Source organism: Chryseobacterium sp. FR054, assembly GCF_056844565.1.
This window is the reverse complement of the sequence record NZ_JBXDSA010000001.1, coordinates 619,751-735,093: the sequence shown is the minus strand read 5'-3', so window position 1 is coordinate 735,093 and position 115,343 is coordinate 619,751. Positions and strand designations below refer to the sequence as shown.

At 38.8% G+C, this 115,343-nt stretch carries 105 protein-coding genes, 1 tRNA gene and 1 pseudogene (2 of these 107 running past the window's edge); 78 read left to right on the top strand and 29 right to left on the bottom strand.

Going from position 1 to position 115,343, the window contains the following annotated elements; genetic code table 11:
* The 5 genes from AC106S_RS03675 to AC106S_RS03655 all read left to right on the top strand — a co-directional run.
* Positions 1–392, top strand: the 3' portion of a protein-coding gene (locus tag AC106S_RS03675) for a glutaminyl-peptide cyclotransferase (RefSeq protein ID WP_482437779.1). Its footprint begins 631 nt before the window's first position; 392 of the gene's 1,023 nt are visible here — the last part of the coding sequence; the start codon falls outside the window, past its left edge; its stop codon occupies positions 390–392.
* Positions 393–667: 275 nt separating this feature from the next.
* The gene (locus tag AC106S_RS03670) at positions 668–1,762 is read left to right on the top strand and encodes a serine hydrolase domain-containing protein (protein WP_482437778.1); all 1,095 of its coding nucleotides are present in this window, start codon (positions 668–670) and stop codon (positions 1,760–1,762) included.
* A complete protein-coding gene (locus tag AC106S_RS03665) occupies positions 1,759–2,727 on the top strand; it encodes a hypothetical protein (RefSeq protein WP_482437777.1) in 969 nt (322 codons plus the stop codon). Before AC106S_RS03670 ends, AC106S_RS03665 begins: the two co-directional genes overlap by 4 nt.
* A gap of 30 nt (positions 2,728–2,757) precedes the next feature.
* Positions 2,758–3,372, top strand: a complete 615-nt coding sequence (locus tag AC106S_RS03660) for a deoxynucleoside kinase (RefSeq protein WP_482437776.1) — start codon at positions 2,758–2,760, stop codon at positions 3,370–3,372.
* Positions 3,373–3,459: 87 nt separating this feature from the next.
* Positions 3,460–3,810, top strand: a complete 351-nt coding sequence (locus AC106S_RS03655; protein ID WP_482437775.1) for an ArsC/Spx/MgsR family protein — start codon at positions 3,460–3,462, stop codon at positions 3,808–3,810.
* Between the two features lie 159 nt (positions 3,811–3,969).
* Here AC106S_RS03655 and AC106S_RS03650 read toward each other — a convergent pair whose 3' ends face one another.
* A complete protein-coding gene (locus AC106S_RS03650; protein ID WP_482437774.1) occupies positions 3,970–4,275 on the bottom strand; it encodes a DUF493 family protein in 306 nt (101 codons plus the stop codon).
* A gap of 41 nt (positions 4,276–4,316) precedes the next feature.
* Positions 4,317–4,988 (bottom strand): DUF4197 family protein, encoded by a 672-nt coding sequence (locus AC106S_RS03645; RefSeq protein ID WP_482437773.1) that lies wholly within the window; start codon positions 4,986–4,988, stop codon positions 4,317–4,319.
* 348 nt (positions 4,989–5,336) lie between these two features.
* Between AC106S_RS03645 and AC106S_RS03640 the strand changes: the two genes are divergently transcribed.
* From AC106S_RS03640 to AC106S_RS03565, 16 genes are all read left to right on the top strand, one after another.
* Positions 5,337–8,159, top strand: a complete 2,823-nt coding sequence (locus AC106S_RS03640) for a SusC/RagA family TonB-linked outer membrane protein (RefSeq protein WP_482437772.1) — start codon at positions 5,337–5,339, stop codon at positions 8,157–8,159.
* A gap of 11 nt (positions 8,160–8,170) precedes the next feature.
* Positions 8,171–9,589, top strand: coding sequence for a RagB/SusD family nutrient uptake outer membrane protein (locus tag AC106S_RS03635; protein WP_482437771.1), 1,419 nt, complete (start codon positions 8,171–8,173; stop codon positions 9,587–9,589).
* A gap of 71 nt (positions 9,590–9,660) precedes the next feature.
* Positions 9,661–11,043 carry a glucoamylase family protein gene (locus AC106S_RS03630; protein ID WP_482437770.1) on the top strand — a complete coding sequence of 461 codons (1,383 nt, stop codon included), beginning with the start codon at positions 9,661–9,663 and terminating at the stop codon, positions 11,041–11,043.
* A 196-nt stretch (positions 11,044–11,239) separates the two neighbouring features.
* Entirely contained in the window at positions 11,240–11,950 is a 711-nt protein-coding gene (locus tag AC106S_RS03625; protein WP_482437769.1) for a carboxylesterase family protein, read from the top strand.
* A 146-nt stretch (positions 11,951–12,096) separates the two neighbouring features.
* Positions 12,097–13,239, top strand: coding sequence for a hypothetical protein (locus AC106S_RS03620; protein ID WP_482437768.1), 1,143 nt, complete (start codon positions 12,097–12,099; stop codon positions 13,237–13,239).
* A gap of 271 nt (positions 13,240–13,510) precedes the next feature.
* Positions 13,511–15,838: a beta-glucosidase BglX gene (bglX, locus tag AC106S_RS03615; protein ID WP_482437767.1), complete on the top strand. Its 2,328-nt coding sequence runs from the start codon at positions 13,511–13,513 to the stop codon at positions 15,836–15,838.
* Positions 15,839–16,365: 527 nt separating this feature from the next.
* The gene (locus tag AC106S_RS03610; RefSeq protein WP_482437766.1) at positions 16,366–16,761 is read left to right on the top strand and encodes a hypothetical protein; all 396 of its coding nucleotides are present in this window, start codon (positions 16,366–16,368) and stop codon (positions 16,759–16,761) included.
* A gap of 521 nt (positions 16,762–17,282) precedes the next feature.
* A complete protein-coding gene (locus AC106S_RS03605) occupies positions 17,283–17,423 on the top strand; it encodes a bacteriocin-like protein (protein ID WP_482437765.1) in 141 nt (46 codons plus the stop codon).
* A 233-nt stretch (positions 17,424–17,656) separates the two neighbouring features.
* Complete coding sequence (gene purB, locus AC106S_RS03600) at positions 17,657–19,084, top strand: adenylosuccinate lyase (protein ID WP_482437764.1); 1,428 nt, start codon at positions 17,657–17,659, stop codon at positions 19,082–19,084.
* A gap of 54 nt (positions 19,085–19,138) precedes the next feature.
* Positions 19,139–20,101, top strand: coding sequence for a WG repeat-containing protein (locus AC106S_RS03595; protein ID WP_482437763.1), 963 nt, complete (start codon positions 19,139–19,141; stop codon positions 20,099–20,101).
* A 15-nt stretch (positions 20,102–20,116) separates the two neighbouring features.
* On the top strand, positions 20,117–21,538 hold the full coding sequence (locus AC106S_RS03590; protein WP_482437762.1) for a serine hydrolase: 1,422 nt from the start codon (positions 20,117–20,119) through the stop codon (positions 21,536–21,538).
* Between the two features lie 20 nt (positions 21,539–21,558).
* Positions 21,559–22,986 (top strand): serine hydrolase, encoded by a 1,428-nt coding sequence (locus AC106S_RS03585; RefSeq protein ID WP_482437761.1) that lies wholly within the window; start codon positions 21,559–21,561, stop codon positions 22,984–22,986.
* Between the two features lie 43 nt (positions 22,987–23,029).
* Positions 23,030–26,725, top strand: a complete 3,696-nt coding sequence (locus tag AC106S_RS03580; RefSeq protein WP_482437760.1) for a phosphoribosylformylglycinamidine synthase — start codon at positions 23,030–23,032, stop codon at positions 26,723–26,725.
* A 107-nt stretch (positions 26,726–26,832) separates the two neighbouring features.
* Entirely contained in the window at positions 26,833–27,534 is a 702-nt protein-coding gene (locus AC106S_RS03575; RefSeq protein ID WP_482437759.1) for a DUF3667 domain-containing protein, read from the top strand.
* A gap of 13 nt (positions 27,535–27,547) precedes the next feature.
* Positions 27,548–27,961 carry a barstar family protein gene (locus AC106S_RS03570; RefSeq protein ID WP_482437758.1) on the top strand — a complete coding sequence of 138 codons (414 nt, stop codon included), beginning with the start codon at positions 27,548–27,550 and terminating at the stop codon, positions 27,959–27,961.
* Positions 27,962–28,571: 610 nt separating this feature from the next.
* Positions 28,572–29,201 (top strand): SGNH/GDSL hydrolase family protein, encoded by a 630-nt coding sequence (locus AC106S_RS03565; RefSeq protein ID WP_482437757.1) that lies wholly within the window; start codon positions 28,572–28,574, stop codon positions 29,199–29,201.
* A gap of 46 nt (positions 29,202–29,247) precedes the next feature.
* Here the strand turns inward: AC106S_RS03565 and AC106S_RS03560 are convergent, their stop codons facing one another.
* The gene (locus tag AC106S_RS03560) at positions 29,248–29,604 is read right to left on the bottom strand and encodes a diacylglycerol kinase family protein (protein ID WP_482437756.1); all 357 of its coding nucleotides are present in this window, start codon (positions 29,602–29,604) and stop codon (positions 29,248–29,250) included.
* 197 nt (positions 29,605–29,801) lie between these two features.
* Between AC106S_RS03560 and dnaN the strand changes: the two genes are divergently transcribed.
* From dnaN to AC106S_RS03540, 4 genes are all read left to right on the top strand, one after another.
* Entirely contained in the window at positions 29,802–30,932 is a 1,131-nt protein-coding gene (dnaN, locus tag AC106S_RS03555) for a DNA polymerase III subunit beta (RefSeq protein WP_482437755.1), read from the top strand.
* Positions 30,933–30,998: 66 nt separating this feature from the next.
* A complete protein-coding gene (locus AC106S_RS03550) occupies positions 30,999–31,832 on the top strand; it encodes a M23 family metallopeptidase (RefSeq protein WP_482437754.1) in 834 nt (277 codons plus the stop codon).
* 447 nt (positions 31,833–32,279) lie between these two features.
* Positions 32,280–34,682, top strand: coding sequence for a phenylalanine--tRNA ligase subunit beta (pheT, locus tag AC106S_RS03545; protein WP_482437753.1), 2,403 nt, complete (start codon positions 32,280–32,282; stop codon positions 34,680–34,682).
* Between the two features lie 450 nt (positions 34,683–35,132).
* Positions 35,133–35,543, top strand: coding sequence for an META domain-containing protein (locus AC106S_RS03540; RefSeq protein WP_482437752.1), 411 nt, complete (start codon positions 35,133–35,135; stop codon positions 35,541–35,543).
* 47 nt (positions 35,544–35,590) lie between these two features.
* Here the strand turns inward: AC106S_RS03540 and AC106S_RS03535 are convergent, their stop codons facing one another.
* The 5 genes from AC106S_RS03535 to AC106S_RS03515 all read right to left on the bottom strand — a co-directional run bounded on the left by AC106S_RS03535 (position 35,591) and on the right by AC106S_RS03515 (position 39,579).
* Positions 35,591–35,830: a hypothetical protein gene (locus AC106S_RS03535; RefSeq protein WP_002977986.1), complete on the bottom strand. Its 240-nt coding sequence runs from the start codon at positions 35,828–35,830 to the stop codon at positions 35,591–35,593.
* 37 nt (positions 35,831–35,867) lie between these two features.
* Positions 35,868–37,184, bottom strand: a complete 1,317-nt coding sequence (locus AC106S_RS03530; RefSeq protein WP_482437751.1) for a hypothetical protein — start codon at positions 37,182–37,184, stop codon at positions 35,868–35,870.
* A gap of 25 nt (positions 37,185–37,209) precedes the next feature.
* The gene (locus AC106S_RS03525; RefSeq protein ID WP_482438415.1) at positions 37,210–38,100 is read right to left on the bottom strand and encodes a 3-hydroxybutyryl-CoA dehydrogenase; all 891 of its coding nucleotides are present in this window, start codon (positions 38,098–38,100) and stop codon (positions 37,210–37,212) included.
* An 11-nt stretch (positions 38,101–38,111) separates the two neighbouring features.
* On the bottom strand, positions 38,112–38,522 hold the full coding sequence (locus AC106S_RS03520) for a hypothetical protein (protein ID WP_482437750.1): 411 nt from the start codon (positions 38,520–38,522) through the stop codon (positions 38,112–38,114).
* Between the two features lie 94 nt (positions 38,523–38,616).
* On the bottom strand, positions 38,617–39,579 hold the full coding sequence (locus tag AC106S_RS03515) for a Gfo/Idh/MocA family protein (RefSeq protein ID WP_482437749.1): 963 nt from the start codon (positions 39,577–39,579) through the stop codon (positions 38,617–38,619).
* A gap of 136 nt (positions 39,580–39,715) precedes the next feature.
* Between AC106S_RS03515 and AC106S_RS03510 the strand changes: the two genes are divergently transcribed.
* From AC106S_RS03510 to AC106S_RS03475, 8 genes are all read left to right on the top strand, one after another.
* A complete protein-coding gene (locus tag AC106S_RS03510; RefSeq protein WP_482438414.1) occupies positions 39,716–40,366 on the top strand; it encodes a protein-L-isoaspartate(D-aspartate) O-methyltransferase in 651 nt (216 codons plus the stop codon).
* Between the two features lie 346 nt (positions 40,367–40,712).
* Positions 40,713–41,687: a 2-hydroxyacid dehydrogenase gene (locus AC106S_RS03505; RefSeq protein WP_482437748.1), complete on the top strand. Its 975-nt coding sequence runs from the start codon at positions 40,713–40,715 to the stop codon at positions 41,685–41,687.
* 60 nt (positions 41,688–41,747) lie between these two features.
* Positions 41,748–42,038 carry a hypothetical protein gene (locus AC106S_RS03500; protein ID WP_482437747.1) on the top strand — a complete coding sequence of 97 codons (291 nt, stop codon included), beginning with the start codon at positions 41,748–41,750 and terminating at the stop codon, positions 42,036–42,038.
* Between the two features lie 333 nt (positions 42,039–42,371).
* Complete coding sequence (locus AC106S_RS03495) at positions 42,372–44,357, top strand: urocanate hydratase (protein ID WP_482437746.1); 1,986 nt, start codon at positions 42,372–42,374, stop codon at positions 44,355–44,357.
* 17 nt (positions 44,358–44,374) lie between these two features.
* Positions 44,375–44,917 (top strand): Crp/Fnr family transcriptional regulator, encoded by a 543-nt coding sequence (locus AC106S_RS03490; RefSeq protein WP_482437745.1) that lies wholly within the window; start codon positions 44,375–44,377, stop codon positions 44,915–44,917.
* Positions 44,918–45,092: 175 nt separating this feature from the next.
* On the top strand, positions 45,093–45,854 hold the full coding sequence (locus AC106S_RS03485; protein WP_482437744.1) for an MBL fold metallo-hydrolase: 762 nt from the start codon (positions 45,093–45,095) through the stop codon (positions 45,852–45,854).
* 92 nt (positions 45,855–45,946) lie between these two features.
* The gene (locus AC106S_RS03480) at positions 45,947–46,882 is read left to right on the top strand and encodes a tetratricopeptide repeat protein (RefSeq protein WP_482437743.1); all 936 of its coding nucleotides are present in this window, start codon (positions 45,947–45,949) and stop codon (positions 46,880–46,882) included.
* Between the two features lie 62 nt (positions 46,883–46,944).
* On the top strand, positions 46,945–47,544 hold the full coding sequence (locus AC106S_RS03475; RefSeq protein WP_482437742.1) for a hypothetical protein: 600 nt from the start codon (positions 46,945–46,947) through the stop codon (positions 47,542–47,544).
* A 113-nt stretch (positions 47,545–47,657) separates the two neighbouring features.
* Here AC106S_RS03475 and tpx (AC106S_RS03470) read toward each other — a convergent pair whose 3' ends face one another.
* Complete coding sequence (tpx, locus tag AC106S_RS03470) at positions 47,658–48,230, bottom strand: thiol peroxidase (protein ID WP_482437741.1); 573 nt, start codon at positions 48,228–48,230, stop codon at positions 47,658–47,660.
* A 159-nt stretch (positions 48,231–48,389) separates the two neighbouring features.
* Here tpx (AC106S_RS03470) and AC106S_RS03465 point away from each other — a divergent pair, with 159 nt between their 5' ends.
* From AC106S_RS03465 to AC106S_RS03450, 4 genes are all read left to right on the top strand, one after another.
* Positions 48,390–50,018 (top strand): NADP-dependent glyceraldehyde-3-phosphate dehydrogenase, encoded by a 1,629-nt coding sequence (locus AC106S_RS03465; protein WP_482437740.1) that lies wholly within the window; start codon positions 48,390–48,392, stop codon positions 50,016–50,018.
* Between the two features lie 160 nt (positions 50,019–50,178).
* Positions 50,179–50,685: an RNA polymerase sigma factor gene (locus AC106S_RS03460; RefSeq protein ID WP_482437739.1), complete on the top strand. Its 507-nt coding sequence runs from the start codon at positions 50,179–50,181 to the stop codon at positions 50,683–50,685.
* Between the two features lie 10 nt (positions 50,686–50,695).
* The gene (locus AC106S_RS03455) at positions 50,696–51,514 is read left to right on the top strand and encodes a hypothetical protein (protein WP_482437738.1); all 819 of its coding nucleotides are present in this window, start codon (positions 50,696–50,698) and stop codon (positions 51,512–51,514) included.
* A gap of 425 nt (positions 51,515–51,939) precedes the next feature.
* Positions 51,940–53,928, top strand: coding sequence for a M4 family metallopeptidase (locus AC106S_RS03450; RefSeq protein WP_482437737.1), 1,989 nt, complete (start codon positions 51,940–51,942; stop codon positions 53,926–53,928).
* A 105-nt stretch (positions 53,929–54,033) separates the two neighbouring features.
* Here AC106S_RS03450 and AC106S_RS03445 read toward each other — a convergent pair whose 3' ends face one another.
* Entirely contained in the window at positions 54,034–55,569 is a 1,536-nt protein-coding gene (locus AC106S_RS03445) for a S41 family peptidase (RefSeq protein ID WP_482437736.1), read from the bottom strand.
* 112 nt (positions 55,570–55,681) lie between these two features.
* Here AC106S_RS03445 and AC106S_RS03440 point away from each other — a divergent pair, with 112 nt between their 5' ends.
* On the top strand, positions 55,682–56,818 hold the full coding sequence (locus AC106S_RS03440) for an MBL fold metallo-hydrolase (protein ID WP_482437735.1): 1,137 nt from the start codon (positions 55,682–55,684) through the stop codon (positions 56,816–56,818).
* 1 nt (position 56,819) lies between these two features.
* Here AC106S_RS03440 and AC106S_RS03435 read toward each other — a convergent pair whose 3' ends face one another.
* Positions 56,820–57,107: a GNAT family N-acetyltransferase gene (locus AC106S_RS03435; RefSeq protein WP_482437734.1), complete on the bottom strand. Its 288-nt coding sequence runs from the start codon at positions 57,105–57,107 to the stop codon at positions 56,820–56,822.
* Positions 57,108–57,566: 459 nt separating this feature from the next.
* Here AC106S_RS03435 and AC106S_RS03430 point away from each other — a divergent pair, with 459 nt between their 5' ends.
* From AC106S_RS03430 to AC106S_RS03420, 3 genes are all read left to right on the top strand, one after another.
* Entirely contained in the window at positions 57,567–57,992 is a 426-nt protein-coding gene (locus AC106S_RS03430) for a hypothetical protein (RefSeq protein ID WP_482437733.1), read from the top strand.
* A 95-nt stretch (positions 57,993–58,087) separates the two neighbouring features.
* Entirely contained in the window at positions 58,088–58,993 is a 906-nt protein-coding gene (locus tag AC106S_RS03425) for a helix-turn-helix domain-containing protein (RefSeq protein ID WP_482437732.1), read from the top strand.
* 87 nt (positions 58,994–59,080) lie between these two features.
* Positions 59,081–60,082, top strand: a complete 1,002-nt coding sequence (locus AC106S_RS03420) for an aldo/keto reductase (RefSeq protein ID WP_482437731.1) — start codon at positions 59,081–59,083, stop codon at positions 60,080–60,082.
* 355 nt (positions 60,083–60,437) lie between these two features.
* Here the strand turns inward: AC106S_RS03420 and AC106S_RS03415 are convergent, their stop codons facing one another.
* From AC106S_RS03415 to AC106S_RS03405, 3 genes are all read right to left on the bottom strand, one after another.
* The gene (locus AC106S_RS03415) at positions 60,438–62,657 is read right to left on the bottom strand and encodes an NADP-dependent isocitrate dehydrogenase (protein ID WP_482437730.1); all 2,220 of its coding nucleotides are present in this window, start codon (positions 62,655–62,657) and stop codon (positions 60,438–60,440) included.
* 106 nt (positions 62,658–62,763) lie between these two features.
* On the bottom strand, positions 62,764–63,879 hold the full coding sequence (locus tag AC106S_RS03410; protein ID WP_482437729.1) for a cadherin repeat domain-containing protein: 1,116 nt from the start codon (positions 63,877–63,879) through the stop codon (positions 62,764–62,766).
* Between the two features lie 13 nt (positions 63,880–63,892).
* A complete protein-coding gene (locus AC106S_RS03405; RefSeq protein ID WP_482437728.1) occupies positions 63,893–64,345 on the bottom strand; it encodes a T9SS type A sorting domain-containing protein in 453 nt (150 codons plus the stop codon).
* Between the two features lie 155 nt (positions 64,346–64,500).
* Between AC106S_RS03405 and tpx (AC106S_RS03400) the strand changes: the two genes are divergently transcribed.
* The 26 genes from tpx (AC106S_RS03400) (at position 64,501) to gcvP (ending at position 87,227) form a co-directional block, all read left to right on the top strand.
* Complete coding sequence (tpx, locus tag AC106S_RS03400) at positions 64,501–65,004, top strand: thiol peroxidase (protein WP_482437727.1); 504 nt, start codon at positions 64,501–64,503, stop codon at positions 65,002–65,004.
* A gap of 86 nt (positions 65,005–65,090) precedes the next feature.
* A complete protein-coding gene (locus tag AC106S_RS03395) occupies positions 65,091–65,438 on the top strand; it encodes a VOC family protein (RefSeq protein WP_482437726.1) in 348 nt (115 codons plus the stop codon).
* A 154-nt stretch (positions 65,439–65,592) separates the two neighbouring features.
* The gene (locus tag AC106S_RS03390) at positions 65,593–65,997 is read left to right on the top strand and encodes a glyoxalase superfamily protein (RefSeq protein ID WP_482437725.1); all 405 of its coding nucleotides are present in this window, start codon (positions 65,593–65,595) and stop codon (positions 65,995–65,997) included.
* 1,341 nt (positions 65,998–67,338) lie between these two features.
* On the top strand, positions 67,339–68,550 hold the full coding sequence (locus tag AC106S_RS03385) for a DUF763 domain-containing protein (protein WP_482437724.1): 1,212 nt from the start codon (positions 67,339–67,341) through the stop codon (positions 68,548–68,550).
* Positions 68,551–68,882: 332 nt separating this feature from the next.
* On the top strand, positions 68,883–69,473 hold the full coding sequence (locus tag AC106S_RS03380) for a Crp/Fnr family transcriptional regulator (RefSeq protein WP_482437723.1): 591 nt from the start codon (positions 68,883–68,885) through the stop codon (positions 69,471–69,473).
* A 78-nt stretch (positions 69,474–69,551) separates the two neighbouring features.
* Positions 69,552–69,959 carry a VOC family protein gene (locus AC106S_RS03375; RefSeq protein ID WP_482437722.1) on the top strand — a complete coding sequence of 136 codons (408 nt, stop codon included), beginning with the start codon at positions 69,552–69,554 and terminating at the stop codon, positions 69,957–69,959.
* Positions 69,960–70,004: 45 nt separating this feature from the next.
* Positions 70,005–70,406, top strand: coding sequence for a VOC family protein (locus AC106S_RS03370; protein WP_482437721.1), 402 nt, complete (start codon positions 70,005–70,007; stop codon positions 70,404–70,406).
* A gap of 357 nt (positions 70,407–70,763) precedes the next feature.
* Complete coding sequence (locus AC106S_RS03365) at positions 70,764–71,225, top strand: hypothetical protein (RefSeq protein WP_482437720.1); 462 nt, start codon at positions 70,764–70,766, stop codon at positions 71,223–71,225.
* A gap of 442 nt (positions 71,226–71,667) precedes the next feature.
* The gene (locus tag AC106S_RS03360) at positions 71,668–72,192 is read left to right on the top strand and encodes a DinB family protein (protein ID WP_482437718.1); all 525 of its coding nucleotides are present in this window, start codon (positions 71,668–71,670) and stop codon (positions 72,190–72,192) included.
* A gap of 3 nt (positions 72,193–72,195) precedes the next feature.
* Entirely contained in the window at positions 72,196–72,972 is a 777-nt protein-coding gene (locus AC106S_RS03355; protein WP_482437717.1) for an alpha/beta fold hydrolase, read from the top strand.
* Between the two features lie 83 nt (positions 72,973–73,055).
* Positions 73,056–73,487, top strand: a complete 432-nt coding sequence (locus AC106S_RS03350; RefSeq protein WP_482437716.1) for a VOC family protein — start codon at positions 73,056–73,058, stop codon at positions 73,485–73,487.
* A 76-nt stretch (positions 73,488–73,563) separates the two neighbouring features.
* Positions 73,564–73,977, top strand: a complete 414-nt coding sequence (locus AC106S_RS03345) for an SRPBCC family protein (protein ID WP_482437715.1) — start codon at positions 73,564–73,566, stop codon at positions 73,975–73,977.
* A 17-nt stretch (positions 73,978–73,994) separates the two neighbouring features.
* Complete coding sequence (locus AC106S_RS03340; protein WP_482437714.1) at positions 73,995–74,261, top strand: helix-hairpin-helix domain-containing protein; 267 nt, start codon at positions 73,995–73,997, stop codon at positions 74,259–74,261.
* A 102-nt stretch (positions 74,262–74,363) separates the two neighbouring features.
* The gene (locus AC106S_RS03335; RefSeq protein ID WP_482437713.1) at positions 74,364–75,230 is read left to right on the top strand and encodes a VOC family protein; all 867 of its coding nucleotides are present in this window, start codon (positions 74,364–74,366) and stop codon (positions 75,228–75,230) included.
* Between the two features lie 56 nt (positions 75,231–75,286).
* Positions 75,287–76,120: an SDR family oxidoreductase gene (locus AC106S_RS03330; protein ID WP_482437712.1), complete on the top strand. Its 834-nt coding sequence runs from the start codon at positions 75,287–75,289 to the stop codon at positions 76,118–76,120.
* Between the two features lie 44 nt (positions 76,121–76,164).
* On the top strand, positions 76,165–76,593 hold the full coding sequence (locus AC106S_RS03325; RefSeq protein WP_482437711.1) for an SRPBCC family protein: 429 nt from the start codon (positions 76,165–76,167) through the stop codon (positions 76,591–76,593).
* Between the two features lie 33 nt (positions 76,594–76,626).
* The gene (locus AC106S_RS03320; protein ID WP_482437710.1) at positions 76,627–77,067 is read left to right on the top strand and encodes an SRPBCC family protein; all 441 of its coding nucleotides are present in this window, start codon (positions 76,627–76,629) and stop codon (positions 77,065–77,067) included.
* Between the two features lie 112 nt (positions 77,068–77,179).
* Positions 77,180–77,638: a DoxX family protein gene (locus AC106S_RS03315; protein ID WP_482437709.1), complete on the top strand. Its 459-nt coding sequence runs from the start codon at positions 77,180–77,182 to the stop codon at positions 77,636–77,638.
* Positions 77,639–77,714: 76 nt separating this feature from the next.
* Entirely contained in the window at positions 77,715–78,899 is a 1,185-nt protein-coding gene (locus AC106S_RS03310; protein WP_482437708.1) for a gliding motility protein GldB-related protein, read from the top strand.
* A complete protein-coding gene (locus AC106S_RS03305; protein WP_482437707.1) occupies positions 78,865–79,032 on the top strand; it encodes a hypothetical protein in 168 nt (55 codons plus the stop codon). Before AC106S_RS03310 ends, AC106S_RS03305 begins: the two co-directional genes overlap by 35 nt.
* Before the next feature lie 260 nt (positions 79,033–79,292).
* Positions 79,293–81,299 carry a S9 family peptidase gene (locus AC106S_RS03300; RefSeq protein WP_482437706.1) on the top strand — a complete coding sequence of 669 codons (2,007 nt, stop codon included), beginning with the start codon at positions 79,293–79,295 and terminating at the stop codon, positions 81,297–81,299.
* A 168-nt stretch (positions 81,300–81,467) separates the two neighbouring features.
* Positions 81,468–82,046 carry an RNA polymerase sigma factor gene (locus AC106S_RS03295; protein ID WP_309427819.1) on the top strand — a complete coding sequence of 193 codons (579 nt, stop codon included), beginning with the start codon at positions 81,468–81,470 and terminating at the stop codon, positions 82,044–82,046.
* Between the two features lie 13 nt (positions 82,047–82,059).
* A complete protein-coding gene (locus tag AC106S_RS03290; RefSeq protein WP_482437705.1) occupies positions 82,060–82,392 on the top strand; it encodes a hypothetical protein in 333 nt (110 codons plus the stop codon).
* Between the two features lie 91 nt (positions 82,393–82,483).
* A complete protein-coding gene (locus AC106S_RS03285) occupies positions 82,484–82,741 on the top strand; it encodes a hypothetical protein (protein WP_482437704.1) in 258 nt (85 codons plus the stop codon).
* Positions 82,742–82,992: 251 nt separating this feature from the next.
* A complete protein-coding gene (locus AC106S_RS03280) occupies positions 82,993–83,640 on the top strand; it encodes a J domain-containing protein (RefSeq protein ID WP_482437703.1) in 648 nt (215 codons plus the stop codon).
* Positions 83,641–84,368: 728 nt separating this feature from the next.
* Positions 84,369–87,227 (top strand): aminomethyl-transferring glycine dehydrogenase, encoded by a 2,859-nt coding sequence (gene gcvP, locus AC106S_RS03275; protein WP_482437702.1) that lies wholly within the window; start codon positions 84,369–84,371, stop codon positions 87,225–87,227.
* Between the two features lie 371 nt (positions 87,228–87,598).
* Here gcvP and AC106S_RS03270 read toward each other — a convergent pair whose 3' ends face one another.
* The 8 genes and pseudogenes from AC106S_RS03270 to AC106S_RS03235 all read right to left on the bottom strand — a co-directional run bounded on the left by AC106S_RS03270 (position 87,599) and on the right by AC106S_RS03235 (position 94,862).
* Positions 87,599–88,012, bottom strand: coding sequence for a helix-turn-helix domain-containing protein (locus tag AC106S_RS03270; protein ID WP_482437701.1), 414 nt, complete (start codon positions 88,010–88,012; stop codon positions 87,599–87,601).
* Between the two features lie 259 nt (positions 88,013–88,271).
* Positions 88,272–88,844 carry a tetratricopeptide repeat protein gene (locus AC106S_RS03265; protein WP_482437700.1) on the bottom strand — a complete coding sequence of 191 codons (573 nt, stop codon included), beginning with the start codon at positions 88,842–88,844 and terminating at the stop codon, positions 88,272–88,274.
* 130 nt (positions 88,845–88,974) lie between these two features.
* The gene (locus AC106S_RS03260) at positions 88,975–90,030 is read right to left on the bottom strand and encodes a hypothetical protein (protein ID WP_482437699.1); all 1,056 of its coding nucleotides are present in this window, start codon (positions 90,028–90,030) and stop codon (positions 88,975–88,977) included.
* A gap of 62 nt (positions 90,031–90,092) precedes the next feature.
* The gene (locus AC106S_RS03255; protein WP_482437698.1) at positions 90,093–90,323 is read right to left on the bottom strand and encodes a hypothetical protein; all 231 of its coding nucleotides are present in this window, start codon (positions 90,321–90,323) and stop codon (positions 90,093–90,095) included.
* 205 nt (positions 90,324–90,528) lie between these two features.
* The gene (locus AC106S_RS03250) at positions 90,529–91,995 is read right to left on the bottom strand and encodes a S41 family peptidase (RefSeq protein WP_482437697.1); all 1,467 of its coding nucleotides are present in this window, start codon (positions 91,993–91,995) and stop codon (positions 90,529–90,531) included.
* Positions 91,996–92,343: 348 nt separating this feature from the next.
* Positions 92,344–92,523: a hypothetical protein gene (locus tag AC106S_RS03245; RefSeq protein ID WP_482437696.1), complete on the bottom strand. Its 180-nt coding sequence runs from the start codon at positions 92,521–92,523 to the stop codon at positions 92,344–92,346.
* 894 nt (positions 92,524–93,417) lie between these two features.
* Positions 93,418–94,146, bottom strand: a pseudogene (locus AC106S_RS03240) (YggS family pyridoxal phosphate-dependent enzyme); the annotation flags it as partial.
* Positions 94,143–94,862, bottom strand: coding sequence for an AAA family ATPase (locus AC106S_RS03235; RefSeq protein ID WP_482437695.1), 720 nt, complete (start codon positions 94,860–94,862; stop codon positions 94,143–94,145). The pseudogene AC106S_RS03240 and the gene AC106S_RS03235, both read right to left, overlap by 4 nt.
* A gap of 1,171 nt (positions 94,863–96,033) precedes the next feature.
* Here AC106S_RS03235 and AC106S_RS03230 point away from each other — a divergent pair.
* Entirely contained in the window at positions 96,034–96,369 is a 336-nt protein-coding gene (locus AC106S_RS03230; RefSeq protein WP_482437694.1) for a DMT family transporter, read from the top strand.
* A 185-nt stretch (positions 96,370–96,554) separates the two neighbouring features.
* On the opposite strand, the gene AC106S_RS03225 is transcribed toward AC106S_RS03230, so the two are convergent.
* Positions 96,555–97,529 carry a DUF6268 family outer membrane beta-barrel protein gene (locus AC106S_RS03225; protein WP_482437693.1) on the bottom strand — a complete coding sequence of 325 codons (975 nt, stop codon included), beginning with the start codon at positions 97,527–97,529 and terminating at the stop codon, positions 96,555–96,557.
* Positions 97,530–97,533: 4 nt separating this feature from the next.
* Complete coding sequence (locus tag AC106S_RS03220; RefSeq protein ID WP_482437692.1) at positions 97,534–97,962, bottom strand: hypothetical protein; 429 nt, start codon at positions 97,960–97,962, stop codon at positions 97,534–97,536.
* 193 nt (positions 97,963–98,155) lie between these two features.
* Here AC106S_RS03220 and AC106S_RS03215 point away from each other — a divergent pair, with 193 nt between their 5' ends.
* Complete coding sequence (locus AC106S_RS03215) at positions 98,156–99,232, top strand: sensor histidine kinase (protein ID WP_482437691.1); 1,077 nt, start codon at positions 98,156–98,158, stop codon at positions 99,230–99,232.
* On the top strand, positions 99,229–99,951 hold the full coding sequence (locus tag AC106S_RS03210) for a LytR/AlgR family response regulator transcription factor (RefSeq protein ID WP_482437690.1): 723 nt from the start codon (positions 99,229–99,231) through the stop codon (positions 99,949–99,951). Before AC106S_RS03215 ends, AC106S_RS03210 begins: the two co-directional genes overlap by 4 nt.
* Positions 99,952–99,986: 35 nt before the next feature.
* Here AC106S_RS03210 and AC106S_RS03205 read toward each other — a convergent pair whose 3' ends face one another.
* Positions 99,987–100,724 (bottom strand): DNA-formamidopyrimidine glycosylase family protein, encoded by a 738-nt coding sequence (locus AC106S_RS03205; protein WP_482437689.1) that lies wholly within the window; start codon positions 100,722–100,724, stop codon positions 99,987–99,989.
* A 70-nt stretch (positions 100,725–100,794) separates the two neighbouring features.
* On the opposite strand from AC106S_RS03205, the gene AC106S_RS03200 reads away from it, so the two are divergent.
* Positions 100,795–102,150: a deoxyguanosinetriphosphate triphosphohydrolase gene (locus AC106S_RS03200; protein WP_482438413.1), complete on the top strand. Its 1,356-nt coding sequence runs from the start codon at positions 100,795–100,797 to the stop codon at positions 102,148–102,150.
* On the opposite strand, the gene AC106S_RS03195 is transcribed toward AC106S_RS03200, so the two are convergent.
* A complete protein-coding gene (locus AC106S_RS03195; RefSeq protein ID WP_482437688.1) occupies positions 102,151–102,912 on the bottom strand; it encodes a hypothetical protein in 762 nt (253 codons plus the stop codon).
* A gap of 91 nt (positions 102,913–103,003) precedes the next feature.
* On the opposite strand from AC106S_RS03195, the gene AC106S_RS03190 reads away from it, so the two are divergent.
* Complete coding sequence (locus AC106S_RS03190) at positions 103,004–103,936, top strand: SPFH domain-containing protein (protein ID WP_482437687.1); 933 nt, start codon at positions 103,004–103,006, stop codon at positions 103,934–103,936.
* 43 nt (positions 103,937–103,979) lie between these two features.
* Here AC106S_RS03190 and AC106S_RS03185 read toward each other — a convergent pair whose 3' ends face one another.
* On the bottom strand, positions 103,980–104,594 hold the full coding sequence (locus tag AC106S_RS03185; RefSeq protein ID WP_482437686.1) for a DUF4377 domain-containing protein: 615 nt from the start codon (positions 104,592–104,594) through the stop codon (positions 103,980–103,982).
* 278 nt (positions 104,595–104,872) lie between these two features.
* Between AC106S_RS03185 and AC106S_RS03180 the strand changes: the two genes are divergently transcribed.
* Together AC106S_RS03180 and AC106S_RS03175 are read left to right on the top strand one after the other, a co-directional pair.
* A complete protein-coding gene (locus AC106S_RS03180; protein ID WP_482437685.1) occupies positions 104,873–105,331 on the top strand; it encodes a lipocalin-like domain-containing protein in 459 nt (152 codons plus the stop codon).
* A gap of 24 nt (positions 105,332–105,355) precedes the next feature.
* A complete protein-coding gene (locus AC106S_RS03175) occupies positions 105,356–105,850 on the top strand; it encodes a hypothetical protein (protein ID WP_482437684.1) in 495 nt (164 codons plus the stop codon).
* Between the two features lie 1,341 nt (positions 105,851–107,191).
* Here the strand turns inward: AC106S_RS03175 and AC106S_RS03170 are convergent.
* Positions 107,192–107,536, bottom strand: a complete 345-nt coding sequence (locus AC106S_RS03170) for an Mpo1-like protein (RefSeq protein ID WP_482437683.1) — start codon at positions 107,534–107,536, stop codon at positions 107,192–107,194.
* 124 nt (positions 107,537–107,660) lie between these two features.
* Positions 107,661–109,337: an APC family permease gene (locus AC106S_RS03165; RefSeq protein ID WP_482437682.1), complete on the bottom strand. Its 1,677-nt coding sequence runs from the start codon at positions 109,335–109,337 to the stop codon at positions 107,661–107,663.
* Positions 109,338–109,833: 496 nt separating this feature from the next.
* On the opposite strand from AC106S_RS03165, the gene AC106S_RS03160 reads away from it, so the two are divergent.
* The 4 genes from AC106S_RS03160 to AC106S_RS03145 form a co-directional block, all read left to right on the top strand.
* A complete protein-coding gene (locus AC106S_RS03160; RefSeq protein WP_482437681.1) occupies positions 109,834–112,797 on the top strand; it encodes a tetratricopeptide repeat protein in 2,964 nt (987 codons plus the stop codon).
* A 70-nt stretch (positions 112,798–112,867) separates the two neighbouring features.
* Positions 112,868–114,637, top strand: coding sequence for a TonB-dependent receptor (locus AC106S_RS03155; RefSeq protein ID WP_482437680.1), 1,770 nt, complete (start codon positions 112,868–112,870; stop codon positions 114,635–114,637).
* Positions 114,638–114,966: 329 nt separating this feature from the next.
* Positions 114,967–115,038: transfer RNA gene (locus AC106S_RS03150), tRNA-Arg, on the top strand.
* A gap of 95 nt (positions 115,039–115,133) precedes the next feature.
* Positions 115,134–115,343: the beginning of a tyrosine-type recombinase/integrase gene (locus tag AC106S_RS03145; protein ID WP_482437679.1), read on the top strand. Its footprint extends 930 nt past the window's final position; only the first 210 of its 1,140 coding nucleotides appear in the window; it begins with the start codon at positions 115,134–115,136; its stop codon lies off the right edge, out of view.

Here is a 115,343-nt window from a genome sequence, read left to right as displayed (position 1 = left end):
CAAACGTATTGGGCGAGGGTTGGGGACTTACCTATGACGGGAAGAACCTGATTGCATCAGACGGTAGTAAACTTTTATACTTCCTGGATGCCAATGATCCTTCCAAACTTATCAAACATATTGCTGTTGCAGGAAGCGCGCAGGCTTATGATCAGCTGAACGAACTGGAGTACCATAAAGGCTTTATCTATGCCAATGTATGGCAGAAACCGATTATTTTAAAGATCAATCCTGCTAACGGAGAAGTGGTAGGAACTTTTGACTTTACAGAAATTGCCAGACAAAACACCAAAGGAAGCGATGATGTTCTGAACGGAATTGCCTTTAAAGGCGATAATATGCTGGTAACCGGCAAAAACTGGCCGAAAATCTATGAAGTACAGATCAAATAAATGACTGAAACTTTAATCATACAGCAGCGTTCCAAAGGGGCGCTGTTTTTTGTTGGAAAAAAGGTTAAACAGTTTTAAGTTAAAATTGAATATTTATAAATTTAAATGCATTTGGAAAATACTTGAATCCATAAGAAATTTGTTTTGGTTTTAAGTTGCTGATAAAACGACCGGAAAATTACTATTTTTGAAAAATGATTTATGAACAACTCATAAAAAAAATAAATACCGGACTGACCGAAAATCTATGAAGTTTCCATTAAATATACAATAGGGTGAAAAAGTATTTAAAGGTCATGCCGATAATCGCTTTTCTGTTTTTCTGCAGGGCAGCGGGGCAAAATAAAATCGATTTTTCTGTTCTTGATAAAAAGAACGACAGGCTGCTTGAAAAATTCAGAAAGAAATATAATATTCCGGGTCTGTCAATCTCAGTCTCGTATAGAAACCAGCTGGTTTATTCCAAAGGATCAGGGTATGCGGATGTAGAAAATAAGGCTGAAGTCATTCCTTCTAAAACCAAATTCAGGATTGGAAGTATTTCCAAAACCATGACTTCCTTAGCCTTGGCAAGCCTTCAGGATCAGAAGAAAGTAAACCTTAAAGAAAGTGTTTATAAATACCTGGACAGTCTTCCTGAAAAAGAATATGATATAACGATCGAGCAATTGCTGAGCCATCGGGCAGGGCTTGTCAGGGATCAGCAGAAAGGGTTCCTGTGCGGGAAAAACAATCTTCACAGAAGTAATTTCTATCAGTCTTTTCAGGATACCCAATTAATCTCAAAACCGGGAACCGCTTACAGTTACAGCAATTACGGATATATCCTTTTAGGAGTTCTGATCGAGAAGCTTACCGGCCGGTCTCTCATAAAAGCGAAAAAAGAATTGGTTCTGGATAAGGCAGGTTTGGAGAATACCCTTCCTGACGATGGAAATTTTGATGCAGATACTTCCCGTTTTTATTATTGGCTAAATGATGAACTGAAGATTGTACCCTGTACAGACTGCAGCTTCAATTATGGCCCGGGCTGCTATCTTTCTACCTCTGAAGATCTGATTAAGCTGGGCAATTCCTACCTGTATGCAGACAGGATTGTTTCCAGGGAGACATTTAAAGAACTGCTGATTCCCAAAAATGAAGACAAAACCTACGCTATGGGATTCATTACAGGACGGGATTTCTACATGAATTATTATTTCGGCCATGCAGGAGCCTATCCGGGAGGAATGTCCGACCTGAGAATATATCCTAAAGAGCGCCTTGTGGTCTCAGTTTTGATTAATATTAAAGATGATGACATCAGATTAAATGATCTTTTGGATGAAATAATTTTTCAGTATCTTGAACTCATTAAAAAAGAAGGGTGAAATTTTTAAACATACTATTTTTTTTCCTTTTCTGTACAGCTTTCGGACAGAAAACGCTTCCTTTGGATACCTTAAAACTCAAGGAGGCAAAAGATATGCTGGCAGATGACTACGGAAATCTGTATATCTATAAGAACAAAGATTTTAGTTTTACCAAATACGATTCTTTAGGAAAGCAGCTTGGAAAAATGATGCTTACCGTTCCGTATAAAGTCCAGACCGTTCAGAATCCTCTCAGTGTGCCTTTGTTTTCGGAAAATGCACAGGAAATGAAATTTGTGGATCAGAATATGAATGAGATCCAGAGGATTGATTTCAGGCAGAAGTTCGGATTTATCAGGATGGCCTATGCAGAAGACCTTCAGCAGCTATGGTTGCTGGATGATAGCACAAAACGCCTGATACAGTATAATTTCAGAAACGAAACGATGATCAATTCCTATCCTTTTGATGTGAGTTTTGATGATCTTACAGACCTTCTTGTATATGAAAATAAGGTATACATCCTCACCAGGAAACATATCAGGATCTATACCCTGAAATTTGAAAAACTTTTTGAAGCCCCTCTGGAAAACGGGAAGCGTTTCAGGAGAGAAAACGATACCATTATGGTGATTGCTGGAAATTCTATTCTGAAGTATGTTCCCGAAAAAGGACTGATAAAAGTTTTTGAAGATCCGGATGCACAAATTGTTGATAAAAACATCCTTTCATATTTTGCAATCAAAGCGAACAAACTCTATCTTTACAGCCTTGAAAAAATAAAGGAAATCAGGCAGAAGACTGAACCGGAAACCGTACCGAAAACTTCTTCCGCAGATGCTGAAAAATCCTCTGAAAATGTACCGGAAACTACCGGGCAGAAAACAGAGGACAAGCCGGAAGCATCCGGAGAAAAAGTGCCGGATAACACTTTGCAGAAACTGCTTGAGAATGTTTCCACGGTTCAGGAAGCTGGAATTTAATCAAATAATAAATACTAAGAGAAAAAGAATATGCATATTGCAGTTACAGGAAATATTGGAGCAGGAAAAACTACTTTAACCACGATGCTTTCCAAACATTACGGATGGGATGCCCAGTTTGAAGACGTAGATCACAATCCTTACCTTGAGGATTTTTATGCAGATATGAGCAAGTGGAGTTTTGCACTTCAGATCTATTTTCTGGGAAGCAGGTTCCGCCAGGTAAAAGAAATCAGAGAGAGCGGCAAAAATATTATCCAGGACCGTACCATCTATGAGGATGCCCACATTTTTGCAGAAAACCTGAATGATATGAATCTTCTTTCAGACAGGGATTTTAATAATTATGAATCGGTTTTCAATCTGATGAAATCTTTTATCTCTGCACCGGACCTTCTGATCTATTTAAAATCTGATGTCCCGAACCTGGTAAAAAAGATCTACAAAAGAGGACGGGAATATGAAGCGTCAATCAGTATAGAATATCTTTCAAAACTGAACCAGAAATATGAAAAATGGATCTCCAATTATACTGAAGGTAAACTTCTGATCATCGAGGTGGATGATCTGGACTTTGTGGAAAAACCCGAAGATTTCGGCTTTATTCTGGAAAAGATAGAAGCAGAGCTGAACGGTTTGTTTTAACAGTTTTTTATCAGATTTTAAGATGCCAGCTACCGGTATTCTTACTAAATTTGAGTAGAAAAGTTTAATTTTTTAAATGTCCGTATCATGCTGGTAAAAGTTTTACATAACGGAGACTGCTCAAAGTCGAATGCAGTACTGGAATATCTGGATGAAAACGGAGTACCCTTCGAGATCATCGACATCGTTGAGGATCCGCTGAGTATTCTGGAGATTAAAACCGTACTGAAAAAACTGAATCAGACGGTATTTCACCTGATCCGTAAGACCGATAAGCTTTATCTGGAGAATTTTGCAGATAAGGAGTATTCCGAGGAAGAATGGCTGAAGATTCTCTCTGAAAATCCTTCGCTCATTCAGCGTCCGATCCTGATCAAAGGCTCAGTAGCCATGTTGGGAAGACCTGTTGAAAATGTCAAATTCTTTATTGAAAAATAAAAAAAATAATATAAAAAAAAACGGCTGTTTCAAAATAAGAAACAGTCGTTTTTTATGCTTATAAATGATTATAAAATCAGTAATGATTTTTAAAGCTTAACCCGTGGAATTTCTATCACAACATAAAACAGGCCGTCTATTGAGGCGGCCTGCTTATTTTTACAATAGAATGACACCTTCTATTTTGGCTACTTCTTTATAAATATTCACCACCTGATTGGCATCCAGAACGAATGCATTAATATTACAGGCTGTATATTTTCCGTTTTTGCTTTCGCGGTTGCCCAGTGTAAATTTGATGCCGTCGAAAACTTTATAGATCTCGGTAAGTTTTGCCTGGTCTGTTGGAATAATAAATTTAAATAAATAATCTTCCGGAAAATCATGATGATCTTCCAGTTTTTCCCTTAAAGAGTTGTAAAAATCTTCAGGGCTTGCATGTTGATTTCCTTGTAATATGTCCATCTGCCGTTGTTAAATTATATATAAATATAACGAATTTTTTTCTATTTTCCAAGCGGTCCCAACAGGGACTTGGAGTTTTGATGCTCGTAATCTTCAATAATATTGAAGAGCCCGTTAACCAGTTGTTCAGAAGCAAGCTGGCTTATTCCTCCAGCGTTCACATTGTTATTTCCCCCGCCGAGAAGGCTTCCCAAAAGACTGTTCCCGGAAAGGGCGGTATTAAGGGTTTTTACAATGCCGTATTCGTTCAGCTTTTCATCCACCTTAGGAGCAATGGCTGCCACAAGCTGTTGCGAAGTTTTTTCTTTAAGGATCTGGGTGGCCGTAGTACCCTGGATAATTCTGGTAACGTCCTGAGCGTTCAGACTGTTTACCGCACCCTGAAGGATGGGCTTGGATATATTTACAGTATAGGACGCAGCCTGTGCGATATAGTCCCTTTCTTTTGCAACCAGAGAAGGAGCTATCTTTTCTAGAGTGGCATTAATATCTCTGAGCTGCTTCGGAAGAGCCTTATCTACCATATTGTTCTGAAGGAAAGCTTCTTTATTGCTGTAAATCCCCATTCCTTTATCTATGCCGTTCAGCAGCATCCGTTTAATGATCGATAAACCCAGGTCGGATGTGGCTATGGAAGTGCATGACTGTGTTGTGGTAATAATGGCTGTTCCGGTTCCTATTAAAACCGCTGCCGCGATGAGGTATTTTTTCATTGGTCTTTTTCTTGGTTTTTCAAATACTGCGCCAAAGGTAAACACTATTCTTTAGTTTAACAAAATATTAATTTTATGATACCAATTCAGTGAATTTTTTACTGAAATTTCCGATTTTCAATTTGTTTATTTTGTCATTGTTTTTGATTTTTATTATCATTTATTATTTTTTATTTTACATGTTTTGGGTTTTTGATTGAAAATTAACTGATTTTGTTAAAATTTTAATAAATGTTAACATTGTTGGTTTTTTTTTCTATTTTTGACTAATGTCTTTTTTTGAGAATTTAGAATAACTCTACTATTAAAAGACAGTGAGATTGATTGTACGAAATAAAATTGAACTATATGAAACAACGTGATTTAAAGTATTCATGCCTCATTGCGGTTCTGTACTTCGGTATGAACGTCAATGCGCAGACTGCTCCAAAAGATACAACTGTGAAAGAACAGAAGATCGAGGAAGTGGTTTTGATCGGGTATGGATCTCAGAAAAAAGAAAATGTAACCGGAAGTATCGGTGTCGTTTCTGCAAAGGATTTAGCAAACAGACCTAATGCAAATCCAATCAGTTCTATCCAGGGAAGATTATCAGGGGTACAGGTATTGAATTCAGGTGCGCCGGGAGGGTCGCCCAGGGTTGACATCCGGGGAATCAGTTCCCTGACAGGTAAAACCGTTTTCATTGTAGACGGAATGATTACTGATGATATTTCCTTCCTGAATCCTCAGGATATTGAATCCATGAGTGTCCTGAAAGATCCTTCCAGTTTGGCAATTTATGGTGCCCGGGCTTCAAACGGTGCCGTGATTATCAAAACCAAAACAGGAAAAGGAAAGAAGCCTGTCTTTAATTTCAACTCTTATTTAGGAATCAAAACAGTGACCAATATTCCTAAAATGGTTAATTCAGATCAGTATTTGGAATTATATAATGAGAAACTGATCAATGATAAAGTAAATAATCCGGTATTTTTAAACAGATCATCTTATCCTTTAGATACAGACTGGTTCAAAGAAATTTTCAGAACAAGTATCATTAATTCTAATGATATTTCAGCTTCAGGAAATCTTGGAAAACTGAATTATTACCTAAGTGCGGGAAATCTTCAGGATGAAGGGAATTTGGCAGCGGGAAGGGGGATTAATTCCGGTAGTGGCTTTAACAGATTTACAACTAAGGTCAATCTGAGTTATAAAATTACCAATAATATCACGATCGGAAATAATTTCACCTTTTCAAAAATGCGTACAGACCATGCGCAGAATACTTTGCTGGATGCTTATTCTTCGCCCCCTATTTATGGACCGACTGATCCGGCAACAGGAGGATACCAATATTTTACACTGGCTAAGATACCGAATCCCAGGGCTAAATTAGATTTATTCAGATCTCAGACCAGAGAAGAAAGACTACTGAATAATGTATGGGGAGAATATAAGTTTTTAAAAGATTTTACTTTAAGGATTAGTTATAGCTCTGATAATATCAATTCAAGCAAATATGAATATACGCCGACATTTGGCTATGTTCCCACTGCCGACCAGAAACCTTCTAAACTCATAACAAGAGATGCCAAAACCAGGAACTATATCTGGGATAATACATTAGGCTGGAAAAAAGATTTTGGAAAACATAATATCGAATTACTGGCAGGGTTTTCCAGAACAAGGAATTCTTACTCCCAGAACTACGCAGAAGCACTGAACGTTGCCTATGATGGAACCAACTCTTCACTTGGTATTTCCAACGGAACAGATATTTACCTGACGAGTTTTGATAAAGGAGAAAGAAATGTAATTCCATATCAGGACAGAATCGAATCTTTTTTCGGAAGATTAAATTACGGCTACGACGGAAAATACCTTTTGAATGCATCTATACGTAGAGACGGAACTTCTAAGTACTCCTCTGATGACAGATACCGTATATTTCCGGCTGTAAGTGCAGGATGGGTAGTTTCCAGGGAAAACTTTATGAGCGAACAGAATGTCTTTAATCTCTTAAAACTGAGAGCAAGCTGGGGGAAATTAGGTAATCCGGATGTTCAGAGAGCCTATACACTGAACACAAGTGTTATTGAAGCGGGAACCTATTACGGAAATGCAGGATATCCGGCACAGACCATAGACCAGATCATAGATCCGAATATTGGCTGGGAAACCACAACAGGTAAAGACTTTGGAGTAGAAATGGCATTACTCAATAATAAACTGAAAATAGATGCCACTTATTTTGATAAAGACACCAAAGATGTTGTTTATGGTATTGTTCAGGGAACTGTTTCCGGTGCCGGCAACTGGAACAATTTCATTACGAATGCATACTCTTTCAACAATAAAGGCTTTGAGTTTTCTGTTAATTACGATACGAAAATCAATGACAATATAAAAATTGGGGTATATGGAAATATGACCACTCTGAAAAACAGAATCACTTCCGTCTTCAACGGATCTTATTTACAGACAGGAGCCAGTTTATATGGTAATTCAATCATAAGACTGCAGGCCGGGCAGGCAGTAGGTTCATATTATGGCTATCAGGTAACGGGTATTTTCCAGAACCAGGCAGAAGTAGATGCATGGGCCACTCAGAATGGAGCTAAAATCGGAGGCTTTAAATTTGCAGATCTTGATGGAAACGGTGTCATAGATACCCGAGATAAAACATTTCTGGGAAGTCCCATCCCTAAAGGAACTTATGGATTTGGTGTTAATCTGAATGTCTATGATTTCGATTTTGCTATTGATTTCCAGGGTGTTTTCGGAAATAAAATTTACAATTTCAACAGAGAACAACGCTATGGAAATGAAAGCTGGGATCTGGACTTCTACAATAACAGATGGCATGGGGCAGGTACATCCAATACCTATTCGATGGCAACAAATGATCAGTCTATAATTTTACCCAACAGTTTTTATGTAGAAGACGGAAGCTATATAAGAATAAGAAATATTCAGGTTGGCTATAACTTACCTAAAGCATTTGCAGATGCTATGTCTATCACCAAATTAAGATTATATGTAAGTGCCCAGAACCCCTGGACAAGCTTTAAATATAACGGATTCTCACCGGAAATCTTAAATACTGACCGTGTACAAATGGGTGTTGATAATAATATTTATCCAATCTCAGCTATTTATACGATTGGTTTAAACTTAACATTTTAATAAGAAAGATCATGAAAAAGATATTTTTATCAATCGCATTATTTTCACTTGTAGTAAGCTGCAAGGATGATTACTTGGATATTAAACAGGAAGGGTATACAGAAGCTTCTTCGTTTTTCAAAACCCAGGAAGATGCTCTTCAGGCAACCAGTGCTATTTATAGCTTTTTAAGAAGCTGGGAAAATTCGGCTTTCCCTTATCAGTTCGTATTTGGAGTACCGGCAGATGATGTCGTAAAAGGATCTAATCCTGGTGACGCCTCTTTTATTAATGTATATGATAACTTTACTTATACAGTAAGTGATGAAGGTGTAAGGGGATATTGGATCGGGCAGTGGCAGGCCGTAAACAGAGCAAACCAGGTAATAACCAATGTTCCGGGAATAGATATGGATGCCAATCTGAGAACCAGGTTGGTTGCTGAAGCCAGAATGTTAAGAGCCTACTTCTATTTTAATCTGGTAAGGATCTATGGTGGAGTTCCGATTTATGATAAAGTAGAAACCGTATATGATAAACCTAGAAATTCTGTGGAAGAAGTATATAATTTTATTATTTCAGATCTTACCGCAGCAGCTGATATTCTTCCCCAGACTTACCCTGCATCAGACCTGGGAAGGGTAACAAAAGGAGCGGCATTGGGTTTACTGTCAAAAGTATATCTTTATAAGAAAGACTGGCAGAAAGCTTATGATACTTCCAGCCAGGTAGTGGCTATGGGATATGATCTGGATCCTGATTTCAATCACTTATTCAGACCTGCAGGAGAGTTTGGAAAAGAATCGGTTTTTGAAGTTAACTGCGATTGCATTCCTCCGTATAAAGGAAGCCAGTATGCAGAGGTTCAGGGAGTGAGAGATCAGTTTGGCTGGGGCTTTTTTACACCTTCAAATGCTCTTGAAAATGCATTTGAAACGGGAGATATAAGAAAAGAGCTTACCATACTCAGAAACGGAGAAACAACACCGGAAGGAGATCTGATTGCGATGGGAGATGCTCAGTCTGTGACCACTTATAACCAGAAAGTATATGTTCCAAAAGCCTTAAATAACAGTGCCTGTGGTTACGGATCTATACAAAACATCAGAATCTTAAGATTTGCAGAAATCCTTCTGATCAATGCAGAAGCAGCCAATGAACTGGGAAATACAACAACAGCTGCCGCCAATCTGAATAAGGTAAGAACCAGAGCCCACTTAGGTGGTACAACAGCCTCTACTCAGGCTGCACTCAGAACTGCCATCTGGCACGAGCGTAGAGTAGAACTTGCTTTGGAAGGAGATCGTTTCGTAGATCTGGTAAGAACCGGACAGGCTGCAACGGTACTTGCTCCTTATGGATTTAAAGCAGGAAAGAATGAGGTATTCCCGATACCTTTAGATGCAATGGAGCAGAGCAATGGTAATTTTACCCAAAATCCGGGCTATTAATCAATATATAAACTTTAGAGGAGAATGAAAGTTCTCCTCTTCTTTTAGTAAAATCAGGTAAAAAAGAGTTCATGAAAAGGACAATAGTATCAATGGCTGTCACTTCTTTGTTGCTGGTATATTCATGCAAAAGTGCTCCCGTTGGCCAACAGAAACAGGAAGCTGTAAAAAATCAGATTACAGATGAACAGCTGATGGACAGAGTGCAGAAAGATGCTCTGAAATATTTCTGGGAGTATGCAGAACCCAAATCAATGCTGGGAAGAGAACGCTATCATGAAGATAATATTTATCCTGATAAAGATAAGCATGTTATTACTACCGGCGGTTCGGGATTCGGACTGGCAACTATTCTGGTAGGCGTTGAAAGAGGATTCATACCACGGAAAGAAGCGGTAAAAAGACTCTCCCATATGATGGATTTTCTAGCCAAAGCTGACCGGCACAAAGGAGCCTGGTCTCACTGGATCAACGGAGAAACAGGAAAGACAGTTCCTTTCGGTAAAAAAGATAACGGTGGCGATTTAGTAGAAACGGCATTCCTTACTTCAGGAATTCTCATGGTTCGTGAATATTTTAAAAACGGAACTCCCGAAGAAAAAGCCCTTGCTGAAAAATGTGATGAACTCTGGAAGGGAATTCAATGGAACTGGTATACCAAAGGCGGTGAAAAAGTCTTGTACTGGCACTGGTCGCCGGAATATCAGTGGGAAATGAATTTTCCGCTGGAAGGATACAACGAATGCCTGATTACCTACATTCTGGCCGCTTCATCACCCACCTATTCCATAGACGCTGAAACCTATTACAAAGGCTGGACAAGAAACGGTAGCTATCTCACCGGCAAAACCAAATACGGACTTCCACTGTACGTAAAACACAATTATGCTGAAGAATACGGAGGGCCGCTCTTCTGGTCGCAGTATTCCTATATCGGACTCGATCCTTCGGGACTGTCTGATCAACTGGTGAAAAATTATTTCGAAATTAATAAAAACCAAGTCTTAATCGACTATAAATACTGTGTTGAAAATCCAAAACAATGGAAAGGCTATGGTCCTGATTATTGGGGGCTGACAGCCGGATATACAAGAAATGACGACGGAAGCACGGGCTACACCGCGCATATGCCTTCCAATGACAATGGGGTGATCACTCCAACAGCCGCATTGAGCAGCTTCCCGTATACGCCCAAAGAATCTATGGACTTTTTAAGATTTATCTATACTCAGAAACCTGAATTTATAGGATCAGCAGGACCTTATGATGCCACTTCCATTCATTATAAGAATTGGTTTACCCCGAGATATCTGGCCATTGATCAGGGAACGATTGCTCCTATGATAGAAAATTACAGAACAGGATTCCTCTGGAAATTATTTATGAATGCTCCGGAAATCCGGCAGGGCCTTAAAAAACTAAACTTCCGGTCAGAAAAATATGAAATAAAATAATAATTGATTCATTAAAAAAATTGTCAAAAAATAAAACCATCATTCATAAAAAATCAAACCACCGGATAATGCAGTCTTCAATTGAATATCAGACATCATTATTCAATAGAAATGGGCTTTAACCCCATTTAAAAATTAACCCCGCCATTATTGAATTGAAACAGGCTTTACCTCATTTAAATATTAAAATAGCAATATGAAATTAAATCTAAAATACATTCTCCTTTTGTTTCTGATGTTTTCACTACATCTGAACGCTCAGGAAATAAAGGCAGAACTCAACAAAGAATTCAAAAAAACAGAGAAAATATCATACATTCTGGACTATCCCCAAAAGATAAAAGGAAATGTTCCGCTGATCGTATTTCTTCACGGAGCGGGTGAGAGAGGGAACAATCTGGAAGCGGTAAAAGCACACAGTCCGTTTACTTATAAAAGTCTGATCAAAGAGTCTGTTGCTATTCTGGCTCCGCAGTGTCCGGCAGATACCTGGTGGGATACGGTAACGGTATATAATTTAATAAAGGAAATCCAGAAGAAATATAAAATAGATCCGTCCAGGATTTACCTTACGGGACTTTCTATGGGAGGCTGGGGGACTCTGAAGCTGGCGATGGAACATCCTGAAATGTTTGCTGCGGTAGTTTCTGTATGCGCTCCTACGGACCGGGTAATGTATGCGAATATCAATCAGTATAAAGATTTAAATATGAAAATCTTTCACGGAGGAATGGATGATATTGTGCTTCCTGATAACGCACTCAATTTTTATCAGAAGCTGCACCCTGTGAATCCTTCGGCAGAATTGAAAATATTCCCGAATGACAATCACAATTCGTGGGATTCGGCCTATTCGGACCCTCAGTTGTATGAATGGATGCTCTCAAAGAAAAAAGAAACCAAATAAATACGATCATTATCTTTACGGGTAAATAAGAAATAAATGAGTCTTTATTGAGTGGTAGCGCAAAAATATAAAACATTAAAAAAACTGATGTCCATTGCGTTAAACCAACAGAGATCTAATACAATAAACCCAAAGAGAATATAAAAATGACAATCGATTATAAAGAAACAGATATTATCAGACCGTACGATCTTAAGGGGAATCTTGCCGATATTCTTCAGGTAAACCAATATGAAAACGGAAAGCTTACAGTGTCTGCTTTTTTTGAAAACTCAAAAAAGATAAGGCAGCTGAACTTTGCACATCCTGAAGTTTCTGAAATTGTTTACGAATACCATCAGAATTATTCTACGGAGACCGCTTTGGATAGTGAAAAAAATATTCTTGAAACATCTATTGATCTCAATAATCCTTTTGATAAAAGAGAATCGGATCCGTATTTCTTTTCCAGGGGACTAGGACTGGTTATAGAACAGAATGAAAATGAGCAGCTGTTTAAAATACATGACCAAATTATATATCGTTTCAGAGGATCTGATCTGGTGGAGATTATTTTTGATCTGGAAGGTTATGATGAATCTTATCACCTTACGGCAGACTATGATAATGAAGGCCGCCCTGTCCGTATGTTGAAAAAATATATAAGGCTTAATGATTTTCCTGATGTGGTTAAAACCTATGATTATTTTCAAAACGGAATGATCGAACGGTTTGAAGATAAGATCAGTTATACGGTATATGATGACAAAAAACGTAAAATAAGGATAGGAACCTTCGGATTCAGCGAAGAAAAGGAAAAACTCTACCGGGCATACATGGAAACTATGGATGAGGAAGTATTTCCGCAAATTATGCAGGATATAAGACTGGAAACTTTTGAATATGATACGTTTGGCAATCAGACCAGCTATGAATATTCATTCTACCGCCCCGATTTTTCAAAAAACGGGCTCACTTATTATCTTCAGGAATACGATTATTTTGACAGGTATAATATAGAATATGGGAGCTATTACTGTAAGACAAAAGAAGATTATGATGATGATATGGAACACAGTTCCCAGCTGGAGTATTTGGAAGATAGAGTGAATAAATACACGCATGGTAAATTGGTAGCTGTATATTACATTGAAAATGGCAGAAAAGTAAGAAAAGAGTTCTCCGATGAAGAAAAAGAAACTTATAAAACTTACGATGAACACGGCAATGTACTTGAGTCTTTTGTCAAAAATAAAATAACCGGCGAAACCAACCATATGAAGCTTGAAATCATATACAATAACAAATAAAAGAAGAAAAAATAACGCGATTGCTGAGTGTAACGCCCTTGCGCCCTGAAAGCATAAAACATTAAAAAGAACCTTAGTGCCCTTGCGCTAAAACCAACAAAGTATTAATTGAAGAAAATTGTTTTATGACAAAAGGTAAGCAAATAAAAGCAAGAAGAATCACCCTTAACTGAGTGTAACGCCCTTGCGCCCTGAAAGCATAAAAACATTAAAAAGAACCTTAGCGCCATTGCGTTAAACCAACAAAACAATAATTAAAGAAGATAGATCTATGAAAAAGTTCATTGTACTCGCAGCTCTGGCACTTTCGCCGGTGTTTTCTGCCCAGGAAATGGTCTCCAAACCGGTACAGTCCTTTCAGACTGCCCAATACCAGGCTAAAAGAAAAGCTTTTGTCGAAAATCTTTTGTCGAAAATGACTTTGGATGAAAAGATAGGACAGCTTAACCTTCCTACCTCAGGAGACTTTACAACAGGGCAGGCCCAAAGCTCGGATATCGGAAAAAAAGTAGAACAGGGATTAGTGGGAGGACTGTTCAACATAAAAGGAGCAGATAAAATAAAAGCCGTTCAGAAAGTAGCTGTTGAAAAAAGCCGCCTGAAAATCCCATTGATCTTCGGAATGGATGTCATTCACGGTTACGAAACCACATTTCCTATTCCGTTGGGACTGGCCGCTTCCTGGGATATGAATCTCGTACAGCAGTCTGCAAGAGTGGCTGCAAAAGAAGCGTCTTCAGACGGGATCAACTGGACCTTCTCGCCAATGGTGGACATTTCACGTGAGCCAAGATGGGGAAGGGTTTCCGAAGGTTCCGGAGAAGACCCGTATCTGGGAAGTGAAATTTCTAAAAATATGGTATACGGTTACCAGGGAAAAGACCTGTCTCTCAGCAATACGATTTTAGCCTGTGTAAAACATTTTGCCTTATATGGGGCAGGAGAAGCCGGCCGTGATTACAATACCGTTGATATGAGTCATGTAAGAATGTTCAATGAATATTTCCCACCCTACAAAGCTGCTGTGGACGCAGGAGTAGCTTCCGTAATGGCTTCCTTCAATGAAGTGGACGGGGTTCCCGCCACAGGAAACCGATGGCTTCAGACCGAAGTGCTGAGGAAAATGTGGAACTTTAAAGGTTTCGTAGTAACAGATTACACCGGAATCAATGAAATGGTAGAACATGGAATGGGAGATCTGCAGCAGGTATCAGCATTAGCCTTAAAAGCAGGAATAGATATGGATATGGTGGGAGAAGGTTTTCTGACCACTCTTAAAAAATCACTGACCGAAGGAAAAATAACCCAGGCCGAGATCGATATGGCAACCAGAAGAATACTCGAAGCCAAATACGACTTGGGACTGTTCGATGACCCTTACCGTTACGGAGATGCCAAACTGGCTGCAAAAGAGGTTTATAATATGGAAAACCGGAACATTGCCAGAAATGCGGCTGCCCAGTCTATGGTATTGCTGAAAAATGAAAACCAGGTGCTTCCGTTGAAAAAATCAGGAACCGTAGCAGTGATCGGTCCTTTGGTAAATAACTCACTGAATATGGCAGGAACATGGAGTGTGGCCACAAAACATGCCGTTTCCGTCTCTCTGATGCAGGGATTGGAGGCCAATTATGGAAAAGACGTGAAATTCATTTCCGCCAAAGGAGCCAATATTGATGATAATGCTAAACTGGAAGAAATCTATGCAGCTCACGGCAAAAAAACAGACAGGGATAGCCGTTCCAAAGAAGCTTTGTTAAAAGAAGCGGTAGAAACAGCCCGTAAAGCAGATGTCGTGGTTCTCGCCATCGGAGAATCAGCGGAAATGAGCGGAGAATCTTCTTCAAGAACAGAAATTACCATTCCTCAGTCTCAGGTAGACCTGTTGAATGAGCTGAAAAAGACCGGGAAGCCTGTTGCCGTCGTTCTTTTCACAGGCCGTCCGCTGGCTCTTACCAATGTAAAAGATACGCCCGATGCCATTCTGAACGCATGGTTTGCCGGATCAGAAGCTGGAAATGCCATTGCCGATGTACTGTTCGGAAAAGTAAACCCTTCCGGGAAACTTCCGATGACATTCCCTAGAAGCCTGGGACAGGTTCCTATTTACTACAATGCTAAAAATACAGGCCGTCCTTTGAGTCAGGAGAAAACAGATAAATGTGAGTACGAAAGGTTCCGGTCCAACTATATGGATGAATGTAACACACCATTGTATCCGTTTGGTTTCGGATTAAGTTATTCCAATTTCAGTTACTCGGATATGACCGTATCCACTGCGAACCCTAAAGGAAATCAGACGGTTCAGGCATCCGTTACCGTAACCAATACCGGTAATTTTGACGGCGCGGAAGTCGTACAGCTGTACATCAGAGATATGGTGGGAAGCATCACAAGACCGGTAAAAGAACTGAAAGGCTTCCAGAAAGTACTGCTGAAAAAAGGAGAATCTAAAAAAATTACCTTCAACATTACCCCTGAAGATCTGAAATTTTACAACGGAGACCTGAAATACGATTGGGAAGCAGGAGAATTTGACCTCATGATCGGTACAAATTCCCAGGAAGTAAAACATTCAAAGATCAACTGGACGAAATAATTCCGCATAATTTTTTTAATATATTTTATATAAACAAAAGCCTTGTCAGAACATAATGACAGGGCTTTGTTATTGCTCACTGCCTGAATATACTTCTGATAATTCGGTGTAACCCCATTTCGGGATAAGAATTTCCGAATGATATTAGCCTCAAACTGAGAGCGGAGAAAGGAATTTTCAAAGTCATCAGTAATACTAAAATAACTTCCAGCCACTTTCTTTCATTTTTTATCTGTTAACCCCAGCTTCTCAATCAGATTAAACAGATTCTTAATTTCATGGAATATGAGTCGGATGATTGATGCTTTATCTCCAAATGTTGAAATATTATTTTAAATAGTGAAAAACAGCTTTATTTTTGTCATATTTTCCTTTACAGAAAAGGAATGCTTTGAATTTGTTAAACTTAAAATATGATAACAGTAATCTGGTAAAATTGCGGAAAATAAAAATCAACACGCATCGTCTTTTTTTGAATTTTTTGGCATGATTTTTAATAACACTGTTATAGCCTTAATATAACAAAAATGAAAAAAACAATTTTACTTGGCGCGATGTTTCTTGGTTCTTTGGTGTTTGCACAACAGAAACCTGTATTGGGAGGAGATAGAGATGCACACGGATGCATAGGTTCGGCAGGATATACTTATTCTCAGATCAAAAAAGACTGTGTAAGAGTGTTTGAGCAGAAAATCAAACTGACTGAAGTGGCTCCTAAAGGAAGTTCTACTTCCATGGCTGCAGTGATCTTCAGCAAAGACATGAAAAAAGCTGAAGTTTTTGTGCCGGGTACCGGCTCGGAAAGCATTATCCTGGACCGCGCAGGAAAAGGAAAAGCCTGGAAAAAAGGAGAGTATGCGTTGGTTCCTTTCAAAAAAGGAGGATACCAGCTTAAAAAAGATAACGTAGTTATTTATAAATAGATTCAATTTTTCAAATGAAAAGCCATCCCTTACGGATGGCTTTTTTTGTAGTGTTTTATTTCTAAATAAAAGATTAGAGGACTATAAAGTAAAAACTGCCCCGGACCTGTAAAATCAAAAGTATTTTTTATTGCAGATCGCTGATTAGCGGATGAGTGTGCTTAATAAAAACCTAATAGGTCTCAAAGACCTATTAGGTTTAGGAATCAGCATAAAGTTTAAAATTCAACAACATACAATAAGATCTTATATGCAGAATTGATTCAATAGAGGTGTACTTTCGTCCGCCTGAACAATAAACCATCCATCCGGCTTTAGCCAAAACTTATACAGCAGATTCACAAAATCTGTGAGAAAAATAAAAATCTGCCCAATCTGCCCTATCAGCGAAATATAAAAAATACTCATAAATCCTTCTGTACTATAATTTATTTCCCTCAAAAATAGGTATATTGGTATAACCAAATTAAAGCCGGATCCGAAAAGCTTACAGAGTAGGAAAAAATCAAAAAAATGTTATTATGAAAAACTTAAGAAAACTTTCAAAACAGGATCTGAAAACCGTTCAGGGAGGAATTCCAATGTGTCTGCCAGGGTATTTCTGGTGTTCATTTGTGAGAAAATGTATTCTGGTAGGATCATCATGCGGACTTGAATACTGATTCCTGAATAAATAATGTAAAGGACAATGCTTTATATTATTTTGAAAACAAAACAGAGACTGTTCCGGATGTGGGCGGTCTCTTTAACTTCGGTATAGCAGTACAGCCCTTAATTTTTTCAGTAAGAATCTGTATCAATCGATAAAAAACAGGGTTTAAAAATCATAAAAACAGGATTTTTATCTCTCACTGAAAAACCGTATTTTTGTACATCTAAAAAGTAAAAGAAAAGAATGAATTCCTACAAAAATCCATTGGAAGAGCGCTATTCCAGTGAAGAAATGTTGTTTAATTTCTCACATAATAACAAATTCCGTACCTGGAGAAAGCTTTGGATTGCTCTGGCTGAAATCGAAAAAGACTTAGGTCTTGATATTACAGATGAGCAGATTGCCGAACTGAAAGCAAATGCTGAAAATATCGATTACGATAAAGCGGCAGAATACGAAAAGAAATTCCGTCATGATGTAATGGCTCACGTTCATACCTATGGAGATGTGGCACCTTCAGCAAAAGGAATTATTCACTTAGGAGCTACTTCAGCTTTTGTAGGAGATAATACAGACCTTATCCAGATCCGTGACGGACTTTTGATCTTAAAGAAAAAGCTGGTTAACGTAATGAAGAACCTGTCTGATTTTGCTATTCAGTACAAAGATCTTCCTACGCTGGGATTTACCCACTTCCAGCCTGCCCAGTTAACGACTGTGGGTAAAAGAGCAACACTTTGGTTACAGAGTCTGGTTCTTGACATTGAAGAGCTTGATTTCTTCCTTGAGACTCTTCGTTTCAGAGGCGTAAAAGGAACCACAGGAACGGCCGCAAGTTTCCTTGAGCTGTTCAACGGGGATTATTCCAAAGTAAAACATCTCGATAAAGAACTTTCAAAAAGATTCGGTTTTGAAAAAGTTTTCGGAGTATCCGGACAGACTTACGACAGAAAAATTGATGCGAAAGTGGTTGCATTATTAGGAAATATCGCACAATCTGCCCATAAATTCACCAACGATTTACGTTTACTTCAGAACCTTAAGGAAATTGAGGAACCATTCGAGAAAAACCAGATCGGTTCATCCGCAATGGCTTACAAACGTAATCCGATGAGAAGCGAAAGAATAGGGGCGTTGGCAAAATATGTAATGTCTTTAACGACAAGTTCTGCGATGGTAGCCTCCACACAGTGGTTTGAAAGAACACTGGACGATTCAGCCAACAAGAGATTAACAATTCCTCAGGCCTTCCTTGCTGTTGATGCTATTCTATTGATCTGGAATAATATCATGAACGGAATCGTGGTATATCCGAACAGAATTAACAAACATATTATGGAAGAGCTTCCTTTCATGGCAACAGAATACATCATCATGGAAGAAGTGAAAGCAGGAGGAGACCGTCAGGAAATCCACGAAGTGATCAGGGTTCACTCCATGGAAGCATCCAGGCAGGTGAAAGTGGAAGGAAAAGAAAATGACCTTATCGAAAGAATCTTAAACGACGATTCTTTGAAATTAGATAAATCGAAATTAAAAGAAGTTTTAGATCCTAAAAACTTTATCGGGTTTGCCCCGATTCAGACCGAGGAGTTCATCAAGAATGAAGTCCAGCCGATCCTGGATCAGAATAAAGATTTGATAGGACTGGAAGCTGATCTTAAAGTATAAAGAAGTATGCAGCCTTTTGGGGCTGCATATTTTATTTCAGAGCTGTTGACGAATATGAAAAGAACACTGTTTGCCGTTTTACTGATACCGATCATTGCCTTCTCCCAGAAAAGAGAAGCTTTACAGTATTTCAAATCCAAAGATTCTCTGGTAGGAGTAAAGAATAAAGCCGGAAAAGTAATTGTTCCTGCCCGGTTCATGATTTACTCAGACCTTAAAGACGGTGAACCGGTAAAAGGAGAAACCATCTATTTCGATGGAGAAAAAAAAGGAGAACAGCGCCGGGAAAATGAATGGGGATATGTTTACGACAGAAAAGGAAATTTCCTGTACAGACCTTTTCTCTATGATAACGGAGCAGATTATTTCTCTGAAGGACTGACAAGATTCGTTAAAAACGGAAAGATAGGATTTGCTGACAGAAACGGGAAAACAGTCATCGCAGCAGAACATGATTTCGTATCCCCTTTCAACTATGGGTACGCTTCTTTCTGCGACGGCTGCAGCTGGGAAAAAACAGAAAGTGAACACAAATCCATCGTTGGCGGAACATGGGGAATGATGAATGCCAAAGGAAAAGTGGTTCAGCCTATATCACAGAAGTCTGAAAAAGATATAGAAATTGACGGGAAATATTATCCGTTTCCATTCAGTTATAATGAAAAAGAGAAGAATATTCTTCAGTTTTTTAATCAGCAAAATAAAAAGCTTTCAGATATTTATTATGTAAATCTTTACCATAAACTGTCTGAAAATGAAAAAAAACTATACTTTGAAATTGTAGAAAGGCCCAAAGAAAACTTCCCGTTTTATCAGGTGAATACCTACGATTACAGAAAAGAAAATACAGGATCGGGCTACCGTTTTAAATTTATGGTGTCTGAAGACGGAAAAATGGTGTATGCAGCAGATTATAATGATGAAAAGCTACCTTTTGAAAAATGGCTGGAAACCGAAATAAAGGCTGCGGAGGAATTTCAGAAAAAACATCCGGATAATCCTAATAAAATTAAATAACAGAGAAGAGAATCAATGAAGAACATATTCGTATTGGTACTGGCTTTAGCGTTCACAAAGAATTACGCACAGAATGATAAGGCTGTTTATTCTATCATCAACGCAAACGCCAAAAAAATAGCTGAAAAATCAGGAGCTTACTCTGTTTCCGTCGGAATTTTGAAAGACGGAAAAATCTTTACCAGACATTTCGGTGAAATAGACAAAGGAAAAGGCAATAAAGCCAATGACAATACCTATTTTGAGATCGCTTCAGTAACCAAAGTGATGACCGGACAATTACTGGCAAAAGCAGTGGTGGACGGAAAGATTAATCTTGATGATGATATCAGAAAATATCTGAAAGGAGACTATCCCAATCTGGAATACAACGGTACCCCGATTAAGATCAGGAACTTTATCGCTTACAATTCCGCTTTACCACGGACATTACCTGATGATGAAGCTCTTTATAAAAACCTGACGAGCGAAACGCCGTTTCAACTGAGAGATCTGTCTGCATCTTATTCCAGAGAACAGTTTTTCAAAGATTTAAAAAATGTAAAACTCAAAGGATTTCCGGGAAGAGAATATAATTACAGCAATCTGAGCCTGGAACTGACGGGTGTTATTCTGGAAAATGTATACGGGAAGAGCATGGAAGACCTTTTCAGTGAAAATATTTTTTCCAGACTGGGAATGCAGCATACCAGATTCGGAGCAGGCAAAACCGTACCTGTCGCAAATGGATATTACGACGGAAAACTGATGCCGCATTTTGAATCAAACCTGTGGAGTTCCTCAGGAATGAAAACCGTCTCCAGTATGGGAGACCTGATGAAATTTATGAAAGATGAACTGTACTCAAAAGACAAGGTCATTCTGGAATCACAGCGGAATATTGATGACAGCAAGGAAAACTGGCACAGCTACTTCTGGGATAACTTCTACATCAGTGAATACGGAAAGGTAGGCAATAAACATGGCGGAGCATTCGGCACACAAACATGGTTTGCCATTTATCCCGAGTTTAAAATGGGAATCTGTGTGATCATCAACAACAGTACACCCACTACATATCCCATACTTCAGAACGCTGTGGGTGAAATGGTTGAAGATTTCGCAGCCCCTTCAGCAAAAAAAGAAGTGTACGGGTATTCTGTAAAAGGAAATAACGTTGTGTTCAGCTACACACACCCTCAAAATGCAGATGCCGGACTGCTCAATACCGTTGCAGTAGCAGGCTCCTTCAATGACTGGAACCCTGAAAATAAGGACTACCAGATGACAAAAAAAAATAAAAACCGGTTCGAACTGGAGGTTCCCGTATCCAAATTTGAAAAAGGGAAGACATATACCTTTAAATTTGTACTGAACAAGACCGCCTGGCTGAATGCTCCTAAAAGAGCTTCCAATGCAGACAGTACACCGGATAAGAACTTAATATTCACACTTTAATTAGAAAAAAAATCAGCCTGATGAAAAATGTATTGGCACTTGTATTTATTCTGACTTTTGTGAAGAGCTATTCACAGAGTGAAAAGACGGTATATTCAATCATTGAAGCAAATGCAAAAAAACTGGCTGAAAAATCAGGAGCCTATTCCGTGTCCATCGGAATCATAAAAGATGGGAAAGTCTATACCAGACATTTTGGTGAACTCGATAAAGGAAAAGGAAACCGGGCAAATGATAATACCTACTTTGAAATAGCTTCAGTTACCAAGCTTTTTACAGGTCAGATGCTGTCTAAAGCAGTATTGGAAGGAAAGATTAGCCTTGATGATGACATTCGGAAATATCTTAAAGACGATTACCGGAATTTAGAATATAACGGAACTCCTGTAAAAGTCAGAAATATTCTTTCTTATACTACAGCATTACCAAGAAGCCTGCCTGATGAAGATGATTTGAGAGGTAAAAACTGGACGGGTAAAAGCCCTTTTTTAATAATGGAACGTGAAGCTGGCTATTTCAAAGACCAGTTTTTAAAAGATCTGAAGCAGGTAAAACTGGATACCGTTCCCGGATTTAAATATCAATACAGCAACCTAAGTCTTGAACTGGCAGGACATATCCTTGAAAATATCTATGGTAAAGAGGTAGAAACGCTTTTCAATGAAAATGTTTTTTCAAAATTAGGGATGAAGCATACTAAGTTCACCCTGGGGAAAAATGAAACATTAGCCAATGGATACAACGGAGATCATCAGTTAATGCCTCATTTTGCCTCGAATTTATGGGGTTCTACAGGAGCAAGAACAAAATCAACTCTCGGAGATCTGATGAAGTTTCTGAAAGATGAAATGTATTCAAAAGACAAGGTTGTTCAGGAAACCCATAAAAATATAGAGAACAGTAAAGAAAGCTGGAAGGGCTATCTTTGGGATGACTATTACATCAGTGAATTCGGAAAAGTCGGATTTAAACATGGTGGCTCTTTTGGAACCCAGACCTGGTTTACGGTATACCCTGAATTGAATATAGGAATCTGTATGATTGTCAATATCGGTGTAGACGGGGGCGGATTTGTACTTCTGGACAGTGCTTCAGAAATCATGGAAGACCTTACTTCATCATCAGCAAAAAAAGAAGTGTACGGGTATTCTGTAAAAGGAAATAACGTTGTGTTCAGCTATATCCATCCCCAAAATGCGGATGCCGGATTGCTTAATACCATTGCAGTAGCAGGCTCCTTCAATGACTGGAATCCTGAAAATAAAGAATACCGGATGACGAAAAAAGATAAAAACCGGTTCGAACTGGAAGTTCCCATATCCAAAATTGAAAAAGGTAAGACATATTCCTTTAAATTTGTACTGAACAAGACCGCCTGGGTGAATGCTCCTAAAAGAGCTTCCAATGCGGACGGAACTCCGGATAGAAATCTGACACTGGTGCTTTAAAGTAAAAAGAATAAATAAATCTAATATTAAAATCTGACATCTAATGTCTAAAAACAAAAGAATTTTCGTAGAAAAAAGAGGAATTTTCGATGTGGAAAGTCCAAAAATTTTTGATGAAGTAAAAGCGGTGGTTCCTGCCGTTCAAAGCGTGAAAGTATACAATGTGTACGATATTTTCGGTTTGAATGACGGAGAATTTGAAAAAGTAGTATATAACACTTTTGTAGACCCTGTTACGGATATTTTACACACCGGAAACCCGGCACAAAAAATCCACTTTGGAATGGAGTTTTTACCCGGACAGTATGACCAGAGAGCAGATTCTGCCCAGCAGTGTATTGCATTGCTGACGGAAAATGAAAAATCAAAAGTAAGAAGCGGTAAGCTTATTGAATTTGAAGGAATCTCTGAATCAGACCTTGTTAAAATCAAAGACCTGCTGATCAATAAAGTAGAATCTCAGGAAAAAGACCTGTCCGTACTGGATATTCCTGCCGATGAAACCCCTTCAGAAGTGTTGGTTCATGAAAATTTCATCAGTTTTAATGATGCTGAACTTGAAAATTTCTACAATAATCACGGTTTTGCCCTGGGACTGGATGACCTGAAGTTCATTCAGGAATACTTCAGAACAGAACAGAGAAATCCTACCGAAACAGAACTTAAAGTTTTAGACACCTACTGGAGTGACCACTGCCGTCACACCACTTTCGAAACGGAATTGTCAGACATTCAGTTTGAAGGGAAGTTCAAACATACATTGGAAACTATTTTCAATGACTATATCGAAAAAAGAAAATTCTTAGGCCGTGAACTGAAGCCAATCTCCTTGATGGATCTGGCCACCGTATGCGGTAAATATTTCCATAAAACAGGGAATCTGGACAATCTCGTGATTTCCGATGAGATCAACGCCTGTACCATTCAGATCGAAGCAGAATACGACGGCAAAAAAGAACCGTGGTACCTGCTGTTCAAAAATGAAACCCACAATCACCCTACGGAAATTGAACCGTTCGGAGGAGCTTCAACCTGTCTGGGAGGTGCCATCAGAGACCCTTTATCCGGAAGATCTTTTGTGTTCCAGGCAATGAGACTCTCTGGAGCTGCCGACGTTTTAGAATCCGTAGACAAAACCTTACCGGGAAAATTACCTCAGAAAACCATCACAAAGCAGGCCGCCAACGGATATTCTTCGTATGGTAACCAGATCGGTCTGGCAACAACAATGGTTTCCGAAATCTATGATGAGGGCTACAAAGCCAAAAGAATGGAAGTAGGATTTGTAGCCGGAGCCGTTCCCGTAGATTGGGTAAGGCGTGAAAAACCGGCTAATGGCGATTCCATCATTATTTTAGGAGGAGCAACCGGACGTGACGGAGTTGGGGGGGCCAGCGGAAGTTCAAAAGAACAGGACGAAACCTCTATTCATACCATGAGTTCCGAAGTTCAGAAAGGAAATGCTGTGGAAGAACGCAAAATTCAGAGACTGTTCAGAAATCCGGAAGTGACAAGACTGATTAAAAAATCAAACGATTTCGGGGCAGGGGGAGTTTCCGTAGCCATCGGTGAAATTGCAGACTCCCTGGAAGTAAACCTGGATGTACTTCCTTTAAAATACGAAGGATTGAACGGAACCGAACTTGCCATTTCAGAATCTCAGGAAAGAATGGCGGTAGTAGTAGATCCGAAAGATAAAGAACTCTTCATTAAATTCTGTGAAGCTGAAAATATTGTAGCCGTAGAAGTGGCAAAAGTAACAGATTCAGGAAGAATGCAGATGTTCTGGAAAGGAAATAAGATCGTTGATCTTTCAAGAGCATTCCTGGATACCAACGGATGTTCAAAGTCTCAGGAAGTGAAAATTACCCACCTAGAAGAAGTAAAAGAAACCGTGGAAGCATTCACAGAAGAAAGCTTCCTGAACATACTAAAAGACAAAAACGTAGCTTCCCAGAAAGGATTACTCGAAATGTTCGATTCTTCCGTAGGTGCAACTACTGTCGCAATGCCTTTAGGCGGAAAATACCAGCAGACCTTAATGGAAGGAAGTGTTCAGACACTGCCTGTTTTAGGAGCAAAAGATATTAAAACCGTTTCTCTGGCAAGCTGGGGCTTTGATGCTGAAATCTCAAAACAGAACTCATTGCTGGGAGCATCTTACGCAGTAGTAGAAAGCGTTGCGAAGATCGTGGCTATGGGAGGTGATTATAAAAACATCAGATTAAGCTTCCAGGAATATTTTGAAAAACTGGGACAGAACCCTGAAAAATGGGGTAAACCTTTAGCTTCCCTTCTGGGCGCCTATGATGCACAGATCAGCCTGGGGCTGGCTGCCATCGGAGGAAAAGATTCTATGAGCGGAACCTATCAGGATCTGAATGTGCCGCCAACATTGATTTCTTTTGCATGTGCCAACGGAGAAAAACAGAATATCATTTCTCCGGAATTTAAAACCGCCGGAAATAAAATCTATTTCTTTAATCATATCGCTCAGGAAAGCGGCCTTCCAAACTATGAGGCCTTAAAAGAAGTGTATGGATTCATCTTTGAAAACGTTAAGTCAGGAAAGATCGTTTCTGTAAAAACAGTGAAAGACGGTGGTGTTGCAGTAGCACTGGCAAAAATGAGCTTTGGAAACAGATTGGGAGCCGAAATCAATGCGGATGAAAATACCTTATTGGCTAAAAATATCGGCAGCTTAATTATCGAAGCTAAAGAAGAGCTAAGCACTGTAAATCTTCAGATGATTGGAAAAGTAGTTGCGGATGAAGTGGTAACCATCAACAATGTCAAATTTCAGATTTCAAATCTTGAATCAGCTTACACCGGTACATTCGAAAACCTTTTCCCAACAGCAGAAAAAGAAAAAATTACGGTTGAAATTGACGAAAAATCAAACTCAGTCACCCCAAGAAATATCATCATCAGAAAACACGGAATCGCACAGCCTAAAGTATTTGCTCCGGTATTCCCGGGTACCAACTGTGAATACGATACCCTGAATGCATTCCGTAAAGAAGGTGCTGTGGTAAGCAGTTTACCTTTAATCAATATCAGCCACCAGTTATTGGACCAAAGCATCGATGCATGGGTGGAAGAGATCAGAACGTCCCAGATTCTGGCATTCTCCGGAGGATTCTCAGCAGGTGATGAGCCGGATGGTTCCGCAAAATTCATCGTGAATGTTCTGAAAAACGAAAAAATGAAAAATGCCGTTCACGAATTACTGGACAGAGACGGAATGATCATCGGGATCTGTAACGGATTCCAGGCATTGGTGAAATCAGGACTCCTGCCGTACGGTAGAATCAAAGACCTGGATGAAAACTCTCCTACATTGGCTCACAATGCGATCAGAAGACATATTTCACAGATGGTGACAGTAAGAGTGGTGAACGATGAAAGCCCGTGGTTAAAAGGAATGAAAGATCAGGAATTTACCATTCCGATTTCCCACGGTGAAGGACGTTTCATGGCTTCAAAAGAAGAAATCCAGAAGCTTTATGAAAACGGACAGATTGCAACACAGTATATCGATCCGGACGGAAACATAGCCCACGGAATGCCGTTCAACCCGAACAACTCATTATTCGGAATTGAAGGAATCACCAGCCCGTGCGGAAAGATCTACGGAAGAATGGGACACCCGGAACGCTTTGCAGAAGGCCTCATGAAAAATATTCCTGCCGCGAATTATCACAATATATTCAGAAACGGTATTGAATACTTCAAATAAATTAAATCAAACCTCATAGATACCCTTATTCTATGAGGTTTTTAATAATGACCTAACAAATAAGTTCATATTTTTGTATCATTACAATTAGAAAAAAACTATAACCAATGAACGGAGAGCATTCTTCTGGACCTAAAAAAGAAATCAAAAGAATAGACGCGCATTATATTTCTCATGAGATACAACACCTTTTACATTTTGACAAAGGCTTTCCTTTTACCTTTAAAGAAGTTTTGATACATCCGGGAAAAGCAGTAAGAGAATATCTTGGAGAAAATCGTGAAAAGTATGTAAAACCTATTGTATTTTTGGTTTTCTCTGCAGTTATTTACACCTTAATTATTCATTTTTTTCATATTGAAATATCCATATTTAACATAAAAGGATTTGGAAAAACATCGGAATGGCAAAATAATCTTGACACCCAAGTTGTAAATAACTGGGTAGATTCTCATCTTGGCTATTCTGCTATGATAATTGGTTTTTTTATGGCCATTTGGACAAAAATTTTCTTTTATAAAAAAGGTTATAATATATTCGAAATCTTTGTATTACTATCTTATGTTTTTGGTGTATTTTTTATTTCTCTCTTGTTTTTTTTATTGCCAGCAAAACTTACTGATTCATTAATTATTGCCCAAACTGGCGCATTTTTTGGACAGGCTTATATAGTTTTTGCTATTGGACAGTTTTTTGGAGAGAGAAAAGTCATCAATTATGTTAAGAGTTTTATCTGTTTCTTTTTAGGAATGGTTACTTACAAATATTGTTTAGTCATATTGGCTTATCTCATACACTTTTTTAAGTAAAAATACATTTGAAATGAAATTGAATACTTCAAATAATAAAAAGAAAATGATCGTCATCAATGGCGGTCATTTTTCGTCTCTGGAAGGTTTCTATGACGAAGTTTCCAGCGTGTTGATGAAAGATACGGACTGGAAAGTCGGAACACTTGATGGCTTTGATGATATCCTGTACGGCGGTTTCGGAGTATTTGAAAATAATGAAGAAACAGAGATCATCTGGAAGGAATCCGGGAAATCAAAAAATGATCTGGGCTTACAGGCTACACAGGAATTTTATGAAAATAAAATCAGGCAGGGAAAGCCTTTCAATATTGAACTGATTCAACAGAAACTCAAAGATCTGCCGGAGGGAAAAGGACAGACGCTGTTTGAGATTTTAGTCGAAATCATACAGTCCCATCAGAATATAATACTCAGGCTGGAATGATTAATTTTGTAATCAGCAATGGGTGATGAGTAATGAGTAATGAGTAATGAGTAATGAGTAATGAGTAATGAGTAATGGGTGATGGGTGATGGGTGATGAGTAATGAGTAATGAGGTTTGCTTTTGAAATATCAGCCTTTGTATTACCCTGCTAAGTTTACGCCATAGTTTATCTTAAAAATATCCTTTGCTGTTATTAATTTTTGTCTGGCCTTTGCCGGAAAAATAATTCCGTTGATCATATCAGCAGTATTTTTACTTAGCTCCTTGCTTTTGAATCTGAATTTTAAATCCTAGCGGCTCATTGATGCAATTGGTACTGCTTTAACGATACGATGTCATAAAGATCTGCACAATCGGGGAAAATAAAAATATATTCTCAATCCCATTAAAACTTATTGAAAATCCTGGATTTTCTTTCGTCATAAAAGAATTATAATAATTGAAACCCTTGTGTCTTTGCGCTTTCCAGCCATTTTAAAATTACAGCACAGATATATTCAGTCGTTAAAATTTTACACGACAACCCTGGTAAATTAGACGGATTTTATTTTGTCCGGCATTTTATTCTTAATATTTTTACTTATCAATAAACATACAACAGGAATTGAATGAAAAAAACGGTATACGGGCTGTTCTTCGGAGACAGCATCACTTATGGAGAATACGACGGCGTTTTTGGTGGATGGGTAGATATTCTGAAGAGATATGCACTCCAGAAATTCCACGAAGGAAATGGTGATGAACTTATCCTGTTTAATCTTGGAATTGGCGGCGAAACAACAGAAGGGCTGCTCAAAAGAATGCCTCACGAATTAAGGGCAAGAAATTCAGCAGACGGAAATGTTGTTTTCCTGGGCTACGGAGCCAATGATCTGGCTGTAAAAGATCATAAACAGGAGGTGGGACATGAAAAATTCAAAAATAATATGATCACTGCAGTTAAAGAAGCCAGAAAATTTTCTTCCGACATCTACCTTGTGAGTATTCTTCCTTTTGCGCAGAAAATAGATGGAGTGGTAGTGAGTTCAGGAAAATTAAGATACAATAAAGAGGTTATTGTGTACAATCGGATTCTTAAAGATATTGCGTCAGATCATGGGTTGGGTTATATCGATTTTTACACTGCTTTTTTTGACGACAAAGAATTCCTGCTGTCGGCAGACGGCGTTCATCCCAACGAAAAAGGCTATGGAATAATGGCTGAAATAGCAATACCTGTCATCGAAAAATATTTATAAATGCCCGATAAAGACTAGCAACAGATAGAAACACCGGCATGCTTTTTTACAGAAATATATATTTGCTGTACACAATAATTCCGGTTATAGCTGCCGCAATACTCATCAGAAGTACAGCCCCCGCTGCAATATCTTTAATAAAACCGATCCTTTTATCAAAATCAGGCTGAACCATATCGCAGAGCTTCTCTATGGCAGTATTGAAGATCTCAGCACCCAGAACGGAAAAACAGACCAGAAGGATGAGAACTGTATCCGGAGCGGAAAGCTGTAAATAAAAGATCAGAAAAAGATTGATGACAAAGGCAATAAGCTCGATCCGGAAATTCCTTTCCGTTTTTGCCATCAGAAAAACACCGCGCAAAGCGTTAACAAAACTTTTATGGACGGGTGGTTTTCGCATTGGGAAAATATTCTTGACAAATATAATTATTTGAACAAAAAAATTCATAAATTTATCATCGAAGGATTGTCTTCCCTCATCAAAAAGTGAGATAGAAACAGTTGGAAAATTCTTTTGATGGTTGTTAATAACTCTCAGGATTATTTTTTTTAATCTGTTTTCTATTTATTATATTTGTAAAAATTATTTTTAAATCTATGAAATTTATTATTTCAAGTGGTGAACTGCAGAAGGCTCTGCAAACTGTAAGTGGCGTAATATCAAGTTCTCAGTCGAGACCGATTTTAGAAAACTATCTTTTTGAATTAGACGGAAATAATGTTACCATTACAGCATCTGATGGCGAAACTACTCTTGTAACGTCCCTGGAAGTAAAGTCTGATGACTCAGGGAAATTTGCCGTTCCTGCTAAGATTTTTCAGGATTTTATCAAGACCTACGGAGAACAGCCTTTAACACTGGCTGTAAAGGATAATGCAGAAGGAACAGGAAGCCAGCTTGAGATCCTGGATGAAAAAGATAATTTCGCTGTCGCACTGGATAACGCAGAAGATTATCCGGAACTGCCGGAATTTGATGCATCACAAAGCGTGACCATGTCTGCAGGTGTTTTATCTGAAGCATTAACCAACACCCTTTTTGCAACAAGTAACGACTCTCTTCGTCCGGTAATGACAGGGGTGCTTTTCCAGTTTGGCGAAAACGAAACCAATTTCGTATCCACAGACTCCCACAGACTGGTGGTATACAAGAGATCAGACCTGATGAATCCCGAACCGATGGAATTCATCATGCCTAAAAAACCTCTGAATATTTTCAAAAATATCCTGGCTAGCTCCAATGAAGACGTTACCATCGACTTTAACGAGAATATGGCTAAGTTTACTTTTGGCAAACATACCTGGATATGCAGACTCATCGACGGAAAATATCCAAACTATACTGCGGTAATTCCAAAAGAAAATCCAAATGTACTGACGATCAACAGAAACCTTTTACTGGGAGCGATCAAAAGAGCATCGATCATGTCCAACAAATCCACCAATCAGGTTAGATTTAAGCTGTCCGCCAATATCCTTCACCTCCATGCAGAAGATACGGAATATGCTAACAAAGCAGATATGCAGATTCCTTGTGACTATAACGGTGAAGATATCAATATCGGATTCAGCTCCAAATTTTTAACAGAAATGCTTACTATTCTGGGGTCCGATGATATCACCATGAAAATGTCCCAGCCTAACAGACCTGGTATTATAGAACCTCTTGACGGTCTGGAAGAAAGTGAAAATATTCTGATGTTATCAATGCCGGTTATCGGATTATAATATCTCAGATACAATAAAACTTAAAAGAGGCTGAATTTTCAGTCTCTTTTTTTGATAAAATAAACCATGAAGAAAATATTGATCCTGATTGCAGGATTACAGTTTACCCACGTATTTTCACAGAAAAATATCAAAGTATATCAGGAACGCAGGGGAGATACGGTAGCTTATTATGCAGACAACCGGGAGGTTTATCCCATGTCTTTAGTGTTTTCCGGAACACCCGAACTGGAAAATGCAACCGCTCCCGAAGCTTTTAAAGCAGTACAGGTTATACCGGCACAGTCATTAAAAAACCGGATTGCCTATTTTGTTGTTAAGGATAAAACAAAAAAGTGGGGCGCAAGAAAAATGCCGGACTATACGATGTACATCGGGGATGTTAATCAGACTGCCTATGATTCGGACTATAAGTACGACCTGCCGTTTAAAAAAGGTAATTCTTTCACAGTACATCAGGGATATAACGGAGCTTTTTCGCACCGTAATGAAAACTCCCTTGATTTTAAAATGCCGGAAGGCACAGAAATTACGGCTGCCAGAGAAGGAATAGTAACTGATTTTATTCAGCACAATAATACAGGATGCCCTGCAAAAAGCTGTGTAGAACAAGGAAATTATGTTACAATAATGCACTCAGACGGAACCTTTGCCCAATATTATCATTTGAAGGAGAATGGAGTTAAAGTGAATCTCGGTGATCAGGTGAAAAAGGGTGATGTGATAGCATTAAGCGGGAATACAGGCTGGAGCAACGGGCCCCACCTGCATTTTGTATGTTATATCCCCAATCTTGCAGAAGAAAAGCTGATGAAGACCATAAAAACACTTTTTAGAACAGGTAATGGAAGTAAAGCAGAGTACCTTATGGAGAAAAAGAAATATTCCAGAGAGTATTAAGCCGCAGACCGATTGATTTTGCCCCAGATCCCGAATTTAGTTGATGTGGAATAAAAATTAACCGTTAGAATGAATATTCAGTAAAAAGCCTGTACGATCAGAATAAAAAAAGTCCTGTGAAATCTGAGCGATTTTTGGGAACTTCAATTTATTTTGATTTTTTTATTTTTTTCAACATAGCGGTTCTGCAGGGTACGCTCATCAGGAAGTCCGGCTTTTTAATATAAAGAAATAAGAACATTCCGTTACGGTATTTCAAAAACAAATGGAAGGAATTTATCATATTAAAATCGTTTCTAAATTTCGCTGTTTCTCAAAAAAACACGACATTTGTAACGCGAAAAAACACAAAAATTATTTTGTGGGTTTTTCAAATAAAAGTTCAAAATAAAGCAAATGAAATCTAAGGTTTCATTTCACGGGTAAAATAAGTAGATCGATAAACAAATGAAAATATCAAACAACTGGCTGAAAGACTATGTCAAAACGGAACTGAAAACAGAAAGGATAGGAGAATTCCTTACCGATATAGGTCTTGAAGTTGAAGGGATAGAAAAATTTGAAAGTGTAAAAGGCAGCCTGGAAGGAATTGTTGTAGGAAAAGTACTGACGTGCGAAAAGCATCCGAATGCTGATAAGCTGAAGAAAACAACAGTGGATGTAGGCAGTGGAAAAGTTCTGAACATTGTGTGCGGTGCTCCGAATGTGGAAGCCGGGCAAACCGTTCCGGTAGCGGTTGTAGGAACTAAAATCTATGACAAGACCGGAAACTTTTTCGAGATTAAAGAAGCAAAGATCAGAGGAGAGGTTTCTCAGGGAATGATCTGCGCTGAAGATGAACTGGGACTAAGTGAAGATCACGGAGGAATCATGGTTTTGGATGAAACAAAATATGAAGCAGGAAAAAACTTTGCCGATTATTTTGAACTGACCAGCGATGAAGTTTTTGAAATCGGCCTGACACCCAACAGAACAGATGCCATGTCACATTACGGTGTGGCAAGAGATCTGCATGCTTTTCTTTCTACCAACCAGCAGAAATCTAAGTTTGAGAAAGTGGCTTCCGTTGCTTTAAACGGTGAAGGTACTCATGAATTCACATTACAGGTGGAAGATACTGCCCTTTGCCCGAGATACATAGGAGCCGTAATAGAAAATGTAAAAGTTGCAGATTCTCCCGCCTGGTTAAAAGACAGGCTGAAAGCTATCGGTTTAAGCCCGATCAATAATATTGTAGATATCACCAATTATATCCTTCACGGTTACGGACAGCCGCTTCACGCTTTTGATGCAGATAAGATCGCAGATAAAAAAGTAAAGGTAGGCGTTGTAAAAGAAGGAACGAAATTCAAGACTCTGGATGGCGTGGAAAGAACCCTGAACGGTTCCGAGATCATGATCAAAGACGGAAAAGATAACCCGATGTGTATTGCCGGAGTTTTCGGTGGTGCCGAATCAGGAGTTTCTGAGGCAACCAAAACGATCTTCCTGGAAAGCGCTTATTTCAACCCGGTAGCGGTAAGAAAAGGAGCGAAATTCCACGGACTGAATACCGATGCTTCTTTCAGATTCGAAAGAGGAGTAGATCCTAATCTTACAAGAACAGCGATTACCCACGCTATTACAATGATTCAGGAAATTGCAGAAGGAAAATTTGTAGGTGAACTGCTGGAAGAATATCCGAAGAAAATTGAAGACAGCTACGTGATCATCAGATTCTCTAAAATCGAACAGATCCTGGGAACGAAAATTCACAGAGAGAAAGTAAAAGAAATTTTGAAAGCGCTTGAAATCCAGGTGCTGAACGAAATTCAGAACGGACTCGAAATTTCCGTGCCGGCATACAGAGCTGATGTCACAAGAGAAATCGACGTGATTGAAGAGATTCTCAGAATTTACGGATATAACAAGATCGATGCTCCGCAGAAAATTTCATTTACCCCTGTAAAACTGAATGCAAACGACCAGGATGAACTGGAAAACAGCTGGGCGAGAACTTTACAGAGCCTGGGCTTCAACGAGGTGATGAACAATTCGCTCACTTCTGTGAAAGATGAAACAGATGCCGTGAAACTGTTGAACCCATTGAGCGGAGATCTTGCGTTCATGAGAAAATCTTTACAGGAAGGACTTCTTCAGAATGCCGTTTATAATATCAACAGAAAAAACCAGGATATCAGGTTCTTTGAATTCGGAAAAATTTATCATAAGAAAGATAAATATGAAGAAAGAAAGCAGCTGGCCATTCTTGTTTCCGGAAGAGATGCGGCAGAAAACTGGCTGCTGCCTAAATCTGCGGTAAGTTTCTATAACCTTAAAGCTTATGTAAAAGTTTTACTGGAAAAACTGGCAGTGGATTATAAAGAGACCGCTTTATCCGATGAAAGATTCTCTGATGCTTTAGCATATGAGGTGAACGGAAAAACTTTGGTAAGAATCGGTAAAGTAGCTCCGGCATTGTTGAAAGATGCTGATATTGACCAGGAATGTTTCTATGCTGAAATAGAGCTGGAAATGGCTCAGGAACTGCGCTCTAAGAATACCCTGAAGTTTATGGATATTCCTAAATTCAACAGGATCAGAAGAGACCTTGCGTTACTGATCGATAAAAATGTAAACTATCAGGATCTTTATCAGACTGCGAAGAAGAATAAATCTCCGTTCATCAAAAACATCAACCTTTTCGATGTGTATGAAGGGAAGAATCTTCCGGAAGGAAAGAAATCCTATGCCATGAGTTTTGAGCTTCTGAATGAAGAAAAAACACTGGAAGAAAAAGAAATCTCAGAAGTAATGGATTCTCTGATCAAAGCATTCCAGAAAGAATACAACGCAGAACTAAGATCTTAAATTAAAAGAACAACATATACTTAAAACGGGCTTTTCAGTCCGTTTTTTTGTTGTCTTAAATTCCTTATTATAAAATCCAAATTGCATTTTTAGTTGAAAAACGCAATGTCGCAATTTTTTTTTCACTATGCTCCTGCTTTTGAGACGAAAGAAAGTCAAAGATTTTCAGCAAGCTTTTGCGGTATCAAATTTTATCGCAGATAAAATCGTAGCGTCTTATACCTATGAAGCTGGTAAAAAATAGTGCCTTTGCGCAATCCCCACAAAAACAAATCTCAAAAATCAGCAAGCGAATAAAAAAACTAAAATCACTCGTGCATCTGTGGCAAATCAGAATACATTTTTAATAAAATCACCTAAAATAAACCTCTTAAAAAAATAATAAAATTCCTCCCAACCCGTTTAAATAATATAAAATCCGTAAATTTGATTTAATTCTAAAAGAAAAAAATGAAAAATCTTTTTTTAAGTATATGTGCGGCAGCGGTTTTGGCGTCGTGTGGAGCAGCAACCAGTGCTTCTGCCTCAAAAGTAGGAAAAGCGCAGCCTTCTTTGGCCAATACAAAATGGACTCTTGCTGATAATGTAAAAGGCAAAATTCCTACCCTGAATTTTGAAGGAGAGAAAATCAATGGTAATGCAGGATGCAACAACTATTTCGGAACAGCTAAAGTAGAGCCGTCAACCGGGACTTTCTCTGCAGGGCAGATGGGATCTACCAAAATGATGTGCAACAGCATGAGTGTGGAACAGAACTTTATGGATATGATGGGAAAAGCTAATAAATATGTGATTTCCGGGAATACCTTAGAACTTTATAAAGACAACCTTTTACTGTTGAAATTCAACAAAACGGAATAAAAAATAAAAGGAACTCAATTGAGTTCCTTTTTATGTTTAGACTGTTATTAATCTTCCTCTTCTTCGTCGTACTTAGCCAACTCTTCATCGCACCATTTGAATGCCGCTTCTACCACTTTAGTAGCTTCATCCGCCATGGTTTCTTCATCATCACCTTCAAGATCATCTAACCACTCAACCTCTTCTTCCTCAACGTTTAAGATAAATCTTGGATATTCTGTGTGCACTACGAATAGATCTTCAGGAAACTCCGAATTATCTGCTAATAAAAACTTTGGTAATTTCATTTTTTTAATGTTTTAACTTTAATCAAAGATAATAAAATTATTGATATTTATTCTTGTCGATTTTAATTTTTTGCAAAACTTTATGCCGTGTCAGGGTTGTTTTCAGAAGCGTATCCCGGGGTTTGAAAGTCGGTCTTATATCAGCATTTACGGTACTGATCAGTTCCGCAATCTGTATTTTTTCAAGATCTTCCTCTTTCATAATGAAAAACTTCAGGGGAACCTTGTCCAGTTTTTCACTTTTTAAAAATACGGAAACCGCCTTTCTGTTTTCAAGATAATTTCCTTTGGATAACCAGGTGAAAACCATTCCTGTCATAATGCTCATCATGCTGATAAGGTAGGCTTTAATTCCGAAAATATCGAATAACCTGTTGAAATAAACCAGCCATAGCGGAACAAGAAAAGGACCCAGAATTCTGTAATCCATAGCATTGACAGAATAAAAATACTGGATGAAATAGGAACATACAATACCAGTTGTCCCGATGGTTACAAAGAAACGCTCTGTTTCTGACCGTTTTTTACTTATTAAAAGACAGACAAGTAAAACAATATTCAGGACTCCGATTCCGTAAATGGCATAATTGATTTTTCCGCCACCCGGATCGGCAATATGAATAAAAGGATTGAAAGAAGTGGTAAGTCCCTGAAAAAGTTCCCTCAGCAGTTTGGAAGTAGGGTGAAGCCCTGTTTCCAGGAAAGTTTTAACGTAATTTTCATTAAAATAATCAATGAACAGGAATTTGTATGCGATTACAAATGCCAGACCGGTGAGGGCGGATAATATAAATGCAGGACCATATTTTCTTTTCAGGGACAACAGCCCGAAAAGTCCGGTTCCGGCCATAAAAAACAGGGCACTGTATCTGATATTATAAAGAGCAATTAAGGAAAGGGACAGATAAAAAACAGCCTTTCCCTGTTCAAGTTTTCCGGTAATGATCTGTGAAGCGGTATACAAAAACAGAAAAACAAACGGAAGAATGAACGGCTCGCTCATGGTGTACGCGTAAAGCGAAACAAAACCGAACAAAGCGCTCATCATGATCGCTTCCCTGCTGTAAAAGTTTTTTATCCGACAGAAGCAGACAATAAATAATAAGGCAGCTATCCCCAGAATTTTGCTTCCCCAGAATTCATCAGGACCCAGATAAGTCAAAAGCCTTATGGCGACAGGATAGCCTGTCGGCGTGGTGGTATTGTCAATGACAGGTAGCACATGCGCAAATCTCATAAACCGGATAGAATCCGGGTTTACCCGCCCTTTTTCATTCAGCAGAAAACGTAAAATGGTCATCATTACCGTAATGATGACCATTGCTGTCTGGATATTTTTCTCTTTTATTTTCATTAAGCTAAAAATGATCCCGAAAAATTTATTTCAAAAACATCTTTGAAACCTTTTCAGCTTTTTTGCTTTCAGAATAATCATAGAACCCTTCACCGGATTTTACACCCAGTTTTCCGGCAGTTACCATGTTTACAAGAAGCGGATTCGGAGCATATTTAGGATTTTTGAAGCCGTCATACATCACATTAAGGATGGCAAGACATACATCAAGACCAATAAAATCTGCCAACTGAAGTGGTCCCATCGGATGAGCCATTCCCAGCTTCATGACCGTATCAATTTCTTCCACCCCTGCTACACCGTTGTAAAGGGTTTCGATAGATTCGTTGATCATCGGCATCAGAATTCTGTTTGCTACGAAACCTGGATAATCATTAACCTCTACCGGCACTTTACCCAAAGTTTTGCTCATTTCATAAATAGAATCAAACGTTTCTTTAGATGTAGAATACCCTTTGATGATTTCTACAAGCTTCATAATAGGCACCGGGTTCATAAAGTGCATTCCGATCACTTTATCCGCTCTTTTCGTGGCAGCAGCAATTTTCGTGATAGAAATAGAAGAAGTGTTCGTTGCAAGAATACAGCCGGCAGGAGCCAGTTCGTCCATTTGTCCGAAGATCTTTAATTTAAGATCAAGGTTTTCAGTAGCCGCTTCTACAATAAGATCAGCCGTTCCCACAGCATCATTAAGAGCCGTAAAAGTTGTGATATTTCCTAAAGTTTCGGCTTTTTGTTCCTCTGTAAGATTGCCTTTTGCTATAATTCTGTCAAGATTGGTCGTAATGGTTTTCAGACCTCTGTCTAATGCATCCTGAGAAACATCTACCAGATTTACTTTGAATCCGCTCTGTGCAAAAGTATGTGCAATGCCATTCCCCATGGTTCCTGCTCCGATAACTACGATGTTTTTGATCATTTTTTCTTTTATTTTTTATAGATAGTTAAATTTTTTCTGTTGATAAGATCATTCTGATAAACACTTACTGCTTTATCAAAGCTGACAATTCCGTCACTGTCAGGCTTTCTTTTCTTATTCTGTAAAGATATGGCAGAAGAAAGCCCTCTCATAAAAATATCTTTCTGTTTTTTTCCGAGTCCGTCAATCCCGATATATAAATTGAATTCCCCCTCTCTTCCCAATCCTTTCTCAATAAGAATTTCAAAGGCTCCGGACTTATTTTTCTTTTCAAACTGCTTCAGGTAATTCAATACCGGTTCTTTGGAAGGAGTTCCGCAGCAAATACTTGAATAGCCTATTTCTACATAAGCGAGGTTTTTCTGTGCAGAAAAGAAGCTGAAACAGAAAAGCCCCGTCATAATGAGTAATTTTTTCATAGTTCCGGCTTTAAAAATAAACTTAATATTTTATCTGATGAAATCATTCTTTCTGTTTCTGAAAACAAAATCCTGCCATAAGTAAAGTACCCGGTTAAGAAATCAGTTTTACAATTTCAAGGGCTACTTTTAATGCTTCAGTTCCGTCTTCTATGGATACTTCTACATTTTTTCCGTCAGTAATCGCGTCGGCAAAAGAGTTCAGCTCGTCCAGAATAGCGTTATTCGCCTGGATATTAGGATATTCAAATAAGATCTGATTCTTCTCCCCGTCAGCATTCTCAATGATCATATCAAATGGAGTAGGGTTTTCCGGAGCATCTTTCATTCTGATCACTTCTGCTTTTTTCTCTAAGAAATCAACGGAAATATAAGCGTCTTTCTGGAAGAAACGGCTTTTTCTCATTGCCTTCATCGAAATTCTGGAAGTGGTAAGATTGGCTACACAGCCATTTTCAAATTCAATTCTGGCATTGGCAATATCCGGAGTCTTGCTGACTACACACACACCGCTTGCATGAATATTTTTTACTTTTGATTTTACGATGCTTAATAAAATATCCAGGTCATGAATCATAAGGTCCAGAACAACTGAAACATCCGTGCCACGAGGGTTGAACTCTGCAAGCCTGTGAATCTCGATAAACATCGGACTTTTGATATATTCCTTAGTCGCAATGAAGGCAGGATTGTACCGTTCTACATGCCCCACCTGAGCCTTAATACCGTTCTCCTGGCACAGGCGAAGAATTTCTTCGGCCTGCTCAAGCGTCTGGGTAACCGGTTTTTCTATGAAAAAATGGAGTCCTTTTTCAATGGCCTTTAATGCGTAATCATAATGATAAACCGTCGGGGTTACAATATCCAGCATATCAATCTGCTCCAGAAGTTCATCAAAATTTTCAAAATATGTATATCCGAATTCAGCTTCCAATTTCTTTCCATTTTCCACATCCTTATCATGAAAACCGATCAGTTCATACTTATCAGACTGATTCAGAAGTCTTAAATGAATCTTACCCAAATGTCCGGCACCTACCAAACCTGCTTTTAACATAGCTTTTTTAATTTCTGTAAAGATAATAATTTTAGGTATTAACAAACACTCCGGAGTTTTAGGTTGATCAATAGGGATAGTTTTTTTACTTTTGCAGGAACGATTATCTCAACTTAATATCTATATCCCACCCATGATGAACGATTCGTTTGTACATAAAGGAAAAAGAAAGATCCTTGTAGACTATCTCCGCCATAGGATCGGAATTTCAGATGAAAATGTACTTTCGGCAATGAACGAAGTTCCGAGACACCTTTTTATTGAAAGCATTTTTGAAGATTTCGCCTACGAAGACCGGGCATTTCCGATTCTTGCCCAACAGACCATTTCGCATCCTTCCACAGTAGCGGAACAGTCTGAACTGCTGCAGGTGAAACCGGGGGAGAAAATTCTGGAAATAGGAACAGGCTGCGGGTATCAGACTGCCGTTCTGCTGGCGATGAAAGGGCTGGTGTATACCGTAGAAAGACAAAAGGACCTTTTTGATTTTTCCAAGAAAAAGCTCAGAGAAATGCATCTCTATCCAAAATTTCAGAGTTTCGGGGATGGGTTTGCAGGACTTCCTACATTTGCTCCTTTTGATAAGATCATTGTAACCTGTGGGGCTTCGGTTCTTCCTACCGAATTGCTGAAACAGCTGAAAGTGGGCGGAAAAATGGTTATCCCGTTAGGTCCTTCGGATGAACAGGTTTTATACAGGTTTACCAAAGTGGCTCCCACACAGTTTGAAAAAGAAGAATTCGGGGCCTATAAATTTGTTCCCATGCTTGGAAATACCAATCATTAAATATTTTAACAGTTACGGAATTGGCAGATATACTCACAAAGCCTGTCATATCAATACAAACGGACATCAGTCCGTTTTTTTATGAATTAAATTCTTATAAATTTTAAATATTTTGATACAGTTCGGAATGAAAATTGAATTCAGATAAGAATTCCATCATATAAATCTGATCATTACCTATCATTATATCCGTCATGTAATGCGGTTTTGTATCTGTTTTATGTCTGGATGTACAGCCAATAGAAGAAAAACATTCAGATGAAAAAATATTTTTTAATATTAAAGTTAAATAACCTTACTTTTCGCAAGTGAGGTTTTTTTATTCAAAAACCATTAAAAGATCAGAATGAAAGTTTTTATTAATAAAAGAATTCCTGAAGTGGGAATCTCCATGCTTAAAGAAGCAGGACTTGAAATAATATGCCCTGAAAATGAAAACCTGTCACATGAAGAATGGCTTAACTGCTGTAAAAGCACAGACAGTATTTTAAATATTGGAGGCGATTTTAAATATGACCGGAGCTTTTTTGAAGCCTGTCCGAATGTTAAAGCAATTGCACTGTATTCCGTAGGATTTGATCATGTTGATATGGAAGAGGCAAACCGGAGGGGAATCCCGGTTGGCAATACACCGGATGTTTTAAACCGGGCGACTTCAGATGTTGCTTTCTTACTGATGCAGTCCGTAGCAAGAAAGGCCGGTTACAATTTTCAGAAAGTAAAAGAGGGAAACTGGGGAACATTTGATGCTATGCATGCCCTGGGCCAGGAGCTCTATGGAAAGACCTTAGGGATTTTCGGTCTGGGCAGGATTGGTTTTGAAATGGCAAAAAAATCACAGAAAGCTTTTGACATGAAGCTCATCTATCACAACCGCCACCGCAATGAAAACGCAGAAAAAGAACTGAATGCAGACTACGTATCCTTTGAAGAACTGGTCCGGAATTCAGATGTACTGAGTGTTCATGCCAGTTTTACTCCCGAACAGAAAGAACTTTTCAACGCTTCGGTTTTTGAAAAAATGAAACCCAATTCTATTTTCATCAATACAGCCAGGGGAGGATTTCATCATCAGAAGGATCTTTATCAGGCGATAGTCTCAGGACAGATCTGGGGGGCAGGGCTGGATGTAACGAATCCTGAGCCGATGTCAAATGAAGATCCTCTTTTGACACTTTCTACCGTTTGTGTGTTGCCTCACATCGGATCTGCAACCATTGAAGCCAGGAACGGAATGGCAAAACGGGCCGCAGAAAATATAATTGCCTTTTCAAAAGGAGAAAAAATGCCGTATTGTGCAAATCCGGAAGTATATTCATAGAAAACCTGAAACTTGGAATTATTTTTGTTCTGCTTATATCAACCTTAAATACGTATTACCATGGCACCGGAAAAAAATATTAACGAACAGAACAGGAAACTCGAACAGATGGATTATAATCCGGATGAAGATATATTCAACAAAGAAAAACATATTCCTCTGGATGGAGACGGAAACCCGGTCCTGAACGAGGAAGATGACGATAAAATTGATAAAGGACTGGACATTCCCGGCGCGGAAGATGATGATGAAATGGAAGAAATAGGTGCTGAAGATGAAGAAAATAATTACTGGAGTCTCAGCGATAATGCGGATGATCATGAAGAGGAAAACGATGATGTCCTGACTTAAATTCAAACAGCCTTACTGAAGTTTCAGTGAGGTTTTTTTATCTGATATTCTCTAAACATACTTATACTTTCAGATCCTGACTAAATTTTATTCATAAATATATGTATTTGATTGTAAGATGTTTTTTGTGAAATCCAACAGACCATGCCTGGAATTATCTTTTAATCAAAAAATAATCAAAAAATGTGATTGAGATAAAGATGTGAGTATGATACAAAAAATTAAATTTAGAAATATAAACAGGTTCTATCCGCTTTTTCCCTCTATTAGTTGCTTATTTTTTCTAATTTGAATATCTTTAAAACTTCAAAACATTGAATTTTAAACAGCAATATGACATTTCAAGAACAGATACAGCAGGGGATTCCCAATCAGCTGCCACAGCCGAAACCATACGAAACCAATATCAACCATGCACCCAAGCGTAAAGAAATTTTAGGAGAAGAAGAGAAAAAGCTGGCATTAAAGAATGCATTACGTTATTTTGATCCTGAGTTTCATGCGGAACTGATTCCTGAATTTAAGAAGGAACTGGAAGATTACGGAAGAATTTACATGTATCGTTTCCGTCCGGATTATGAAATGAAAGCAAGACCCATTTCGGATTATCCCGGGAAATCTGAACAGGCAAAGGCCATCATGCTGATGATCCAGAACAACCTGGATTATGCCGTGGCGCAACATCCCCACGAACTGATCACTTATGGTGGAAACGGTGCGGTTTTTTCAAACTGGGCACAATATCTGCTAACGATGAAATATCTTTCGGAAATGTCTGATGAACAGACTCTGGTAATGTATTCAGGACATCCGATGGGGCTGTTTCCGTCACATAAAGATGCGCCAAGAGTAGTGGTAACCAATGGAATGATGATCCCGAACTATTCAAAACCGGACGATTGGGAAAAGTTCAATGCTTTGGGGGTTACCCAGTACGGACAGATGACCGCCGGAAGCTATATGTATATCGGGCCGCAGGGAATTGTGCACGGAACAACGATTACCGTTCTGAATGCTTTCAGAAAAATAAATAAAGAGCCGCAGGGCGGACTTTTTGTAACTTCAGGTTTGGGAGGAATGAGCGGTGCCCAGCCGAAAGCAGGGAATATTGCAGGCTGCGTTACGGTATGTGCCGAAGTGAATCCAAAGATCACAAAAATCCGTCATGATCAGAAATGGGTTAATGAAATTCATGAAGATCTGGACGGGCTGGTAAAAAGAGTAAGAGAAGCGCAGGCAAATAAAGAAACCGTTTCTCTGGCTTATCTTGGAAATATTGTTGAGGTCTGGGAAAAATTTGATCAGGAAAATCTGAAAATCGATATAGGATCAGATCAGACTTCGCTCCACAACCCGTGGGCAGGAGGATATTATCCGGCAGGCCAAAGCTTTGAGGAATCCAATGCCATGATGGCTGAAAACCCGGAACTCTTCAGAGAAAAAGTTCAGGAAACATTGAGAAGACATGCCGCTGCTATTAACAGACATACTCAGAAAGGAACTTATTTCTTTGACTATGGAAATGCCTTTCTGCTGGAAGCTTCCAGAGCCGGAGCCGATGTAATGGCTGAAAATCCTACATTGGGAAGGGAGTTTAAATATCCAAGCTATGTTCAGGATATTATGGGACCTATGTGTTTCGATTACGGATTCGGACCGTTCCGTTGGGTATGTACAAGCGGAAACCCGGAAGATCTTCAGAAGACCGATGATATTGCTTGTGCCGTTTTAGAAGAAATGATCCAAAATTCTCCTGAAGAAATACAGCAGCAGATGAGGGATAATATCCGGTGGATCAAAGGCGCTCAGGAAAATAAGCTGGTGGTAGGTTCGCAGGCAAGAATCCTGTATGCAGATGCAGAAGGAAGGATGAAGATTGCAGAAGCATTCAACAATGCTATCAATAAAGGAGAAATCGGACCTGTGGTATTGGGAAGGGATCACCATGATGTTTCCGGAACAGATTCGCCGTACAGAGAGACTTCCAATATTTACGACGGTTCAAGATTTACAGCAGACATGGCGATTCATAATGTGATTGGTGACAGTTTCCGCGGGGCAACCTGGGTTTCTATCCACAACGGTGGAGGAGTAGGCTGGGGGGAAGTAATCAACGGAGGTTTCGGAATGCTGCTTGACGGAAGTGCAGATGCCGGCAGAAGACTGAAGTCTATGCTGTTCTGGGATGTGAATAACGGAATTTCAAGAAGAAGCTGGGCCAGAAATGAAGGTGCTGTTTTTGCCATTAAAAGAGCAATGGAAGCAGAACCGAACCTGAAAGTGACGCTTCCGAATTTTGTAGATGAAAATTTACTGTAAACTATAAAGATTCAACCGTGGCAGAGATTAATAAAAAGCTGTTTGACCACCTGAATGTAGATGAGAATGATCCCGTCTGGGATCAGTTTGCCAGGGTTGAATTTCCAAAGAAAAACAGATTTCCGGAGAATAAAGCCTATCTGCTTGAAGATGGGCTGATCCGGAAATATTATATCAGCAGCACACCGGATACAGACACTGAAGTCTGTGCAGATTTTTACTTTCCCGGAGATATTTTTACTGTGGGAGAAAAAGGGGCAGATGCTGTATATGAATCAATCAGCAGTGGCCTGGCGTGGGAAATTCCTCTGGATAAAGTAAAAGAAATGTTTTCCGTAAATCCGGAATGCCGCTTTGTACAGAATTATTACCTGAGCAGAAAGCTGAGTGCAGCTCTGAAAAGAGAAATGCTGCTCCTGAAAAACACCCCGCAGGATCTTTATGAATACCTTCTGAAGAACAAACCGCATTACATCCAGAATATTCCATTAAAATACCTGGCATCCTACATCGGGATTACCCCTATTTCCCTAAGCCGGATCAGAAAAAGAATCAGCTGAACATACAGAAGACTCCTGCTTTCTGAAACTTCATCATAGCACACTGTCAGATAAAAACAGAGATATAGTTGTGCTGCTGCCTCAACAACTTCCACCCTCCAGCTTCAAACTTCATTAATTAACTTTTGTTTATTGACTGGCCCTCCGTAAGTCCCTTCCTTTGTAAAAAAAGAATATGGAAATACAGAAACTAAACTGGGCCGGAATAAAGCTGGTATCCCAACAAAAAACAATCTTAATAGATGCTGCCGAGGATTTTTCTTACTATAAACCTGTTCTGGGAGATGCTGTGGAAGATGTGATCATATTTTCAGATGAGGTGCAGGCTGATTATATCCTTTTTACCCACCTTCATCTGGATCATTTTGACAAAAGCGTTATCAGGAAGTGTCTGAAGAAAGACGGAAAGCTTATTGTCTATTCGGAACTGGAACCTTTCGTCAGAAAAATAATGGGGGATATTGAGATGATCGTTCTGGATCTGGATGAAACTTTCACTGAAAACAATATGACCTTCAAACCCGTGTTCGCTATGGATGGAGTAGGAGAAATCCAGTCTTCGTGGATCATAGACGACGGAACCGTAAAGATTTTTCACGGTGGAGATACCATCTGGCACAACCGGTTCTGGAAGCTGGGAAAAGAAAATCCAAAGATAGATTATGCATTTCTTCCCGCGAATGGGGTGGTAGTAAATTTTGAGATCATTGGCCTGGAGTACAGCCCGGTTCCGGCATCCCTCAATCTTAAAGAAGCATTTGCAGCCGCCCGCCTTTTACATGCCGGAAAACTGATCCCCATTCATTACGGATTGTTTGCGCATGAAAAATGCTATGTTCCGCAGGAGTTTGATGAGGAGGATCTGAAGAGGATTTCGGAAGAGGTGGGGCAAAAGTGTGTGGTTTTGGAGGATGGAGAGATTTTGAAAGACGCTTAAAAAGGATTTTATTTTTCAGATGGTATTGATAAAACTTTGTTATTGTCTATAACAAAGTTTTTATATTTTTGAAAAAGCCATAGATTCTTATTATGATAAAATATTTTTTCACCCTTATTCTTGGAACCTTATTCCCAGCTTTTGCCCTTGCTTGTCTTAATGGAGAAAGAATGATTTTAGAAAATCAGAAGATATTATATCATGATGATGAAACGAATGTTCCACATGGTCATAATTTTGGAGATAAAGCCCGGTTGAATGCATTTTTGACCACTCTGGAAAAAGGATATCAGAATACAAAAGATTTGAATTATTTATCTGATAAAGGGTATGTGCTAGTAGTTTTGGGAAAATATAAGGAAGCTATTGACCTGTATAAGAAGATTGAGGTTATAGCGCCTGGCAGATATTCTACCGCCTCCAATATAGGAACTGCGTATGAATTAGCAGGAAACAATACTGAAGCTTTAAAATGGATTGAAAAAGCTCTGAAAATAAATCCTCAGTCTCATCATTCCTCCGAATGGATTCATGTGAATATTTTAAAAGCTAAGATGAAAGGCGATCAGTATGTTTCATCAAAATTTCTGATAGGAAAAGACTTTGGAAATAGAAAATATCCTGAGTCTGACCTCAATAAAGAAGAGCTCTATATTCTTATAAAACAGATATATTATCAGTTGAATGAAAGAATATCGTTTGTAAAACCAAAAGATAAAATTGTAGCCCAGCTTTTATTTGATCTTGGCAATGCATCTTTTCTGGCTGGAGAAAATGAGGAGGCAGTGGAAGATTACAAACTTGCTGAAAAATACGGTTTTGAAGATCATATTTTAAATGAAAGAATAAATTTATATTCTCCGAATATGGATGGATATTTTAGAAAAATAGGAAACGAAATAACCTATCAAACCAGAGAGCCGCAAAAGTTTCGGCTTACAGAAACGATCGTTTCTGTGCTTGCTTTTTTATGGGTATGCCTTATGGTTTTCGGCTTAAGAAGGAAAATATTTTTATTGCTTAAATAAAATTTTACTATCCATTCCAACTTTTTCTGTTGCCTGGACATCTTTATAATAAAGACATCCTCATGAAAATCACCATACCTACACCCTGCCATGAAAACTGGGACAGCATGGCCCCTGACGAAAAAGGACGGTTCTGCTCAGTCTGCTCCAAAACCGTCAGAGACTTCAGGAATGCTCCGGATGAAGAAATTATCGATGCTTTTTCCGGTTCTTCAGAAAACATCTGTGGAAACTTTAATCCGTCACAGCTCAACAGGAATTTACATTATTCCTCTATCAATGCTCTTTTTACAAAATTTGCAGTTGGTTTTGTTTTAACGACAGGAGGTCTTACAGCTGTACATGCACAGCAAAGTGTAAAAAAAGATACGGTAGAAACAGCAGAATTGAATGATGTGGTAGTATTGGGATTGCGAAAGAACAGAGTCCATCAACAGATGCTGGTTGGGGGAGGAACCGTGGTTAGCCGCAGAGATATTGAACCCTTATATGTGTTAAACGGGAAGATATCCGATTATGAATCAACCGGAAATCTTGATCAAAACTCAATTAAAGAGATGAAAGTTTTAAAAAATGAGGAGGCAGTTGCTTTATATGGGGATAAAGCTAAAAACGGTGCCGTATTGATAACCACTAAAAAGAAGGTGAAATTCAGAAAATAAAAATCTCCGGTATTGACTGCCGGAGATTTTGTTAAGTTTTAATTATAGGGTATAGACAGTTGTCAGAAGCCAAAGCCCAAATGAACTTTCATCCTCTTTGCCGGTTTCCTTTTTTATTTTTTCACTGCTTTAATAGCCGCTTCATAATCAGGTTCCTGGGAAATATCAGCTACCTGCTCCTGATAAACTGTTTTTCCCGAAGGATCAATCACAACAACAGCTCTGCTTAAAAGTCCCTTCATAGCCGAATCTGTGATTTCCACACCATATATTTTGCCGAAATCGGAACGGAAGTCAGAAAGCATCACTACGTTTTTGATTCCTTCAGCACCGCAAAATCTTTTCTGGGCGAAAGGTAAGTCTTTGGAAATACATAGCACTACGGTATTCGGAAGACTGGCAGCCTCTTCATTGAAATGATGAACAGAAGCAGAGCAAACACCGGTATCTACACTTGGAAAAATATTCAGAATCACGTATTTCCCTTTATAGGAATCCAGGGTCTGATCTTTCATATCAACATCGGTAAGGGTAAACTTTGGAGCGGCTTTATTCACTGCCGGCAGTTTGGAATAAGTATGTACAGGTTTTCCCCGCATTAAAATGGTATTGGCTGTCTTCGTATTCTGAGCAAAAATGAATGCTGAGAAGAATAATAACGTACTGAAAACTAATTTTAAATACATGAGATTTATTTTTACAGCAAAATTATTCTTTTTTTCAGTAGTCCGGATTAATTTTCATTCAAACAGCTTTTATATAGAATAAATCTATTGAGCCGTTATTTCTGGAACCGATTTTTCCCTCTACCTTTATTATTCAGAATTATTAAACAAATAAACCATATGGATTTATCAAATAAACCGTCATTTCAAAATATCTTTAAAAGCGAAAGTGAAATTCCTGAAGAATTTAAAGTTCCCGAAATTCACCAGAAAGTTTATCTTCTCAACGGAGAACTGGTGGAGTGGAAAGGAGAGATTCAGAATATTTATTCTCCGGTCTGTATACCTACGGAAGACGGCCTGGAAAGAAAACTGCTCGGAAGCATTCCCAATATTGGTCCCGCAGAAGCTATGGAAGTTCTTGAAGCCTGTGTAAAAGCTTATGATAACGGTCTCGGAGAATGGCCAACAATGTCTGTGGAAAAAAGGATACAGTGTATGCAGAAATTTGTTTACCTGATGATCCGGCAGCGCGATCTGGTCATAAAACTGCTGATGTGGGAGATCGGGAAAACTCTGGCAGATTCTGCAAAAGAATTTGACAGGACGGTGGATTATATCAATCAGACCATCGATGCTCTGAAAGATCTGGACCGGGAATCTTCACGTTTCCAGGAGGCAGAAGGAACCATTGCGCAGATCAGAAGAGCTCCGTTGGGGGTAGTTTTGAGTATGGGGCCTTTCAATTATCCTTTAAATGAAATTTTTACCACCCTGATTCCGGCCCTCATCATGGGAAATACCATCCTGTTTAAGCTTCCCAAACATGGTGTACTGGCTCATTACCCTTTACTGGATGCCTTTAGGGAAGCCTTTCCGAAAGGAACGGTAAATACCCTTTACGGAAAAGGTTCAGAGATTATTACACCAATTATGGAAAGTGGGAAAGTGAATGTTCTTGCTTTTATAGGTTCAAGCAAAGTGGCCAATAGCCTGAAGAAACTGCATCCTAAGGTAAACCGGCTCAGGGCTGTTCTGAGTTTAGATGCCAAAAATGCAGCCATTGTCACTAAAAATGCAGATCTGGATGTAGCGGTAAGTGAATGTATTCTGGGGGCTTTGTCTTTTAACGGGCAGCGCTGTACGGCACTTAAGCTTATTTTCGTTCAAAAAGATATTGCGGAAGAGTTTACACGGAAATTAAGCGAGGCTGTTTCTGCACTTAAACCCGGGCTTCCCTGGGAAAATGGGGTTAAAGTTACACCGCTTCCGGAGGTTAACAAGCCACCGTATCTTCAGGAATGTATTGAAGATGCTTTATCAAAAGGGGCAGCGGTCTTAAATAAGAATGGAGGATATACAGAAGCCTCTTTTGTGTATCCGGCAGTAGTCTATCCGGTGGACAGCCGGATGAAACTCTATCATGAAGAACAGTTTGGACCCGTAATTCCCGTGGTTCCCTTTGACGATATTGAAGAACCTGTGGAATACCAGATCAATGCCTCTCATGGGATGCAGGTAAGTATCTTCAGTGAAGATCCTGAAGAGGTCGGAAAACTGATCGATCCTTTTGTGAACCTCGTAAGCCGCGTAAATATCAACTGCCAGGCACAGCGTGGGCCGGATGTTTTTCCTTTCACCGGAAGAAAAGACAGTGCGGAAGGGACTCTTTCCGTTTTTGATGCACTCCGTTCCTTTTCAATAAGATCTCTGGTCGCTGCGAAACTGACAGATTCCAACAAAGAATTACTCAATACGATCGTCCGGGATCACGACTCTCATTTTCTGAGCACAGACTATATTTTCTGATCCATTTCTTTTGATTCAATTTAACATAAAATAAAAATCCTCAATAAATTTCTATATTTTTTGAGGATTTTGTACATTAAAGCGTGAGTTTTGTAGTTATTTTTAATAAAAGAAGATGGCTTTTTGAATAAATTGCTATTAAAGGTGTAGAGTTTTTACCATGTCTTCAATGGAAAATGAATTTTTGGAAAAAATTGAAAAACATAAAGGTGTTATTTTCAAAATTTCCAAGATGTATATGGACGATCAGGATGATCAGAATGATCTTTATCAGGAGATTATTTATCAGGCCTGGAAATCGTATAGTGATTTCCAAAGGAAGAGTGACTTTTCTACCTGGCTATACAGAACTGCACTTAATACGGCTATCGTATTCCTGCGAAGCAAAAAAAAACGTAGTTTTATACAAAATCAGCAGATAGAAAATCTGGCCGTCCAACAGGAACCCTATAATGATACGGACGACAGAAATATGAAGCTGATGTATGAAGCGATTCAACAGCTCAGCCCAATTGATAAAGCTCTTATTTTTTACTTTCTGGAAGACTTTCCGGGTAAAGAGATTGCCCGGCAGCTAGGTATAACCGAAGTGAACGCAAGAGTAAAGATGAACAGGGCTAAAACGAAGCTTAAAGAGATTATAGAAAAGAAAAAAACACAGATCTAAACACATACAAATGGAGTTAGAGAATTTTAAAGAACTTTGGAACAAAGATACCGGAGATGATCTTCCCGAGGTCTCTCTGGAAAAACAGGATGAAATACATTCACCATTACAGATGCTCAAAATTAATATGGAAACGGAGTTCTGGCTGATGATTGTTACGCTTCCCCTGCTTATGACCAGCTTCCCTTTTGCTTCAGGCGACAGCAATATCAAAATTATATCGGCATTTGTCGTTGTGCTTACCCTGGCGCTCATCATTTACTTTTATTCCCGTTTCCTCAAACTGTATAAAATACTCTGCCGCAAAAGTATCAATACAAATTATGATCTGTTTAACCTTAAAACCCAGCTTCTTATATCGAAAGAAATCTACATTTCATATTATATTTCCTATATCCCTCTTGCTTTTCTCCTGTCATTGATTACGATCAATTTTCATTTTGATATGAAGTATAATCTCGCCATTTTCGGCATTAGTTTTATGATCACTTTACTGCTGGTATGGTTCGTAATAAAATACTGGATGTACTATATGTACGGAAGATATATCAATGATATTGTAAGGCTGGTGGATGAACTGAACGGAGTTGAAGGAAAACAGAATGCGAAACGGAATAAAATATCATGGTTTGAGCGTTCGCAAAAATTTTTCATCGGTAAATTCGGGATCAGGGGAAATATTCTCAATACGGTTTTGTGGTTTATTTCAGTGTATATTTTTATTATAGCATTTTTAACCGTGGTTCTTTTTGTTTTTATTATCATGGGTTCGTTTCTCGGTTTCATTGATTTGAATGAACTTCAAAAAGCTTTAAACAGGCTGAATTAAAAGAAGCATATAGTCATATCATTCGCAGTGGAAATTTTCTGCTGCGATTTTTTTTATAAAAAGTTGTAACATTTTTGCTTTTTCTCTACTAACTGTGAAAATTGAAAATAATTTTTGCATACGTAGAGGTTAGCTGTTCTTCACGAAAATGCAGATTTTTTTAAATTTTGAAATATCAATACTGGTTCATATTAAAATTTTTATCTATTAAAAAATTATTTCGTACAATACCCTTTTAAGGGTTGCTTTAGAGCAAAGCTTAATAAAACACATAATGAGATCCGGCAGAATTTTTTTCTGCCGGTTTTTTTGTTGATATTTTTTTTGAAGCCTTTTATTGTTGGTTATTCAATTAAATATTGGAAATGCTGTAACATTTTTATGCTTTTTCTACTAACTGTGAAATATCAATAAACTTAATATCAATGAAAAAAATCACTACTCTTGTAAAGGCTCTGGCTTTTACTGTTGCCACAGGGCTTACTCCTTTTACCTTAGCAAACGCGCAAAACCGACCGGGATCCGAAATTTCAGTTAAAGATTTGCCGAAAATATCGGTCACTTCCGTAATGGGAACTTTTAATGCCGGTTTCAGTGGAAGAGATATCTCTCCGGATTTTCTGGCCGGCCATTTGGGAGAATGGCTGGGAACCGGCAGTGATCATTCGTACAGGCTGCTTAAAAAGAACAAAGATGAACTGGGAATCACGCACTCTGTATATGAACATTATTATAAGGGAGTGAAAGTAATGGATGATATGGTATTGCTTCACGAAAAAGAAGGAAAGCTGATTTATGTAAACGGAGAAATTATTTCTGATATCAATCTGCCGATTAAACAGCAGCCTACCTTGCAGAAAGTGAAATCTCTCATTATTACTGATCTGAACGCCCTGGGTAAAGTTACTGTTTCCAATATAGAGGAAGTGATTGCAAAAGTTAATAAAGGAAGATCTGCCACTCTCTATCACGCATCAAAAGTAGAGGCCTTGTCTTTAAATCCTTTAAAAGCTTTCACATACTATATAGATAACGATTCAGGAACCATTATTAAGAAAAATTCACGGCTTCATGATGCAGATACTCCTTCTCAGAGCGCAACATACTATAAAGGTACCCAGTCTATTACTGTTGATTCCTATAACGGACAGTACCGCCTTAAAGATAATGCCCGGAATATTCATACCATGGACGGGACTAATCTTGATGTAGACCCTGATAACGGACTTATCAATTCCGAAGAATATCTGAATCCTGTGGCAGATTATACAGCTGATAATACAAAACCGGCGGCAGAAGTTCATTGGGCAATGAAAAATGCTTATGATTATTATATGATCCGCCACAACAGAAACAGCTACGACGGAAACGGATCCAAAATAGATAACTATTATAATTTCAATTTCGGAGGACTGACTGGAGGAGCCAATGCAGCGGCTCTCGATACTCCTTTATATGGAGGAATTGTCTGTATGCTCTATGGTAACGGAAAGATCCTGAACGGACTGATTACTTATATGAATCCGGTAGTGGGAATAGATGTGGCCGGACATGAGTATTCTCACCTGATTATCGGAAGAAACGGTTTAGGAGGACTTAACTATGAAGCAGAATCAGGGGCCATCAACGAATCTATTGCAGATATGCTGGGAACGGCAATAGAATTTTACTCCGGAAGCAGTCCGAACTGGACCATAGGAGAAGGAATTCCGGTATCATCCATTCTGAACCCCTCTCCAAGCCCTTATATGAGAAGCATGTCGGATCCTAATAATGTAAATCCCGGCCCTCAGCCGGATACCTATAACGGTACCCACTGGGCCAGTACAGCCAATCCTGATGAAAATAATGATAACGGAGGGGTGCATACCAACAGCGGAGTAGGAAACTACTGGTTTTATCTTCTTTCACAGGGAGGTTCAGGAACCAACGATATCGGAAATGCTTATAATGTAACCGGAATTACCATTGAAAAATCGGAAAAAATCATTTACAGGGCCTTACATCAATATATGACTCCAAATACAACCTATCTGGATGCCTATAATGCTACCATACAGGCTGTAACCGATCTTTACGGTGCTTCAGGTAACGAACAGCAGCAGAATGTAAAAGCCTGGTATGGCGTAGGAATAGGAAGCGGCACTCTGTCAACAAAAGAAACAGCCATAGCGGCAGATCAGTACCGCATGTATCCGAACCCTGTTAAAAATGGAGTATTTACTATTGAAAATAATAAAAATAATACTTCAGTTGAAATTTATGATACTTCAGGAAGGCTGATTAAAGCAGCTCAGAAACTGGAAAAAGGAACCAATAAAATAAACATTGACAGAGCTGATAAAGGTGTTTACATGGTAAAAATAAGTTCTGATGGAAGTGCAGTTGTCACAAAGAAAATCATAGTCGAATAATTTTTAGTAGCGACAGATGTGGTCCGGCAGAAAATTTCTGCCGGATTTTTATTGATGGGGTAAAAACATTTTCGGCGGGCTGAAAGCCCGCCGAAAATGTTTTTTTTATCTGCCCGTTTTCTTTTCCTTTTCAATTTCCTTTTTTATCCAGTCCAGTTGCGGATCTTTTCTGTCGATAACATCCTGCATACTTTCGGGAATAACAACATCGGGAACAACTCCTCTCTGGGTATTCAGAAAATCAATATTGGGCTGTACCAGAAGAAGGCCGATAGGGAGATTGATTTTGGAGTTGGGGAGTTTCTGGTAAGAATAGAATCCTGCAACAGTTCCGTCATTGGCACCTCCGGTTTCTTCCCCTACAAGAACAGCTCTTTTATCATATTTAAGTTTAGCCGTAATGATCGATGATGCCGAAAAACTTCCCCCGTTGATCAGTACAAAAACCTTTCCCTGGAAAGCATTCTTATTAGGCTTTGTGGGTTTATCGGCTTTCATTTTATAATATATTTTTCCGTCTTTCTTATAAGTGCTGAAGGTCTGGGAAAATACATAAGTAGGATAAGCGAGGCTCTTAAAGGCATACTGAAGCGCGCTGCTTTTCCTGAAATAATTGGTTTTTAGCGGACTGAGTCTTGATGTAAGCTGTGATGGCTTGATCAGGACAAAAGGTTCGGAAGCAAGGTAAGAATACAGGTTGTTGATTTCATGCAGTGATCCTCCGTAATTGTTTCGGACATCAATGATGAGATATTTAGCCCCGGCATTCTTTATTTTGGTGAACGTTTCCTTATAAAACCGGTCTGAATGATCGCGGGAAAAACTTTTTACCTTCATGTAAGCGGTCGTACTGTCCTTATCCAGAAATTTGAAATTCCGGTTATAGGAGTTACTGAAGGCAACATAATCATTGATCTTTTTTTCAGAAGTACGTTTTTCCTGTTCCTTATCTTTTTCCAGGTCATTTTGGGTTTTAGATTCTCTGTGAAGCGTATAAATATGTTTTTTACCGTTGTAAAGCGTTTCTATGGATGCACTGTTGCTAAATCCGTTTTCTGCCGTATAAAAATTAAAAAATACATCTTTCAGAAAATAAGACTGAAAAGTAGTGTTATACCCGTCGCTGCTGATCAGTTCCCGGTATCTTTTCAGGTACTCGGAAACCGGAATATGGTTGATAGATAAAACTTCGCTGCCAGGCTGTATACCTTCTATGGAATCTTTGTTTTCAACAATAAATAAACGGTTTCCCTTTACATAATATTCAAAGCGGCTGAACATTCCTTTTTTATGCTCCAGCTTTTTGATCTCTTTTTTGGTGAATTTCTTTCTGGGAATTCTCAGCGCAAGGTGCCCTTCCCGTACATCTGCAATTACAGGCTGCAGCTTGAAATAAAACTGGAGAGGAGTTAAAGGCTGATCAAAAGTCTGTTTAAGACTGTCAAATTTATGATCGAGTTCCTGTTTGGAGATATACCAGTAAAGCTGGGGATGCATTTTCTGCAGTTTAGAATAAGCATAATCCACATCCTCCTTAAGCTTTTCAGGAGGTATGCACGATGCTCTCTGCTCATTATGCCTTCTGATAGAAGCGCAGGATGACATAATTAAAGCTGCAAATAAGATCGAATAATTTTTCAACGTACTTTGAATTTTTTTTCAATCTGCTAATTTAGAGAGTTTATCATTATCCTGGTTTAAAATAATAATAAATTATTCAGAATAGCTTATAAATTAAGTTAAAAAATGGAGGATGGCCCGTATTTTTCATACAATATCAGATTTTAGAGGACAGATGATTTATTGGATTATTGCAGTATTGGGTATAGTATCGGTTTATTTCATGGTAATGAACAGGCCGGCATTTGGGGCTTCTCCGAAAGGAAAAAGGCTTCAGCGTATACAGCGGTCAAAACTATATAAAAAAGGGAAATTTCAGAATATAAATTATACACCGGCTGTTGCCGAAGGTTATGGAACCCTGCAGGTAAGCTGGAATTTTCTTTTCGGAAAAAAAGATCCGCTGCTGAAACCTTTAAAAGCAATTCCTTCCAGGTATACAGATCTAAAAAAAATACAGAAAGATCAGGATATATTGGTTTGGTTAGGGCATTCTTCCTATTACCTGCAGACAGATGGGATTTCGTTTCTGGTAGATCCCGTCCTGAGTTTGTACGGTTCACCGTTTAAATATTTCAACAAAGCATTTGAAGGCTCAGATATTTTTAAACCTGAAGATATACCGGATCCGGATTATCTGGTGATTACCCATGATCATTTCGACCATCTTGATTATCCTACGGTAAAGTCAGTTAGAGACCGTATGGGAAAAGCGATTGTTCCTCTGGGAGCCGGAGCTCATCTGGAAAGATGGGGATATAATGAAAATAAGCTGATTGAAGAAGAATGGGGGACGGAAGTTGTTCTTAAAAACGGTATAAAAATTACATTTACACCAGCCAGGCATTTTTCCGGAAGGAAAATAAAGCAGAACAATACCCTCTGGACTTCCTACGTTCTGAAAACGCCTTCAAAAAAGATCTTTTTAGGGGGAGACAGTGGTTATGACACACATTTTAAAGAAATCGGAGACCGTTTCGGCCCTTTTGATTTTGCTGTTCTTGAAAACGGACAGTATGACAAGGCATGGAAATATATTCATGCATTGCCGGAAGATGTGGTTCAGGCTGCCATTGATTTAAAGGCAAAAATTACTATTCCCGTTCATTCCTCAAAATTTGCACTGGCCCTTCATCCGTGGAATGAGCCTTTGCAGATGATAACCAGACTGGGAAAAGAAAAAGGCTTAACAGTCTTCACGCCGATGATCGGGGAAGTTGTAGATTTAAACAGGAAGGATAACCCGTTCAGAGCCTGGTGGGAAGACTGAATCAGGCATGCCAGATGTCTTTATATCTTTTAGGGTGGTTTTCAAACTGCTGGCGGACAAAATCACATTCGGGATCTACCAGAAGATCTTTTTCCTCAGCATAGCGAACCAGCTCATCCAGAAGCATTTTGGCATATCCCTTTCCTTCGCGTTCCTCGTCAAGTTTGGTGTAGTACACGATCAGCAGCCTTCCGTCCACCTCAATCGACATGTATCCCGCTTTATTTCCGTCAATCAATAGCTGCAGTTCATCCTGGTATGGAGATATTTCAAACTTTATATTTTCCATAATTTTAAGATTTTATTGAGTTAATCAATGACTTTGAATACCTTTTTCTGCATTCTTCTCCTTTAAAATTACAAATTAATATCATATAAAAATAAAGTTTTAGGAAACTTAACGAAATTTAAGAGCTGTTTGGAATGAAAAAAAATAATCAGGCTTCACTCCCGTGGTCTTATCCGGGATTATTTTAAACCCTTACAGAGGTAAGATATTTGAGGATATTAAATCAGGCTTCACTCCGGATAGTCCCGCTCAAAAAAAACTCCTTAATCAACCTTAATACGGACAGTATGATAGTGATGATCTCCATAAAGAAATCCTAATGATTGTATATAAATGTAGAAAATATATGAAAGATTATCAGGGTTTTATGTGTATTTTAACAAACATTGTGAATATATTTGAAAGACTTGGCATTTTAATTGAAAAACATATATCAGTTTAACTTTAAAATGGGGTGAAATGAAAAAAATATTAATAGCAGTGCTGCTTACAGGTACCTTTAGCCTGGGCTTTGCACAATCTGATTACTATAACGACTACCGTAGAAGCATTACTGATATCAACTGGCAAAGCGTAGCGGCCGATCTTTTACTTTCTGTTGCACAGACTAACCAGCTGAATGCTCTGAACAGTAGGTATGACGATTATGATTCCTGGAACAGAGTGTATGTAAGCCATCCGGACCGGTGGAGAGAAGACCGCTATTACGAAATAGAAAGGATCTTAGGCCGTGAAAAATATTTAAAATTTAAAAATAAATATTACAAAGGACAGAATCCTGTGGCGGTGTACAACAGAAACAAAAACAACGATAAAAAGTATAAGAAGAACAAGTCCAAAGTTTATAAAATGGATAAAAAGCATGGTCATTATGATCATCATTAAATCAACGATCAACTATACATTCAATTTTGATGGCCGGCTTTCAGTCGGTCATTTTTTTAGTTTTTTTATTTGTTTGAATTTTATAATTTTGATCTATGGAATCTAAAGAAACATTAACAGGGTTTTACGAACGGAATGAACTTTCCCGGGAGCCGCAGTGTATCGTAACGCCGGGGATAGGGCATTTTAATGTGTTTTCCCGTGACAGCTGTTCGCTGGTTACCCCTTACAGCAGGAGGGATTATTACAAGATCTCACTGATCATAGGAAAAGGGAAACTTCATTATGCAGACAAATGGATCCATATAAACCAGCCGGCTATTTTGTTTTCAAATCCTATGGTGCCTTATTCATGGGAAGCGGATGATGAAAATCAGACAGGCTGGTTCTGCCTTTTTACCGAAGAATTCCTTCAGAACGGAAGCCGTATCGGGAATCTTCAGGATTCTCCGTTGTTCAGGATTGGGGGAAATCCTGTTTTTTTCATCGGTGAAGATCAGCAGAAAACCGTTTCAGAGCTTTATATTAAAATGATAACTGAAATCGGGACGGATTATACCCATAAATACGATATGCTCCGTGCTTATCTTCATCTTTTGATTCATGAAACGATGAAAATGCATCCTGCGGAAAGTTTTCAGCCGTATCAGAATGCTTCACAGCGAGTTGCTTCCTTATTTATGGAATTGCTGGAGAGGCAGTTTCCGATAGACAGCCCCGAAGCGTGTCTGAAGCTGAAAACCCCTAACGATTTCGCACAGAATCTTTCTGTTCACGTGAATTCCCTGAACCGTTCCGTAAAAGAGATAACCGGGAGAACAACGAGTCAGCAGATCACTTCAAGAATCATTCAGGAAGCCCGTGCATTGCTGAAACATACCGACTGGAATATTTCAGAAATTGCTTATGGACTGGGATTTGAAGAACCGGCTTATTTCACCAATTATTTTAAGAGACAGACGGGAATGACCCCTAATGCGATAAGATCTGAAGTTGTTTGAATTTTATAAGTCTTCGTTTGAATTCTATATCGCACACACTGGATTCTTGTTCTAATTTTGTCCTGTAAATTTAAAATCACAGCAATCATGAAATTTAGACAATTAGGAAATACAGGAGAGCAGCTTTCCGCAGTAGGATTAGGATGTATGGGAATGAGCTTTGCTTACGGACCTGCCGATGAGCAGGAAAGCATTAATACCCTGCATAAAGCTCTGGATCTGGGAGTAAACTTCTGGGATACAGCAGATATGTATGCCAACGGAGACAATGAAAAACTGATTTCAAAAGTTCTCGTACCCAACCGTGATAAAATCTTTATTGCGACCAAATTCGGGTTCAGATTTAAAGACGGGAATGCAAGCCACAGCGGTGCTCCCGGGACTTATTTCGATGGGTCACCGGAATGGATCAGACAGGCGGTAGATTTAAGCCTTCAGAGACTGAAAATAGATACGATTGATCTGTATTATGCCCACAGAGTTGATCCTAATGTTCCCGTAGAAGAGACAGTGGGAGCTATGGCAGAGCTGGTAAAAGAAGGAAAAGTAAAATATCTGGGATTATCAGAAGCTTCCGCCGAATCAATCAGAAAAGCAAATAAAATTCACCCGATTACCGCACTGCAGTCTGAATATTCAATTCTTACCAGAGATGTGGAAAAAGAGATCCTTTCTACAATCAGAGAACTGGGAGTTACTCTTGTTCCTTATTCTCCACTGGCAAGAGGGCTTTTTGCCAATATTAACGAAGTTCAGAATTTCGGAGACGAAGATTTCAGAAAATCATTGCCGCGCTATCAGGAAGAATATCTGGAAAACAACAGAAATCTGGCGAGGGAATTCAATGATTTTGCCCGGTCAAAAGGCGTGAAAGGAACTCAGCTGGCTTTGGCCTGGGTGCTTAATCAGGGCGATGATATTATTCCGATTCCGGGAACCAAACGAATCAGCTACCTTGAAGAGAACATTCAGGCAGTTAATATTGATCTGAGCCCGGCTGATCTTGAAACCATCGATTCACTTCTCAAAAAATATCCGAATGTAGGGGAGAGATATAATGAAGGCTCTATGAAGCTGGTCAACAACTAAACTCATTAATTGACTAATAAAGATCCGGATTCCTGAATGTCAAACAGGAATCCGGTTTTTTTTAATGAATTCAAAAAACTGCCCTAAATCTGAAGAGCACAAAATCTCCAAAAGAACCCTTTTTCAAGTAACATAGCCTCAATATTCAATATGGATGGGCTTTTGCCCGTCCAATTCAAAAGAACCTTAAATCTTAAAAAACACAAAATCTCCAAAAGCAACTTCGCAGGTTAACATGATCTCAATATTCAATAGAATCGGGCTGAAGCCCGATTAAAATTTAGGGCAACACCCAAAAAACACCAAAAAAGCCCCTTGAAAAAGGAGCTTTTTGTATATTGGAAGAATCTGTAAATTAGATCCCGTCAATAATTTCATTTAAAACAGTGCTTGGTCTCATTGCTGCATACGTTTTATATGTATCGGTTTTGTAGTAACCGTCAATATTCTGAGGTTTACCCTGAGCACCGATTAATTCAGCATTGATTACAGCTTCATTTTCCTGCATTGCTGCGGCTATCGGAGCGAATTGAGCAGCTAATTCAGCATCGGCAGTCTGACTGGCTAAAGCTTCAGCCCAGTACATTGCCAGGTAGAAGTGAGAACCTCTGTTATCGATCTGTCCTACTTTTCTTGCAGGAGATTTATCAGTAGCTAGGAATTTAGCGTTGGCCTCATCCAGTGCATCAGCTAAAACCTGAGATTTTGTATTCCCCTGAGTTTGGGCCAGGTGCTCCAAAGAAGCCTGTAATGCCAAGAATTCGCCTAAAGAATCCCATCTTAAATAACCTTCTTCAAGGAACTGCTCAACGTGTTTAGGGGCAGAACCTCCGGCACCTGTTTCGAAAAGACCTCCTCCGTTCATCAGTGGAACGATGGAAAGCATTTTTGCAGAAGTACCAAGTTCAAGAATAGGGAAAAGATCCGTTAAATAATCTCTCAGTACGTTTCCGGAAACAGAGATCGTGTCTTTGCCTTCTCTTGCTCTTTTAAGGGTTTCAGTCATGGCATCTTTTACATCAAGGATTCTGATGTCAAGACCTGCTGTGTCGTGATCAGCAAGATATTTTTCTACTTTTTTGATGATTTCTCTGTCGTGAGCTCTTCCTTTGTCTAACCAGAAAATAGCAGGCGTATCAGATAATCTTGATCTGTTTACGGCCAGCTTCACCCAGTCCTGGATAGGAGCGTCTTTAGTCTGGCACATTCTGAAGATATCATCTTTTTCTACTTTCTGAGAAAGAAGAACGGTTCCGTTTTCGTCCTGAACTTCAACAGTTCCGTCAGCAGATAACTGGAACGTTTTATCGTGAGAACCATATTCTTCAGCTTTCTGAGCCATTAAACCTACGTTTGGAACAGATCCCATTGTAGTAGGGTCAAGTTTTCCATGTGCTTTCATATCATCGATTACAGACTGATAGAAACCTGCGTAAGAACGGTCAGGAATAATGCATACGGTATCCTCTTCATTTCCGTCTTTGTTCCACATTTTACCGCCTCCTCTTACAAGGGCAGCCATAGAAGCATCTACGATGATGTCGGAAGGAACGTGGAAATTGGTGATTCCTTTGTCAGAATTTACCATAGCCACTCTTGGTCCGTCAGCAAGTGCTTTTTCAATATCAGCTTTGATGTCAGCTTCCTGGGCATTTCCTTTGATTTTTTCAAAAAGATCGGCAAGACCGTTGTTAGGATTGATATCCAAAGACCTGAATGTCTCCGCATATTTAGTGAATACTTCTTTGAAGAATGTTTCTACGATCGCTCCGAAAATAATAGGATCGGAGATTTTCATCATCGTAGCTTTAAGGTGAGCGGAAAGAAGTACATTTCTTTTCTTAGCTTCTTCGATGGCTTCCTGAACGAATACTTTCAGAGCATTAAGGTTCATTACGGAAGAATCGATCACTTCTCCGGCCTGAAGACCAGCGAAGTCTTTCAATACAGATTCAGAACCGTCATTTCCTTTGAATACGATTCTGTATTTTGTAGCATTTTCTAAGGTGGTAGAAGTTTCTGTACCGTAGAAATCACCATTGTTCATGTGAGCTACGTCAGTTTTGCTGTCAGATGCCCAGTCACCCATTCTGTGAGGGTTGGCTTTAGCATAATTTTTCACCGCTTTCGGAGCACGTCTGTCAGAATTTCCTTCTCTCAGTACAGGGTTTACAGCACTTCCTAAAACTTTTGCATATTTAGCTTTAATGGCTTTTTCCTCATCATTTTTAGGTTCAGCAGGATAATTAGGAACAGCAAATCCTTTAGACTGAAGTTCAGCGATTGCTGCATCCAGCTGTGGTACGGAAGCGGAGATATTCGGTAATTTGATGATATTGGCTTCAGGTTTTGTCGCCAGTTCTCCCAATTCAGCCAAAGCATCACCAATTTTCTGATCATCTTTTAAAAACTCAGGAAAGTTCGCTAAAATTCTGCCTGCTAAAGAAATATCCGGAACGGCGATCTCAATACCCGCTGATTTTGTAAACGCTTTCACAATCGGTAAAAAAGAATGTGTAGCCAGCATTGGAGCCTCATCCGTTAAAGTGTAATAGATTTTTGATTTGTCTGACATTATACTGTTATTTATTATTTGATTTTTTAAGACTCACAAATTTACTAAATATGATTGTTTTATGAAGTATTTTGCACAAAAAAAGAGGCCTGGGCCTCTTTAAATTTTATAACTGTGTAATCGTGTAGTTTCCGGTGCCATCAAAATTGAGACTGAACTCAACTTTATAATTTTTGGGAGTGGTCGCAGAAATGTTAGGGAAGGTAATAGGATCTCCTTCTACATCAAAAGATCCGTCACCAAGATTATCTCCTAAATCTTCAGGCTGTAAGCTTTCTGAAGCAAGTTTGATATAAAACGAACCTCCGGTACTGGTTGTCACTCCATTGATGATCGCCGTAAATTTTCCTGTGGCATTATTATAGGTAACAGAAGTTACAGGCAACGTACCCGAAGATGAAGTAAACTGAATTTTAGGAACAAAGTTGAAGAAGCCTGCCCTCATTTGCGGTCCGTTAGGAGCAATCAGGATCTGGTAAAATCCGTTGGACGCTACATTATAGTTACTTCCGTTAGTCGTAATATATCCGTTGGAGTCTGAGCCGTAAACCTGGGCACCATTACCCGGTGAAGCTATGAATTTAATCTGTGTATTGGCAGGAAGGTACTTGTAGCCTATTTTCGTACTGCCATTTCCACGGAGTAATTCAGCAGAGGAAGGAGTAAAGGAATTATATGATCCGTACACATACAGGTTGGAAGGCAAAGTATTACCGGACGAACCTGTATTTGTAGGAAGGCTTAGCGTACCTGAATCGCTTACGTTTAAGGTGTAACTGGTTCCGTTCGGAGATACAAGCGTGATGCCCTGGCCAGGACCTGTCACGATTGTTTTACTTACCTGTGCATACGGGACGCTCATCAGCTGGTTTACGCCAACATTGATGTAGTCAGAACCTCCCTGCGGATCCATTTCCACTTTAACGAATTTGGTATTGCTGCCCCAGTTGATTCCTCCGAAATTTCCGGTAGAGGCGGTTCCCTGTCCGATATTTAAATTAACCAGACCTTTAGCATTGGTTGTTTTATGATGAGTTTCAGTGTAAAGAACGTTTCCCGTAGCCGAATTTTCTAAAATGCTTATTCTTAATGAAACGGTCCCGTTGGAAACAGGTGCTCCGGAAGCATTGAAGGCTATGGTTTGATAACTGAAAGCCTGTGGCACCTGTGCGCTTAATAATGTAGCGACAAATAATCCTATGGTAGCGTAAAGTTTTCTCATGATCAGATAGTTTTTAAGGTTTTTTAATGATTTTAATAGGTTTGATGTCCGGATTTCTGAAAGAGATCATATAAATTCCCGGATTCAGGCTGCGGAGATCGAGTTTTCCGTTGTCAGGCTTTGCTTTTAAGACAAGTCTTCCCGCTGTATCATATACTTCGGCTTCTTCAATTTTGGAATTGGAGCTTAAAGTAACGTGAATAAAATCGGGAGTAGGGTTAGGATAGATCTTTACATTTTCTTTCTCAGCCTCACTGATGCCGAGAACCTGTAAAGACATCTGGTACAGCATTCCCATTGTGCCGGAACTGTTCTGATCCGGATCATCAGGGATGACGTAAATTTCCCCTACGGAATGAGAAAATCCTGCTTCAGAAACGGCTCCGGAATTGATCGTGCCGATGACTGACTGGGCGAAACCAAAGACCGGTACTCCGAAGAGCAGGAGTGTAATTTTTTTTCGCATGATTATTAATTTTTTCAGAGTGCGAATATAGTTAAATTTTATATCCGATAAATGAGCGTGAACAGCAATTTTACTTTAAGAATTATTTAACCTTTATTGGAGAGGAAAAATTCTTGCTTTTAAGTAAATTTGAGGAAACTAAAAAAATAAATATTATGTCAACGACAATCACTTTAAAAGGAAACGAAGTACACACCATCGGAACATTACCATCAGTGGGAAGCACTGTCAGAGACTTTGCTCTGGTTGACTCCGGGCTGAATGTAAAGACATTGGAAACTTTTGAAGGAAAGAAAAAAGTATTCAATATTTTCCCAAGTATCGATACCCCGACCTGTGCGGCTTCCAGCAGAAAATTCAATGAAGAGGCTTCTAAACTGGATAATACAGTAATCATCAATGTTTCCAAAGACCTTCCGTTTGCATTAGGAAGATTCTGTGCAGCAGAAGGACTGAATAATGTGGAGACTCTTTCAGATTTCAGAAGCAGTTTTGGTGATGATTATGAAGTAACCATTACAGACTCTCCTTTAAAAGGTCTGTTGAGCCGTGCGGTAATCGTTACCGATGAAAACAATAAAGTGGTTTACACAGAACAGGTTTCGGAAATTGCTGATGAACCTGATTACGATGCAGCTTTGGCAGCATTAAACCAATAACAGAAACAATCTTTATAGAAAGCCTTGCCGAAGCTTAATTTCAGCAGGGCTTTTTTTGACTCTTTAAATTGCAAAACATACTGAAAATGGTAAAGAGAATTGTAGCCAATATAAAAACAGAAGACCTTTCAGAAGCAGATCTTTTTTATCAGGATATTTTAGGACTTGATGTACTGATGGATCACGGCTGGATCAGAACTTTCGGAAATGATGAAAAAGCACAGGTCCAGATCAGTTTTGCGGTGCAGGGCGGCAATGATACGGAAGTCCCCGATCTTTCCTTTGAAGTGGAAAATGTGGATGAAGTATATCGGAATATGAAGACGGCTGATTTTGAAATCGTATATGATATTACCGATGAAGATTGGGGAGTACGCCGTTTCTTTGTCAGAGATCCGTTTGGGAAACTGATCAATATTCTTGAACATCAGTAAACTGAATTAGAGAATGCCATTGCATGGTTACTGAAACATTCCGGCTGACAGTTAATGGCCGTACTTCCCGCTAAGTAAAATACCCTTGTGGACAAATATTCATCAATGAATTAAAAAATAGTAAATTCCTTAACTACATTATAATTAATCTGATATGAAAGCGACACAGATCATTCCTATTCTCAGAATCTTCGATTATAAAAAAGCAGTAGAGTTTTATGTTGAATGGCTCGGCTTCGAAATCATCTGGGAACATTACTTCGATGAAAATACCCCTGTTTATATGGAAGTAAAAAGAGAAAATATGATTTTTCATTTAAGCGAACACCACGGAGACGGCTCTCCCGGTGTAAGAGTAGCTGTTTGGGGAGAAGGCGTTCCTGCCTATCATAAAGAACTGATTGATAAAAAATATAAATATAATCGTCCTGCGCTTGAAAAAACGTTCTACAATGCTGTATCTTTCACAGTGATCGATCCTTCCGGAAATAAAATCACTTTCGAGGAAGAATATAATGAAGGAAAGCATAAAGGTCTTGAATTTTATTCTCCTGGGTAACAAATTCCAAAACACCGGATAAATCTTTAGAACCTGTGATAATTTCTAAACTCAATTTTTTGTATCACATTCAAATCTTTATTATATTCTCGAAGTGATCAGAGCTGTAAAAACTTGTTGAAAATCTTGGATTTTCTTGCGCCTTAAAAACAGCATAATGGTAAAAAAATCTTGCGTCCTTGCGATTCTCCAACCAAAAAAAATCTGCTCAATCCGCCAGATCTGCGAGATTTTAAAACCTAAAATCTGTGAAATCTGTGGATGCTTTTTTTAAAACGTAAAGGTCTCAGCTTCTTTGTACATATTTCAGGGAGCAAAGTGTAGAATCAACTCCGTTGATCCGATGAAGCGTTGGATTAGCCTTCGGCCGTTTTTACTACTTAATCTAAAGCGATTCGAGCTGTAAAAACTTGCTGAAAATCTTGGATTTTCTTGCGCCTTAAACACAATTCTAATAGTAAAAAAAAAACTTGCGCCATTGCGATTGTCCAACAAAAAATCTGCTTTATCTGCCGGATCTTCGAGATTTTAAAACCATAAATCTGTGGATGCTTTTTTGAAAACGCAAAGGTCTCAGCTTCTTTGTACATATTTCAGGGAGCAAAGTGTAGAATCAACTCCGTTGATCCGATGAAGCGTTGGATTAGCCTTCGGCCGTTTTTACTACTTACTCTAAAGCGATTCGAACTGTAAAAACTTGCTGAAAATCTTGGATTTTCTTGCGCCTTAAACACAATTCTAATAGTAAAAAAAAACTTGCGCCATTGCGATTATCCAACAAAAAATCTGCTTTATCTGCCAGATCTGCGAGATTTAAAAACCATAAATCTGTGGATGCTTTTTTGAAAACGCAAAGGTCTCAGCTTCTTTGTACATATTTCAGGGAGCAAAGTACAGAATCAACTCCGTTGATCCGATGAAGCGTTGGATTAGCCTTCGGCCGTTTTTACTACTTAATCTAAAGCGATTCGAACTGTAAAAACTTGCTGAAAATCTTTGATTTTCTTGCGCCTTAAACACAATGAATAGTAAAAAAAACCTGCGCCATTGCGATTGTCCAACAAAAAATCTGCTTTATCTGCCAGATCTGCGAGATTTTAAAACCCTAAAATCTGTGAAATTCATGGGACCCGTAAGAAATTCTTTAAACTAAAAAAGGTTCTCCGAAGTCAAAACGTACCAAAGGTTTAATCATCAGGTATACATTTTTTCAAATAGAATCTAGAACAGACCCTGAAAAATCTGTTTTCTTTTTACTGTGGCTAACGCAATTTTTAAAATTGACCTCAATCATGAAGAATCCGGAATATTAAAGCTAACTTTGAATCTTTAAAATTGAAAATGAAACGTTCAGGAACAGCAGATTTACCTTTACACTATGGCAAAGTACCGCCGTGGCTGTATGAACGGATGTCTGTTCTGGGACTTTCCATCATAGAGGTGATCCTCATGGATTATGGTAAAGATGAGGTGCTACGCAGGCTGGCAGATCCGTTCTGGTTTCAGAGCTTTGGTGCAGTGATGGGAATGGACTGGCATTCCTCCGGAATTACCACTTCGGTAATGGGGGCATTAAAACGTTCCGTTAATCCCAACTCCTCTTCATTGGGACTGTATATCTGCGGAGGAAAAGGTAAATTTTCAAGAGAAACACCGTCTGAACTGATTCAGATTGCGGATAAAACAGGTCTGAACGGCCACGAACTCGTTAAAGCAAGCAAACTCTCTGCTAAAGTGGATAATACCGCTATTCAGGATGGTTATCAGCTGTATCTGCATAATTTTATCCTGGCTGATAACGGGAGCTGGAGTGTTGTTCAGCAGGGAATGCATGAATCAGACGGAACAGCAAGACGTTATCACTGGCATTCCGAAAACATAAAATCGTTTGTAGAAGAACCTCATACGGGAATTAACGGAATTTCAAGAGGAAAGATCCTGAATCTTACAGATGCGGAAGCTTCAGGAAACAGAAAGGGGATTCTGGATATTTCCCATACCGATTCCGCGGAGGTGATGAAAGATTTTTCAAGGCTTATACTTCCGGGACATCACGATGTCCGTGCTTCAGATGTTGATCTGAAACGTCTCGGTGCTCTTTTATATGTTACCCGTGAACAGCAGCCCCGGAATTTTGAAGATCTCCTGATGCTTGAAGGTGTAGGACCACGAACCATGCAGTCTTTAGCTCTGGTAAGCGAAGTGATTCACGGATCGCCCTCAAGATTTGCGGACCCCGCCAGATTTTCTTTTGCACACGGAGGAAAAGATGGTCATCCGTTCCCGGTTCCAACGAAAACTTATGACGAAAGCATCAACATCCTGAGAAAAGGAATTGAAAAATCAAAACTGGGAAACTCCGATAAACTGAATACTTTAAACAAACTTCATAAGATCGTTGCCCGGACAGAACAGGATTTTACTCCTGATTTTGATATTCAGCAGGTAATTGAAGAAGAAAGACAGAATTCGTGGCGATTCGGAGGGAAAACCGTTTTCGGGGATGCACAGAAACCTCAGGGGCCCCAATCAATCCAGCTTTCATTATTTTAACCTGTAAGTTTTTTGAATTTAAAAACTATACCGGAATTTCTTCATCATATTCATCTGCTTTTAAAATATTTGATTTTAGGCCGCTATACGTATAAAAATCTTTTAATTTCTTCTGATTTCACCTTAATGGTTTAAAATAAATAAAGCCGGAAACTGAGATACTATAAATAAAATTTGTTTAATTATTTAACAGATAATACATCGGTTTATATTGTTGTATTTAAGTAGATTGAATTAATTTTCATTAAATAAGCATTAAATTGTTTAATTTTTTACATTTCCGATCCAATTAAAAGTTCTATTTTTAAAGACTTAAAAAAACATCAGCACCAATGACCAGCAAAGCCTTAGAAATCTGCTACGACTTTCCCTTTTTTTTACAGGAAGAACTTGAAGAAATATTCCAGGCCCACGAAAAAGTATCCTTCCAGAAAGGAGAAAGTATTCTTACAGAAGGCAAAACGGCCAATGAATACTATATCCTTGAAAAAGGGCTGGCCCGCTCATTCGTCAATGATTTTAACGGAAACGAAGTAACTACCCATTTTTTTGCAGATAATGAGATCATCATTGAAGTACTTTCACTGTTTCAGAGAATTCCGTCACAGGAAAATATAGTCTGCATCACCGACTGCGAATGCTGGAGATTCGATTTTGAAACCTTTCAGGAATTATTCCATAAAATACCCAACCTCAGAGAATGGGGAAGAGCGTGGATGTCTAAAGAACTGTTTACCTACAAACAGCGTTCCGTGGAAATGTTTACCCTTTCAGCTACCAGACGCTATCTCAATTTGTTGGAACAGAAGCCTCTCGTTGTGCAGTATGCTCCTCTGAAACAGATTGCTTCCTATCTCGGGGTTACAGACACTTCCCTAAGCAGAATCCGTAAAGAGCTGGTTTCTCATCCCAGGAAAAATTAAATCTTGTCTTATGGCAAGTTGACTTTCACGGAAGCTTGGTAATTTTGGTTAAAAGTTAAACACTAAAAAATTACAGAAATGAAAGTCAGTCAAACTTATGTAAACCTTCCGGTAAAAGAAGTACAGAAAACCAGGGAATTCTGGAGTAAACTGGGGTTTGCCATCAATGAATCTTTCTCTGATGATAAAGCAGTATGTGTTATCATAAAAGAGGATATGTATCTTATGTTCTTAAAAGATGATTATTTCCGGACCTTTTCCAATAAACCCGTTCCCAAAGGAGATACGTCTGAAGTGCTGTTAGCTTTTGGACTGAACAGCCGGGAAGAAGTAGACCGTATTGTAAGCATCGCCCTGGAAAATGGAGCTACACAACACGAAGAACCGCAGGATTACGGATGGATGTATCAGAATTCTTTCTGGGACCCCGACGGACATGGGTGGAATATGACCTATGCGGATATGTCCCAAATGCCTTCCGAATAATTCAAACGATTTTACTGCTCAAAGTTTAACACTAAAAATTACAAAATGAAAATCAGCCAGATTTACGTCAATTTACCCGTAAAAGATGTACAGAAAACCAGAGAATTCTGGACGAAACTCGGTTTTTCCGTCAATGAACAGTTCTCAGATGATAAAGCCGTGTGTATTGTGATGAAAGAAGATCATATTTACACCATGTTTCTGAAAGAAGAGTTTTTTCAGACCTTTACCAACAGACCTTTTGCGAAAGGAGACACTACTCAGGTGCTTCTTGCGGTGGGAGTAGACAGCCGTGAGGAAGTAGACCGGATTATAAACACTGCTCTTGAAAACGGAGGGTCCAAATACAGTGAACCACAGGATTACGGCTGGATGTATCAGAGTGCTTTTGCCGATATAGACGGACATCAGTGGGAAATAATGCATGGAGACGTTTCCCAGATGTAGTTCACGATCTACAACACAGCTTTCAAAATCAAAACAATCTGCAAAATCAGCAATCAAAAAAAAATCTGTTCAGCCTGTCAGATCTGAGAAGATAAAATCACCACAAAGATCTGAGAAATCTGTGGCATCTGTGGGAGAAAAAAATATACGATCATACCTTTTATTGGTTGGAAAACGCAGCGGCACAAAAATTTTGAATATTACAATGAATTGAAGACGCAGGAAAGTCAAGGGTTTTCAGCAATTGTTATAGGATAACCTAAATTATTCGTGCATCAGTGTACAAATAACTCAAGCTACAACAGTTCAGAATTAATTTAATCCTTACCGAAAACACAACACCAAAAAATATCAATTATGGAAACAAAATCAAACGATATTGAAATCATAAAAAGACAGACTTCCGCCACCTACAACATTGTCTGTTTAAATACAGATGGAATTACGGATGATGAGGCTATGATTTTTCCCAATGGAGAAGCCAACTGCATGAACTGGATTTTAGGACACCTGATCTATATAAGAAATGCCTTTCTGAATATATTGGGAGAAGAATCAATCTGGGATACAGAAAAGTTCTCCTGCTATAACAGAGGAGAAAATCCTTTGGAAAGAAAAAGTGAGTTGATCCCTTTTGAAGAACTAAGATCTTATTTTAAGGAATCCCGGAACAGGCTGGAAGCAGCTCTTAATACTACGGAAAGCTTCAGTCCGGAACTGATTAATGATATTGCAACCTTATCACTTCATGAAATATATCACGGCGGACAGTTGGGCTACCTCAGAAGAGTCCTGGGAAAACCAGGGGCAATAAAATAGAGTGAAAACAGAAAGCCTAAATTTCTGCCCCGGAAAAATCTGCTCAATCTGTCTGGTATTGGAGAATTTTTAAACCCTAAAATCTGTGTTATCTGAGGAGTCTGTGGGAAATCTATTTGTATTGATACTTTTTTGAAAACGCAAAGGTTTCAGCTTCTTTATTCCTATTTCGGACCGTTTTTACTACTTAATCTAAAGTGATTAGAGCTGTAAACATTTGCCGGAAATCTTGGATTTTCTTGCGCCTTAAACACAATTCTAATAGTAAAAAAACTTGCGCCCTTGCGACTGCCCAACAAAAATATGCTCAATCTGCCAGATCTGTGGGAAAATAAAAGCATCACAAAATCTGAGAAATCTGTGGCATCTGTGGAAAACAAAAAAATCGCAACGGATTGAATATTAATAAAATAAATTATTGTTAAAACTAAAAAATACAGAAATGGAAATCCCAAAATCATCAAAAATGGAACTCATTATTCCGGCTTACAGAATGCATTCGCAGAGTTTTGTGAATGCTCTGGACGGCATTTCGGAAGAAGATGCTCTGAAAAGAATCGACGGAAAAACCAACCACATAGTCTGGATGGCAGGGAACTTTGTGAATATGCGTTACGGCCTGGGCTGGGTTTTAGGACTTCGCGATGAAGATCCTTACGGTGAACTTTTTTTCCAGGGAAAGACCTTGGATGAAAGCTTTAATTATCCGAGCCTGGCAGATCTGAAAAAAAGTTTCCACGAAATTTCGCCCAAAGTCTACCGGAAACTGTGGGAAGTAACAGACGAGGAACTGGACGAAATCTTTGAAATCGGAATGAATGTTCCGTTTATCCGGGAAACCAAGCTCAATTTTGCAGGAATGTGCATCGGGCGTGAGGATTACCTGTCCGGGCAGATCGGGTTAATGAGGAGAATTCTGGATTACCCAGGAATGAAATATGATGTGGACGAAAATTTAAAATACTGATAAATGGAGCCGAAAGAACAAGGGTATAAGAATGTAAATGGCATTCGTATGTATTATGAAATCTACGGTTCCGGAAAACCTCTCGTTCTGATTCATGGAGGTGGTTCTTCCATCTTATTCGATTTTAAAGAAGCGATCTCAAGACTGAACGGAAAATTTCAGCTGATAGGCATTGATCTTCAGAATCATGGGATGAGTGACCACCGGGATATTCCCGAAACCTTTGAACAGGATGCCCGTGATATTGTTGCCGTATTGAAAGAGCTTCAGATTGAAAAAGCCTCGTTCTGGGGATTCAGTAACGGAGGAAATACCGTAATGCAGATTGCCCATCTTTATCCTGAAATCACGGAAAAACTCATTGTAGCTTCGTCTTTTTTCAAAAAAAGCGGTATGATGGACGGTTTCTTCGAAAGTATGGCGGAAGCCACCCTGGAATCGATGCCGGAGCCTTTAAAAATCAATTTTCTCAATCTGAATCCCGATTTTTCGAAGCTTGAAAACCTGTTTGATAAAGACAGTAAAAGGATGCAGACTTTCGAAGACTGGGACGAAAAAATCCTTTCCGGCATAGAAGTTCCCGTACTATTCATCAGCGGAGACAGAGATGTGATGAAGCCTGAGCATGTGGTGGAAATGTGGCGGCTGGTAAAAGGATCCCAACTGATGATCCTTCCAGCTGTACACGGCTCTTATATGATGGCGGACTTTGAGGGCAGGACAGATTCCGGTCTCATAAACTTTACCGTCAGCAAAATAGAAAAATTTTTAAACTCTTAACAACTTCCAATAGCTGCAAATTACGCGTAATCTGTGCTGTTGAAGTTAAAAAACAAACAATAACAATTTAAAACCTAGAAATCATGGCTAAATTAAATCCGTATTTAAATTTCGACGGAAAAGCGGAAGAAGCTTTCACGTTTTACAAATCTGTCTTTGGAGGAGAATTCCTGGGAGAAGTCCACAAAATGGGAAATGCCCCGGGAACTGAAAATCTTTCCGAAGAAGAAAAAAACAGGGTCATGCATATCGCACTGCCTATCGGTAACGACCTTCTGATGGCTTCGGACATCGTTCCGGGATTCGGGCAGACCCTGACGGTTGGAAACAACAACTATGTATCTATTTTCCCGGATTCCAGAGAAGAAGCAGACAGGCTGTTCAAAGGACTTTCTGAAGGCGGAAACATCGAAATGCCTATTGAAGACCAGTTTTGGGGAGACTATTTCGGGAGCTTCCAGGACAGATATGGTGTTCATTGGATGGTGAACTATAATGAAGGATATTCAAAATAATCTTATATTTAACTAAAATTATCAGAGGACGGCTCATACCGGGCTGTCCTTATTTAAACATTAAAAAAATAAAACTATGGACCCGATTAAAATAGACATCACAATTTTAGCTCCGGTAGAGAAGGTTTGGAATTATTTTAACGAACCCAGGCATATTACCAGATGGAATTTTGCCCACGAAAGCTGGCAGTGTCCGAGTTCAGTTAACGACCTGAGGGTAGGAGGAACATTTAAAAACAGAATGGAGGCGAAAGATAAAAGTTTCGGATTCGATTTTGAAGGCACCTATGATGAGGTGATCCCTAACAGGCTTATCAAATATCATATGGAGGATGGCCGGAAAGTAGAAGTTATTTTTGATGAAATAGACGGAAATACAACCAGAGTCACAGAAATTTTTGATCCTGAAAAACAGAACTCCGTGGAAATGCAGAGAGAAGGCTGGTATGCCATCCTCAACAACTTCCACAAATATGTTGAGAACCACTGAAATACCTGTCTGCAATCATGATAAACCTAGTTATAATGGCCAAATGCTTAAGCTCTGTTTGTGCCGTTAATCATGTTGTTAAAAATGATAAATTCCTGCAGGGCATCCTTGCCGCTCCTGCAAGAAGAGCTTTGGAAAAAGAGAAAATAGACTCTCTGGAAAAACTTTCGGATTACTCTGAAGAAGATATCCGGAAACTGCATGGTTTCGGTAAAAATGCTATCGATAAGCTTAAGAACCATATGGCAGAGCATCAGATTTATTTTAAAAATATCCATATCTGAAATCTTTTAAAATTAAAAAAAATAAGTCATACCGGAACAGTTTCAGCAATCAGTATATGGTATGACAGATAAAGCAATATAATCACCCTTAAATTTAAACTTATGAACAACGATATTTTTCCGTGCCTCTGGTACGACGGAGATGCCAAAGAGTCTGCTGAATTTTACTGTAAGGTATTTGACGGAAAAATTACGGCAGATACTCCTGTTGTGATGAATATTGATATTTTCGGACAGAAGCTGATGCTGCTGAACGGTGGTCCGCAATTCAAAAAAAATCCGTCCGTTTCCTTTATGGTTATCTGCAGTACAGGAGAAGAGGTACAGCAATACTGGGATCAGCTGATGGAAGGAGGAATAGCCCTGATGCCCCTGGATGCTTACTCATGGAGCAGTAAATATGGCTGGGTGCAGGACCGGTACGGGGTAACCTGGCAGATATTCCTCGGAGATAAACCGACGGAGCAGAAAATAATCCCAACATTGATGTTCATTCATCAGAATAACGGAAAAGCAATGGAAGCTATGGAGCTGTATACCCAAACATTCCCTCACTCAAATATCGGAAATGTATTAAGATACGGGGACGGAGGAGAAGGACATCCCATTCCCGAGCCGGCGGAAAATGTTCAGCATGCACACTTTATCCTCGATGGATACAGCTTTTTCTGCATGGATAATTCCTACGATCATCAGTTCGATTTTAATGAAGGAATTTCCATGGTGGTAATGACTGATGACCAGGAGCAGACCGATCATCTCTGGAATACCCTCACTTCAGACGGAGGAAGGGAAAGTATGTGTGGCTGGCTGAAAGACCGCTACGGCATGAGCTGGCAGATTGTCCCTAAAAAACTGATCCAGCTGATGAGCGATCCCGACCAGGCAAAAGCACAGAAAGTCGTTCAGGCAATGATGAAAATGCAGAAAATTATAATACAGGATCTGGAGGAGGCCTATAAGTCTTAGAACGATAATTTTCCTTTCGGCTTGCTGTTTGATGCATTTAAGATAAAGATTTGCTTATGAAAACACAGAACAAGTCACAATCTAAGTCAAAAGTTCCTGAAGAAGGGCTGTTTCCCGAGATCATCAGGAATGATTACCGGGGAAGTATGAAACTTCCTGATAAAAAGGCCGTTATTTCCGGGGGAGACAGTGGAATCGGGCAGGCCGTAGCTGTTCATTTTGCCCGTGAAGGTGCAGACGTAGCTGTCATTTACAAAGAAAGTGACGATGACGCGAAAGAAACCCGGAGACTGGTAGAAAATGAAGGAAGGAAATGTATTCTGATTAAAGGAGATCTTACCAGGAAAGCTTTCAGGGAAAAATGTGCTGAGAAAATAAAGAAACTCTGGGGAAACCTGGATATTCTGGTTAATAATGCAGGGATTCATACCTCAAAAGATACCCTGGAAAAAATCTCAGATGAACAGATTCGCAAGACCTTTGAAACCAATATTATATCCATGATCTCCCTTACAAGGCTTTTTCTGCCGATGATGGGAAAAGGAGGGCGTATTATCTGTACAACATCCGTTACAGCTTATCGCGGCAGTGACCATCTGATTGATTATGCAGCCACAAAAGGAGCAATTCTTTCTTTTATTCGTTCGTTATCCGCCAACCTTGCAGAAAAGAAAATTATGGTGAATGGTATTGCTCCCGGACCGATATGGACTCCGCTGGTAAAGGAAACTTTTGATGATCTTTCCAAATTCGGAAAAGATACCCCTCTGAAAAGGGCAGGTCAGCCTTCGGAAGTGGCACCGGCCTATGTTTTTCTTGCCTCAAGGGATGCTGATTACATCACCGGAGAGGTTATTCATATCAACGGAGGCGACTTTGTAGGAGGATGAAAAATTAAAATTACGGATCTCTGAAACCGAATTAAAAAATAGCAATGGAAAAATTAACATTCAATATAGAAATTGAAGCACCCCCCGAAAAAGTATGGAATGTACTCTGGGGCGAAATTACGTACCGGCAATGGACTACGGCTTTCACCGAAGGCTCCTTTTATGAGGGAACTCTGGAAAAAGGAAGTCTTGTGAAATTTTTCGACCCGCATCAGAACGGAATGTACAGCCGTGTGGAACAGAATATTCCCCACAAGGAAATGAAGTTTCTTCACCTCGGAGAAATTTATAACGGAACAGAAGTTCCCCGGAACTGGGGAGAAGCCACAGAAGCTTATCTGCTGGAAGAAACGGAGGAAGGCACTCTTCTTACAGCCGAGATTCAGACTCCTGAGGAGTTTAAGAGTTTTTTCGAAGAGAAATTTCCGGATGCCCTGGCAATCGTTAAAAACCTTTCGGAAAATCAGCTTTAAATATGATTTATGCTAACCGCTAAAACTTAAAATATGGAAACCTTATCGTACGAAAAAATAATCAATGCACCATTACAGAAGGTATGGGATATTCTCTGGAGTCCTGAGACATACAGTGAATGGACTCAGTATTTCAGCCCGGGATCCAGAATGACTTCAGACTGGAAGGTGGGCGGCAAAACCTACTTCCTGAACCCGGAAGGTGAAGGGATGGTCTCAACCATCGACAGCATAGATGAGCCCAACCAGGTTATTTTCAAACACCTCGGTATGATTGATAAAGACGGAAATGAAGATACCCGGAGCAAAGAAGTGATGGAGTGGAGCGGGGCTTTTGAAAAATACATTCTGATTGATTTTGACGGAAAAACAAAGCTTCACACCGAAGTACAGGTAGAAAAAGAATGGAAAGAACATCTGGATACAGGATTTATCAAAGGCCTTGAAGTAGTGAAAGACCTTGCCGAAAAGTAATGATAACAATATACTTATGCAATATAACCTTACAGCCGGAATCTGTAAGGTTTTTTGTTTTTTTATACAATAAGTTAAGTATCTTCACTCTCAGAAACTAAAAGCTCGTTTTATGAAGTTACTGGTTATTCTTTTTGCCACCTTTATCGTTAGCCTTCTGATTACATTAATATTTCAGGAAAAAGCAGATCCGGTATTTTCAGGAAACCTCGGAATGGCCGTATTCATTATTTTTACCGGATTTTCCCACTTTAAGTTTCAGAAAGGAATGGCGATGATGATTCCTGATTATATTCCTGCAAAACTTTTTTGGGTATATTTTACAGGCGTACTTGAAATTGCCGCCGGAATAGGGCTGATGATTCCCCCTCTCCGTGAATTTACGGCTGTCTCGCTGATCTGTTTCTATGTTCTGGTTTTTATAGCCAATATTCATTCATCAAAAAAGAACATCAATATTTTTAAGGCAGACCATACCGGGCCGGGGATGAAATATCTTTACATCCGGAGAATTCCCATGCAGCTTATCCTGATTGCCTGGACCTGGTACTTCGGAATATATCTGAATTGAGAAAGAATGTCGGAAGCCAAGATAATCCATGCTGCATTAATTCTGTATATTTAGATCTTATAAAATTAATCAACCGATGCGGAAACTATTACTGATGATACCTGTTGTTCTTTTGTCCGGTAACAATATTCAGGCTCAGAAGAAAGCCAATGTGATCAGCTCTGATGTGAAGAATTTCTGGAATGCCTATGATAAAATCACAGCTGTTAAAGATACCGTACAGCAATACCAATATCTTAAAAGCCTGTATCTTGATAAAGGAACTGAAGGGCTGAAAGCAATCATAAAAGCCAGAAACTATACTCCGCAGGACTACATCAACACCATCAATAATTATCCTCAATTCTGGGCTTCTGTAAGAAATAATACCCTGAAAGCAGATAAGATGGGAGCAGAGCTGGATAAAGGAGTGGGAAAATTACGCAAAATCTATCCGGATTTAAAGCCTGCCAGAATTTACTTTACCATTGGTGCTTTACGTACCGGCGGAACATACGGGGATGGTCATGTCCTTATCGGAAGTGAGATCGCTATGTCTGATAAAAATACGGTCTCCTCCGAGTTTCCTCCGACAATGAGGAAGGCAAGACGTACTTATTTTGACAGCAATCCTATTAATGACCTGATACTGCTTAATATCCACGAATATGTACATACCCAGCAGCATCCTATGGGAGAAAGCCTGCTTACAGCATCCATCAGTGAAGGAATAGCCGAATTTGTTTCCTGTAAAGCTATGGGAGTTCCATCTGCTGCCCCTGCCATTGGGTTCGGAAAGAAGAATGCAGATAAAGTGAGGGCACGGTTTGAGCTGGAAATGTTTTATCCGCCCAATCTTTACCGATGGCTGTGGGGGGATGCACCCAACAGTTTCGGGGTAAGGGATCTGGGATATTATATAGGCTATCAGATGGCTGAGAACTATTATAATAAGATCAGGGATAAAAAACAGGCTGTTAAAGAGCTGATAAATCTGAATTATGCAGATGAAAAAGCCGTTGAGGACTTTGTGCAGAAATCCGGTTTTTTCTCCGCTTCATTAAACGAACTGCGGCAAAGGTTTGAAAACAGACGTCCCGAAGTGATAGGCATTAAGCAGTTTTCTAATAACAGCAGAAATGTAAGTGTAAAAACCAATGAAATCACAGTAGAATTTTCAGAACCACTGAACGGGTTTAATACCGGAGTTGATTTCGGGAGTTTAGGTAAAGATTCGTTTCCTAAAAATGAGATCGCCAAAAGATTTCTGGTCGGAAGATAAAAAAGCATGGACGATACCTGTTACCCTGGAGCCTAATAAAAAGTACCAGTTATCTGTTACTGAAAACTTCAGAACAGCAGACGGGCTTCCCCTGAAACCTTATTTGATTGAATTTGAAACAGGGAATAAATAACCGTGTTTCAAGGATCGGTAAATTGGTGAAAACTTTTAAAGAAACGGTCTTAGGGGAATAACAATCATAACTTCCGGTTTCCATTTTTTTATATTTAACTCCTTACCCGGACTAAAGTAATTAATCTTTTTTCATGAATCTGGGATAAATGATGTAACGTTTTGGCCGGGTGAGTCGTCTAATTAAATAAGAACCATTTATTCTTTTATTGATTTAAACGTGTAAATGCAGGATATTGTTTAACTTTAAAAACATGAATCATGAATTTCAACGCTAAAATTTTCGGTGCGGCACAGATCGTACTATCTGCTATTATGATGAATGCACAAACTTCAACGGCCAAGCTGCCGGGTGATCCTACGCTTCCATCTTCCAAAGCCAGCCTTGAGAAGCTGGTTTCCTATGACAAAGGGAATTTTAAATATAAAGTGGAAGATTATTTCGCAAGACCGAAAGCTTCACAGTTTAAACTGTCACCTGACGGACAGTATCTTTCCTATAAAGAAAAAGATAAGGACAGCAAAAACCACGTCTACGTGAAAGACCTGAAAACCGGGAAAATCACCAAAGCAATCGTAGAAAAAGATGACCTGATTAAAAGTTATGGCTGGCTGGATAAAAAGCGTCTGTTTTATACCCAGGATAAAGGCGGAAATGAAAATATTCACCTTTATGCAGCAGATATAGACGGAAAAAACCTTAAAGACCTCACTCCTTTTGAAGGCATTACCCTGAATGCGGTAAGGCTGATTAAAGATACAGATTATGTGGTGGTATCCATGAATAAAAACAACAAACAGATCTTTGAACCGTACAGGATCAACTTCATTACAGGAGAAATGACCCAGCTTTATGAGAATAAGGATGTTAATAATCCTATCGATGACTATCTTTTTGATAAAGACGGGAACCTGAGAGGATATTCGGTGCTTGAAGGCGGGTTGACTACAAAAACGTATTACAAGGATCTGCAGACCGGAAAATTCAATCTTATCAAATCTACGGACTGGAAAGACAGCTTCAATGTATTCCGCTTCAATGATAATTCCAAAAATAAGGATGAAGCTTATGTGTACACCAATCTTGACAGTGATAAAGCAAGAATTGTGCTGTATGATCTTAAAAAAAATGCTGTCATCAAAGAAGTATATTCCAATCCCGTATATGATGCCGGTTCTGTAAGCATAGCCGGAAAAAACAGGAATTATGAACTGGATTATATCAGTTATAGCGGTGTGAAAGGTGAAACAATTCCTGTAAGTAAATTCTATAAAGAAATAGATGCACAGCTGAAAAAAGAATTTGGCGATAAGGAATTCGGTATTGTTTCTTCTGATGATAATGATGAAAAGCTTTTAGTGATCGTAAGCAGTGATAAGCTCTACGGAACCTATTACGAATATGATACAAAAACCAAAAAAACGAAGCTGCTGTATGACCTGATGCCGATGCTGAAAGAAGCAGACATGGCAGAAATGAGACCGATTGAGTTCAAAAGCAGGGACGGACTTACCATTCACGGATATATTACCCTTCCGAAAGCAGCCCTTGAAGGTAAAAAAGTTCCGATGATCGTTAATCCTCACGGTGGTCCGCAGGGGATAAGGGATGAATGGGGATTCAATCCAGAGGCACAGCTTTTTGCCAGCAGAGGATATGCAACCCTTCAGGTGAATTTCAGAATTTCCGGCGGATATGGAAAAGAGTTTCAGAAAGCAGGGTACAAGCAGATCGGAAGGAAAGCTATGGATGATGTGGAAGACGGGGTAAAATATGCAATTGCACAGGGATGGGCAGATCAAAATAAAATTGCCATCTACGGAGGAAGCCACGGAGGTTATGCAACACTTATGGGACTGATCAAGACTCCTGATTTATACGCTTGCGGAGTGGATTATGTAGGAGTTTCCAATATTTTCACATTCTTCGATTCCTTCCCGGAATACTGGAAGCCTTACAAAGAAATGGTAAAAGAAATCTGGTATGACCTGGATAATCCTGAAGAAGCGAAGATCGCGAAAGAAGTATCTCCGGTATTCCAGATAGATAAGATTAAGAAGCCATTATTTGTGGTACAGGGAGCCAACGATCCGAGGGTTAATATCAATGAATCCGACCAGATTGTAAAAGCCATGCGTGCCAAAGGCTATGAAGTACCGTATATGGTAAAATATGATGAAGGGCACGGATTCGGGAAAGAGCCGAACAGGATAGAACTGTACAAATATATGCTGGGCTTCTTTGCCGAAAACTTCAATAAAAAATAAGCAGAAATTTTTATAATGTTGAAAACGGAGGGTGTAATGCTTTCCGTTTTCTTTTTTTACTTACTGCAAACCCTTATTAATACAGATATTTCTGCTGAAGAGATTAAAAGAGTTAAATTTTTTTTAAATTTATTAAAGTAAAACCAAAGGGCAGCCCGTCATATCAGTATGGAGGTTGTCGAAGAAATAACAATGCCACAGAAGGATAAGGAAAGTATCATCTCACAGACTGTTTCAAAGTACGGAGGAAAGCTGATGTCTTATATTCGTCCCAAAGTGAAAAACACGGAAGATGCGGAAGATATTCTGCAGGAAGTGTGGTACCAGTTCAGCAGTCTGACCAATCTGTCGGAGATTGTCAACGTCGGCGGATGGCTGTACAGGGTTACGGCCAATAAAATAACAGACCGTTACCGTAAAAAGAAAACAGAAAACCTGGAAGATTTCGTCTATGAAGATGATGACGGAGAGTTTTCCATTAAAGACATTCTGCTGATGGATGACAGTGCCGGACCTGAGATCAAAATGTTTCAGGATGAGATCTGGAAAAAACTGTTTGAAGCCCTTGACGAACTCCCCGAAAAACAAAGACTGGTCTACGTAGAAAATGAACTGAACGATAAAACCCTCCAGCAGATTGCTGATGAACAGGGTGAGAACATCAAAACGATTATCAGCCGTAAAAATTATGCCGTAAAGCATTTAAGAAACAGGCTGAGAAAATTATACGAAGATTTAAAAAGTTAGTAAAAAAGAAATTATGAATCATAAACACAAAAAAGGCTGGATTTTTTTATTGCTATGCCCGCCGTTAATCCTTCTCGCGGTTACCTGGATCGTGATGCAGCTTTGGAACTGCCTGCTCCCTGAGATTCTGGGGGTAAAGTCTATCACATTCTGGCAGGCGATGGGAATCCTGATCTTAAGTAAAATTCTTTTCGGTGGCTTCCATTTCGGAAAAGGAATGAAAGATCTTAAAGAAAGAAAAATGAGACAGAAAATGGAAAGTCTTTCTCCTGAAGAAAGAGAGAAATTCAAAGAAATATGGAGAAACAGATGTTCAGGAGGATTCTTCAACAGAAACAACGAATAATTTAAAAATTTTCAAGAAGTAGTAAAGTAAAATTAAAATTCATTCGTCTATATAAAAAACAAGAAGTAGTAAAATTTAAAATTTTGAAAAAATGAAAAATTCAGCATTAAAAGGAGCTCTTGGAGCATTGGCAGTAGTAGGCGTAGCCATGATCGCCAAAAAAGCAATACAGAGAAAAAGATTTATCAAAGGTATTTTTAACGAATACGGAATCAAAGAAAGATCACCTTTCGGACTGGCCGATAAGATCAGAGAAATGAATGATGAACAGTATCAGGAACTGAAAGGGAAATTCAAAAAGGAGTTCGCATCCGGATGCTGCCGAAAAGATAAGAGCTGTGAAGCGTAAAAAGTAGAATACTAAATTGAAATTGTTTAATTCCGGCGCGGGGAAGCGAAGCTTCCCGCGCCGGAATTTTTTGTGTTTAAATCTGCTTGGAGAATAATGCTGAGACTGTACAAACCTAACAGGTCTCAAAGACCTGTTAGGTTTTTAACTGCTCACCCCAACCTATTTCAGTAAAATATCATGAAAAAATCTCTGTCATCCGTGAAATCTGCGCCGGAATAAAAACTTAATCCTTATTTTTGCATAGTTCAATGAAAGATTACTACTATTTTCTCGGAATTTCTCAGGATGCTTCAGAAGAAGACATCAAAAAGGCTTATAGAAAACTTTCTTTAAAATACCATCCGGACAAAAACGAAAACGATGATTTCTTTGCAGACCGTTTCCGCGAGATTCAGGAGGCTTATGAGACCCTGAGCGATCCGGCCGGGAGAAAAACCTATGATCAGAATCTGGAAAACCATCAGAAAAGTTTCAGATATAATATTCCGCCTGCTATCAAAACTTTTACGGCGAATAAAATTCATGCTAAAAAAGGAGAGGAGATCATCATCAGCTGGCAGACGAGTAATGCTGATGTGGTGAAAGTACTGCCTTTCGGCCTGGAAAAGCCTTATGGGGAGAGAATATTTAAAATCACGGAATTTAAAGACGGTAAATTTCAGCTGCTGCTGCATGCCACCAACTCGCTTCTGCATAAAACCGCTGTACAGGGAATTACCATCACAGAGGTTTTTGAAAATGATACTGAAAAATTCAAAAATACAGTAGAAGAGATGTTTAAGCCTCAGCCGAGAACATTGACAAACAGGTACGGGCAGCCAAAAATTGTAATGCTGATCTGGGGGATTATCCTTTTAATAATCGCAGCTTATGTACTTTTTAATAACTTAATATAAATTAAGCCATCTTTTTTCTGCCGGGACATTTCTTACATCTTTTCCCTTTCTTGAATTTTTTACAGCAGGATTTCTTTTCGCAATACATATCTTCATTATTGAATGCATATACAGGAGCTAAAGGCGGTACTTTAAACGGAACTATCATATTCATGGTACAAATATATTAATTTAGAATAAATATAATTAATAAAAATTCATAAATATTACAAAACCTGATTATTAGCTTGTTTTCGGCCTGAATGAATCTTTTATTTCCTACCCGAAAACCACTTTTTCACTGTGATGGCTTTTCCAAAATGAGTCTCAGAGTAGTGTCATTTAACCCCGATCTATCTATAACCGGAAGTAACTTCCAGCCTTTTTATCTCTGAATTCCTTAACCCGGACTCTGGATTAAATCTAATTAGATAGTAAGGATAATATTCAGACTGATATGGATCATTTTAAAAGATTTATACGGATGAATTGGAAAATTAATAAGGATAATTCTGATCAATCATCCGGTAAATAAAAATCGTATGTTCTGCATATGGTCTGAAGAGGAGCATTCGAGATCTTGATAAAACACATTTTTATATTTTGTTTAATGAAAGAATGTTAAAATATTCATTTTGAAACATATATTTGGTTTTCATTGAAATATTGATAATTTCAGATTGTTGTACAATCCTGTAAAAAATTGTAATTTTACGAATCTTTTTTACAACAAAATCTAATAAATAAAAATGAATACAGAACAGTTTGTGAACCGTCACATTTCCCTTAATGAAGCCGATAAACAGGCGATGCTGGAAAAATTGGGCGTTTCAAGTATTGAAGAGTTAATTTCTCAGACTATCCCTTCTTCTATCCGTTTAGAGAAAGATCTGGAGATCTCGGAACCGCTTTCAGAATACGAGATGCTGAACCATTCAAAAGAATTGGCATCAAAAAATACTGATTATACAAGCTATATTGGTTTTGGTTACCATAACACACTTCTGCCGTCAGCCATTCAGAGAAATATCTTTGAAAATCCAAGCTGGTATACGGCCTATACTCCATACCAGGCAGAAATTGCCCAGGGAAGGCTGGAAGCTCTTCTTAACTTCCAGACTGTGGTATGCGACCTTACCGGGTTTACACTGGCTAACGCTTCTCTTCTGGATGAATCCACTGCTGCTGCTGAAGCTATGCATATGTTCTTCAACAACAGAACGAAAGACCAGAAAAAAGCAGAGGCTAATAAATTCTTTATCTCCGAGCTGGTACTTCCTCAGACCGTTTCTGTATTGAAAACCAAAGCAGAAGGACTGGGCATCGAGATTGTGGTAGGCGATCACAAAACCCATGCGTTTGATGCTTCTTACTATGGAGTTTTATTACAGTATCCGGGGAAAAACGGGATCGTTTTAGACTATACGGAAGATATTGCAGAATATAAAAAACTGGATTTACAGGTAGTTGTAGCCTGCGACCCGATGGCGTTGGTTAAACTGAAATCTCCGGCTTCTATGGGGGCTGACTGTGCTGTGGGAACTACCCAGAGATTTGGTATTCCATTAGGCTACGGAGGTCCTCACGCGGCATTCTTCTCCTGTAAAGACGATTATAAAAGAGATATTCCGGGAAGAATTATCGGAGTTTCCCAGGATATGTACGGAAGACGTGCCCTGAGAATGGCATTACAGACCAGAGAACAGCATATCAAAAGAGAAAGAGCAACGTCAAACATCTGTACCGCTCAGGTTCTTTTAGCAGTAATGGCCGGAATGTATGCGGTTTATCACGGTCCTAAAGGATTGAATTATATCGCTGATCAGATCCACTTTAAAGCCAATGCTCTGAAAAACGGTCTTAAAGCATTAGGATACCAGACGGTAGAAGAGCCGATTTTCGATACAGTGAAAATCCTTTTAAATGAAGATGAAAAAGGAAGACTGATGAGAATGATGCTTGATCACAGACTGAACCTAAACTACTTCACTGAAGGCGTGGTAAGTATTGCGATCAACGAAAGTACCACATTGGATAAACTGAATTATTTAATGGCTTCTTTCGCTCAGTTTAAAGATAAGCAGACTTTCAAACTGGAAATCAAAGAAGGATACAGCATTCCTGAAGAAAACCTAAGAAAAGACGAAATCCTTACCGAGCAGGTATTCAACAAATATCATACAGAGACAGAACTGATGCGTTACATCAAGCGTCTTGAGAGAAAAGATTTATCACTGACACATTCTATGATCTCTCTTGGTTCTTGTACGATGAAACTGAACGCAGCTACGGAAATGCTTCCGTTATCATGGGATAACTGGGGAAGTGTTCACCCGTTTGTACCGGTAGACCAGGCAGGCGGTTACCAGGAAATGATCCGTGAACTTGAAAAAGACCTTGCAGAAATTACAGGTTTTGCAGGAACCTCTCTTCAGCCGAATTCCGGAGCTCAGGGAGAATATGCAGGATTGATGGTTATCAGAGAATACCACATTTCAAGAGGAGAAGGACACAGAAATGTAGTACTGATCCCTCAGTCTGCACACGGAACCAACCCGGCATCCGCAGCAATGGCAGGAATGAAAATCGTTGTAGTGAAGAATCTTGAAAACGGAGAAATCGATTTCGAAGATCTTAAAGCAAAAACAGAACAGCATTCTGAGAATTTATCATGCGTAATGATCACTTATCCGTCTACTTACGGATTCTTTGATGCCAATATTAAAGAAATTACAAGTCTCATCCATGAACATGGCGGACAGGTATATATGGATGGAGCCAACATGAACGCTCAGGTTGGATTTACAAGCCCCGGAAACATCGGAGCAGACGTTTGCCACCTTAACTTGCATAAAACTTTTGCCATTCCTCACGGTGGAGGAGGTCCTGGAGTTGGCCCGATTTGCGTAGCCAAGCATCTTGTACCTTTCCTTCCTTCCAATGCCAATATCAGAATCGGTGCTAAAGAAGCTATCGACGGTATTTCCGCGGCACCTTACGGTTCAGGATTGATCCTTAACATTTCTTATGCTTACATTAAAATGCTAGGAACTGATGGTCTGAAAAAAGCAACAGGACACGCTATCCTTAATGCCAACTATCTGAAAGAAGTATTGGCGGAACATTTCCCGATCTTATATTCAAACGAGAACGGAAGGGTAGCTCACGAATGTATCGTAGATTTCCGTCAGTTCAAATCTTTAGGAATTGAAGTAGCTGATGTAGCGAAAAGATTAATGGACTACGGATTCCATGCTCCTACCGTTTCCTTCCCGGTTGCCGGAACATTGATGATTGAGCCTACGGAATCTGAAAGCAAGTCAGAAATCGACCGTTTCGCTGAAGCATTGATCTCTATCAAAAAAGAAATCGATGAAATCGCCAACGGTGAAGCAGATCAGGCCAACAACGTACTGAAAAATGCACCTCACACAGAACAGGTAGTTGTTTCAGACTCATGGGACAAGCCATACAGCAGAGAAAAAGCAGCCTATCCGCTGGAGTGGGTAAGAGACCACAAATTCTTTGCCTCAGTATCCAGAGTAGACGAAGCTTACGGAGACAGAAACTTAGTATGTACATGTGAGCCAATTGAAGCTTATATGTAATCTGAGCTTTTTAGATATAACAAATCCCTTTCAGTAATGAGAGGGATTTGTTGTTATTACGGACGACACAATCTGTCATTTAGTATGAAAGGGAGAATATTTTTTAAGTACCGCAAAGTCAGGAGACTTTGCGGAGAGCATTAGGGTAAAAAGTGGAATTAGTCAAAACTTAACTTGTTTGCTATGCGAAATCCCCGGCTTTTGGTTGTTGCTTCTTATGATAACCGGATGCTGCGCAAAGTCTCTCGACTTTGAGCAAAGCCAAACGATTCTTTTTAATGATGAAAGGGAGAATATTTTTTTAAGTACCGCAAAGTCAGGAGACTTTGCGGAGCAGAAAACCTCACATGAAAGCGAGGTTTATATGGTTATTATTTAGTTTTAATTAATGCTTCTAATCTGGCCATCATATCATCCTTTTCTTTCAGCATTCTTTCATAAAGAGCAATTTTCTCTTCGTGTATTTTAAGAATGGTTTCTACCGGATTGAATATAGGATTAGTATTATGTGCATTAAATATTGAACCATTATCTAAAGAAAAAGTATTGGCAATAATATTAACCGCCTGTTCTTCATCGAAATTCTGGAATGCTTCCACAGGGATTTTCAAGACTTCAGAGATTTTTTGAAGAAGAGAAGCTTCAATGGCTTCTTTCTGTTCCAATAATGAGACCTTCTTTTGATTCCAGTCATCACCTAAATCCAATGCCAGAGCTTCCTGTTTGATGCCAAGCATTTCTCTGAATCTTTTTACATTTCTTCCCTGATGTATCTTTTGTTCCATTTGTAGTTTTTAAGCTTGATTGAAATTTCTGAATAGTAAAGATAAAAAAATGTGCTGAAAAAATGGAATGTATGTATGAAGTATTTCTTAGAATAAGAATACTGATTAAAGGTATGAAAAGAAAACACTCCTCTTCGTATGGACGGAGCCAATTGAAACTTATAGGTGATCTGAGTTTTTAGATATAGCAAATCCCTTTCAGTAATGAGAGGGATTTTTTGTTATTACGGACGGCACAATCTGTCATTTAGTATGAAAATTAGGGATTATTGTCTATAATTCCAGCCAGGGCAGTCACCACTTCATGATGTTTTCCGGCCGGATATTTGCCTGAATAGTTTTGGTTTAAGGCTGAAGAGGTATAGTTGTTGTTATCCTGGAGCTCTTTTGCCAAATTAAAAATATAATTAAGCTCTTTAGCTTCCTCAACATATTTCCCGGATGGAAAAAGATTTTCATATTTCTTCACCAAATCATTAGCAGGGATAAATTCCTGAGTGGCGGTAATCATAATTTTACAGAACCCCTCTTCACAGTCAATAAGGGATTTGTAGGAATCTACGGCAGATTCCCATATGTTGTCTTCACACACATCCGCATCAAAGCCATATTCTAATGCCTTGGAGTAATGATTGGTAGCACCCCAGTAATCACTTTTGGAGAGGTAAATCATTGCGCCGATCTGGTTGTGATAGATCGCTTTGTTGTGGGGAAATTTTTCCAGTAACGTTTTAGAAATATGTAAAGCTTCTTCATAATTTCCGGCCTGAATAGTGTTTGAAAGTGTCCAGAAATCATTTTTTTCTTCTTCTGATATAAAATTGATAGCCATAGTTTTAGTTTAAATGGTTTTAGTATTGAATTGTAAATATATGTTGTTTAAATTTAAATTCCGTTTTTTCCATTAGTTTTTCGGTAAGCCTGATCCTTTATTGGTTTTATGCCTTCTGTCTGCTTCTAATTCAGATCTCCTGATCGTCTCTTTTTAGAAATAACGGCTCCGTTCCCCTGATATCTGCTTTTATCACCCTGTAATCATCCAGAAGTGCTACAAAGTGATCATCATCCTGCCAGATCATAGCATATGCATAGTCAACTAAATTTCTGTTGAAAGTCCGGTAACACCATTTTTCAGAATCAGAGCTTATTAAACTCAGCAATCCGGAGCAGTCGTTAATCAGAAAGCGTCTTCCGTTAGGGCTTAATGCAGGAAGGGTGGTCCAGGCAGTACATGAAAGGTCATCTTCATCCTGTCCGCTGTGTTTTACCCCTTTCTTTCCATCATAATAATGCTTTTTGATTTCATCCAGATCTTCATTAAGGGTCAGAACATAATTCTGACGCTCAAAAGGAATCCAGAATATTTGATTTTCCTCCGAATAAAAAAGTTCTCCGGAATTACGGATCTCTTTTGTTTTTACAGTTTCACCTGTTTTAAAATTGATGATACTTACCCGGTCGCCATTCGATTCCAGAACTGTGATATAATCGTCATTTTGACTGTGTAAGCACAGCCCGGTAATAAATTCAAAGTCATTGCCATTTATCTGTTCGATCGCTTTTATAAAATTACAATCCGAATCGAAAACAAACACGGTGTCGGGATTACTTCCAATAAGGTAATTATTCTTTGTCCATACTAACTCTGAAATATAGGCTTTAGTTGTAGTACCGGCTATCCTGTTTCCATTCTGTGCATCAAAGACGGCGATTTCCTTATCATCGCTTGTTGTTGCTATTTTAGTCTTATCAGGACTTACGGCAACAGCTCTTCCGAATCCATCTATCGAATACAGAACATTTCCGTTCCAGTCGCGGCTGACGATAAATTTTTTCCAGCTGGCACAAAATCCGTTTGCCAGGCGATTTAGGCGAAAGTCTCCTTTTACGGATGAATATGTGAAATCGTACGGTTCAGGAATAATATGATATTCATTTCCGTCATCTGTATAGTCTTTAGGGAATTCTTTTTCAGCGATGTCTAGAATGCTGTTTTTTAAACGTTTAAAAAAGCTCATGGTTTTTTTTTTATTGATGAATTAGTTATTGTTGGTATGAGGTATTGCTTTCCGCAAATCAGTTAAAAATTTTTAAAAACCGGCGGTCTGCTGTTGGCTTCTTCCTGTGAAAAGCCTGTTGTTGCTTGTGATGATCCCGGTTTTCTGAATATAAAGTAATCTGGAAATATTGCCCGGATTGGATACATGGATACATCGCGAAACGGCCCTGCATCGGAATGATCGGATTTAACAGGTAAACCGGTGGAGTCTTTCTTCTTTTCCATGACCGCCATTTTCCATAATGCACTCATGTAGTAATTGGTTTTGAGTTTTTAACAGGTTATTATGCCACATTTTTATTTATACAATGCGAGGGGCCAAAAATAAACAAATATTTATTATTAACACTGAATTAAAAATAAATATTTCTTTATATGGCTAAATTTTACTGTAAAATATTTCTTTTTGCTTAGTTTGATTGAAGAATCAGATATCCCGGTATTTTCACTCAAACATTTATTTACCGTTCAATACCGTATTCACATGCTCTGTCCATTCATATACAGGAATACTTCGGTCTAAATAAAAATCAGGCTGAAGCCCTTTGCCGTCAATGGTAAAATCCGGAATACGCATACTTCTTGAAAGCGAATAGCCCAATTCAAATTCCCTGCATGGGGAAGGAACGAAATACATATTGGAAACATCTAAAACGCCATAAGTGGTCGTACCGAATAATTTTACCTTTTTACTCTGTTTTGCGGCCAGTAAAAACTGTTCGTCTGTACTTCCGTTTCGCTGGTTGATGATGATTCCTACATTTTTGGGATATGGATAAATGGTATCGTATTTTGTAATGCTCACCACCTCTTTATTGAGGTTGACGAATTTTCCATGTTCCTTTTCCAGTCTGTCAAAAGAAATTTTCGCCCATTTTTTACCTTCTTCATCAAATTCGTATTCAGGTTTATTGATGAAATCCATCATTCTCTGATTGTTCAGTTTTGTAGACAGGAATTCCACGCCTACGGTCCTGATAGGATTGGTATAAATTAAAGGGATGATTTTGTTATAGCTGGCATCGCTTCCCCCGGTTCCGTTCCTGATGTCGATGATAAGGTTTTCAGTGGCAAAAATTTTATCCCTGTTGGCAACAATTACACTGTCGATCTTCTTTTTTTCGGATGCCTGAAAAGACGGTATTCTTAAATACAGGGTCTTTTCGTTGAGCTTTTCAATATAAGGCTTATTGGCGCTTACCGATCTGAAGTACTGGGCATATTTCGGATCATCCTCCACATTAGGATAAACCCTTGAAAGACTGAAATCCCCGATCTGTAAATGGTTTTTCCCGATCATGCTTATTTCTTTGGATTCTACGGCAGAGTGGTCGCGCATATAAAACACAGAATTTGTTTTGCCATCAGAAAAATCAAGTTTCAGTTTTACCTGTCCCTTTGTCCAGGTTTCTGCTCCCGATTCTATGATAAACCCTACATACCGGTCTCCTTTCTTTTTAATTCCTATTTTATAGGGTTCGGTTTCCCATATCCCTTCATAATCAGCGGTTGTCTTTTGATCCAGATATTTTTTGAAATCCAGGGCCTCCATCGGGAAGGTTTCCCAGCCTGCAAATTGATTTTCCCGCTTCTGATTGTTGTCAGCAGGTTTTGAAGGTTGCTGTTTGCCGATATTCCTTATTGCGATATGACCCGAGCGGAAAAAGGTCATCCACTCATACAGGGCAGGTCCGCATTCGCTGTATGTTTTAATTGATTTTACCTTTTCTGCTGTCCTTTGGTTATGGTCTTCATAGGCCTGTTTTCCTTTCTGTTTTAAAGCGTATTCAAATCCTGCATCATTTTCCTCGAAAGTTTTTTTTACCCATTCAAAGTTTTTTTTACAATCGCAGTTCTGGGCGTATATGGATGTGGTTGTTAACGTAAACAAAGAAAAAATGAATACGGTTTTTAAGTTTTTCATGATGTAATTTATATTAAAGACATCCGGTAAGTTTGAAATGTTACATTTTCAGCTGCTTTTTAGTTTTCAAACAGATATTGCAGCTGATATACAGGCCGGATCGGTTTAAATTTAATCAATTTCTCTTTAAAAATCTGGTATAATCTTCAGAATTGATTTGATGGGCTTTTAGCTTAAAACGTTTGGATTTTTGAGTAATTACAAACATTTTAAGATAAGTAAGGCCGTTTCGCTTATTTTTGAAATGCAAAGCCTTATTTTTAAGATGAAAAAACATTCAATAGTAACTCAAAAAAAATCACCTCTCAGATATTGAAAGGTGATATGAATTGATTGTGTTCTGATATTTTACCTTCTCTTATAGTTGTAGGCTATCAGAATAGCGATTCCCATAGCGAGAAAGGTGATCATTGAAACGGTTTCAATGGAAGCTTCACTTCTGTTCATCTGTGACGGAGCAGGTCTGTCACATGAAAAAAAGAATAATGCCGTTATCAACAGGCATCCAAAGAGTAATTTTTTTGTCATAAGTGTATCAGTTTGGTTATTAGTGAATTATAAGCAAAAAATGTACCGTATTTTTGAACAGATAGAAAAGCGTTATTTCGTACTATTTAAGAGGATTTTAAATTCTTCAAATATTTGGGTGAGCCCATCTGATAAAGCCCTTTTTTCAGGGAAACTCAGAAATTTTCTGGCTATGAGTTCTTCATAGGCTGCTAATTCTTCATTTTTTAACTCTTTAATTCCCTGCTCAAATTGTGGATTGATTTCATTGGTGAAAAAAGAGAAAAAATCATATTTCATAAATACATCAAATAACTTCCTCCTGAACTCTTTTATTTTGATAAGATCAATTTTAAAAATGCCTAGAAGGTTTTTTATTTTATTCCAGTCATCGCCTCCGCATCCGGGAAGTTGGGAATAATCAACGTCGTCTTCCAGGTTCTGAAATATTTCGTCTAAATCAGAACCAATATTTTCAATGGTTCCAGAGCGGTGAGAATAGATATTAAAGAACCCACCTAATAAGATATAGGTAATAAATGATAGAAAATTTGATTTATTAAAGTTACCTTTTACAAGAGCTTTATATTTTTCATCATATATCTGAATAATATTATTGTCTTCATTATAATAATCTTTGCATTTCCCAAAATATATAAGATGAAAAGGATTATTTTTAGGATCATAAGTTATTCTGGGATGTTTTTTATCAAAAAATAAACCTGTTGTTTTTCCAAAATCAAACCCCAGTTCTTTACAGATGATCTTCCCGATTAAATGACCGGTTTCATGCCAGTATATATCTTTCAAAGGTTGGTCTTCTTTAGCGGATTCATCATCATGGTCATCCGGAAAATAGTCAGCAAGACTTTTTTTCTTAGGATCATAGTTGAATTTTGATGGATCAGGGCCTGCCTTTTCATCCCAATAATAACTGTCCGGATACACCCTTGTTCCAAAAACAGCAGTTCCCACCCGCACGATGGTAGAGCCTTCTTCAATGGCGGTCTCCAGATCTCCGCTCATGCCCATAGAAAGTTCCTTCATCTCCACATCAGGAATATTTTCGTAAATGATTTCCTGTTGTAGATTTTTAAGAATTTTAAAACAATTCCGGACTCTTTCTGTTTCCGCACTGAACAGGCCGATCGTCATCAGTCCTTTGATTTTTAAAGTAGAGAATTCTGCCACTTTTCTGACCAGTTCCACAGCTTCACCAGGGTGAACCCCGAATTTACTGTCCTCCTGCGAAGTATTCACCTGGATCAGAACTTCAATGGTTTTTTCTCCTGCCGCTAAAAGTTTTTGGTGAAGTTTTTCCGCAAGATCCAGACGGTCGAGAGACTGCACACAAGATACCTCATACTTCAGAATATCTTTGATTTTATTGGTCTGCAGGTGCCCGATAAAATGGTTTTCGTGAGGAATATCTTTAAGATCATCATATTTTTCTTTCAGCTCCTGTACTTTATTCTCGGCAATCAGAGCCTGACCGTTCTCCAAAGCGATTCTGATACGTTCAGCAGGAACTGTTTTCGTTGCCAGGAGCAGCCGTACTTCCCCGGGATCTCTGCCTGCTTTTTCACAGGCTTTTTTTATCCTGTCGCAGATGATCCTGATGTTATGAAGAATATCTTCTTTCATGACCGGGAGATTTTCTGGTTTTCCAGCTTTCTGATGAGAGCAGATTTTACAGAAGTAAGGGCATAATCTTTAGCTTCAGCAAAGGAGATTTCGTATTTTCTCTCAATATCCCGGAATTCCTCAGGGAATTTAGACAGGAGGTCATCATAGAAAGTGTCCAGAAATTCTGCTGACGGCATTTTGTAGTTGATCTTTAGCTGGAAACGTCTCAATAAGGCAGTGTCAATAATTTCAGGATGATTGGTCGCGCAGAGCAGGAGTGCATTTTCCGGATAATAATCGATCAGCTGGATGAGTGTATTCACCAGCCTTCTCATTTCGCCTACATCTTTATCATCGCTGCCCCGCGCTTTTCCGATCTGGTCCAGCTCGTCCAGAAAAAGAACCGAGCGTTCCCTTGCCGCTTTGTCGAATATCATTTTAATATTCTGGGATGTTTCTCCGATACGGGATGAAACAATATTGCTGAGATTCAGAATGATAATATTTTTACCTAGAGTGTGGGCTATGGCTTTGGCGGTCATTGTTTTTCCACATCCCGAATTTCCCTGGAGAAGAATTTTATTATTTACCGGAAGACCATATTCCTGAAGTTCTTTTACATACGTATGCTCTTTAATGAGTTGTACAAGCTGCTCCCGGTTATGAACATCCAGAAATACATCATTAAGGCTTACCTGCTCTTTATCCTGAATAATAAGGTTATACAGATTCATGCTGATTGAAAAAAAAATTATACAGACAAAGATAAAGCTTTCTCATTTGAAGTGCAGATCCTGAAAGATCATAAAGAGGTAGTCCAGAGGAGGGATAAAGGAGATTTGAAAGAAGAGTTGAGATAAAAGATTTTTTATTAATCACAAAGTTAAACAAAGAGGTGCTTTTAAGATAAACAAAGCCGCTTCGCTTATCTTTGAAATGCAAGGCCCTTTTGTATTACTTTGCTAAGTTTACGCCTTTGTTTACCTTAATTTATACAATTTCCAATTAATTTTTTGTTTATCCTTGTGCGAAATATATTTTCAATCTCCGGGTTTTCCAAAGCTAGATAAACCGGGAAAAATAAGAAAAGCCGTACAGAAGCACGGCTAAACTATTTGGATATATAAAATTTGTTATGAAGTTCAGTTTAAAGTTATGTTTTTGGGCCCTTTTACTCCAATGAGTAAAAGAGCGGAATCTGATATGACCAGATTAAAAACATAAACAATACAATTAATATAGTTGTTCTATAGGCTTTCTGCTTCAATTAGAACTTAGTTTCTTTCTTCTCTCTTTACAGTTGCGAAATAAGAAGAGAAAACGACTACACATGTTGCGATACCAATGTAAGTTACCATTTTGTTTTATTTTTAATTATTTGACTTATTTTTATCAATTTTACAATTGCAATATTACAACTTTCAAATCACGTGCCAAAGCAAATAATTATGATGTATATCAGTGTGTTATATGTGGTTGATTTAAATTTTTATTGAATTTTTGTTTACATAAAATTAATGTACTATTGAAAATTTATTAATATCTTTATTGTCTTATCTGTAATTTTTTATAAAAATGATAATGCTTTTGAGGCTTATATATTGAAGTTGATAAAACAAAAAATAAGAAATGCATCGCATAATACCGGTCTAAAAAGAAAATTCCAGACAGGAGGATTTCATCAGTCGGTGATTTTTTATGTTAACGAAACTTATTTTCTCCCCTCCCGGATGGGGTCAGTTTAAACTTCTGTTATTGGCAGAATTGATGACACGTCCTAAGATGAGTTGTCATATTATTTTGAAATAATGTCAGATGACAGGCAGACTGTCAGTATTATAGCCTTTGAGTATATTCTGTGGTACGGGAAAAGTTGTTTTCACTATTTTTGTATAAAATCATCCTATGGGACGCAGTTATATTTTTCTTGCCCTTGCTATACTATTCGAGATCATTGCAACCAGTTTTCTGAAAAAATCTGAAGAATTTTCAAAGCTGTGGCCTTCCGTTATTACAGTAATAGGCTATGCTGCTGCTTTTTACTTTCTGAGTATTACCCTCCGGCAGATCCCGGTAGGAATAACATATGCAATCTGGTCCGGTGTAGGAATTGTCTTCATTACCCTGATCGGAGTGATTGCTTTTAAACAGGTTCCGGACCTTCCGGCAATCATTGGTATTGCGCTGATCGTTATCGGGGTAATTGTTATTAATGTGTTTTCAAAGATGGGAACGCATTAGAAGTAGGACTGATCAATGATGAGCAGAAGCAACAGGTAGTAGATAGGACGGTTAAGTTTATTGGATGGATTTTCCAGTTGATTCTGAAAAGCAGGATGATCCTCCTGATAGTTTTTGCCTTATAAATATGCAATGGTTTACAGCTTCATTTTTTGAAATCTCCGGAGAGTTTCTCTGAACCGGCGTTATTTTTTTCGGCCCTTTCCAAAAGGATTATAAGATATTCCGATATTGAAATAAAATGAAGGCTGAGGACGGGCTTCAAAAGTATAGTCTTTAAAAGATTCTTCCTTGTCAAAAAGTCTTGCCCGGGGAACGGCTCTGATCCCTGTTTTTAAAATCCCTATAAAGTTTCCGCCGAGATGATGCTCATAGATCGCTCCTGAATTGATCTCGATTTGACGGAATTCATAGGTCCTGCTGTTGCGGTACAGGTAAAAATTGGTATTATCCATCTCTGTTCCCAGCGAGATTCTTCCATTAGCAAATAGATTCTTTCGTATCAGTAATTTTTTAGGAAGGAGAATGTCAAGTACCCATCCGTTATTGAATTTGTTTTCATATGTAAAAATTGGAAGCACCGGAATCTGTGTACTGGGATCAATAAACCCGGCCAAACCTATGATCATTTTGGTTTTCGGTGTTGCTTTCAGAATCCATGAAACAGCGGCTGTTCCTCTGATTCTTTCAAAATGCCGGTCACTTCCGTCTGTGGAAACCGAAGCGGAATAAATAACCGTTTTATTCAGCAGCTTTGAAAAATAGCTGAAATTCAATGCTTCAGAATGGTAATGAAAATCTTTTTCCAGTTTTGCTGTTGCAGCCATATCAGGGGTTTCCGTCTTTATTGAGGTATAACGGTAGTTCAGAGAGGTACCCAGCATCCAGCTTTTCTTCTTTACGAAATACATATTGGCTCCGGCTCTTATCTGCTGAAAGCTTTTCACGGTACGCTCAGGCAGATCTGCCCCCTGAAGGTCTGATGAAAACCGGTAAGGGGCAGTCTGGGTAAAATCTACAATAAGATCGCGTGTCTGCGGAAATTTATCAGCCAAAAATGCTCTTACCTTTAACGGGATGCTGTCTTTTTTCTGGGCATATACCGTATTTTTAAATGGAAGCATTGCAAACGGAACAAGAATTATTCTCCGTGTTTTCATAGTTTTATTTTAGTTTCTGAATGGAAGACTGAAAAAAATTGAACCGGAATATCCTGTCATAGAATATTTCAATACTGTTTTCGATGATAAAATCAGTATAACACGCACTGTCGGAAATAAGGTTTTCTTCCACAAACACAAACCAAATTTCTTTCAGCTGATTGCGCCTTTTGAATTCTTCAAATGCGTTCCAGTCAAACGGGTTGGAGTGTTTCATATCATAAAACAGAATACCTTTCAGAATACCGTCTTCTTCAATAATATTAATAGAATGATGGATGTAATCAAGTATTTTGATTCTGTGATTATAACATTCTGTAAAATGATGAAGATCGATAAGCTGTATTACTTTTTCTTCCTGTTGGGATGCGGTCATATAAAAACATTCTGAAGTTATTTCCTGTGTCAGTTCCTGAAAAACGGCTAATTCCATAAGCATAAATTGAACAGCACAAAGAAATATAGAATAAGTATTCTTTGGAATATTTTTATACCAAACGGCTTTTATTTTATACGAAACCCGGTTCACGGAAACTTGGTATAATAAAATACAGGGTTGGTATAATATTATATGAATAGTGGATGGTAATCTCTATTTTTGTTAAGTATTAACGACACCGGAAAATATGAAACTGAGCAGCTACAAATTCAAAGAAACACTTGTTATGGACTTTCTGATAGAAGACCGGTTCCGGCTTTCGAGGCATCTGCTGTTTCTGATCTTCTTTTTTCTCCTGCTGTACAGTGCCAGATTCTGGCATTGGTATTCCGGTGTGTATCAGTATTATATTCTCTTTTTTGTATATATCGTACTGATCATGATGGTATACGTTAATATTTATATTCTTGTACCCAGATTCTTTTTCAGGACAAAATATATTACCTATTTCATTTTACTGGTATTGATGGGAGTGATCGGACTGAATCTTATAGGCTATGGCTTTAAAAGCCTGTTTTCAGATTTCAGGGTGGTCAATATAAAAAAAGAAGGTGAAAAAGGAAGTATTTACGAAGGAGTTCTGATGTGTGTGCCTATTATTCTGACAACCACTACCGTTAAACTTTTACAGAAATGGATTCATGATAATAAAAGAATAGCCGAACTCAGTAACCTTACCCTTCAGATGGAACTGAATGAACTCCGGAACCAGATCAACCCGCATTTTCTGTTTAATATGCTGAATAATGTGAAAGCCCTGACCCGTACAGATCCTGAAAAAGCATCGGCAGTAATTGTGAAATTATCAGAATTCCTGAGATACCAGCTCTATGAAAACAGTGAAGAAAAAACATTGCTGACTTCAGAAATTGAATTCCTCTCCAACTTTCTTAACCTCGAAAAGATAAGAAGAGAAAATTTTTCATTTACTATTGATGCTGATATAGAAAACAGAATCGCAAAAAGTATCTTTATACCACCTAATTTATTTACTACTTTTGTTGAAAATGCTGTAAAACACAGCATAGACATCGGGGATAAAGAGTCTTATATCAGAATTGTCATCAGAACTGAAAATAAAGAACTTTATTTTACCTGTATCAATTCCAGAGACCCCGACTTTGTTGTATCAAACGGAAAATACAGCGGATTGGGGCTGGCCAATATCAAAAGGAGACTGGAACTTTTATATGACAATGCCTTTGACCTGAAGACTGTTTCCGCAGAAAAAGAATATACCGTAAATTTAAAAATCCCCGTATGAATTGCATTATAGTAGATGATGAGCCGCTGGCAAGAGCAGAAATGCGCTCACTGATCAATGAAACTTCAAAAGTGGAAATTCTTGGGGAGTTTTCAAACGCTCCCGCTGCAATGGATTTTCTTAAAACAAAGAATACAGATCTGATCTTTCTGGATATAGAAATGCCGATGGTTACGGGCCTTGAATTTGCTGAAATGCTGCCGGAAGGATCTCTGGTCATCTTTACAACAGCCTATTCCCAATATGCCCTGAAAAGCTATGAACTGGAAGCGGTAGACTATCTCCTGAAACCTGTTGATCCTGAACGGCTTGAAAAAGCCATAGACAAAGCCATCCTGTACAGCGAACTTTTATCCAAAGACACGGTAAAAAATACGGTGGAATCCAATACGGCGGACTTTCTGTTTATAAAAGCAGACCGAAGGTTTTATAAGATCGGTTTTTCAGATATTAAATTCATTGAAGGACTGAAAGATTATGTGGTGATCCATACCCGCCAGCAGAAACTTATTACCGCCATGAACCTGAAAACAATCCATCAGAAAATTTCATGGGAAACCTTTCTGAGAGTAAGTAAATCTTATGTGGTGAATGTAGATTTTATTGATTCATTCGACAATCATAATATTTATATTGATGAATCTGAAATTCCGATAGGAGAGGTGTACAGATCAGAATTCTTTACAAGATATGCAGGCGGATTCCTGAATTCTGATTAGATAAGTACAAATATTTATTAATAGGAACCAACAGATCAGGAATAAAGCTTCTGGTCTTTTTCACAGTAAAAACTTCTTCGTTTGCCAAGTCCGGTCTGCTTTTTAATCAGTTTTCTTCCGCATTTCGGACAGGTCGTTTTCGTGTGAACCAGCCAGTGCTTTTTCAAAACAAATGCCTTTTTCCATTCCAAAAAGTCAAAACTGTAATTCCGGGCTTCCGCAATAAGTTCTTTACGCTTTTTTGCAGACAGTTTCCCAACAAGGCTTTCCGGCTGTACCCCGATTCTGAAAAGAACCTCATTTTTGATAATATTGCCCACGCCTGAAAAAATATCCTGGTTCATCAGCGCATCGCATACCATCATTTCCGGCTTTGCTTTCAGTTTCTGTTCAGCTTTTTCCGGGTTCCACCGGTCGCTCATGACATCGGCTTCCCAGTCGATGCAAGACAAAAACTGAATATCGACAAGTTTTACGGAACAGGTGTAAAAATACATACTTTCAGAATGGAAACGGAGGGCAAGACGAAGGCTTTTATCCGGTTTGGTCTGCTCATCCATACTGTAAGAGCCGAACATCAGTAAATGGATCCGGACTGCATGATCTTTAAATATAAGATAAGTCTGTTTTCCAAAAGTACGGATATCCTGAAGCGTTTTTCCCGTCAGGATCTCTTTATCGAACTGGGCATTACCCGAAGCTTCTGTCACTGTTTTTCCGGTAAAATGCTGCAGGCTTTCTTTCATGATAAGTATGGATGGTCCTTCGGGCATGATTTTGCTTTTCAATAAAAGTTCAAATACTATTCCGTAAAAATAAAATTTGGAGTAATTTTGAAAAATGATGAACTTAAACCAGATTTTTACCAATCAGCGTACAGGAAACAACCCGCATACCAAAGCTTCAAGAACTGATTTTCAGAGAGATTTCGACCGTATTATTTTCTCTTCTGCCTTCAGAAGATTACAGAATAAAACCCAGGTTTTTCCTCTTCCCGGAAGTGTTTTTGTACACAACAGGCTGACTCATTCACTGGAAGTTTCATCGGTAGGAAGAAGTTTAGGAAGTATTATCGGAGAATTTATTTCCGAAACCTATAAAAACGAGCTTGAAGAAGATTCCAGAAATTTTTATCTCCATAATTTAGGAAACGTAATCGCCGCAGCCTGCTTATGCCATGATGTGGGAAATCCTGCTTTCGGACATTCGGGTGAAGATGCCATTGCGAGCTATTTTGAAAGAAATGAAAAAGACCTGAAACCGAAATTCAATGAAAAAGAATGGGCAGATCTCGTTAATTTTGAAGGAAATGCCAACGCCATAAGAGTTCTGGCCCAACGCCAGCAGGGAAAAGATGACGGAGGAATACAGCTTACTTTCTCTACACTGGCCAGTATTGCAAAATATCCCTGTGAAGCCGTGGCCAAGAAAAAAGGAATTATACACCGGAAGAAATTCGGATTTTTCCAGAATGAAAAAGATCTGTTTCTGGAAATTGCCAAAGGAACCCAGCTGATCACGGAATGCTCGGAACCTTATATTTTCAAAAGACACCCTTTTGTATGGCTGGTGGAAGCAGCAGACGACATCTGTTATAATATCATCGATATGGAAGATGCCCACAGGCTGGGGATTGTATCAACGGCTGACTGCGAAAACCTGTTTTTTGAACTGGTAAAATCAGAAAGTAACGATATGGAACGGGTGAAGAACAAGCTGGCCTCCATTTCCAATGAAAATGAAAAAATTTCCTACCTGAGAGCGAAAGCGATTAATGCTTTGATCAATAAATCGCTTGAAATATACAAAAGTAATTTCGAAACCATTCTGGAAGGAAATCTTGATAAAGCCCTTCTTGATATTTATAAAGCTGAGAACAGGGCATTACACGATATTGAATCTTTCTCCATAGAAAAGATCTACAACCATAAGGCGGTAGTGGAAATAGAAAATGCCGGCTACAATGTGATGTATGAGCTTCTTGATCATTTTATCCCCTCCATCCTGAAACCCGCAGAAGAAAGAAAGTCTTATGATAAAAAAGCACTGAAACTTTTACCAAGACAATTTGTATACGAAGACGGAACCGATTACCAGAAAGTTCTCGGTGTGATTGATTTCGTTTCGGGGATGACCGATAATTTTGCCACTGACCTTTACAGAAAAATCAAGGGTATTGATATCGGAATGACCGTTTAATTAAAGCTGAAAAGGTATTTTCAGAATGGGGATAGCCGTCTGGGATTCCGGGGAATATTCATATGGCCTTACATACTCGGCTGAAACCGGGTAAATGGCTTTGACCGACAATTCATCGTTGATAAACTCAAAAACCAATTTTTTGATCAGTAAACTGTTTACTTTGCTGTCTTTCAGATAAAAGGCTTTAGAGAATTTTCCTGTTGCAATAAAAATTACCTTTTTGTCCTGATCGATAAATGTTTCTATTTCCGAGATAAAAAATTCTGCTTTCAGATCTTTGTTGGTTACAAGAGGTGCCAGCATCTGCAGAGGAAATGAGAGTGCTGTTTTATTCTGACTGTAAACATTCAGGGTCGATTCAAGACTGTCAAAGTCCCTGTTGGTTCTCTGGTTGCCTTCTTTCTTTCCAAAAGCTTCGGTATAAGTGAGATGAATATGTGTTTTTTTATCACCCAACAGCTGTAAGGTGATTCCCGTAGAAAAAAAGTTTTCAATATTTTGCTGAAGCGGAATGATTTCCAGACCGGTAAATGAACTCACACCAGTGGGGCTGCTGCTGGAAGAGTAATTGTTGTAGTATGTTTTTTGCCTGATCCTTAATAGTTCTGCGATCAGATTAGGCTTATTATAAACAAAATAATTATATCCCTCGTCCTTATTATTCAGAAACAGGTTATCCAGATGTGGGTAATAAGGCTGATGTTGCTGGGCCTGTAAACCGGAAATTGCCAACAGCAGGGTTAACATAATAATTTTCATGGTATAGCTTAAAGTTATTCGTGGTAAATATAGCTGATTTAAAGCTAAAATTAGTTTATCTTTATCAGAACTAATACTTAAAAATTAAATTATGAGTCTTTTTTTAGCGCCCATTATTTTTTTCGGACTGATTATTTTATTTGCTTCCTTTTTTGTGGTTAAACAGGAAACGGCGGCCATTATTGAACGTTTTGGAAAATTTCAGACTGTTAGACATTCCGGGCTGCATCTTAAAATTCCGGTAATTGATCAGATTGCCAAAAGGTTAAACCTTAGAATCCAGCAGCTGGACGTTATGATTGATACTAAAACGCTGGACAATGTATTCATCAAAATGAAAATTTCCGTTCAGTATCAGGTGATCAGAAATCAGGTAGGAGATGCATACTATCGTCTGGAAAATCCGGAAAACCAGATCACCTCTTTTGTATTTGACGTAGTGCGCGCCGAAGTTCCCAAGCTGAAGCTGGATGATGTCTTTGTAAGAAAAGATGATATTGCGGTAGCCGTAAAAAGTGAACTTCAGGAAGCGATGAACAGTTACGGCTATGATATTATCAAAGCTCTGGTAACCGATATTGATCCGGATGAGCAGGTAAAACATGCCATGAACAGAATCAACGCCGCAGAAAGAGAGAAAACAGCAGCAGAATATGAATCTGAAGCCCAGAGAATCAGAATTGTGGCCGTAGCCAAAGCCGAAGCAGAATCTAAAAAATTACAGGGACAGGGGATTGCAGACCAGAGAAGAGAAATTGCGAAAGGTCTAGAAGAATCCGTGCGTATGCTGAACAATGTGGACATCAATTCTCATGAAGCATCAGCCCTGATCGTCGTTACACAGCACTACGATACCTTACATTCCGTAGGAGCAAGTAACCGCAGTAACCTGGTCCTTCTTCCGAACTCACCAACCGCAGCAAGCAATATGCTGAATGATCTGGTAGTGGCAATGACTACTGCCAACAGCGTAGGAGAAGCTACCAAAGGAAAATACCCGGACCCGCCTCAGAAAAATTCTTAATGGAAAAAATAAACAAAACGCCCGGCGAAGCCGGGCGTTTTGTTTATTTTTTCGTTTTAGAAACCTGTTCTATCAGCGTATATTTTATAGAAGAAGCATCAGCCGGAGGGTTGGCGATATTTTCAGTTTTCACTCTCAGAACATACTCATATCCTGGCTCATAGGTGAACCCTTCAATCTGGTTATAGAAATTAGTCCAGTTTCCTGAAGTGCTTTCTTTTACCTGCATACATTTCATACGTCCTGCACCTGCTGAACAGTCTACGGTTTGAGCACCGACAATTAATGTTTTTTCACCTGCATCAGCAGTGTTCTTTTTCGTTTTGGAAACCTGTTTTATCAGTGTGTATTTTATAGAAGATCCGTCAGCCGGAGGGTTGGCGATTTTTTCTGTTTTTACTTTTAAGACATATTCATATCCTGGCTCATAGGTGAAGCCTTCGATGTTGGTGTAGAAATTAGTCCAGTTTTCGGAAGCTTTTTCTTTTACCTGAAGACATTTCATTGGAGCTACTCCGGTACAGTCTGCTGTTTCAGGACCCACGATGAAGGTTTTTTCATCGGCCCCGGATGCGTTGGAAGTTGTTGTACATTGTGTCATGGTAAATAATGCGATGGCAGGAACTGCTGCTTTCAGAATGGTTGTGATACTTTTCATAAACTTATTTTAAAAGCCTAATTGACAATTACCGTGCCGGAATTTTCCCGTTTATTTTTTTCGGATTATTAATTTTTAATATTTTAATTTGAATGTTCCTGATATTTCAATCAAAAGAAATGATTATACAGAATTACATAACATCCGGCGGAATATGGAAGGACAGAGCGAAATTTGCCGGGGTGCCGGAATCCCGGAATTTATCATAATTCAGATATTCTTAACTCATCACACTGCAATATTATTGTATCTTCGTTTTACCAAAACAAAAAAGATCAATGAAGAATAGAATTTGGACCGCTGTTTTGCTTTTTACGGCAGGATATATGTGTAATGCGCAAAAATTAAAAAAAGAAGATGTCATTGGGTTCTGGAAACTGAAAGAAGCAGGGTTTTATGAAGATGGAAAGAAAGTCGTTAAAGATTTTGATGACTGCCGTTTGATGAGGAATTATTCCATCAGAGAAGACGGGTTTGCAGTATATAATTATATCGAAGGAAGTTCCGGTAATTGTATTCCCGGTGAGCCAAGACTTTCTTTCTGGAAAATAACTGACAACAGAATTCAGTTTTATGTTGGAGATCAGATTTTGGAAGAATCCGTTGTTATTTTAAATAAAGATAAAACCATAACATTATCCTCATATATCCCGGAACCTGTTAAAGTTGAAAGAGACGCTTTAGCCGAAAAAATAATGAATACCGTTCATTATGATATTCTTGAAAAGCTATACTGATCATAAGCATTAAATTTTGTAAGTATGAATAACGTTACGGTTACCTATCTTATCAATCTGCTTGTATTTTCCATCTATTTTTTCATGAGACCTGCCGGAGGCGGAATGGGAGACGACAGAGTGGCTCTCGATTATATCATTTCCGGAATCTTAGGCATTCTGCTGGTATATGCCGGATACTGTAACGGCAAAAAAAATATGACTTACAGATCTGTATTGTGGATATTCTTTGTCAATGCTTTTTTGTTCCTCTGCTCAGGAATATTTGACAGGTTTGGGGGTAGTTTTAATATCCTGTCAGCAGGCAGCGGAAACAGCTTCATTTTTACCGCGCTGTTTATTGCCTACAACGGCTATCTTTATCCTTTAATCATTGCTCTTGACGATACCGGACTTGATTTTATTCTTCCGTTAACCCTGTCTTTCATGCTTCCGGTGATAGGGTACTGTTTCGCCAAACTATGGAAAAAGTCTAAAGAGGATAAGTCAAAAGAAACTGGCAGTGATTCATCTTTTTAAAGTTTCTTCTTAAGATAACATAACTTTCTTTATTAGCGCAATGAAGTGGGGGGAAGGTTTTTAGATTCTCGCAGATCTTGCAGATAGAGCAGATTTTTTTGGTTGGAGAATCGCAAGAGGTAAGATTTTTAGAGCGTTATGCTGCTTTTAAGGCGCAAGAAAATTCAAGATTTTCAGCAAGTTTTCAGGTGTTTTTTTTAGCATTAAAATAGCCGGAGGCTAATCCAACGCTTCATCGGATCAACGAAGCTGATTCTGTACTTAGCTCCCTGAAATCTGCACAAAGAAGCTTAAACTTTGCGTTTTCAAAAAAGCGTCCACAAATTGTGCAAATTTCACAGATTTATGGTTTTAAAATCTCGCAGATCATGCAGATTGAGCAGATTTTTTTTGGTTGGAGAATCGCAGGGACGCAAGATTTTTAGAGCATTATGCTGCTTTTAAGGCGCAAGAAAATCCAAGATTTTCAGCAAGTTTTCAGGTTTTTTTTAGCATTAGAATAGCCGGAGGCTAATCCAATGCTTCATCGGATCAACGAAGTTGATTCTGTACTTAGCTCCCTGAAATCTGCACAAAGAAGCTTAAACTTTGCGTTTTCAAAAAAGCATCCACAAATTGTGCAAATTTCACAGATTTATGGTTTTTAAATCTCGCAGATCTTGCAGATAGAGCAGATTTTTTTTTGGTTGGAGAATCGCAGGGACGCAAGATTTTTAGAGCGTTATGCTGCTTTTAAGGCGCAAGAAAATCCAAGATTTTCAGCAAGTTTTCAGGTGTTTTTTAAAGATTAAAATAGCCGGAGGCTAATCCAACGCTTCGTCGGATCAACGAAGTTGATTCTGTACTTAGCTCCCTGAAATCTGCACAAAGAAGCTGAAACTTTGCGTTTTCAAAAAAGCATCCACAAATTGTGCAAATTTCACAGATTTATGGTTTTTAAATCTCACAGATCTGGCGGATTGAGCAGATTCTTCGTTGGTTTAACGCAAATGGCACAAGGTTTTTTTAGAGTGTTATGCTGCTTTTAAGGCGCAAGAAAATCAAAGGTTTTCAGCAAGTTTTCAGGTTTTTTTTAAAAATTAAAGTAGCCGGAGGCCAATCCAACGCTTCGTCGGATCAACGAAGTTGATTCTGTACTTAGCTCCCTGAAATCTGCACAAAGAAGCTTAAACTTTGCGTTTTCAAAAAAGCATCCACAAATTATACAAATTTCACAGATTTATGGTTTTAAAATCTCGCAGATCTGGCGGATTGAGCAGATTTTTTTGGTTGGTTTTCTTTACGGATAAAATGAGCACCTGAAAAGAGTTTACTTCATTAAATCAATACAGTCAGCTATAATTATAGTTCCTGAGGTTCTTTCGGTTTGGTTTCAATGCCTGTGAATTTCTGTTTCCCAATCAATAGCTCAAAAAACAGTCTGAAGTCTGACAGTAACGACCACAATGGATATTTAAAAGTAGCCGGTTTGTTTTTTTCAATAACAGCATGACTGAACCACGCAAAACCGTATCCAAAAATCGGGATGTACCACAAAAATCGTTCTTTTCCTGAGCTGATAACATACCAGATAACAACAAAGACAAGTAAGGTTCCGATAAAGTGAAAAATCCTTGTTCCCATTTTGCTGTGCTCGGTAAGGTAGAACTGATAAAATTCGCTATATGTTTTTATTCTTCCTGACATGGTGATGTAGTTTGATGTTATTCATTTGCTTAAAGCAATAATTCTGCCGATTTTGAAACATCTTAAAAAGTAAAAGGGCGAAACGCAGATCTGCATTTCGCCCTTTCATTTTTTATGGTATTATTTATTTTATTTCTTTCCCAAGCTTACTGTTTCTGTAGCCGTATCCGAAATAGATAACCATTCCTATGGCAAACCATAATCCGAACCAGAACCAGTTATCGTGGCTCATTCCGGTAAGAAGATATAAACAGGAACTTAAACCGATCAGCGGGATCAGGGAAAGATTCTTGATAAATGTTACGATACACAGAATAAGATTGATCAGGATAAAGAAAAAGATCGAAGCTCTGAATTCACCTTCTTTAGGATCTTTCCAGTCCATAAGATGATCAAAAAATTCCGGCTGCCAGCAATAAAAGCCTATCAGGCCGCCAATGAAGATTACCGGGAAAATAATCTTTCCGTTCACATACGGAAGGTGGAATCTTCCTTTGATTTTCTCTTTGGCCGGAAGCAGCAGTACTCCTGCGCAAACCAAGACAAACGCGAAAATAGTTCCTATACTGGTAAAATCAAGGATAAATGTTTTATCGGTAAATAAAATAGGAATCCCAACCACAATTCCGGTGATGACCGTAGCATAAGAAGGTGTTTTATATTTAGGATGCACTTTCTGGAACCGCTGAGGCATCAGTCCGTCACGGCTCATTGCATACCAGATTCTCGGCTGTCCCATCTGGAATACCAGAAGCACCGTGGTAATGGCTACAATGGCAACGAAAGAAACGATAAGCTCCATCCATGCTACATTGGCGTTGGTCTTTTCAAATATAAAAGAAAGAGGATCTCCGACTCCGTCAAACTTCCTGTAATCTACCATTCCTGTCAGAACCAGGGTAAGGGCAATATAAATAACAGTACACAGAACCAGGGAAATAATCATTCCTTTTGGCAGTGTCTTTTGTGGATCTTTGGTTTCCTCGGAAAGCACGCTTAAAGCATCAAACCCGATGTAAGCGAAAAATACTCCGGAAACGGCACTCATCACTCCGGCAAATCCGTTAGGCATCAGGGATGGAGTTCCTGTTGTGGGGCTTACGGGTGTCCAGTTTTCAATGCTTACATAAGAAGCACCCACAAGGATTACCAGTACAATAACGGCCAGTTTTAAGATAACAAGGGAATTGTTGAAGTTTTTACTTTCCTTTACACCGACGTAGCAAAGCCATGTAATCAGGCCATTGATCACCAAAGCCGGTACGTCCACAATAAATTTAAGGTTTCCGATCAGAGGAGCAGATTTCCAGGCATTCAGCAGTTCTTTGTTTTCAGAACCGTTCTGAAAGGCTTTTCGGGCTTCCGTATAGCTGCAGGTAAGATAATCTGGAATATGCATTCCGAGACGTTCCAAAAAGCTGGTAAAATAATCAGACCATGAGAAAGCTACATAAATATTTCCGAATGAATATTCCATGATAAGAGCCCAGCCGATAATCCATGCAATAAGTTCCCCGAAACTGGCGTAGGCATACGTATACGCAGAACCGGCAGTAGGAATTCTGCTGGCAAATTCAGCATAGCATAAGGCTGTGAATCCGCAGGCAAACCCACATATCAAATATAGAAGGATAACACCGGGACCGCCTCTGAAAACGGCTTCACCCAAGCTGCTGAAACTTCCTGCACCTATGATGGCCGCAATACCAAAAAATACGATGTCCCATACTCCCAATACCCTTAAAAGACCAGTAGAGGTGTCTGTATCCGAGTAGATTTTTCTTCTGAAAAGTTGATTCATTCAATAACTATATTTGATTTGAAAAAAAGCAAATGTAACGATTTTTTATTTTGATGTTAACAGTCATTAACAATATTTAGATAAAAAAATGGACGGTCAAACCTCTTTAATCTTTGTAAACAGGTATTTCCACATACCGGAGATCTGTTTTTCTAAAATAAACGAATCGTTTGCTGCAGTCTGGGAAAGTAAAACTTCTGAGAATGCTTCAGATTTATAAAAATTAATGCTAAAAGTATCTTAAATTTCATGTAATGGTATGTTTTTAGCTGCTGTTGAAAGAGTGTCGGATCAGAATATTTTTTTGATCACTGATACCCGTATTGTTTATGTTTTTTGCAGGCTAAAGTAAGAAATTTTATCATGATTTGGTGAAATGGTTTTATGAGCGGCATAATGGTAATTTTAAAAGATTAAATCTGCTAAAACTTGCTTAAACAATAAGTTTTTAATATTTTCGTTGATATAATAGACTAATTTTTTTATTCAAAAAAGAATGAATTCAAAAAAAATACTCCTCTCGGCTGCGGTTCTTTATTTCGGAATTTCCGAAGCTCAACAGTCTCAATATTTTACACAGAAAGAAAATTACAGATTCAATCTAGCTGAAAATCTTTATCAGACCAAAGTATACAACGCCTCCCAGTATGAATATGCAAGACAGTACTTCTACAATCAGAACCTGTCCCGTTCAAAAAAGGAGGCGGCGCAGTTTTTTGATAATGTGATCGGGGTGATCCTTCAGAAAAATCATGCTGAGGAAGGATTAACGGCTTTCATGAAAGAATATCCGAATTCTGCCTATTTTGCTCAGGCCAATCTTCCTTTAGCAGACTATTATCTGGCTAAAAAAGATTTTGACAAAGCACTGGAGACCCTCAAAAAGGTGAACCAGTATCAGCTTTCAAAAGAAGAAAATACACAGTATATCCTGAAACTGGGGTATGCCAAATTCATGACCGGAGATTCCAAAGGGGCTACCGATGCTCTGGAAGAGGCTTATAAATCTGCGGATCAGTCGCAGAAAGGAGACATTGCCTATATGCTGGGACATCTTTACTACTCAAACAGGCAGAATGACCGGGCTTTCCAGTATTTTGACTCTGTGAAGGATGATCCGAAATTTTCTAAGCTTGTCCGTCCTTATTATGTGCAGATGTACTATAACGATAAGAATTACGATCAGGCTATTACAGAAGGAAATGCATTGCTGAACGAAAATATTTCTGCGTCTTATAAAGCAGAGGTTCATAAGATCATCGGGGAGAGCTATTTCATGAAAAATGACTATACTTCGGCTTATCCGCATCTGAAAGACTATCTAAGCGTACAGCAGAACCCGTCTGAAAATGACCTGTATGAAATGGGATTCGTGGCGGCTCAGCTGAAAAAATATGATGAAGCGGTTTCCTATTATAACCAGCTTCTTAACAGCAATTCCGCGCTGGCTCAGAATGCTTACTATCAGTTGGGAAATGCTTACCTGGCGGTAGATAAAAAGCAGGAAGCCCTTTCCGCATTCCGTTCTTCTTACCAGATGGATTATGATGCGAAAGTGAAAAAACTGGCCCACGAACAGTACGCCAAACTCAGCTACGATATCGGAAACCCGTTTGAAAGTCCTTCTGCGGTAATTCAGAGCTATATCAACAACAACCAGAATGATGCGAATGCTCCGGAAATGAGATCTCTTCTTGTGAAATCCTACCTGTATTCCGGAAACTACCAGGAAACCCTGAACGCTATTGATAAATTACAGAGTTCTACTCCGGAGATCAACAAAGTGGATCAGGAAGTTTCTTACCTTTTGGGAACGGAAGAATTCAACAAAGGAAACTATGATGAAGCTGAAAAGTATTTCCTCAGAAGTTTAGGATTCAGCATCAATAAAGAATTTTATAACAGGGCACTTTACTGGCTGGGGCAGGTGTATTACCAGAAAGGAAACTACCCGTCTGCCATTGTCCGCTACGAAAAGCTGCTTAACGAAAATTTCCCTGAAAAGCAGCAGCTGTCATATGATTTAGGATATGCTTATTTTAAATCTAAAAAATTTGATCAGGCAGCCACTTATTTCAAACAGTATCTGAGCAATCCGAAACCGGAATTCAAAAACGATGCGGAACTCCGTCTTGCTGATATTCATTATGCCAACAACGATCTGAACGAGGCGATTGCCATTTATGATAAAAATGAAGATGCTACGGATTATACCCTGTATCAGAAGGCTATGGCTTTAGGATTTAAAGGCGATACCCAGGCTAAGATCACGAATATGAAGACTCTTTTATCCAAATATCCGGGTTCTGAATATTATGATGATGCCCAGTACGAAATAGGGACAGCATATGCGGCTCAGGATGATTACGCCAATTCCAACGATTATTTCGGAAAGGTGATCAAAACTTCTTCTGATAAGGACCTTATTGCGAATGCTTCTATTTACAGGGCACAGAATTATATCGATCAGAACCAGAATGATAAAGCCCTTTCTGAACTGAAATCACTCGGAGAGCAGTATAAAAATACAGCGTACGCTAACAAGATCGTTCAGGCAGCCAAACCTATTTTCACGAAGAACGGAGACGTTTCAGGATACGAGAATTTCGCCAGAAATATCGGAGTGAATGTGGACGCTTCTGAAATCGATGAAATCAACCTTTCTACGGGAAAACAGTATTTCACGAAGAAAGATTATAAAAATGCAATTTCTTATTACGAGAAGTACCTGACCCAGAATCCTACCGGTGAGGGACTGTACCAGGCGAAGTATGAATTAGGGGAAAGTTATTATCAGACCAATAATTCAACAAAAGCTTTACTTGTGCTTCAGGAAGTTGCTGGAACTCAGAATGATTACCAGGATGATGCACAAACCCGTTTAGCTCAGATTTTTATCGCTCAGGGCAATACTGCTGAGGCTAAGAAGTATCTTGAGGGAATTAAGAACTCTTCAGATGTCGGCATTAAAAACTACGCCAATGTTGAGCTGATGAAGCTGTATGCGGAAGAAAAGAATTTCTCTGAAGCTGAAAAGCTGGCCAATGCAGTGATTGCCAATTCCAAGAACTCTGCTGCGGTGATTGAAACGGCAAAAGTGATCAAGGCGAGAAGCCTGATGAATTCCGGAAAAGACAAAGATGCCCAGGCTGCTTATACTTCTCTTGAAAAATCATCCAATACTTCGGTAGCTGCGGAAGCACTGTATGCCAAAGCTTATTATCAAAATAAAGGAAAGGCATTCAAATCATCAAATGAAACGATCTTTAAACTTGCCAATAATTATGCATCGGAAGAATTATGGGGCGCAAAAGCTTTGGTGTTGATGGCGAAGAACTATATCGGCCTGAAGGATAATTATCAGGCGAGCTATACCTGCGACCAGATTATTAACAATTATAAGGATTTCCCTGAGATCGTTGCAGAAGCAAAAGAGGTTAAAAAGCAGATTAAAAAGTAAAAATGCAGTATCCTGTTCATGTAACAGCTGTTGAAAGGCTTTACAGGAACACATAAATACACTCATAGTAATGAACAGAAAAATTCAATTATTATCTATATTATTCCTGGGAATTTCGTCGGTAGCGTTCTCCCAGATCAAAGAAGAGAAACTGATTCTTAATAAGAAAAGAGAACCGGAAGTAAAGAAGATCGAGAAGAAGAAGACTTCCGTGGAAACCATTAAGAATTACCCGCCGGAAGAGAAGTCCCAGAATCCTGTAAAATATACGATTACGGATGTGCCTGCGGTTTCAGATTTTAAAACTTCTACGATTCAGGGGGAAGATGTGGCTCCGAAATTTGAAGGAACAGCCCAAAACAATTACTTCCAGTTCGGGATGGGGAACTACGGAAAAATCCTTGCGGATGCCAATATTTCCAAAACCCTTGAGAACAAAATAGAAGTAGGAGCAGATGTGCATGTTCTTTCTACCAACGGCCTGAAGAAAGATTACGACTGGAGATCTAAGCAGAGTTCAGCTACATTGGGGGCATTCCTTAACTCTTACGGGGAGAAAGGAAAATTCAACATTAATGCTGAATATGGTCTGAACAATTATAATTACTACGGAATTTATGCCCTTCAGCCGGATGCCGGAGTAGATCTGAAGCAGAAAGTGAACCAGTTTAAGGTAAACGGTTATTATGATTTTTATTCAAATGAGATTCTGAATGACATCAGAGTAAAATCATCTTTCCTGAAAGACCATTTCGATGCCCAGGAAAACCAGGTATCTATTTTGGCGAATCTTTCCAAGCATGCAGTGGAAATCGGTAAATCAGGCATCAATCTGAATGCGGATCTTGGAGTAGGCCTGGAAGCGGTAAAAACAGATTTCGGAATTGAAGATAAGAATTCATCGAATTTTGTCAATACCAATTTACTTCCGAAAGTGACATTCAGAAAAGGAGATTCTTATTTAACTCTGGGATCTTCATTTGCTTTCCTGAACTCTAAAAATTCAAACGATTACTTTGCGCAGCAGAAAAATAACAAGACCTACTGGTTCCCGCAGGCTGAATTCCAGTTTGCAGCTGCCAAAGAATTCAAATTCTATGGTGGGGTAGACGGAGGTCTGAAGCTGAATACATATGGAGATATGTTACAGGCAAATCCGTTCATCCTTTCTGATCAGTTTTTAAAGCCAACAGAAACGAAATATCATTTTTATGTAGGATTGAGAGGAGACATCGACGAAACGTTCAAATACGACTTCTCGGCCGGTTACGGAAAGATGAGGGATATTATGTTCTTCCAGGCGAATAACCTTTTCAATAATACGTATTCGATGAACCGTTCTGCCTATGATTTTGCCAATACATTCTCTGCTGTTTACGATGACGGAAATGTAAGTGACATCAAAGGAAGCGTACAGTATTTCCCGCTTGAAAACCTGATCCTGGACGGTGAAGTACGTTTTACCAAATACGATCTTAAAAACTATGAGGATATTTACAATGTTCCGTTAGTAAATGCAAGTATCGGAGCCAAATATACCATGCTGGACAAAAAGCTTCTTCTTGGATTTAAAGGGATCTTTGCCAGCGACAGAACCACCAATTCATTCGCTTTTGAAGGGGTAGCGGCTCCATCGGGAATGGTGTTCCAGTCTGCGGAAAACAGAAATGATAAAGTAGGCGGTTATGCTGATCTGAATCTTTCTGCAGAATATAAAATCCATAAAAACTTCAGTGTTTTCGCTCTCGGAAACAATCTGCTGAGTTCTAAATACCAGACGTATAAAGGCTATAAAGTATTGGGAGCGCAGATCCTGGGAGGGGTGAAGATCACTTTCTAAGCTGTAAAGAAATTTAAAAATACAGAACCTTACATTTCCGGATGTAAGGTTTTTGTTTTCTGGAACACTGAAATAAGGAAGGTATCAGCAAAAGGTTATGGATTAAGCTGTGTAATGGCTGTGTTTTATAATTGTTTGATTTGTAAATGTTTGAGGACTTGGTTTTTCTGTTACAGCAATCCCGGTCTGTATTTACGGTAATGAAGGCAAAAGGTTTTTTTAGAATTAAGCCTTTATTATTAGGGAAAATTGTAAAAAAATCATTATTTTCGCAGTCGAAATCATAAGCAGCAGGCTGTTCTTCAATCCGTGTTACTGCTCATGAATCAGGCTGCATAGTTTAATGGATAGAACTTCGGATTTCGGCTCCGACAGTGAGGGTTCGAATCCTTCTGCGGTCACACAGTAGCAAACCCAATCCCACAGCGGGTTTGCTGCTTTTTAAAATTTTTGGAAGCGTATTAATCAGTAACAATAACAGTAACAATTAATACGTATGAAAAATCTAAATTTCGGATGCAAACGCTCCGACTTTCTTGTAACCAATTCAAATGAAGATTGGTTTGTTCAGTGCCGTTTCTATGAGCCTGATAGGGAAAAGCCCTTTACTTACCGTCGTCGATTAAATCGTTTCAAAACAGAAAAAGAAAGGAAGCAGATTGAAAAGCTTCTTCTAAAACAGATGACAGAACTTCTGGATGAAAAA

Bases quoted from the DNA above. Each gene is read 5' to 3' on its own strand.
- AC106S_RS03325 (WP_482437711.1), top strand. From the start codon at position 76,165: ATGGAAAAATTAACATTCAATATAGAAATTGAAGCACCCCCCGAAAAA.
- AC106S_RS03355 (WP_482437717.1), top strand. From the start codon at position 72,196: ATGGAGCCGAAAGAACAAGGGTATAAGAATGTAAATGGCATTCGTATG.
- AC106S_RS03375 (WP_482437722.1), top strand. From the start codon at position 69,552: ATGAAAGTCAGTCAAACTTATGTAAACCTTCCGGTAAAAGAAGTACAG.
- AC106S_RS03500 (WP_482437747.1), top strand. From the start codon at position 41,748: ATGGCACCGGAAAAAAATATTAACGAACAGAACAGGAAACTCGAACAG.
- AC106S_RS03255 (WP_482437698.1), bottom strand. From the start codon at position 90,323: ATGAGTGCATTATGGAAAATGGCGGTCATGGAAAAGAAGAAAGACTCC.
- AC106S_RS03495 (WP_482437746.1), top strand. From the start codon at position 42,372: ATGACATTTCAAGAACAGATACAGCAGGGGATTCCCAATCAGCTGCCA.
- AC106S_RS03195 (WP_482437688.1), bottom strand. From the start codon at position 102,912: ATGAAAATTATTATGTTAACCCTGCTGTTGGCAATTTCCGGTTTACAG.
- AC106S_RS03215 (WP_482437691.1), top strand. From the start codon at position 98,156: ATGAAACTGAGCAGCTACAAATTCAAAGAAACACTTGTTATGGACTTT.
- AC106S_RS03655 (WP_482437775.1), top strand. From the start codon at position 3,460: ATGCTGGTAAAAGTTTTACATAACGGAGACTGCTCAAAGTCGAATGCA.
- AC106S_RS03530 (WP_482437751.1), bottom strand. From the start codon at position 37,184: ATGAAAATAAAAGAGAAAAATATCCAGACAGCAATGGTCATCATTACG.
- AC106S_RS03230 (WP_482437694.1), top strand. From the start codon at position 96,034: ATGGGACGCAGTTATATTTTTCTTGCCCTTGCTATACTATTCGAGATC.
- AC106S_RS03595 (WP_482437763.1), top strand. From the start codon at position 19,139: ATGAAAAGAACACTGTTTGCCGTTTTACTGATACCGATCATTGCCTTC.
- tpx (WP_482437741.1), bottom strand. From the start codon at position 48,230: ATGTATTTAAAATTAGTTTTCAGTACGTTATTATTCTTCTCAGCATTC.
- AC106S_RS03660 (WP_482437776.1), top strand. From the start codon at position 2,758: ATGCATATTGCAGTTACAGGAAATATTGGAGCAGGAAAAACTACTTTA.
- AC106S_RS03610 (WP_482437766.1), top strand. From the start codon at position 16,366: ATGAAAAAAACAATTTTACTTGGCGCGATGTTTCTTGGTTCTTTGGTG.
- AC106S_RS03280 (WP_482437703.1), top strand. From the start codon at position 82,993: ATGAAAGATTACTACTATTTTCTCGGAATTTCTCAGGATGCTTCAGAA.
- AC106S_RS03165 (WP_482437682.1), bottom strand. From the start codon at position 109,337: ATGAATCAACTTTTCAGAAGAAAAATCTACTCGGATACAGACACCTCT.
- AC106S_RS03435 (WP_482437734.1), bottom strand. From the start codon at position 57,107: ATGGAAAATATAAAGTTTGAAATATCTCCATACCAGGATGAACTGCAG.
- AC106S_RS03225 (WP_482437693.1), bottom strand. From the start codon at position 97,529: ATGAAAACACGGAGAATAATTCTTGTTCCGTTTGCAATGCTTCCATTT.
- AC106S_RS03245 (WP_482437696.1), bottom strand. From the start codon at position 92,523: ATGACAAAAAAATTACTCTTTGGATGCCTGTTGATAACGGCATTATTC.
- AC106S_RS03390 (WP_482437725.1), top strand. From the start codon at position 65,593: ATGAAAGCGACACAGATCATTCCTATTCTCAGAATCTTCGATTATAAA.
- AC106S_RS03345 (WP_482437715.1), top strand. From the start codon at position 73,564: ATGGACCCGATTAAAATAGACATCACAATTTTAGCTCCGGTAGAGAAG.
- AC106S_RS03420 (WP_482437731.1), top strand. From the start codon at position 59,081: ATGAAATTTAGACAATTAGGAAATACAGGAGAGCAGCTTTCCGCAGTA.
- AC106S_RS03570 (WP_482437758.1), top strand. From the start codon at position 27,548: ATGAAATTGAATACTTCAAATAATAAAAAGAAAATGATCGTCATCAAT.
- AC106S_RS03460 (WP_482437739.1), top strand. From the start codon at position 50,179: ATGTCTTCAATGGAAAATGAATTTTTGGAAAAAATTGAAAAACATAAA.
- AC106S_RS03625 (WP_482437769.1), top strand. From the start codon at position 11,240: ATGAAATTAAATCTAAAATACATTCTCCTTTTGTTTCTGATGTTTTCA.
- gcvP (WP_482437702.1), top strand. From the start codon at position 84,369: ATGAATACAGAACAGTTTGTGAACCGTCACATTTCCCTTAATGAAGCC.
- AC106S_RS03455 (WP_482437738.1), top strand. From the start codon at position 50,696: ATGGAGTTAGAGAATTTTAAAGAACTTTGGAACAAAGATACCGGAGAT.
- AC106S_RS03650 (WP_482437774.1), bottom strand. From the start codon at position 4,275: ATGGACATATTACAAGGAAATCAACATGCAAGCCCTGAAGATTTTTAC.
- AC106S_RS03520 (WP_482437750.1), bottom strand. From the start codon at position 38,522: ATGAAAAAATTACTCATTATGACGGGGCTTTTCTGTTTCAGCTTCTTT.
- pheT (WP_482437753.1), top strand. From the start codon at position 32,280: ATGAAAATATCAAACAACTGGCTGAAAGACTATGTCAAAACGGAACTG.
- AC106S_RS03265 (WP_482437700.1), bottom strand. From the start codon at position 88,844: ATGGCTATCAATTTTATATCAGAAGAAGAAAAAAATGATTTCTGGACA.
- bglX (WP_482437767.1), top strand. From the start codon at position 13,511: ATGAAAAAGTTCATTGTACTCGCAGCTCTGGCACTTTCGCCGGTGTTT.
- AC106S_RS03200 (WP_482438413.1), top strand. From the start codon at position 100,795: ATGAACTTAAACCAGATTTTTACCAATCAGCGTACAGGAAACAACCCG.
- AC106S_RS03295 (WP_309427819.1), top strand. From the start codon at position 81,468: ATGGAGGTTGTCGAAGAAATAACAATGCCACAGAAGGATAAGGAAAGT.
- AC106S_RS03485 (WP_482437744.1), top strand. From the start codon at position 45,093: ATGGAAATACAGAAACTAAACTGGGCCGGAATAAAGCTGGTATCCCAA.
- AC106S_RS03540 (WP_482437752.1), top strand. From the start codon at position 35,133: ATGAAAAATCTTTTTTTAAGTATATGTGCGGCAGCGGTTTTGGCGTCG.
- AC106S_RS03550 (WP_482437754.1), top strand. From the start codon at position 30,999: ATGAAGAAAATATTGATCCTGATTGCAGGATTACAGTTTACCCACGTA.
- AC106S_RS03180 (WP_482437685.1), top strand. From the start codon at position 104,873: ATGAAGAATAGAATTTGGACCGCTGTTTTGCTTTTTACGGCAGGATAT.
- AC106S_RS03640 (WP_482437772.1), top strand. From the start codon at position 5,337: ATGAAACAACGTGATTTAAAGTATTCATGCCTCATTGCGGTTCTGTAC.
- AC106S_RS03645 (WP_482437773.1), bottom strand. From the start codon at position 4,988: ATGAAAAAATACCTCATCGCGGCAGCGGTTTTAATAGGAACCGGAACA.
- AC106S_RS03635 (WP_482437771.1), top strand. From the start codon at position 8,171: ATGAAAAAGATATTTTTATCAATCGCATTATTTTCACTTGTAGTAAGC.
- AC106S_RS03235 (WP_482437695.1), bottom strand. From the start codon at position 94,862: ATGAATCTGTATAACCTTATTATTCAGGATAAAGAGCAGGTAAGCCTT.
- AC106S_RS03190 (WP_482437687.1), top strand. From the start codon at position 103,004: ATGAGTCTTTTTTTAGCGCCCATTATTTTTTTCGGACTGATTATTTTA.
- AC106S_RS03155 (WP_482437680.1), top strand. From the start codon at position 112,868: ATGAACAGAAAAATTCAATTATTATCTATATTATTCCTGGGAATTTCG.
- AC106S_RS03630 (WP_482437770.1), top strand. From the start codon at position 9,661: ATGAAAAGGACAATAGTATCAATGGCTGTCACTTCTTTGTTGCTGGTA.
- AC106S_RS03510 (WP_482438414.1), top strand. From the start codon at position 39,716: ATGAACGATTCGTTTGTACATAAAGGAAAAAGAAAGATCCTTGTAGAC.
- AC106S_RS03335 (WP_482437713.1), top strand. From the start codon at position 74,364: ATGAACAACGATATTTTTCCGTGCCTCTGGTACGACGGAGATGCCAAA.
- AC106S_RS03290 (WP_482437705.1), top strand. From the start codon at position 82,060: ATGAATCATAAACACAAAAAAGGCTGGATTTTTTTATTGCTATGCCCG.
- purB (WP_482437764.1), top strand. From the start codon at position 17,657: ATGAATTCCTACAAAAATCCATTGGAAGAGCGCTATTCCAGTGAAGAA.
- AC106S_RS03310 (WP_482437708.1), top strand. From the start codon at position 77,715: ATGCGGAAACTATTACTGATGATACCTGTTGTTCTTTTGTCCGGTAAC.
- AC106S_RS03465 (WP_482437740.1), top strand. From the start codon at position 48,390: ATGGATTTATCAAATAAACCGTCATTTCAAAATATCTTTAAAAGCGAA.
- AC106S_RS03585 (WP_482437761.1), top strand. From the start codon at position 21,559: ATGAAAAATGTATTGGCACTTGTATTTATTCTGACTTTTGTGAAGAGC.
- AC106S_RS03440 (WP_482437735.1), top strand. From the start codon at position 55,682: ATGGCCCGTATTTTTCATACAATATCAGATTTTAGAGGACAGATGATT.
- AC106S_RS03285 (WP_482437704.1), top strand. From the start codon at position 82,484: ATGAAAAATTCAGCATTAAAAGGAGCTCTTGGAGCATTGGCAGTAGTA.
- AC106S_RS03160 (WP_482437681.1), top strand. From the start codon at position 109,834: ATGAATTCAAAAAAAATACTCCTCTCGGCTGCGGTTCTTTATTTCGGA.
- tpx (WP_482437727.1), top strand. From the start codon at position 64,501: ATGTCAACGACAATCACTTTAAAAGGAAACGAAGTACACACCATCGGA.
- AC106S_RS03385 (WP_482437724.1), top strand. From the start codon at position 67,339: ATGAAACGTTCAGGAACAGCAGATTTACCTTTACACTATGGCAAAGTA.
- AC106S_RS03370 (WP_482437721.1), top strand. From the start codon at position 70,005: ATGAAAATCAGCCAGATTTACGTCAATTTACCCGTAAAAGATGTACAG.
- AC106S_RS03330 (WP_482437712.1), top strand. From the start codon at position 75,287: ATGAAAACACAGAACAAGTCACAATCTAAGTCAAAAGTTCCTGAAGAA.
- AC106S_RS03170 (WP_482437683.1), bottom strand. From the start codon at position 107,536: ATGTCAGGAAGAATAAAAACATATAGCGAATTTTATCAGTTCTACCTT.
- AC106S_RS03305 (WP_482437707.1), top strand. From the start codon at position 78,865: ATGAGATCGCCAAAAGATTTCTGGTCGGAAGATAAAAAAGCATGGACG.
- AC106S_RS03220 (WP_482437692.1), bottom strand. From the start codon at position 97,962: ATGGAATTAGCCGTTTTTCAGGAACTGACACAGGAAATAACTTCAGAA.
- AC106S_RS03185 (WP_482437686.1), bottom strand. From the start codon at position 104,594: ATGAAAAGTATCACAACCATTCTGAAAGCAGCAGTTCCTGCCATCGCA.
- AC106S_RS03250 (WP_482437697.1), bottom strand. From the start codon at position 91,995: ATGAAAAACTTAAAAACCGTATTCATTTTTTCTTTGTTTACGTTAACA.
- AC106S_RS03350 (WP_482437716.1), top strand. From the start codon at position 73,056: ATGGCTAAATTAAATCCGTATTTAAATTTCGACGGAAAAGCGGAAGAA.
- AC106S_RS03175 (WP_482437684.1), top strand. From the start codon at position 105,356: ATGAATAACGTTACGGTTACCTATCTTATCAATCTGCTTGTATTTTCC.
- AC106S_RS03300 (WP_482437706.1), top strand. From the start codon at position 79,293: ATGAATTTCAACGCTAAAATTTTCGGTGCGGCACAGATCGTACTATCT.
- AC106S_RS03580 (WP_482437760.1), top strand. From the start codon at position 23,030: ATGTCTAAAAACAAAAGAATTTTCGTAGAAAAAAGAGGAATTTTCGAT.
- AC106S_RS03260 (WP_482437699.1), bottom strand. From the start codon at position 90,030: ATGAGCTTTTTTAAACGTTTAAAAAACAGCATTCTAGACATCGCTGAA.
- AC106S_RS03620 (WP_482437768.1), top strand. From the start codon at position 12,097: ATGACAATCGATTATAAAGAAACAGATATTATCAGACCGTACGATCTT.
- AC106S_RS03405 (WP_482437728.1), bottom strand. From the start codon at position 64,345: ATGCGAAAAAAAATTACACTCCTGCTCTTCGGAGTACCGGTCTTTGGT.
- dnaN (WP_482437755.1), top strand. From the start codon at position 29,802: ATGAAATTTATTATTTCAAGTGGTGAACTGCAGAAGGCTCTGCAAACT.
- AC106S_RS03505 (WP_482437748.1), top strand. From the start codon at position 40,713: ATGAAAGTTTTTATTAATAAAAGAATTCCTGAAGTGGGAATCTCCATG.
- AC106S_RS03210 (WP_482437690.1), top strand. From the start codon at position 99,229: ATGAATTGCATTATAGTAGATGATGAGCCGCTGGCAAGAGCAGAAATG.
- AC106S_RS03565 (WP_482437757.1), top strand. From the start codon at position 28,572: ATGAAAAAAACGGTATACGGGCTGTTCTTCGGAGACAGCATCACTTAT.
- AC106S_RS03340 (WP_482437714.1), top strand. From the start codon at position 73,995: ATGATAAACCTAGTTATAATGGCCAAATGCTTAAGCTCTGTTTGTGCC.
- AC106S_RS03410 (WP_482437729.1), bottom strand. From the start codon at position 63,879: ATGAGAAAACTTTACGCTACCATAGGATTATTTGTCGCTACATTATTA.
- AC106S_RS03315 (WP_482437709.1), top strand. From the start codon at position 77,180: ATGAAGTTACTGGTTATTCTTTTTGCCACCTTTATCGTTAGCCTTCTG.
- AC106S_RS03270 (WP_482437701.1), bottom strand. From the start codon at position 88,012: ATGGAACAAAAGATACATCAGGGAAGAAATGTAAAAAGATTCAGAGAA.
- AC106S_RS03605 (WP_482437765.1), top strand. From the start codon at position 17,283: ATGAAAAACTTAAGAAAACTTTCAAAACAGGATCTGAAAACCGTTCAG.
- AC106S_RS03415 (WP_482437730.1), bottom strand. From the start codon at position 62,657: ATGTCAGACAAATCAAAAATCTATTACACTTTAACGGATGAGGCTCCA.
- AC106S_RS03450 (WP_482437737.1), top strand. From the start codon at position 51,940: ATGAAAAAAATCACTACTCTTGTAAAGGCTCTGGCTTTTACTGTTGCC.
- AC106S_RS03535 (WP_002977986.1), bottom strand. From the start codon at position 35,830: ATGAAATTACCAAAGTTTTTATTAGCAGATAATTCGGAGTTTCCTGAA.
- AC106S_RS03380 (WP_482437723.1), top strand. From the start codon at position 68,883: ATGACCAGCAAAGCCTTAGAAATCTGCTACGACTTTCCCTTTTTTTTA.
- AC106S_RS03360 (WP_482437718.1), top strand. From the start codon at position 71,668: ATGGAAATCCCAAAATCATCAAAAATGGAACTCATTATTCCGGCTTAC.
- AC106S_RS03425 (WP_482437732.1), top strand. From the start codon at position 58,088: ATGGAATCTAAAGAAACATTAACAGGGTTTTACGAACGGAATGAACTT.
- AC106S_RS03575 (WP_482437759.1), top strand. From the start codon at position 26,833: ATGAACGGAGAGCATTCTTCTGGACCTAAAAAAGAAATCAAAAGAATA.
- AC106S_RS03515 (WP_482437749.1), bottom strand. From the start codon at position 39,579: ATGTTAAAAGCAGGTTTGGTAGGTGCCGGACATTTGGGTAAGATTCAT.
- AC106S_RS03475 (WP_482437742.1), top strand. From the start codon at position 46,945: ATGAAAATCACCATACCTACACCCTGCCATGAAAACTGGGACAGCATG.
- AC106S_RS03320 (WP_482437710.1), top strand. From the start codon at position 76,627: ATGGAAACCTTATCGTACGAAAAAATAATCAATGCACCATTACAGAAG.
- AC106S_RS03365 (WP_482437720.1), top strand. From the start codon at position 70,764: ATGGAAACAAAATCAAACGATATTGAAATCATAAAAAGACAGACTTCC.
- AC106S_RS03480 (WP_482437743.1), top strand. From the start codon at position 45,947: ATGATAAAATATTTTTTCACCCTTATTCTTGGAACCTTATTCCCAGCT.
- AC106S_RS03560 (WP_482437756.1), bottom strand. From the start codon at position 29,604: ATGCGAAAACCACCCGTCCATAAAAGTTTTGTTAACGCTTTGCGCGGT.
- AC106S_RS03205 (WP_482437689.1), bottom strand. From the start codon at position 100,724: ATGCCCGAAGGACCATCCATACTTATCATGAAAGAAAGCCTGCAGCAT.
- AC106S_RS03590 (WP_482437762.1), top strand. From the start codon at position 20,117: ATGAAGAACATATTCGTATTGGTACTGGCTTTAGCGTTCACAAAGAAT.
- AC106S_RS03395 (WP_482437726.1), top strand. From the start codon at position 65,091: ATGGTAAAGAGAATTGTAGCCAATATAAAAACAGAAGACCTTTCAGAA.
- AC106S_RS03430 (WP_482437733.1), top strand. From the start codon at position 57,567: ATGAAAAAAATATTAATAGCAGTGCTGCTTACAGGTACCTTTAGCCTG.